The organism is Variovorax sp. Root318D1, assembly GCF_001424835.1.
GTDB lineage: Bacteria > Pseudomonadota > Gammaproteobacteria > Burkholderiales > Burkholderiaceae_C > Variovorax.
Map to the genome: position 1 here is coordinate 57,672 of NZ_LMCQ01000020.1, position 110,073 is coordinate 167,744.

At 65.4% G+C, this 110,073-nt stretch carries 112 protein-coding genes, 1 tRNA gene and 1 pseudogene (1 of these 114 cut by a window edge); 69 read left to right on the forward strand and 45 right to left on the reverse strand.

The features are described from left to right. Positions 1-53: 53 nt before the first annotated feature. From ASC78_RS17070 to hisA, 12 genes are all read left to right on the forward strand, one after another. Entirely contained in the window at positions 54-1,001 is a 948-nt protein-coding gene (locus ASC78_RS17070; protein ID WP_055803610.1) for an ABC transporter ATP-binding protein, read from the forward strand. Then, positions 998-1,762, forward strand: a complete 765-nt coding sequence (locus ASC78_RS17075; protein ID WP_055803613.1) for an ABC transporter permease — start codon at positions 998-1,000, stop codon at positions 1,760-1,762. Before ASC78_RS17070 ends, ASC78_RS17075 begins: the two co-directional genes overlap by 4 nt. 18 nt (positions 1,763-1,780) lie before the next feature. Beyond that, the gene (locus tag ASC78_RS17080) at positions 1,781-2,023 is read left to right on the forward strand and encodes a BolA family protein (protein WP_055803616.1); all 243 of its coding nucleotides are present in this window, start codon (positions 1,781-1,783) and stop codon (positions 2,021-2,023) included. A gap of 43 nt (positions 2,024-2,066) precedes the next feature. After that, positions 2,067-3,356: a UDP-N-acetylglucosamine 1-carboxyvinyltransferase gene (gene murA, locus ASC78_RS17085; RefSeq protein ID WP_055803619.1), complete on the forward strand. Its 1,290-nt coding sequence runs from the start codon at positions 2,067-2,069 to the stop codon at positions 3,354-3,356. Further along, positions 3,353-4,003: an ATP phosphoribosyltransferase gene (hisG, locus tag ASC78_RS17090; protein ID WP_055803621.1), complete on the forward strand. Its 651-nt coding sequence runs from the start codon at positions 3,353-3,355 to the stop codon at positions 4,001-4,003. Before murA ends, hisG begins: the two co-directional genes overlap by 4 nt. Before the next feature lie 18 nt (positions 4,004-4,021). Beyond that, positions 4,022-5,344, forward strand: a complete 1,323-nt coding sequence (gene hisD / locus ASC78_RS17095) for a histidinol dehydrogenase (RefSeq protein ID WP_055803624.1) — start codon at positions 4,022-4,024, stop codon at positions 5,342-5,344. Positions 5,345-5,450: 106 nt separating this feature from the next. Continuing rightward, positions 5,451-6,209, forward strand: coding sequence for a hypothetical protein (locus tag ASC78_RS17100; RefSeq protein ID WP_235505115.1), 759 nt, complete (start codon positions 5,451-5,453; stop codon positions 6,207-6,209). A gap of 4 nt (positions 6,210-6,213) precedes the next feature. Continuing rightward, positions 6,214-6,585: a hypothetical protein gene (locus tag ASC78_RS17105; RefSeq protein ID WP_055803630.1), complete on the forward strand. Its 372-nt coding sequence runs from the start codon at positions 6,214-6,216 to the stop codon at positions 6,583-6,585. Continuing rightward, the gene (gene hisC / locus ASC78_RS17110) at positions 6,582-7,670 is read left to right on the forward strand and encodes a histidinol-phosphate transaminase (protein ID WP_055803633.1); all 1,089 of its coding nucleotides are present in this window, start codon (positions 6,582-6,584) and stop codon (positions 7,668-7,670) included. Before ASC78_RS17105 ends, hisC begins: the two co-directional genes overlap by 4 nt. Beyond that, positions 7,667-8,290, forward strand: coding sequence for an imidazoleglycerol-phosphate dehydratase HisB (gene hisB / locus ASC78_RS17115; RefSeq protein ID WP_055803635.1), 624 nt, complete (start codon positions 7,667-7,669; stop codon positions 8,288-8,290). Before hisC ends, hisB begins: the two co-directional genes overlap by 4 nt. A 19-nt stretch (positions 8,291-8,309) precedes the next feature. Then, positions 8,310-8,966 (forward strand): imidazole glycerol phosphate synthase subunit HisH, encoded by a 657-nt coding sequence (gene hisH, locus ASC78_RS17120; RefSeq protein ID WP_055803638.1) that lies wholly within the window; start codon positions 8,310-8,312, stop codon positions 8,964-8,966. Between the two features lie 63 nt (positions 8,967-9,029). Next, positions 9,030-9,773, forward strand: a complete 744-nt coding sequence (gene hisA / locus ASC78_RS17125; protein ID WP_055803641.1) for a 1-(5-phosphoribosyl)-5-[(5-phosphoribosylamino)methylideneamino]imidazole-4-carboxamide isomerase — start codon at positions 9,030-9,032, stop codon at positions 9,771-9,773. A 19-nt stretch (positions 9,774-9,792) separates the two neighbouring features. On the opposite strand, the gene ASC78_RS17130 is transcribed toward hisA, so the two are convergent. Together ASC78_RS17130 and ASC78_RS17135 are read right to left on the reverse strand one after the other, a co-directional pair. After that, complete coding sequence (locus ASC78_RS17130; protein ID WP_055803645.1) at positions 9,793-10,713, reverse strand: amino acid ABC transporter substrate-binding protein; 921 nt, start codon at positions 10,711-10,713, stop codon at positions 9,793-9,795. Positions 10,714-10,721: 8 nt separating this feature from the next. Further along, positions 10,722-12,029 (reverse strand): dicarboxylate/amino acid:cation symporter, encoded by a 1,308-nt coding sequence (locus ASC78_RS17135; RefSeq protein ID WP_055803647.1) that lies wholly within the window; start codon positions 12,027-12,029, stop codon positions 10,722-10,724. Between the two features lie 188 nt (positions 12,030-12,217). Here ASC78_RS17135 and ASC78_RS17140 point away from each other — a divergent pair, with 188 nt between their 5' ends. The 9 genes from ASC78_RS17140 to tatC all read left to right on the forward strand — a co-directional run bounded on the left by ASC78_RS17140 (position 12,218) and on the right by tatC (position 17,087). Then, the gene (locus ASC78_RS17140; protein ID WP_055803650.1) at positions 12,218-13,054 is read left to right on the forward strand and encodes a D-hexose-6-phosphate mutarotase; all 837 of its coding nucleotides are present in this window, start codon (positions 12,218-12,220) and stop codon (positions 13,052-13,054) included. A gap of 24 nt (positions 13,055-13,078) precedes the next feature. Continuing rightward, positions 13,079-13,864, forward strand: a complete 786-nt coding sequence (hisF, locus tag ASC78_RS17145; protein ID WP_055803652.1) for an imidazole glycerol phosphate synthase subunit HisF — start codon at positions 13,079-13,081, stop codon at positions 13,862-13,864. 31 nt (positions 13,865-13,895) lie between these two features. Beyond that, positions 13,896-14,285, forward strand: a complete 390-nt coding sequence (hisI, locus tag ASC78_RS17150; protein ID WP_055803655.1) for a phosphoribosyl-AMP cyclohydrolase — start codon at positions 13,896-13,898, stop codon at positions 14,283-14,285. Then, positions 14,282-14,662, forward strand: coding sequence for a phosphoribosyl-ATP diphosphatase (locus tag ASC78_RS17155; RefSeq protein WP_055803658.1), 381 nt, complete (start codon positions 14,282-14,284; stop codon positions 14,660-14,662). The genes hisI and ASC78_RS17155 overlap by 4 nt, the downstream gene beginning before the upstream one ends. An 11-nt stretch (positions 14,663-14,673) precedes the next feature. Beyond that, entirely contained in the window at positions 14,674-15,063 is a 390-nt protein-coding gene (locus ASC78_RS17160) for a DUF4870 family protein (protein WP_055803661.1), read from the forward strand. Then, positions 15,053-15,412: a histidine triad nucleotide-binding protein gene (locus tag ASC78_RS17165; protein ID WP_055803663.1), complete on the forward strand. Its 360-nt coding sequence runs from the start codon at positions 15,053-15,055 to the stop codon at positions 15,410-15,412. Before ASC78_RS17160 ends, ASC78_RS17165 begins: the two co-directional genes overlap by 11 nt. 62 nt (positions 15,413-15,474) lie before the next feature. Further along, entirely contained in the window at positions 15,475-15,723 is a 249-nt protein-coding gene (gene tatA, locus ASC78_RS17170; protein WP_055803666.1) for a Sec-independent protein translocase subunit TatA, read from the forward strand. Between the two features lie 13 nt (positions 15,724-15,736). Further along, positions 15,737-16,195 (forward strand): Sec-independent protein translocase protein TatB, encoded by a 459-nt coding sequence (gene tatB, locus ASC78_RS17175; RefSeq protein ID WP_055803669.1) that lies wholly within the window; start codon positions 15,737-15,739, stop codon positions 16,193-16,195. 79 nt (positions 16,196-16,274) lie between these two features. Next, entirely contained in the window at positions 16,275-17,087 is an 813-nt protein-coding gene (gene tatC / locus ASC78_RS17180) for a twin-arginine translocase subunit TatC (RefSeq protein ID WP_055804349.1), read from the forward strand. Between the two features lie 4 nt (positions 17,088-17,091). Here the strand turns inward: tatC and ASC78_RS17185 are convergent, their stop codons facing one another. After that, positions 17,092-18,252, reverse strand: a complete 1,161-nt coding sequence (locus ASC78_RS17185; protein ID WP_055803673.1) for a Do family serine endopeptidase — start codon at positions 18,250-18,252, stop codon at positions 17,092-17,094. 217 nt (positions 18,253-18,469) lie between these two features. Here ASC78_RS17185 and ASC78_RS17190 point away from each other — a divergent pair, with 217 nt between their 5' ends. Next, positions 18,470-19,243, forward strand: coding sequence for a Nif3-like dinuclear metal center hexameric protein (locus ASC78_RS17190; RefSeq protein WP_055803676.1), 774 nt, complete (start codon positions 18,470-18,472; stop codon positions 19,241-19,243). Then, positions 19,240-20,304, forward strand: a complete 1,065-nt coding sequence (gene pdxA / locus ASC78_RS17195; RefSeq protein WP_055803679.1) for a 4-hydroxythreonine-4-phosphate dehydrogenase PdxA — start codon at positions 19,240-19,242, stop codon at positions 20,302-20,304. Before ASC78_RS17190 ends, pdxA begins: the two co-directional genes overlap by 4 nt. A 10-nt stretch (positions 20,305-20,314) precedes the next feature. Here pdxA and mscL read toward each other — a convergent pair whose 3' ends face one another. Further along, positions 20,315-20,746 carry a large conductance mechanosensitive channel protein MscL gene (mscL, locus tag ASC78_RS17200; protein ID WP_055804352.1) on the reverse strand — a complete coding sequence of 144 codons (432 nt, stop codon included), beginning with the start codon at positions 20,744-20,746 and terminating at the stop codon, positions 20,315-20,317. On the opposite strand from mscL, the gene ASC78_RS27505 reads away from it, so the two are divergent. The 10 genes from ASC78_RS27505 (at position 20,745) to ASC78_RS17245 (ending at position 31,666) form a co-directional block, all read left to right on the forward strand. Further along, positions 20,745-20,930, forward strand: a complete 186-nt coding sequence (locus ASC78_RS27505; protein ID WP_157634473.1) for a hypothetical protein — start codon at positions 20,745-20,747, stop codon at positions 20,928-20,930. The two genes, mscL and ASC78_RS27505, sit on opposite strands and share 2 nt — an antisense overlap. Then, on the forward strand, positions 20,931-21,575 hold the full coding sequence (locus ASC78_RS17205) for a phosphatase PAP2 family protein (protein WP_055803682.1): 645 nt from the start codon (positions 20,931-20,933) through the stop codon (positions 21,573-21,575). Between the two features lie 418 nt (positions 21,576-21,993). Continuing rightward, the gene (locus ASC78_RS17210; protein ID WP_055803683.1) at positions 21,994-23,157 is read left to right on the forward strand and encodes a polysaccharide biosynthesis/export family protein; all 1,164 of its coding nucleotides are present in this window, start codon (positions 21,994-21,996) and stop codon (positions 23,155-23,157) included. Continuing rightward, positions 23,154-23,609, forward strand: a complete 456-nt coding sequence (locus ASC78_RS17215; RefSeq protein WP_055803686.1) for a low molecular weight protein-tyrosine-phosphatase — start codon at positions 23,154-23,156, stop codon at positions 23,607-23,609. The genes ASC78_RS17210 and ASC78_RS17215 overlap by 4 nt, the downstream gene beginning before the upstream one ends. Beyond that, on the forward strand, positions 23,606-25,861 hold the full coding sequence (locus tag ASC78_RS17220) for a polysaccharide biosynthesis tyrosine autokinase (RefSeq protein ID WP_055803689.1): 2,256 nt from the start codon (positions 23,606-23,608) through the stop codon (positions 25,859-25,861). Before ASC78_RS17215 ends, ASC78_RS17220 begins: the two co-directional genes overlap by 4 nt. Positions 25,862-26,204: 343 nt before the next feature. After that, complete coding sequence (locus ASC78_RS17225; protein WP_055803692.1) at positions 26,205-26,918, forward strand: sugar transferase; 714 nt, start codon at positions 26,205-26,207, stop codon at positions 26,916-26,918. Between the two features lie 13 nt (positions 26,919-26,931). Then, a complete protein-coding gene (locus ASC78_RS17230; protein WP_157634474.1) occupies positions 26,932-28,080 on the forward strand; it encodes a polysaccharide pyruvyl transferase family protein in 1,149 nt (382 codons plus the stop codon). An 11-nt stretch (positions 28,081-28,091) separates the two neighbouring features. Beyond that, positions 28,092-29,159: a glycosyltransferase gene (locus ASC78_RS17235; protein ID WP_055803697.1), complete on the forward strand. Its 1,068-nt coding sequence runs from the start codon at positions 28,092-28,094 to the stop codon at positions 29,157-29,159. After that, positions 29,159-30,436 (forward strand): hypothetical protein, encoded by a 1,278-nt coding sequence (locus tag ASC78_RS17240; protein ID WP_157634475.1) that lies wholly within the window; start codon positions 29,159-29,161, stop codon positions 30,434-30,436. The genes ASC78_RS17235 and ASC78_RS17240 overlap by 1 nt, the downstream gene beginning before the upstream one ends. A gap of 3 nt (positions 30,437-30,439) precedes the next feature. Beyond that, a complete protein-coding gene (locus ASC78_RS17245) occupies positions 30,440-31,666 on the forward strand; it encodes a lipopolysaccharide biosynthesis protein (RefSeq protein WP_055803702.1) in 1,227 nt (408 codons plus the stop codon). Positions 31,667-31,734: 68 nt separating this feature from the next. Here ASC78_RS17245 and ASC78_RS17250 read toward each other — a convergent pair whose 3' ends face one another. From ASC78_RS17250 to ASC78_RS17260, 3 genes are all read right to left on the reverse strand, one after another. Then, entirely contained in the window at positions 31,735-34,818 is a 3,084-nt protein-coding gene (locus ASC78_RS17250) for a YjbH domain-containing protein (protein WP_055804355.1), read from the reverse strand. Then, positions 34,815-35,435 carry a YjbF family lipoprotein gene (locus tag ASC78_RS17255; RefSeq protein WP_055803705.1) on the reverse strand — a complete coding sequence of 207 codons (621 nt, stop codon included), beginning with the start codon at positions 35,433-35,435 and terminating at the stop codon, positions 34,815-34,817. Before ASC78_RS17255 ends, ASC78_RS17250 begins: the two co-directional genes overlap by 4 nt. Positions 35,436-35,569: 134 nt before the next feature. After that, a complete protein-coding gene (locus tag ASC78_RS17260) occupies positions 35,570-35,872 on the reverse strand; it encodes a hypothetical protein (protein WP_055804358.1) in 303 nt (100 codons plus the stop codon). Positions 35,873-36,155: 283 nt separating this feature from the next. On the opposite strand from ASC78_RS17260, the gene petA reads away from it, so the two are divergent. The 6 genes from petA (at position 36,156) to ASC78_RS17290 (ending at position 40,493) form a co-directional block, all read left to right on the forward strand. After that, positions 36,156-36,770 (forward strand): ubiquinol-cytochrome c reductase iron-sulfur subunit, encoded by a 615-nt coding sequence (petA, locus tag ASC78_RS17265; RefSeq protein WP_055803707.1) that lies wholly within the window; start codon positions 36,156-36,158, stop codon positions 36,768-36,770. A gap of 14 nt (positions 36,771-36,784) precedes the next feature. Beyond that, positions 36,785-38,221 carry a cytochrome b gene (locus ASC78_RS17270; protein ID WP_055803710.1) on the forward strand — a complete coding sequence of 479 codons (1,437 nt, stop codon included), beginning with the start codon at positions 36,785-36,787 and terminating at the stop codon, positions 38,219-38,221. Positions 38,222-38,250: 29 nt separating this feature from the next. Beyond that, entirely contained in the window at positions 38,251-39,024 is a 774-nt protein-coding gene (locus tag ASC78_RS17275) for a cytochrome c1 (RefSeq protein ID WP_055803713.1), read from the forward strand. 95 nt (positions 39,025-39,119) lie between these two features. Continuing rightward, positions 39,120-39,731, forward strand: coding sequence for a glutathione S-transferase N-terminal domain-containing protein (locus tag ASC78_RS17280; RefSeq protein ID WP_028260168.1), 612 nt, complete (start codon positions 39,120-39,122; stop codon positions 39,729-39,731). Between the two features lie 30 nt (positions 39,732-39,761). Then, on the forward strand, positions 39,762-40,346 hold the full coding sequence (locus ASC78_RS17285) for a ClpXP protease specificity-enhancing factor (protein WP_055803717.1): 585 nt from the start codon (positions 39,762-39,764) through the stop codon (positions 40,344-40,346). 71 nt (positions 40,347-40,417) lie between these two features. Beyond that, positions 40,418-40,493: transfer RNA gene (locus ASC78_RS17290), tRNA-Thr, on the forward strand. 15 nt (positions 40,494-40,508) lie between these two features. Here ASC78_RS17290 and ASC78_RS17295 read toward each other — a convergent pair. Beyond that, positions 40,509-40,913, reverse strand: coding sequence for a YXWGXW repeat-containing protein (locus tag ASC78_RS17295; RefSeq protein WP_055803720.1), 405 nt, complete (start codon positions 40,911-40,913; stop codon positions 40,509-40,511). Positions 40,914-41,065: 152 nt separating this feature from the next. Here ASC78_RS17295 and ASC78_RS17300 point away from each other — a divergent pair, with 152 nt between their 5' ends. Further along, a complete protein-coding gene (locus ASC78_RS17300; RefSeq protein ID WP_082517572.1) occupies positions 41,066-41,890 on the forward strand; it encodes a YoaK family protein in 825 nt (274 codons plus the stop codon). 44 nt (positions 41,891-41,934) lie between these two features. Here the strand turns inward: ASC78_RS17300 and ASC78_RS17305 are convergent, their stop codons facing one another. Continuing rightward, positions 41,935-42,951, reverse strand: coding sequence for an SDR family oxidoreductase (locus ASC78_RS17305; protein ID WP_055803723.1), 1,017 nt, complete (start codon positions 42,949-42,951; stop codon positions 41,935-41,937). A gap of 192 nt (positions 42,952-43,143) precedes the next feature. On the opposite strand from ASC78_RS17305, the gene ASC78_RS17310 reads away from it, so the two are divergent. Beyond that, positions 43,144-43,755 carry a DUF1003 domain-containing protein gene (locus tag ASC78_RS17310; RefSeq protein ID WP_055803726.1) on the forward strand — a complete coding sequence of 204 codons (612 nt, stop codon included), beginning with the start codon at positions 43,144-43,146 and terminating at the stop codon, positions 43,753-43,755. 16 nt (positions 43,756-43,771) lie between these two features. Here ASC78_RS17310 and recJ read toward each other — a convergent pair whose 3' ends face one another. Continuing rightward, complete coding sequence (gene recJ / locus ASC78_RS17315; protein WP_055803728.1) at positions 43,772-45,496, reverse strand: single-stranded-DNA-specific exonuclease RecJ; 1,725 nt, start codon at positions 45,494-45,496, stop codon at positions 43,772-43,774. Next, positions 45,493-46,461 carry a hypothetical protein gene (locus ASC78_RS17320; RefSeq protein WP_055803731.1) on the reverse strand — a complete coding sequence of 323 codons (969 nt, stop codon included), beginning with the start codon at positions 46,459-46,461 and terminating at the stop codon, positions 45,493-45,495. Before ASC78_RS17320 ends, recJ begins: the two co-directional genes overlap by 4 nt. A gap of 131 nt (positions 46,462-46,592) precedes the next feature. Here ASC78_RS17320 and ASC78_RS17325 point away from each other — a divergent pair, with 131 nt between their 5' ends. The 3 genes from ASC78_RS17325 to ASC78_RS17335 all read left to right on the forward strand — a co-directional run bounded on the left by ASC78_RS17325 (position 46,593) and on the right by ASC78_RS17335 (position 49,237). Further along, positions 46,593-47,849, forward strand: coding sequence for a lipoprotein-releasing ABC transporter permease subunit (locus ASC78_RS17325; RefSeq protein ID WP_055803734.1), 1,257 nt, complete (start codon positions 46,593-46,595; stop codon positions 47,847-47,849). Further along, positions 47,842-48,549, forward strand: coding sequence for a lipoprotein-releasing ABC transporter ATP-binding protein LolD (gene lolD, locus ASC78_RS17330; RefSeq protein WP_055803737.1), 708 nt, complete (start codon positions 47,842-47,844; stop codon positions 48,547-48,549). Before ASC78_RS17325 ends, lolD begins: the two co-directional genes overlap by 8 nt. Positions 48,550-48,643: 94 nt before the next feature. Continuing rightward, positions 48,644-49,237 (forward strand): ATP-dependent Clp protease proteolytic subunit, encoded by a 594-nt coding sequence (locus ASC78_RS17335; RefSeq protein ID WP_055804361.1) that lies wholly within the window; start codon positions 48,644-48,646, stop codon positions 49,235-49,237. Here the strand turns inward: ASC78_RS17335 and ASC78_RS17340 are convergent, their stop codons facing one another. After that, entirely contained in the window at positions 49,238-49,624 is a 387-nt protein-coding gene (locus ASC78_RS17340; RefSeq protein WP_055803740.1) for a RidA family protein, read from the reverse strand. Positions 49,625-49,798: 174 nt separating this feature from the next. Between ASC78_RS17340 and ASC78_RS17345 the strand changes: the two genes are divergently transcribed. The 9 genes and pseudogenes from ASC78_RS17345 to ASC78_RS28045 all read left to right on the forward strand — a co-directional run. Continuing rightward, a complete protein-coding gene (locus ASC78_RS17345; RefSeq protein WP_235505116.1) occupies positions 49,799-51,388 on the forward strand; it encodes an ABC transporter substrate-binding protein in 1,590 nt (529 codons plus the stop codon). A gap of 43 nt (positions 51,389-51,431) precedes the next feature. Continuing rightward, on the forward strand, positions 51,432-52,373 hold the full coding sequence (locus ASC78_RS17350; RefSeq protein WP_055803743.1) for an ABC transporter permease: 942 nt from the start codon (positions 51,432-51,434) through the stop codon (positions 52,371-52,373). A gap of 10 nt (positions 52,374-52,383) precedes the next feature. Beyond that, positions 52,384-53,223, forward strand: coding sequence for an ABC transporter permease (locus ASC78_RS17355; protein ID WP_055803745.1), 840 nt, complete (start codon positions 52,384-52,386; stop codon positions 53,221-53,223). Then, on the forward strand, positions 53,223-54,257 hold the full coding sequence (locus ASC78_RS17360) for an ABC transporter ATP-binding protein (RefSeq protein WP_055803747.1): 1,035 nt from the start codon (positions 53,223-53,225) through the stop codon (positions 54,255-54,257). The genes ASC78_RS17355 and ASC78_RS17360 overlap by 1 nt, the downstream gene beginning before the upstream one ends. Before the next feature lie 142 nt (positions 54,258-54,399). Then, positions 54,400-55,377, forward strand: coding sequence for an ABC transporter ATP-binding protein (locus tag ASC78_RS17365; RefSeq protein WP_055803750.1), 978 nt, complete (start codon positions 54,400-54,402; stop codon positions 55,375-55,377). Positions 55,378-55,379: 2 nt separating this feature from the next. Then, on the forward strand, positions 55,380-56,699 hold the full coding sequence (locus tag ASC78_RS17370) for an amino acid deaminase (protein ID WP_443082732.1): 1,320 nt from the start codon (positions 55,380-55,382) through the stop codon (positions 56,697-56,699). Between the two features lie 10 nt (positions 56,700-56,709). Beyond that, positions 56,710-57,621 (forward strand): MurR/RpiR family transcriptional regulator, encoded by a 912-nt coding sequence (locus ASC78_RS17375; RefSeq protein WP_055803755.1) that lies wholly within the window; start codon positions 56,710-56,712, stop codon positions 57,619-57,621. Continuing rightward, positions 57,615-59,093, forward strand: coding sequence for an N-acyl-D-amino-acid deacylase family protein (locus ASC78_RS17380; RefSeq protein WP_055803757.1), 1,479 nt, complete (start codon positions 57,615-57,617; stop codon positions 59,091-59,093). The genes ASC78_RS17375 and ASC78_RS17380 overlap by 7 nt, the downstream gene beginning before the upstream one ends. Before the next feature lie 30 nt (positions 59,094-59,123). Further along, positions 59,124-59,378, forward strand: a pseudogene (locus ASC78_RS28045) (flavin reductase); the annotation flags it as partial. A 48-nt stretch (positions 59,379-59,426) separates the two neighbouring features. Here ASC78_RS28045 and ASC78_RS17385 read toward each other — a convergent pair. The 15 genes from ASC78_RS17385 to ASC78_RS17455 all read right to left on the reverse strand — a co-directional run bounded on the left by ASC78_RS17385 (position 59,427) and on the right by ASC78_RS17455 (position 74,796). Continuing rightward, positions 59,427-60,230: a CPBP family intramembrane glutamic endopeptidase gene (locus ASC78_RS17385; protein ID WP_055803760.1), complete on the reverse strand. Its 804-nt coding sequence runs from the start codon at positions 60,228-60,230 to the stop codon at positions 59,427-59,429. A gap of 112 nt (positions 60,231-60,342) precedes the next feature. Beyond that, positions 60,343-60,903: a methyltransferase family protein gene (locus tag ASC78_RS17390; RefSeq protein WP_055803763.1), complete on the reverse strand. Its 561-nt coding sequence runs from the start codon at positions 60,901-60,903 to the stop codon at positions 60,343-60,345. A gap of 80 nt (positions 60,904-60,983) precedes the next feature. Continuing rightward, positions 60,984-63,038, reverse strand: coding sequence for a phenylacetic acid degradation bifunctional protein PaaZ (gene paaZ / locus ASC78_RS17395; protein WP_055803766.1), 2,055 nt, complete (start codon positions 63,036-63,038; stop codon positions 60,984-60,986). Between the two features lie 152 nt (positions 63,039-63,190). Next, positions 63,191-63,922 (reverse strand): ABC transporter ATP-binding protein, encoded by a 732-nt coding sequence (locus ASC78_RS17400; protein ID WP_055804367.1) that lies wholly within the window; start codon positions 63,920-63,922, stop codon positions 63,191-63,193. A gap of 65 nt (positions 63,923-63,987) precedes the next feature. Beyond that, positions 63,988-65,886, reverse strand: coding sequence for a branched-chain amino acid ABC transporter ATP-binding protein/permease (locus tag ASC78_RS17405; RefSeq protein WP_055803769.1), 1,899 nt, complete (start codon positions 65,884-65,886; stop codon positions 63,988-63,990). Beyond that, entirely contained in the window at positions 65,883-66,911 is a 1,029-nt protein-coding gene (locus ASC78_RS17410) for a branched-chain amino acid ABC transporter permease (RefSeq protein ID WP_055803771.1), read from the reverse strand. Before ASC78_RS17410 ends, ASC78_RS17405 begins: the two co-directional genes overlap by 4 nt. A 196-nt stretch (positions 66,912-67,107) precedes the next feature. After that, positions 67,108-68,253, reverse strand: a complete 1,146-nt coding sequence (locus tag ASC78_RS17415) for an ABC transporter substrate-binding protein (protein WP_055803774.1) — start codon at positions 68,251-68,253, stop codon at positions 67,108-67,110. Between the two features lie 34 nt (positions 68,254-68,287). Further along, entirely contained in the window at positions 68,288-69,382 is a 1,095-nt protein-coding gene (gene paaE / locus ASC78_RS17420) for a 1,2-phenylacetyl-CoA epoxidase subunit PaaE (RefSeq protein ID WP_055803777.1), read from the reverse strand. Between the two features lie 3 nt (positions 69,383-69,385). Beyond that, on the reverse strand, positions 69,386-69,919 hold the full coding sequence (paaD, locus tag ASC78_RS17425) for a 1,2-phenylacetyl-CoA epoxidase subunit PaaD (RefSeq protein ID WP_055804369.1): 534 nt from the start codon (positions 69,917-69,919) through the stop codon (positions 69,386-69,388). After that, positions 69,916-70,695, reverse strand: coding sequence for a 1,2-phenylacetyl-CoA epoxidase subunit PaaC (gene paaC, locus ASC78_RS17430; RefSeq protein ID WP_055803780.1), 780 nt, complete (start codon positions 70,693-70,695; stop codon positions 69,916-69,918). The genes paaD and paaC overlap by 4 nt, the downstream gene beginning before the upstream one ends. Positions 70,696-70,866: 171 nt before the next feature. Next, positions 70,867-71,163, reverse strand: coding sequence for a 1,2-phenylacetyl-CoA epoxidase subunit PaaB (gene paaB / locus ASC78_RS17435; RefSeq protein WP_055803782.1), 297 nt, complete (start codon positions 71,161-71,163; stop codon positions 70,867-70,869). Continuing rightward, positions 71,160-72,173 carry a 1,2-phenylacetyl-CoA epoxidase subunit PaaA gene (paaA, locus tag ASC78_RS17440; protein WP_055803784.1) on the reverse strand — a complete coding sequence of 338 codons (1,014 nt, stop codon included), beginning with the start codon at positions 72,171-72,173 and terminating at the stop codon, positions 71,160-71,162. Before paaA ends, paaB begins: the two co-directional genes overlap by 4 nt. Before the next feature lie 42 nt (positions 72,174-72,215). Then, positions 72,216-73,532, reverse strand: a complete 1,317-nt coding sequence (paaK, locus tag ASC78_RS17445) for a phenylacetate--CoA ligase PaaK (RefSeq protein ID WP_055803787.1) — start codon at positions 73,530-73,532, stop codon at positions 72,216-72,218. Positions 73,533-73,545: 13 nt separating this feature from the next. Continuing rightward, positions 73,546-73,989, reverse strand: a complete 444-nt coding sequence (gene paaI / locus ASC78_RS17450; protein ID WP_055803789.1) for a hydroxyphenylacetyl-CoA thioesterase PaaI — start codon at positions 73,987-73,989, stop codon at positions 73,546-73,548. A gap of 3 nt (positions 73,990-73,992) precedes the next feature. Beyond that, positions 73,993-74,796: an enoyl-CoA hydratase-related protein gene (locus ASC78_RS17455; RefSeq protein ID WP_055803792.1), complete on the reverse strand. Its 804-nt coding sequence runs from the start codon at positions 74,794-74,796 to the stop codon at positions 73,993-73,995. Between the two features lie 148 nt (positions 74,797-74,944). On the opposite strand from ASC78_RS17455, the gene ASC78_RS17460 reads away from it, so the two are divergent. Both ASC78_RS17460 and ASC78_RS17465 read left to right on the forward strand, forming a co-directional pair. Next, positions 74,945-75,547 (forward strand): phenylacetic acid degradation protein PaaY, encoded by a 603-nt coding sequence (locus tag ASC78_RS17460; RefSeq protein WP_055803795.1) that lies wholly within the window; start codon positions 74,945-74,947, stop codon positions 75,545-75,547. 65 nt (positions 75,548-75,612) lie between these two features. Next, a complete protein-coding gene (locus tag ASC78_RS17465) occupies positions 75,613-76,272 on the forward strand; it encodes a TetR/AcrR family transcriptional regulator (RefSeq protein WP_055803797.1) in 660 nt (219 codons plus the stop codon). Here the strand turns inward: ASC78_RS17465 and ASC78_RS17470 are convergent. The 4 genes from ASC78_RS17470 to ASC78_RS17485 all read right to left on the reverse strand — a co-directional run bounded on the left by ASC78_RS17470 (position 76,256) and on the right by ASC78_RS17485 (position 80,353). Beyond that, on the reverse strand, positions 76,256-77,293 hold the full coding sequence (locus ASC78_RS17470) for a VWA domain-containing protein (protein WP_055803800.1): 1,038 nt from the start codon (positions 77,291-77,293) through the stop codon (positions 76,256-76,258). The two genes, ASC78_RS17465 and ASC78_RS17470, sit on opposite strands and share 17 nt — an antisense overlap. Beyond that, positions 77,290-78,279 (reverse strand): DUF58 domain-containing protein, encoded by a 990-nt coding sequence (locus tag ASC78_RS17475; RefSeq protein ID WP_055803803.1) that lies wholly within the window; start codon positions 78,277-78,279, stop codon positions 77,290-77,292. Before ASC78_RS17475 ends, ASC78_RS17470 begins: the two co-directional genes overlap by 4 nt. Further along, positions 78,260-79,273, reverse strand: coding sequence for an AAA family ATPase (locus ASC78_RS17480; RefSeq protein WP_055803806.1), 1,014 nt, complete (start codon positions 79,271-79,273; stop codon positions 78,260-78,262). The genes ASC78_RS17475 and ASC78_RS17480 overlap by 20 nt, the downstream gene beginning before the upstream one ends. Before the next feature lie 63 nt (positions 79,274-79,336). Next, positions 79,337-80,353 (reverse strand): S1C family serine protease, encoded by a 1,017-nt coding sequence (locus ASC78_RS17485; protein ID WP_055803810.1) that lies wholly within the window; start codon positions 80,351-80,353, stop codon positions 79,337-79,339. 91 nt (positions 80,354-80,444) lie between these two features. Here ASC78_RS17485 and ASC78_RS17490 point away from each other — a divergent pair, with 91 nt between their 5' ends. From ASC78_RS17490 to ASC78_RS17520, 7 genes are all read left to right on the forward strand, one after another. After that, on the forward strand, positions 80,445-81,305 hold the full coding sequence (locus tag ASC78_RS17490; RefSeq protein ID WP_055803814.1) for a TatD family hydrolase: 861 nt from the start codon (positions 80,445-80,447) through the stop codon (positions 81,303-81,305). Between the two features lie 131 nt (positions 81,306-81,436). Further along, a complete protein-coding gene (locus ASC78_RS17495; protein ID WP_055803816.1) occupies positions 81,437-81,829 on the forward strand; it encodes a hypothetical protein in 393 nt (130 codons plus the stop codon). A gap of 79 nt (positions 81,830-81,908) precedes the next feature. Continuing rightward, positions 81,909-82,436, forward strand: a complete 528-nt coding sequence (locus tag ASC78_RS17500; RefSeq protein WP_055803821.1) for a DNA-deoxyinosine glycosylase — start codon at positions 81,909-81,911, stop codon at positions 82,434-82,436. Beyond that, a complete protein-coding gene (locus ASC78_RS17505; RefSeq protein WP_055803822.1) occupies positions 82,436-83,218 on the forward strand; it encodes a hypothetical protein in 783 nt (260 codons plus the stop codon). The genes ASC78_RS17500 and ASC78_RS17505 overlap by 1 nt, the downstream gene beginning before the upstream one ends. Next, positions 83,215-85,011, forward strand: a complete 1,797-nt coding sequence (locus ASC78_RS17510) for a GspE/PulE family protein (RefSeq protein ID WP_055803825.1) — start codon at positions 83,215-83,217, stop codon at positions 85,009-85,011. Before ASC78_RS17505 ends, ASC78_RS17510 begins: the two co-directional genes overlap by 4 nt. A 118-nt stretch (positions 85,012-85,129) precedes the next feature. Continuing rightward, entirely contained in the window at positions 85,130-85,618 is a 489-nt protein-coding gene (locus tag ASC78_RS17515; protein ID WP_055803828.1) for a tripartite tricarboxylate transporter TctB family protein, read from the forward strand. Between the two features lie 16 nt (positions 85,619-85,634). Beyond that, positions 85,635-87,149 (forward strand): tripartite tricarboxylate transporter permease, encoded by a 1,515-nt coding sequence (locus ASC78_RS17520; protein WP_055803831.1) that lies wholly within the window; start codon positions 85,635-85,637, stop codon positions 87,147-87,149. Between the two features lie 49 nt (positions 87,150-87,198). On the opposite strand, the gene ASC78_RS17525 is transcribed toward ASC78_RS17520, so the two are convergent. Beyond that, positions 87,199-88,125 (reverse strand): LysR family transcriptional regulator, encoded by a 927-nt coding sequence (locus tag ASC78_RS17525; RefSeq protein WP_055803835.1) that lies wholly within the window; start codon positions 88,123-88,125, stop codon positions 87,199-87,201. 97 nt (positions 88,126-88,222) lie between these two features. Here ASC78_RS17525 and ASC78_RS17530 point away from each other — a divergent pair, with 97 nt between their 5' ends. Genes ASC78_RS17530 through ASC78_RS17545 form a run of 4 tightly spaced genes read left to right on the forward strand, consistent with a single transcriptional unit; the run spans position 88,223 to position 92,617 of the window. Beyond that, complete coding sequence (locus ASC78_RS17530; protein WP_055803837.1) at positions 88,223-89,197, forward strand: Bug family tripartite tricarboxylate transporter substrate binding protein; 975 nt, start codon at positions 88,223-88,225, stop codon at positions 89,195-89,197. 12 nt (positions 89,198-89,209) lie between these two features. Next, positions 89,210-90,823: a gamma-glutamyltransferase family protein gene (locus tag ASC78_RS17535; RefSeq protein ID WP_055803840.1), complete on the forward strand. Its 1,614-nt coding sequence runs from the start codon at positions 89,210-89,212 to the stop codon at positions 90,821-90,823. A gap of 21 nt (positions 90,824-90,844) precedes the next feature. Further along, positions 90,845-91,795, forward strand: a complete 951-nt coding sequence (locus tag ASC78_RS17540) for a DMT family transporter (protein WP_055803843.1) — start codon at positions 90,845-90,847, stop codon at positions 91,793-91,795. A 27-nt stretch (positions 91,796-91,822) separates the two neighbouring features. Continuing rightward, positions 91,823-92,617, forward strand: a complete 795-nt coding sequence (locus ASC78_RS17545) for an SDR family oxidoreductase (RefSeq protein ID WP_055803846.1) — start codon at positions 91,823-91,825, stop codon at positions 92,615-92,617. Positions 92,618-92,656: 39 nt separating this feature from the next. Here ASC78_RS17545 and ASC78_RS17550 read toward each other — a convergent pair whose 3' ends face one another. Continuing rightward, positions 92,657-93,568 carry a DMT family transporter gene (locus ASC78_RS17550; RefSeq protein ID WP_055803849.1) on the reverse strand — a complete coding sequence of 304 codons (912 nt, stop codon included), beginning with the start codon at positions 93,566-93,568 and terminating at the stop codon, positions 92,657-92,659. Between the two features lie 101 nt (positions 93,569-93,669). Between ASC78_RS17550 and ASC78_RS17555 the strand changes: the two genes are divergently transcribed. After that, complete coding sequence (locus tag ASC78_RS17555; protein ID WP_055804372.1) at positions 93,670-94,653, forward strand: quinone oxidoreductase family protein; 984 nt, start codon at positions 93,670-93,672, stop codon at positions 94,651-94,653. A 124-nt stretch (positions 94,654-94,777) separates the two neighbouring features. Beyond that, the gene (locus ASC78_RS17560) at positions 94,778-95,185 is read left to right on the forward strand and encodes a response regulator (protein WP_055803852.1); all 408 of its coding nucleotides are present in this window, start codon (positions 94,778-94,780) and stop codon (positions 95,183-95,185) included. Positions 95,186-95,230: 45 nt separating this feature from the next. Here ASC78_RS17560 and ASC78_RS17565 read toward each other — a convergent pair whose 3' ends face one another. From ASC78_RS17565 to ASC78_RS17610, 10 genes are all read right to left on the reverse strand, one after another. Beyond that, positions 95,231-96,892, reverse strand: coding sequence for a Na/Pi cotransporter family protein (locus ASC78_RS17565; protein WP_055803855.1), 1,662 nt, complete (start codon positions 96,890-96,892; stop codon positions 95,231-95,233). Positions 96,893-96,955: 63 nt separating this feature from the next. After that, complete coding sequence (locus ASC78_RS17570; RefSeq protein ID WP_055803858.1) at positions 96,956-97,813, reverse strand: phosphodiesterase; 858 nt, start codon at positions 97,811-97,813, stop codon at positions 96,956-96,958. Further along, the gene (locus ASC78_RS17575; RefSeq protein WP_055803861.1) at positions 97,810-98,871 is read right to left on the reverse strand and encodes an ABC transporter ATP-binding protein; all 1,062 of its coding nucleotides are present in this window, start codon (positions 98,869-98,871) and stop codon (positions 97,810-97,812) included. Before ASC78_RS17575 ends, ASC78_RS17570 begins: the two co-directional genes overlap by 4 nt. Then, positions 98,861-99,661, reverse strand: coding sequence for an ABC transporter permease (locus ASC78_RS17580; RefSeq protein WP_055803864.1), 801 nt, complete (start codon positions 99,659-99,661; stop codon positions 98,861-98,863). The genes ASC78_RS17575 and ASC78_RS17580 overlap by 11 nt, the downstream gene beginning before the upstream one ends. 15 nt (positions 99,662-99,676) lie before the next feature. Beyond that, positions 99,677-100,498: an ABC transporter permease gene (locus tag ASC78_RS17585; protein WP_055803867.1), complete on the reverse strand. Its 822-nt coding sequence runs from the start codon at positions 100,496-100,498 to the stop codon at positions 99,677-99,679. Between the two features lie 308 nt (positions 100,499-100,806). Continuing rightward, positions 100,807-101,820: an ABC transporter substrate-binding protein gene (locus ASC78_RS17590; protein ID WP_055803872.1), complete on the reverse strand. Its 1,014-nt coding sequence runs from the start codon at positions 101,818-101,820 to the stop codon at positions 100,807-100,809. 49 nt (positions 101,821-101,869) lie between these two features. Continuing rightward, positions 101,870-102,880, reverse strand: coding sequence for a LacI family DNA-binding transcriptional regulator (locus tag ASC78_RS17595; protein WP_055803875.1), 1,011 nt, complete (start codon positions 102,878-102,880; stop codon positions 101,870-101,872). 172 nt (positions 102,881-103,052) lie between these two features. Further along, positions 103,053-103,565 (reverse strand): signal peptidase II, encoded by a 513-nt coding sequence (gene lspA, locus ASC78_RS17600; RefSeq protein ID WP_055803878.1) that lies wholly within the window; start codon positions 103,563-103,565, stop codon positions 103,053-103,055. Next, positions 103,565-106,414 (reverse strand): isoleucine--tRNA ligase, encoded by a 2,850-nt coding sequence (ileS, locus tag ASC78_RS17605; RefSeq protein WP_055803881.1) that lies wholly within the window; start codon positions 106,412-106,414, stop codon positions 103,565-103,567. The genes lspA and ileS overlap by 1 nt, the downstream gene beginning before the upstream one ends. A gap of 121 nt (positions 106,415-106,535) precedes the next feature. Next, the gene (locus ASC78_RS17610) at positions 106,536-107,573 is read right to left on the reverse strand and encodes a bifunctional riboflavin kinase/FAD synthetase (RefSeq protein ID WP_055803883.1); all 1,038 of its coding nucleotides are present in this window, start codon (positions 107,571-107,573) and stop codon (positions 106,536-106,538) included. Positions 107,574-107,740: 167 nt separating this feature from the next. Between ASC78_RS17610 and ASC78_RS17615 the strand changes: the two genes are divergently transcribed. Further along, on the forward strand, positions 107,741-108,301 hold the full coding sequence (locus ASC78_RS17615; protein ID WP_055804374.1) for an HNH endonuclease: 561 nt from the start codon (positions 107,741-107,743) through the stop codon (positions 108,299-108,301). 9 nt (positions 108,302-108,310) lie between these two features. Here ASC78_RS17615 and ASC78_RS17620 read toward each other — a convergent pair whose 3' ends face one another. Continuing rightward, positions 108,311-109,099, reverse strand: coding sequence for an enoyl-CoA hydratase (locus tag ASC78_RS17620; RefSeq protein WP_055803886.1), 789 nt, complete (start codon positions 109,097-109,099; stop codon positions 108,311-108,313). Positions 109,100-109,109: 10 nt separating this feature from the next. After that, positions 109,110-110,073, reverse strand: the 3' portion of a protein-coding gene (locus ASC78_RS17625; RefSeq protein ID WP_055803889.1) for an alpha/beta fold hydrolase. 389 nt of this gene lie beyond the right edge of the window; only the last 964 of its 1,353 coding nucleotides appear in the window; the start codon falls outside the window, past its right edge; its stop codon occupies positions 109,110-109,112.

The window sequence follows — 110,073 nt, forward strand, 5'->3', positions numbered from 1 at the left end:
TCCGGGTGCGGTCCAGCGGCTTGTAACGCAGGCCCGTAAAATCGCCGGCTCCCATGCCCGCGATCTCATTCCAATCGGTCTCCAAGACCTACCCTCCCTCCAGACAGCAGCGGGCCCAAGGCAAGCAAGGGCTGCGCGCCGTCGACGAGGTCAGCTTCCAGATCGAGCCGGGCGAGTTCTTCGGCTTGCTGGGCCCCAATGGCGCAGGCAAGACCACGCTCATCAGCATGCTGGCCGGCCTCTCGCGACCCACCGCCGGGGCCATCAGCGTTCATGGCTTCGACGTGCAGCGCGACTATGCCGAGGCCCGGCGCCAGCTCGGCATCGTGCCGCAGGAACTGGTGTTCGACCCCTTCTTCAACGTGCGGGAATCGCTGCGCATCCAGTCGGGCTACTTCGGCATCAAGAACAACGAGCCCTGGATCGACGAGCTGTTGCAAAGCCTTGGCCTGGCCGACAAGGCCACGGCCAACATGCGCCAGCTCTCAGGGGGCATGAAGCGCCGCGTGCTGGTGGCGCAGGCGTTGGTCCACAAGCCACCGGTCATCGTGCTCGACGAGCCCACCGCGGGCGTCGACGTCGAACTCCGCCAGACGCTCTGGCAGTTCGTCGCCAGGCTCAACAAGGAGGGCAGCACGGTGCTTCTGACCACGCACTACCTCGAGGAAGCCGAGGCACTGTGCAGCCGCATCGCGATGCTCAAGCAGGGCCGTGTGATTGCGCTGGACCGCACCAGCGAACTGCTGAAGTCGGCCGCCAGCAACGTGCTGCGCTTCAAGACCGATGCCATGCTGCCCTGGGCCATTGCCCAGCATGCGCGCATCACCGGGCGCATCGTGCAGCTGCCGGCGCAGAACGCCCATGAAGTCGAACAACTGCTGGCCGCGATCCGCGAAGCCGGCGTCGCGGTGGAAGACGTGGAAATGCGCAAGGCCGATCTGGAAGACGTGTTCATCGACCTGATGGCGGGCGAGCAGACGCCGCTGGAGGTTGCAAGATGATGGCTGTCACGGGTTGGCGCGCGCTGCTTTATAAAGAAACGCTGCGCTTCTGGAAGGTCGGCTTCCAGACCGTCGGCGCACCGGTGCTCACCGCGCTGCTCTACCTCATGGTGTTCGGCCACGTCCTTGAAGACCACGTGAAGGTCTACGGCACCGTCGGCTACACCGCCTTCCTTGTGCCCGGCCTAGTGATGATGAGCGTGCTGCAGAACGCTTTTGCCAACAGCTCTTCGTCGATCATCCAGAGCAAGATCATGGGCAACCTGGTGTTCGTGCTGCTCACGCCGCTGTCGCACTGGGGCTGGTTCTTCGCCTACGTGGGCTCGTCGGTCATCCGCGGGCTGGCCGTGGGGCTCGGCGTGTTCGTGGTCACCATGTTCTTTGCGATGCCGGGCTTCGTTGCGCCTCTCTGGATCCTCGTGTTTGCGCTGCTGGGCTCCGCGATGCTGGGCACGCTGGGGCTCATTGCCGGCCTCTGGGCCGAGAAATTCGACCAGATGGCGGTGTTCCAGAACTTCCTGATCATGCCCATGACCTTTCTCTCGGGCGTTTTCTATTCGATCGGCTCGCTGCCTCCGTTCTGGCAGGGCGTGAGCCACCTGAACCCCTTCTTCTACATGATCGACGGGTTCCGCTACGGCTTCTTCGGCGTGAGCGACGCCTCGCCCTGGCTCAGCCTGGGCATCGTCGGCGCGGCGTGGCTGGCAGTGAGCGCCATCGCCGTCCATCTGCTGAAAATCGGCTACAAAATCAGAGGCTGAAAGGCCCTTTCAATTCCCATGACCGCCGAAGAACTCCAGGCCCTGATCCAGTCCCACCTGCCGTGCGAGCACATCTCGCTGGAGGGCGATGGCCGCCACTGGTACGCCACCATCGTCTCGGCAGAATTCGAGGGCAAGCGCGCCATTCAACGCCATCAGCGGGTCTACGCCACCCTGGGTGCGAAAATGCATACCGACGAGGTGCATGCGCTCTCGATGAAAACCTACACGCCGGCCGAATGGGCGGCGATCGACAAGTAAGCAACGGGCGGCCGAGGCGGCCCTCAATTTCGCTGGATTCCTGATGGACAAACTTCTGATTCGCGGCGGGCGCCAGCTTCGCGGCGAGGTACTCATTTCCGGCGCCAAGAACGCCGCGCTGCCCGAATTGTGTGCGGCGCTGCTCACCGACCAGCCCGTGACGCTTCGCAACGTGCCTCGCCTGCAGGACGTGTCGACCATGCTCAAGCTGGTGCGCAACATGGGCGTGACCGCCGAGCGCGACCACAGCGGCACCGTGCGGCTTCACGCCGGCGACCTCACCAACCCCGAAGCGCCCTACGAGCTGGTGAAGACCATGCGCGCCTCCGTGCTCGCCCTCGGCCCACTGCTCGCGCGTTTCGGCCATGCCAAGGTGTCGCTGCCGGGCGGCTGCGCCATCGGCTCGCGGCCGGTCGACCAGCACATCAAGGGCCTGCAGGCCATGGGGGCCGAGATCGTGGTGGAGCACGGCTACATGATCGCCAGCCTGCCGGCCGGCCGCACCCGGCTGAAGGGCGCGCGCATCCTGACCGACATGGTCACCGTCACCGGCACCGAGAACTTCCTCATGGCCGCTGCGCTGGCCGAGGGCGAAACGCTGCTCGAAAACGCCGCGCAAGAGCCCGAGATTGTCGACCTGGCCGAAATGCTGATCCTCATGGGTGCGAAGATCGAAGGCCACGGCACCAGCCACATCCGCATCCAGGGCGTCGAAAAATTGCACGGCTGCGAACACGCCGTGGTGGCCGATCGCATCGAGGCCGGCACCTTCCTGTGCGCCGTGGCGGCCACGGGCGGCGATGTGTTCCTGCGCCACGCGCGCGCCAACCACATGGACGCGGTGATCGACAAGCTGCGCGATGCCGGCTGCACGGTCACGCCGGAAGAGGGGGGCGTGCGCATCGCCTCCAAGGCGCCGGCCTGCGAGCACCTCAAGGCGCAGAGCTTCAGCACCACCGAATACCCCGGCTTTCCGACCGACATGCAGGCGCAGTTCATGGCGCTGAACGTGATCGCGCGCGGCGCCTCCATGGTGACCGAAACCATCTTCGAGAATCGCTTCATGCACGTCAACGAGATGGTGCGCCTGGGCGCGACGATCCATGTCGAAGGCAAGGTGGCGATGGTAGAGGGCGTGCAACAGCTGTCGGGCGCCACCGTGATGGCCACCGACCTGCGCGCCTCGGCCAGCCTGGTCATCGCCGGCCTTGTAGCTGACGGCGAGACGATGGTCGACCGCATTTACCACCTTGACCGCGGCTACGACCGTATGGAGGCCAAGCTGCGCGGCCTGGGCGCGGACATCGAACGCATTTCGGGAGCCGCCGCATGATCACCCTGGCGCTCTCGAAGGGCCGCATCTTCGAAGAAACGATGCCCCTGCTGGCCGCCGCCGGCATCGAGGTCACCGAAGACCCGGAAAAATCGCGCAAGCTGATTCTGGCCACTACCCGCGCCGACGTGCGGGTGGTGCTGGTGCGCGCCTCCGACGTGCCCACCTATGTGCAGTACGGCGGTGCCGATCTCGGCGTGACCGGCTCCGACGTGCTGCTCGAGCACGGCAACCAGGGCCTGTACCAGCCGCTCGACCTGCGCATTGCGGCCTGTCGCCTCAGCGTGGCGGTGCGTGCCGACTACGACTACGCCTCGGCCGTGAAGCAGGGCTCGCGCCTCAGGGTCGCGACCAAGTACGTGGGCCTGGCGCGCGAGTTTTTTGCGAGCAAGGGCGTGCACGTCGACCTGATCAAGCTCTACGGCAGCATGGAGCTCGCACCGCTCACGGGCCTGGCCGACGCCATCGTCGACCTGGTCTCGACCGGCAACACGCTCAGGGCCAATCACCTGGTCGAGGTGGAGCGGATCATGGACATCAGCGCGCGCCTCGTGGTCAACCAGGCCGCGCTCAAGCTCAAGCGCGAGCCGATCCGCCAAATCATCGACGCCTTCGCCTCCGCCATTCCCGCGGCAGCCACGCCCTGAGTTCTTCACCGCAGCGCCATGACACTGAAAGCAGCACCCGTCCGTCTCTCCACCGCTTCAGCCGGCTTCGACGCCGAATTCAAGGCGCGGCTGCATTGGTCCGCCGACGCAGACGCGGCCATCGAGAAGGTGGTGGCCGATATCCTGGCCGATGTGCAGAAGCGGGGCGACGACGCGGTGCTGGAATACACCAACCGCTTCGACAAGCTCGGTGCCAGGACGCTGCCCGAACTGGAGCTGACGCAGGCCGAGCTGAAGGCCGCCTTCGAATCGCTGCCCGCCGCCCAACGCGACGCACTCGAAGCCGCCGCGCGCCGTGTGCGCAGCTACCACGAGGCCCAGAAGAAGGCGAGCGGCGAGAGCTGGAGCTACCGCGATGCCGACGGCACGCTGCTCGGCCAGAAGGTCACGCCGCTCGACCGCGTCGGCATCTACGTGCCCGGCGGCAAGGCGGCCTATCCGTCGAGCGTGCTGATGAACGCGATTCCGGCGCATGTGGCCGGCGTGGCTGAAATCATCATGGTGGTTCCGACGCCGGGCGGCGAGAAGAACCCGCTCGTGCTCGCAGCCGCCTATGTGGCCGGCGTTACCCGCGCCTTCACCATCGGCGGCGCGCAAGCGGTGGCTGCGTTGGCCTACGGCACCGCCACCATTCCCGCGGTCGACAAGATCACGGGCCCGGGCAATGCCTACGTCGCAGCCGCCAAGCGCCGCGTGTTCGGCACCGTGGGCATCGACATGATCGCGGGGCCGAGTGAAATTCTCGTTCTGGCCGACGGCACCACGCCGCCCGACTGGGTGGCCATGGACCTGTTCAGCCAGGCCGAGCACGACGAGCTCGCGCAAAGTATCTTGCTGTGCCCCGACGCAGCGTATATCGACCGTGTGCAGGCCGAAATCGACCGCCTGCTGCCCACCATGCCGCGCGCCGAGATCATCGCGGCTTCGCTCAACGGCCGCGGCGCGTTGATCCACACGAAGAGCATGGAAGAGGCCTGCGAGATCAGCAACCGCATCGCGCCGGAGCACCTCGAAGTGAGCAGCAGCGAGCCGCTGCGCTGGGAGCCCTTGCTGCGCCACGCCGGCGCCATCTTCCTCGGCGCCTTCACCAGCGAAAGCCTGGGCGACTACTGCGCCGGCCCGAATCACGTGCTGCCGACCAGCGGCACGGCGCGCTTCTCGAGCCCGTTGGGCGTCTACGACTTCCAGAAGCGTTCGAGCCTGATCGAAGTTAGCGAAGCCGGCGCGCAGGTGCTGGGCCCCATCGCGGTGACGCTGGCCGAAGGCGAGGGCCTGCAGGCGCACGCCGAAGCGGCGCGAATGCGCCTGCGCAAGATCTGAAGTTCCATAAATAGAAAACCGCTCGGGAGGAGCAAGCCAGATGATTCACCGTCTTCATAGGTCGCGTTTTTTCAGATTCGCCACAGGCCTCGTTGCAGCCGCAGCCTTGCTCGCCGCCTGCAGCCAGATGCCGCAAGCGCCGCGCAACGAGTCGGCCGCCTTGTCGGCAACGCCCAGCGCTGCCGCCGCGCCCGCACCGGCGCAGCTCGGCACCCAGTGGGGCGAGGGCATCGAGTCGAAGACCCGCGCGGTCAACGCCAAACGGCTGTCCGCACAGCCTGACGAAGTGGCCTCGCTGGGCTACAACGAAGCGTCCGCCGTGCGCCGCGACGCGGGCAACAACCCCGAACGCCGCCTCCATCTGCAACTGGTCCAGGGCGACGTCGAATGGTCGGTACTCGACGAGAACGACCGCCCCCTGCCGCTGCAACGCGCACGTCGCAGCAGCGATATGTTCCGCCTCGCCGGCATCGAAGGCGCGCGTTACACGCTGCGCTTTCGTAACTACAGCGACCGCAGCTACGAAGTGATTGCCACAGTCGATGGCCTCGACGTGCTGAACGGCAAGCCCGGCAGCCTGCGCAATGGCGGCTATGTGCTGCGTCCGCTGCAGACCCTCGACATCGAAGGCTTCCGCAAGAGCCAGAGCGAGGTCGCGGCCTTCCGCTTCGCCGCACCGGGTCGCGCCTATGCGGCCAACACCGAAGCCGGCGACGTGCGCAACATCGGCGTGATCGGCGCTGCATTGTTCGAGCTCGAGCAGCCCGAGGGACCGCGCCGCGCGCGCAGCGACGCCACGCCGTCGCAGCCCAATGCCTTCCCGGCCGACGCCTCGTACGCGCCGCCGCCGCGCTATCGCAAGTGACGCCATGAGCCGTACTGCCGTCCTGCTGCTGCTGCGCCTGCCGGTGCTGTTGCTCGCACTGGCGGCCGGTGCCGGTGCGCAGGCGATGAGCATCCGAGAACTGCGCATGCTCGAAACCAACGAGAAGGACGGCAAGGCGTACGCGAGCTACTACCTCGTCGGTGTGCTCGAAGGCTTGCGCGAAGGCGTGGAAGCGGCGCAGCGCAACGGCCAGAAGCCGATCTTCTGCGTCGAAGGCCGCCGCCTTGAGCCGTCGATGGCACGCTCCCTCTATCAAACCGAGCTGACGCGCAACGCCGACAGCTATGAAGCCGACATGCCCGTTCAATTGGTCATGTCCGGCGCCCTTAAAAACAGCTTCCGCTGCACCCGATGACAACATCTTCCACCGCCCGCCCGATCGATCGCATCCGCTCCGACGTGCAGTCCATGCATGCCTATGCGGTGCAGGATGCACGCGGCTTCGTCAAGCTCGACGCCATGGAGAACCCGTTCGGCCTGCCGCCCGCGCTGCAGGCCGAGCTTGGCGCCCGGCTCGGTGCGTTGGCGCTCAACCGCTATCCCGGTGAGCGGGGCAGCGATCTGAAGCGCGCGCTGGCTGCGCATGCGCACATGCCCGAAGGCTTTGCGCTGATGCTGGGCAACGGCTCCGACGAGTTGATCTCGCTCCTGGCCATTGCTTGCGACATGCCCGGTGCCACCGTGCTCGCGCCCGTGCCAGGCTTCGTGATGTACGCCATGAGCGCAAAGCTGCAGGGCCTGCGCTTCGTCGGCGTGCCGCTCACCGCCGACTTTGAGCTCGACGAGGGCGCCATGCTTGCCACCATCGCGCGCGAGAAGCCGGCCATCGTTTACCTGGCCTATCCGAACAACCCCACCGCCAACCTCTGGGACGACGCCGCCATCGAAAAGATCGTGCAGGCCCAGGCCGAGCAGGGCGGCCTGGTGGTGATCGACGAGGCCTACCAGCCATTCGCCGCCAAGAGCTATGTCGACCGCATCGCACGGCACGGTCATGTGCTCCTGATGCGCACGCTCAGCAAGTTCGGCCTGGCCGGCATCCGCCTCGGCTACCTCATGGGGCCGGCGGCGCTGGTCGCCGAAATCGACAAGGTGCGCCCGCCCTACAACATCAGCGTGCTCAACTGCGAATGCGCGCTTTTTGCGCTCGAGCACGCCGAGGTCTTCGAGGCCCAGGCAAGGCAGATCCGCGAGGAGCGCCACCGCATCCTGATGGGCTTAGGCCGCCTGGCGGGCGTGAAGGCTTGGCCGAGCGATGCCAACATGATCCTCGTGCGCGTTCCCGATGCCGCCAAGACCTTTGAGGGCATGAAGAGCCGCGGAATACTGGTGAAGAACGTTTCTAAAATGCATGAACTGCTGGCAAATTGCCTGCGCCTCACCGTTGGAACGACCGACGAGAATGCGCAAATGCTCGCGGCACTCGAAGCCTCACTATGACCACCCCCCAAACCACCGAAACGGGCACCGCCGCGCGCACCGCGTCGGTCACCCGCAACACGGCTGAAACCAAGATCACCGTCAGCGTCAATCTCGACGGCACGGGCCGCGCCAAGCTCTCCACCGGCATTGGGTTTTTCGACCACATGCTCGACCAGATCGCCCGCCATGGCCTGATCGACCTGGAGATTGATTGCCAAGGCGACCTGCACATCGACGGCCACCACACCGTGGAAGACGTAGGCATCACGCTGGGCCAGGCGGTTGCCAAGGCGGTGGGCGACAAGAAGGGCATCCGCCGCTACGGGCATGCGTACGTGCCGCTCGACGAGGCGCTGAGCCGCGTCGTCATCGATTTCTCGGGCCGACCGGGCCTGGAGATGCACGTGCCGTTCACGAGCGGCATGATCGGCACCTTCGACAGCCAGCTCACCTACGAATTTTTCCAGGGCTTTGCCAACCACGCCTTCGTCACGCTGCACATCGACAACCTCAAGGGCGTCAATGCGCATCACCAGTGCGAAACGGTGTTCAAGGCTTTTGCGCGCGCGCTGCGCGGTGCGCTCGAACTCGACCCACGCTCCGTGGGCGTCATTCCATCGACCAAGGGTTCGCTCTGAATTCCTCCAGCGAACAGCTATGAAATCTGTAGCAAATACCGTCGCGGTCGTCGACTACGGCATGGGCAACCTGCATTCGGTGTCGCAGGCGGTGCGGCATGCGGCCGATCAGGTGGGTGTCGAGGTCTTCGTCACCTCCGACCCCGAAGTAGTGCGCAAGGCCACCCGTGTGGTGCTGCCGGGGCAGGGCGCCATGCCCGACTGCATGCGCGAACTGCGCGACTCCGGCCTTCAGGAATCAGTGCTCGAAGCCGCGGCGAACAAGCCGCTCTTCGGCGTGTGCGTCGGCATGCAGATGCTGCTCTCTCGCAGTGACGAAGGACCGACCGACGGCCTGGGCCTCATTCCGGGCGAGGTCGTCAAGTTCGAACTGGCCGGTCGGCTGCAGCCCGATGGCAGCCGCTTCAAGGTGCCTCAGATGGGGTGGAATCAGGTGCGTCAGGCCCGGCCGCATGCCGTGTGGGCGGGTGTGCCGAACATGAGCTATTTTTATTTCGTTCACAGCTTCTATGCGCGGCCGGCGGACGTCCGGCACAGCGTGGGCGAGGCAGATTACGGCGCGAGCTTTACCGCAGCCATTGCACGCGATAACATTTTTGCCACCCAGTTCCACCCGGAGAAGAGTGCGGACCATGGGTTGCAGCTCTATCGAAATTTCCTCCACTGGAATCCTTGACCTTAATTTTCCGCCCGGGCCGAACCTTCCTCAGCCCGGTTCCCGCACACTCGCGTCACTTCCATGCTCCTCATTCCCGCCATTGATCTCAAAGACGGCCACTGCGTTCGCCTCAAACAGGGCGACATGGACCAGTCCACCATCTTCAGCGAAGACCCCGCCGCCATGGCCCGCAAATGGGTCGAGGCCGGCGCAAGGCGGCTGCACCTGGTCGATCTGAATGGCGCGTTTGCCGGCAAGCCGCAGAACCACGCGGCCATCAAGGCAATCCTGCGCGAGGTCGGCGACGACATTCCTGTGCAGCTGGGCGGCGGTATCCGCGACCTCGACACCATCGAGCGCTACATCGACGACGGCTTGCGCTACGTGATCATCGGCACCGCCGCGGTCAAGAACCCCGGCTTCCTGAAAGACGCCTGCGTGGCCTTCGGCGGCCACATCATCGTGGGCCTCGACGCCAAGGACGGCAAGGTCGCCACCGATGGCTGGAGCAAGCTCACGGGCCACGAAGTGGCTGACCTGGGCAAGAAGTTCGAGGACTACGGCGTCGAATCGATCATCTACACCGACATCGGCCGCGACGGCATGCTGTCGGGCATCAACATCGATGCCACCGTCAAGCTCGCACAGGCGCTGACCATTCCGGTCATCGCCTCGGGCGGCCTGTCGAACATGGCCGACATCGTCCAGCTCTGCGCCGTCGAGCCCGAAGGCGTCGAAGGCGTGATTTGCGGCCGCGCCATCTATTCGGGCGACCTCGATTTCGCCGCCGCGCAAGCCCGCGCCGACGAACTCGCCGGCGCCTAAAGCGTTGCCAAGGTGAAGGCTACTCGGCCTTCACCGCCATCGTCTGGATGATCGCTTCCAGCTGCGCGCTCATCGGCAGGTTGATGCTTTCCCCCGTGGGCAGTTTGCGCAGGAACCAGCGCTTGTACTGGCGCTCGATCTCGCCGTCCTCGGCCAGCACCTGGAAGCTGTCGTTGATCACCTTGCGAAGCTGGGCGTCGCCCTTGCGGTACATGATCCCGTAGGGGTCGTAGGAGAGGTAGTCGCCGACCACTTCGTACTCGGCCTTGGCGGTGTCGCGCGCGATGAGGCCGTAAAGCAGCACGTCGTCCGTGGCAAAGGCGTCGGCCTGGCCGCTCTTCACGAGCCCGAACGAATCGGCGTGGTCGCGCGCCACCAGCAGGTTGATGCCGAGCTTGAACTTCTGCGAAAGCTCGCGCAGCGTTTTCTCGTTGGTGGTGCCGGCGGTCACCGCCACCCGTTTGCCGGTCAGGTCGCGGAACGACTTGATGGGCGAACCCTTCTTCACCAGCACCTTGGTACCCGAGACGAAGATCGTGGGCGAGAAGCTCACGCGCTTTTGCCGCTCGAGGTTGTTGGTGGTCGAGCCGCACTCGAGATCGACAGTGCCGCTCTCGACCGCTTCGATGCGCGAATCGGAAGTCACGGGCGCCCACTTGATCGTGAGGCTCTTGTTCACCGCGTCTTCGATCGCCGTGACCAGCGCGCGGCAAAGTTCGATCGAGTAGCCGATGGGTTCCTTGCGCGCGTTGAGAAAGGAAAACGGCACCGACGACTCGCGGTAGCCGATGGTGATGGCGCCGGTCTCGCGCACCTTGGCGAGGGTGCCGGTCAGTGTCTCGGGCGCTTGCGGCTGTGCCAGCGCAGGCGCAGCGAAAACCAGCGCGGTGGCTGCCAGCAGGCCGGCCAGGAAAACCGACAGCGTGGCCTTGGGTTTCACGGTCGGCCTCACGCGTGCGCTGGATGGGCGAGGGTGGCCGCGGCCTCGGCGTCCAGCGTCTTGGCATTGACCGCCGCGTCGCTTTCGGAGAGCAGCTCGCCCTCCCACTTGGCAACCACGGCCGTGGCGATGGAGTTGCCCACCGCATTGGTGGCCGAGCGGCCCATGTCCAGGAAGGTGTCGACGCCCAGGATCAGCAGCAGACCGGCCTCGGGAATGTCGAAGTGGTTGAGCGTGGCGGCAATCACCACCAGCGAGGCGCGCGGCACGCCGGCCATGCCCTTGGAGGTGAGCATCAGGATCAGCAGCATGGTGATCTGCGTGCTGAGCGGCATGTGGATGTTGTAGGCCTGCGCGATGAACAGCACGGCGAAGGTGCAGTACATCATCGAGCCGTCGAGGTTGAACGAATAGCCCATCGGCATCACGAAGCTCGAGATCTTGCGCTTCACGCCAAAACGGTCGAGCGCCTGCAGGATCTTCGGGTACGCCGCTTCGGAGCTGGCGGTGGCGAAAGAAAGCAAAAAGGCTTCTTTGATGAGCACCAGCAGCTTGAACACCCGCGGGCCCAGGAACGAGAAGCCCGCGAAGATCAGCACGCCCCACAGCACGACCAGGCCCAGGTAGAAGTCGCCCATGAACACGGCGAACTTGAGCAGGATGCCGAGGCCGTTCACCGCGACGGTGGCGGCCATGGCGGCCATCACGGCAAGCGGCGCCAGCTTCATCACGTAGCCGGTGATCTTGAGCATGGCGTGCGAGAGCTCGTCGATGGCGGCTACCAGCGTCTTGGCCTTGTCGCCGAGCGAAGCGAGCGCCACGCCGAAGAACATCGAGAACACCACGATCTGCAGGATCTCGTTGTTGGCCATGGCCTCGGCAAAAGACTTCGGCACCAGGTGGCTCACGAAGTCCTTGAGCGTGAACTTCGCGGTGGCGAGGTTGGCCGTAGTGCCGATGTCCGGCAGCGGAAGTCCCAGGTTCTCGCCGGGCTTCAGGACGTTGGCCATCACCAGGCCAATGAGCAGCGAGATGAGCGAAGCGGTGAAGAACCAGCCCAGCGACTTGCCGAACACGCGCCCTACCGACTTGGCGTCGCCCATGTGCGCGATGCCCACCACCAGGGTGGAGAACACCAGCGGGCCTATCAGCATCTTGATGAGACGCAGGAACACGTCTGAAACGATCGATACGTAGCCCGCGATCTGGGCGGCCGCCTTCTTGTCGGGAAAGCTCGTGAAGATCATGTAGCCAACCAGAATGCCAAGCACCATGGCAATCAGGATCCAGGCCGCGGCGGGCAGTTTCTTTCTCATGTTTGTCCCTTTGACGTATGTGTGGTTTTGGGCGCGGGCGCATTGGCCGGCAGCCTCTTCTTGTGCGGCAGGCGAAGGGTATCCAAGAAGGTCCCCTGCATGCAACCGGCATGGAGGCAGCGGCGATGAAGCCTTAAGTGTCCAAATGCCAATTCCGTGCCAGCAGATTCGCTGCCTACAATTCTCCAATGGATATCAGCTCGATCGAGTTTCGCGGACAGCCCGCACTTCGCGCCGCCGGGGCCGACGGCAGTGCTTTCATCGTGTCGCTGCACGGGGCGCAGCTGCTTTCCTGGACCACGGCCGACACGGCGGAACGCCTCTATCTGAGCCCGCGCGCGGTGTTCGACGGGCAGGCTGCGATCCGCGGCGGCGTGCCCATTTGCTGCCCCCAATTCAACCAGCGCGGCATGTTGCCCAAGCATGGATTCATGCGCAATTTGCCTTGGGAAAACCGGGGTGTAGCCGCCACTTCAGGCGAATTGGTCCTGCGACTGCGCGACAACCCGGCCACCCGCAAGCTCTGGCCGCACTCTTTCGAGGCCCGCCTTCAGATCGGCATGGTCCCGCGCCGGCTGCGCACCACGCTGACGCTGCTTAATGTGGACCATGCGCCGTTCAGCTTTGCGGCGGCATTGCACACCTACCTGCGCATCGACGATATTGCCCAAGTGCGGCTGGAAGGCCTCCAGGGTGCCAACCGCTGGGATTCGCTGCGCGACGACCGCCACGTGGAGACGGCGCCGGCGCTGCGCTTCGATGCCGAGTTCGACAGCGTCTACGCCGCTCCCGCCAAGCCCATGCACCTGGTGCAGCCTAGCGGCACGCTCGAGATCACGCAAAGTGCGAGCTTCAGCGAAACGGTGGTGTGGAACCCCGGCGCGGTGCTCGGTGCGAAACTCGCAGACATGCCCGAAGAAGGATATCGGCACATGCTGTGCGTCGAGGCGGCGCGCATCGACGAACAGATGCTGCTCCTGCCCGGGGCGCAATGGCAGGGCTGGCAGCAGCTCATCGTTCTCTGACTGAATTTTTCCTTACGACCGACCATGCTCGCAAAACGCATCATTCCCTGTCTCGACGTCACCGGCGGCCGCGTCGTCAAGGGCGTCAATTTTCTCGAGCTGCGCGATGCCGGCGACCCGGTCGAAATTGCCGCCCGCTACAACGCGCAAGGCGCCGACGAGCTCACCTTCCTCGACATCACGGCTACCAGCGACGGTCGCGACCTGATCCTGCCGATCATCGAGGCGGTGGCCTCGCAGGTGTTCATTCCGTTGACGGTGGGGGGCGGCGTGCGCACCGTGGCCGACGTGCGCCGGCTGCTCAATGCGGGCGCCGACAAGACCAGCTTCAACTCCGCGGCCATCGCCGATCCGCAGGTGATCAACGACGCATCGCAGAAATACGGTTCGCAGTGCATCGTGGTGGCCATCGACGCCAAGCGCCGCAGCCTCGAAGAAGCCGCCACGCGCGGCGCCGGCTGGGACGTGTACAGCCATGGCGGCCGCAAGAACACCGGCCTGGACGCCGTTGAATGGGCGACCGAGATGGTGCGCCGCGGCGCCGGTGAAATCCTGCTCACGAGCATGGACCGCGACGGCACCAAGAGCGGCTTCGACCTGGAACTTACCCGCGCGGTGAGCGATGCCGTCAACGTGCCGGTGATCGCATCCGGCGGTGTCGGCAGCCTGGACGACTTGGCCGACGGCATCCAGACGGGCGGCGCCGACGCGGTGCTGGCTGCCAGCATCTTCCACTACGGCGAACACACGGTCGGCGAGGCGAAAGCCCGCATGGCCGCGCGGGGCATCCCGGTGCGAATCGACTGCTGAGGGGTCTTTGCCTATCCCCGACAATATCGCGATGAATTGGCTCGATGAAGTGAAGTGGGACGCGAACGGCCTGGTGCCCGTGATCGCGCAGGAGCAGGGCAGCAACGACGTCCTGATGTTCGCCTGGATGAACCGTGAGGCGCTCGAAAAGACCGCCGAGCTTGGCCGCGCCGTGTATTTCAGCCGCTCTCGCAGCAAGCTCTGGTTCAAGGGCGAGGAATCGGGCCACGTGCAGACGGTGCACGAGATTCGCATCGACTGCGACAACGACGTCGTGCTGCTCAAAGTCACGCAACTCGGCCACGAGCCCGGCATTGCTTGCCACACCGGCCGCCACAGCTGCTTTTTCAGCAAATACGAGAACGGCCAATGGACCGCGGTCGAGCCGGTCTTGAAAGACCCGGAGTCGATCTACAAATGACAGCCACAGTGAACACCTCGGATGCCCTTGCACGCCTTGCCGCGGTCATCGAAAGCCGCTTGCCGGCGCGCGGTGGCGATGCTGAAACGAGCTACGTGGCGCGCCTGCTGCACAAAGGCCCCGACGCTTTCCTCAAGAAAATCGGCGAGGAGGCCACCGAAGTGGTGATGGCCGCCAAGGACGCCGACCATGGCGGCGACCGCACGAAAATAGTGAACGAAGTGGCCGATCTGTGGTTCCACACCATGGTGGCGCTGGCCCACTACGGCTTTTCGCCCGCAGAAGTGATTGCGGAGCTCGAGCGCCGCGAAGGCACCAGCGGCATCGAGGAAAAGGCCCTTCGCAAGGCGCAGGCCCGCGAGGCATCCAACGATTGAAAGGACGTCCAATGGCCAACGATATCGTGAACGTTGAACCCGACGAGTCCCTCAGGACCTGGGGCTGGGTGAGCTATATCCTTCACCTGATCGTGGCCGTCGGCGCCGTCCTGCCCGGGGCGCAGGCGTCCGTGATCCTTCTGCTGGTCGCGCTGGTGATCGACTTCGTCAAGCGCGACGATGCCGCCGGCACCTGGCAGGCCACGCATTTCAGCTGGCGCATCCGATCGGTGCTGTGGGCCGGGCTGCTGTACCTGGTCACTTCCTGGCTCTGGCTGCTGTTTCTCGTGCCGGGCTGGATTGCCTGGAGCCTGATTTCGCTGTGGTTTCTCTACCGGATCGTGAAGGGCATGATCCGCATGAAAGACAGCCGACCCATGGAACCCCAAGATGTCATCTGATCCGAACTGCGTCTTCTGCAAAATCATCGAAGGCAAGATCCCCTCGCGCAAGGTCTACGAAGACGACGAACTGTTCGGTTTTCACGACATCGCGCCCTGGGCGCCGGTCCATTTCATGCTGGTGCCCAAGCGGCACATCGCCTCCATGGCGCAGCTCACCCCCGAAGACGCCGCGCTGATGGGCAAGATCATGACGCTGGCGCCCAAGCTCGCGCTGGAGCAGGGCTGCAGGCCCTATCCGGACGGCGGCTACCGGGTGGTGGTCAACACCGGCGCCGAGGGCGGACAGGAGGTCCACCATCTCCATGTCCACGTCATGGGCGGTCCCCGGCCCTGGCTTCGTGGCTGAACATTAGGCCAAACTGTCACATTTCGCCCGACTAAAATCGGACACATTCTTAGGAGTCTTCCATGGGTTCATTTTCAATCTGGCACTGGCTGATCGTGCTGCTCGTCGTGGTCATGATCTTCGGCACCAAGAAGCTGCGGAACATGGGTTCGGATCTTGGTGGTGCGGTAAAGGGCTTCAAGGACGGCATGAAGGACGGCGGCACCACCGACGCCAATGCCGCTTCGTCGGCCCCCGCCGCCCAAGTCACCGGCCAGCCGGCCAACAGCGACAAGTCGACAATCGACGTCGAAGCGCGTCAGAAGTCCTGAGCGCGGGTCATAAGTGCTCGACCTTGGCATTGAGAAACTGGCGCTGATCGGCGTCGTGGCGTTGATCGTGATCGGACCGGAAAAGCTGCCGCGCGTGGCGCGCACGGTCGGCACCCTGCTGGGCAAGGCGCAGCGCTACGTGAACGACGTCAAGGCCGAAGTCAATCGCTCGATGGAGTTGGACGAACTGCGCAAGATGAAAAGCACGGTGGAGGATGCGGCGCGCGACGTCGAGAGCAGCATCCAGACCGGCGCAAGCGATCTCGAGAAGCAGTTTTCCGGCTCCGGCGAAACGCTTTCGGCCCTGGCCGAACCCGAGCCCTCGGTGCCGGAGTACCGGCATCCCCGCAAGAACTGGCGCCTGAAGCAGGGCGCCACACCGCAGTGGTACAAGGCGCGCGCCGGCGTGCGCACCAAGGCGCTGTCGGGTGCCGCGCGCGTGGCGCGTTTCCGCCCCCACAAGATCAACTAGCGGCTTTCATTCCCCCGCGTTTTTCGTGCGCCGCATGCCGGCCGAAGCCAACGCTTTCTCCTGCTCTTTTTCCCTCCCCATGGCCGATTCCGACAACAAGAACAAAGACGCAGAAGACGAGTTGGCGGGCACCGAACAACCGTTCGTCCAGCATCTGGTCGAGCTCCGCGACCGACTGCTCTATTGCGTCTACGGCCTGGTGATCGCGGGTGTGCTGCTGGCCATCTGGCCCGGTCCGGGCGGGCTGATCGACCTCATCGCCATGCCGATCCAGGCCCACATGCCGCCGGGCGCCAAACTCATCGCGGTGGGCGTGTTCTCGCCCTTCTTCGTGCCGCTGAAGGTGCTGATGATGACGGCCGTGCTGCTGGCACTGCCTTGGCTCATGTATCAAATCTGGATGTTCGTGGCGCCGGGGCTCTATAGCCATGAAAAGAAATTCGCGCTACCGCTGATCTTGTTCGGCAGCCTGCTGGCCTATGTCGGCATCGCCTTTGTGCAGTTCTTCGTGCTCGACAAGATGTTCGGCTTCATTCAGAAATTCACGCCGCCGAGCGTGAGTGCCACGCCTGACATCTCGTCGTACGTGGAGGCCATCTTGTCGCTCTACATCGCGTTCGGCGTGGCGTTCCAGGTGCCGATCGTCGTGATGCTGCTGGTGAAGTTCGAGATGGTGACCATCGAAAAGCTGCGCTCGTTCCGCGGCTACTTCATCGTGGTGGCCTTCGTCATCGCCGCGGTGCTCACGCCGCCCGACGTGGTGTCGCAGCTCGCGCTGGCGGTGCCGATGTGCCTGCTCTACGAGGTCGGCATCATCGGCGCGCGCTACTTTGCAGGCGGCAAGAAAAACGAAGAGGAAGAAGAAAGCGCCGATTCGTCGGCGTCATCCTGACCGATCACTCAGTCTGGTTGGGGATCTGCCGCACCGGGCTCCTGGGCCGAAGGCCCGGGGTCACGTCCAGTTCCATCTTGTCGGTGCCGCGCTGCAGCGCGAAACGCGCGGTGCTGCCGGGCTTCAGGCCGGCAACAGCGGTCAGCAGGGCCTGCACGCTGTCGGTCTTCTTGTCGCCGACCGAGGTGATCACGTCCCCCGGCCGGATGCCGGCCTTGGCTGCGGGGCCGTTCTGCAGCACGCCTGTGATGATGACGCCGGCGTTCGCCTTCACGCCGAAGGTTTCGGCCAGTTCCGGCGAAAGCTCGTTCGGCTCCACGCCGATCCATCCGCGCCGCACCTGGCCCTCTTTCACGATGCCTTCGAGCACGATCTTGGCCATGGACACCGGAATCGCGAAGCCGATACCCATGCTGCCGCCCGAGCGCGAGTAGATGGCGGTGTTGATGCCCTGCAGGTTGCCGTTGACGTCGATCAGCGCGCCCCCGGAATTGCCGGGGTTGATGGCCGCGTCGGTCTGGATGAAGTTCTCGAAATTGTTGATACCGAGTTGGTTGCGCCCCAGCGCCGAGACGATGCCGCTGGTGACCGTCTGGCCCACGCCGAAGGGGTTGCCGATGGCCAGCACCTGGTCGCCTACCTGGAGTTCGTCGGAGTTGCCCAGCACGATCGCGGGCAGCTTGTCCATTTCGATCTTGAGCACGGCCAAGTCAGTGTCCGGATCGGTGCCGATCACCTTGCCGCGCGTGTGGCGGCCGTCGTTGAGCGTGACTTCGATTTCGTCCGCGCCCTCGACCACGTGGTTGTTGGTCAGCACATAGCCGTCGGTGCTCACGATCACGCCACTGCCCAGGCCGACCTGGGGCTGGTCGCCCTGGTCGCCGAAGAAGAAGCGGAACCACGGATCATTGCTGCGCGGATGGCGCTGCGCGGCCTTGCTGGTGTTGATGCTCACCACGGCCGGCGACGCTTTCTTGGCCGCCGCGCTGAGGCTGCCGGCGACCGGCACCGACGGGGCCCCGGCCGGTGCCTCGACGATCGACACCACGCCGCCCAGCGAGGTGGTCCGCCGATTGACCCACTCGGGCTTGAGCGTCGCGACGACGAAGTAGGCCGCCAGCAGGACGGTCACGGCTTGGGCAAAGAGCAGCCAGGTGCGTTTCATGAAACTTTGATTGAACGAAGAAAAACACGCCGCCCACGCGGCGCCATGGCCCATTGTCCCTCAACCCCTATTTGCCATAAAGCGCGCAACGCGGTCGAGATGGGCGGGGCTGCTGAATAACCCTTGTCATCGCTGGACGAGCCTGCAGGCCCTGGTGGCCCCTCGCGGCGCGCGGCCATGCCATGCGCAACGCAGAGGGGAGCGCGACAATGTCGCGATGAGCACCACCCGCCACGAATTGCTGCACGCGTTCGACCTGCTTCTCGCGCCCTCGCGCTTCAAGGACTACGGACCGAACGGCCTGCAGGTCGAGGGCCGCACCGTGGTGCGGAAGATCGTCTCCGGCGTCACCGCCAGCCGCGCGCTGATCGAGGCTGCCATTCACGCCGAGGCCGACGCCATCTTTGTCCACCATGGCTTGTTCTGGCGCGGCCAGGACGGCTGTGTTACCGGCTGGATGAAGCAGCGCCTGGGTTTGCTGCTGGGCGACGACGTCAACCTGTTCGCGTACCACCTGCCGCTCGATGCACACCCTGAACTCGGCAACAACGCGCAACTCGGGCTGCAGCTCGGATTGCTCGCCCATGCCGGCTCGACCGGGCGCTTCGGCGAACAGGAGCTCGGCTTTCTCGGTGCCCGCGACAACGGAGAAGCCTTTGCCAGTGCCAAGGAGCTCGCCGCGCATGCGGAAAAGATCCTGAAGCGGCCCGTCACCCTCGTGGATACGGCGCACCGCCCCCTCAAGAACATCGCATGGTGCACAGGCGGCGCCCAAGGCTATTTCGAGGCCGCCATTGCCGCCGGTGCCGATGCCTTCATCACCGGGGAGATCTCCGAGCCGCAGGCCCACTACGCCCGAGAGATGGGGGTCGCTTTCCTGGCTTGCGGACACCACGCCACCGAGCGATATGGCGCGCAGGCCGTGGCCGGGCACGTGGCGGCGCAACTCGGGCTGAAGCACGAATTCATCGACATCGACAACCCCGCATGACCGGACAGGCTTCCAGCGCTCTCAACGCCCCCATCGCCATCACGCTCGGCGATCCCGCGGGCATCGGGCCCGAAATCATTGCCAAGGCCTTCCGCGAGCAACCCGACGCCACCCGCGGCGCCTTCGTCGCTGGCGACGTGGCCACGATGCGCCTTGCATCGCAGGCCTTGGCGCAACCCGGTCGACCCGCCTGGCCGGTGGCCGAAATCGGGCAGATCGCCGAAGCGGCCGCCGTGCCGCCGGGCTGCATCCCCGTGCTGCAGGTGGTCGCGCCGACCGACAGCATCGTGCCCGGCCGGATCAGCGCCGAAGCCGGCCGCGTCGCCGGCGAGTGCGTGGTCTGGGCCGCGCGGGCTGCCTTGAAAGGCGATATCGCCGCCATCGTGACCGCCCCGCTTCACAAGGAAGCGTTGGCCGCGGCCGGCTTTCCTTATCCCGGGCATACCGAACTGCTGCAAGCCGAAGCCGCCGCGCATGCGGGCATTGCGCTGGACGGCATGCCGGTGCGCATGATGCTGGCCAACGACGAGTTGCGCACCGTGCTGGTGAGCATCCACATGTCGCTGCGCGACGCCATTGCCGCGGTGAGCTTCGCCGGCGTGCTCGAGACGCTGCGCATCACCCACCGCGCCTTGCACCGCGTGCTCGGGCGGGCGCCGCGCATCGGCGTGGCCGGCCTCAATCCGCATGCGGGCGAGGGCGGATTGTTCGGTTCTGAAGAGCGCGACATCATTGCGCCGGCCATCGAGGCTGCGCGCGCCGAAGGCATCGACGCCGATGGCCCCCACGCGCCAGACACCGTCTTCATGCGCGCGCGGGACAAGGCCGGCGTGCCGGGGAGTGGCGAGTTCGACGTAGTGATCGCGATGTATCACGACCAGGGCCTGATTCCGGTCAAATACCTTGGCGTGGAAAAGGGAGTGAACGTGACGCTGGGCCTGCCGCTGGTGCGCACCAGCCCCGATCACGGCACCGCGTTCGACATTGCAGGCACCGGCCGGGCCGATGCATCGAGCCTCGTCGAAGCCCTGCGCATGGCCAGAAAGCTGTCGGGCCGCTGAGAAGAAGCGTTCAGGGCCGCTTCAGGCTGTCGCGGATCTCGCGCAGCAGGGCGATGTCCTCAGGCGGCGCCACCGGTGCCGCGGGAGCGTCCGCCTGGTGTTTGCGCAGCTTGTTGATCTGCTTGACCATCATGAAGATGATGAAGGCCAGGATGACGAAGTTGACCGCGATGGTGATGAAGTTGCCATAGGCGAGCACGGGCACCCCGGCCTTCTTGAGGTCGGCCAGAGTGCTCGGCACGCCGGCCGGCACGCTGCCCAGCACCAGGTAGAGATTCGAGAAATCGAGCTTGCCGAACACCAGGCCGACGATCGGCATGATGATGTCGGCCACCAGGGAGTCGACGATCTTCCCGAAGGCCGCACCAATGATCACGCCCACGGCGAGATCGATGACGTTGCCCTTGACGGCAAATTCCTTGAACTCGCTGATGATGCTCATGATCAATATGCTCCGGGTGCTGGTGTTGAACAGGCGCCAGTATGCCTGCGGATTCGCTGGTTTGAACCGTGAAAGCCTCGCGGCGCGTAATGCAAAAGATTTCTTTTTTCGATGGTCTGCTTTAATGGGCTTGATCAATCGGCACCGGCGCACCAATAAAGGCGCGCAGTCTCTTTTTAAATAGATGAATAGTTTCTGGTTAATTGCCACCGGATTCGGTGACAGCGGCTTCCTGTTGCCTGCCGCATTCGGGGTTGCAATCTGGCTCGCAATCGATCGGGGCACGCGCCCGGCCGCGGTGCATTGGGTGCTGCTATTTGGCGCGTGCGGCCTTGTCGTGATGCTTTCCAAGCTGGCTTTCATGGGCTGGGGAATTGGCAGCCGCCGCTTTGATTTCACTGGTTTCAGCGGTCATACCGCATTGGCGACCAGCCTCTGGCCGGTCATTTTCTGGCTTGTGGCACTGCGCGGCGCACCATTGGTGCGCATGGCTGCCGCGATATCGGGATGGGGATGGGGCGTCTTCATCGGCCTGTCGAGACTGGCGCTCGAAGTTCACTCCACGGCCGAAGTCGTCGCGGGTGCCGCACTGGGAACCCTGGTGAGCGCCAGTTTTCTGAGACTGCAGTGGCACCGGCAGCTTCGGGTGCGAACAACTCGATGGCTCGCGCTGGGCTTGGTGCTGCCGCTATTGTTTTTGATAGTGGGGCGTCCCGCCCCCACGCAGTATGTGCTCGAGAGACTGGCGGTCTGGATGGCGGGCATCGAGCGTCCATTCACGCGCGCCGACCTGCTGCAGGCCCGCGAGCCGGCCCGTGGACCGGCCTGAGCACACAACTGTTTACAAAAGAGTAAACCTTTCGCAAACCTGCTCGGGCGACGCTTTTGTAGTTTCAGCGCCACAATTCACCGATTTGAGCTGTTAATTAATAGTTCACATCTTCAAATCGCAAGGCATGGCTTCGCCTGCGCATTCAAAGCCTTCGTTCCCAATGGAAAAGGGGGTTCAGCTATTGATCTTTGAGATAACCCTTAAGTCCTCAGGGTTGATCCGCAAATAGACACATTTTTTGCACCTATTGCACGGAAAGTGGGCGCTGCGGCCGCAGCGACAATTCGGCCCAGCCCGTCTGCCGTTCATGCGCAGGCTTGCTTTTGACGAACCGCGGCAAAAAGGTTCGGCCCAAATACCAAGTGGGCTCGGGCCTTGCATATGAAATCGCGGTTGCCGAAAACCAATATGTGCAATGGGGATCAATTTGACACGCTTCGTGTACCCGATGGGGTGGGGTTTTGCCCTAATGGGCGCGCTATTGCTGCAGGGCTGTGCGCCGGGCTTCAGTTCCGTGGGCGCCTATGAGGCAGACCAAAGCCTGCCGCCGGAGTTCCAGTACCTGCCCGCCGACGGGGCACCGGATGGGGTCATCACCTCCATATCGCCCGCGCTCATCCGTGCGATGGCGCAGGCGCAGCCGGCCTCCGTTTCGCCGGAAGTGAAGTCGCTCTTCGGCGAAGCGCCGGTCTACACCATTGGGCCCAGCGACGTGGTGGGCGTGATCGTCTACGACCATCCTGAACTGCTGCCCAATGCGGGCGCGGTGATCACGCAGCAAGCAGATCCGACCGGCATCAGCGTGGCGCCCGGCTTCATCGTCGGTGCGGACGGGCAGATCACCTTTCCCTACATTGGCCGCGTCAAGCTCCAGGGGCTGACCGAGATCGAGGCCTCCGACCTGATCGCGCGCCGCATTGCCGCGTACATCAAGGACCCGCAGGTGACGGTGCGCATCCAGTCCTTCAGAAGTCGGCGCGCGTTCGTCGAGGGCGAGGTGCGCACCCCCGGGCTGCAGATCTTCACCGACGTGCCGATGACGCTGGCAGAGGCCATCAGTCGCGCGGGCGGCATCACCGCCAACGGCGACCGCTCTTTCATCACGCTGACGCGCGGCGACAAGACCACGCTCATCAACCTGCCCAACCTCCAGGAATTGGGGGCCGACGCCAGCCGCATTCCGCTGCGCAATGGCGACATGATCCAGGTGCGGCACCGCGACGAGAGCAAGGTGTTCGTGATGGGCGAAATCGCGCGTCCCTCGGCGCTCGTCATGCACAACGGACGGCTCAGCCTCAACGAGGCGCTGGGCGAGGCGGGCGGCCCTAACCTGAATTCGGCCCACACGGGCCAGATCTACGTCATCCGCAACAACGCAAGAGGTTTGCCGGCCATCTTCCACCTGAACGCCAGGAATCCGGCGGCACTGGGGCTGGCCGAGCGCTTTCCGCTGCAGCCGCGCGACGTGGTCTACATCGACTCCGTGCCGCTCGTCACCTGGAACCGCCTGGCCAGCCTGATCCTGCCGGCCGCCCAGGTCATCAATGCGGGCGACGAAGTCTGGAGCCGACACAGATGAAATCGATCCTGACAGTCTGCATCGGCAACATCTGCCGAAGCCCGATGGCGGAAGGTATCTTGGCCGCGGGCCTGCCGCATCTTCGCGTGGTGTCCGCCGGAACCGGCGCGCTCGTGGGAAAGCCGGCCGATGCCATGGCGCAAAAGCTCATGCAGGCGCGCGGCATCGACATTTCGGGCCACATCGCCCAGCAGGTGAGCCAGTTGCTGTGCCGGCAGGCCGACCTGATCCTGGTCATGGACATGGCGCAGCGCCGCCACCTGGAGTCGACCTACCCCTTCGTGCGCGGCAAGGTCTTTCGCATTGCCGAGGCCGCCAAGCAGGACGTGCCCGATCCCTACCGGCAAGACGAGGCGGCTTTCGCGCATGCGCTGTCGCTCATCGACGTGGGCGCCGGGACATGGATCGACCGCATTCTGAAAATTACGAAACCTGAGCAGCAATCCACATGAACGCATCCCAGCAAGCCGCCCTGCCGATGCCCGCGCTGGAAGACGAAAGCGAAAAAAAATTCAGCCTCGTCGAGTACCTGGACATCCTGATCGACAACCGCTGGCTCATTGCCATCGTGGTTGGCGTGATGCTGTTGCTGGGTGTGACCTATGCCTTCTTCGGCAAGCCCATGTACGAAACCAACGTGGCCGTGCAGGTCGAGGACTCCGGCAATTCGGCCGGCAGCTTCCTGGGCGACGCCGCATCGTCGCTGCTGAGCGTGAAGACGCCGGCCGCGGGTGAAATCGAAATCATCAAGTCGCGCGCCATCCTGGGGCAGGCGGTGGAAAACACCAAGCTGTACATCAGCGCCGTGCCGCGCTACGCGCCCATCGTGGGCAGCTGGTTGGCCCGGCGCGCCACCGATCTGTCGGAACCCGGCTTCATGGGCCTTTCTGGCTACGTCACCGGAACCGAGAAGATCATGGTTCCCCAGTTCGACGTTCCGGCCGACTTCGAGGAAAAGCCATTCACGCTGACCGTCGGGCCCGACAACCGTTACGAGCTGGCCAACCCCGAACTCAAAGCGCCTCTCAAGGGCACGGTGGGAACCCCGCTGCTCGCCAACCTGCCGAGCGGCAATCTCCGGCTTCTGGTGAGCGCCATCAGCGCCAAGCCGGGCGCGCAGTTTCGGCTCGTGCGCTATTCGAAGCAACTGACGCTCCTGACGCTTCAGGACAGCCTCAAGGTCGTCGAAAAAGGCAAGCAGTCCGGCGTGCTCGACGTGGGCTGGAAGAGCCCGAGCCCTGAAAAGCTGACGCAGCTCCTCAACGAGATCGGGCGCCTCTACGTGCGTCAGAACATCGAGCGCAAGGCCGCCGAGGCCGAGAAGACGCTGGGCTTCCTGGACACCGCGCTGCCCCAGTTCAAGAAGCAGCTCGAGCAATCGGAGGACCTGTACAACCGCTACAGAAACGAGAACGGCACGGTCAGCCTGGACGACGAAGCCAAGAACGCCTTGACCCAGACCGTCGACCTGCAGTCCAAGCTGCTCGAGGCGCAGCAGAAGCGGCGCGAACTCTCAGCGCGCTTCACGGACAAGCATCCCGCACTCCTGACGCTGGACACACAGATCTCCGCCTGGAAGGGCGAAATCGCTTCGGTCGATTCGCGCATCCGGAAGATGCCGCTGCTGCAGCAGAACACCGTGCAGATGCAGCGCGACATCAAGGTCAACACCGACCTCTACGTGTCGCTGCTCAACAGCTCGCTGCAGATGCGGCTGGCCAAGGAAGGCAAGGTCGGCAACGTGCGGCTGCTTGACGAAGCCATCGTTCCCGAGGAGCCCGTTTGGCCCAAGAGGCCGCTGATCATCGCCGTGGCGCTGCTCCTGGGTCTCATGGCGGGTGCCGCCGTCGCGATTGCCAAGAACTCGCTCTTCGGCGGCATCCGCAATCCGAGCGAAATCGAAATGCACACGGGGCTCAACGTTTACAGCAGCATCCCCCTGAGCCCAGCGCAGCGGACGATCGACAAGAACATCGAAAACAGGGTACCGGGCGTGCACATCCTCGCGCTGCAGCATTCCGAGGATCCCGCGGTCGAAAGCTTGCGCAGCCTGCGCACGGCCCTGCAATTCGCCATGCTGGAAGCCGCCAACAATCGCCTGCTCATTTCAGGGGCGACACCGGGAGTCGGGAAAACTTTTGTTTCCGTCAATTTCGCGGCAATCACGGCTGCGGCGGGCAAAAAGGTACTTTTGATTGACGCCGATTTGCGCAAAGGGCGGGTTAATCAATTCTTCTCAATGTCGCGTTCATCGGGCCTCTCGGAGTTGATCGCAGGCACGCTGAGCTACGAAAAGGCCGTTCGCCCGTCGGTTTTGCCGAATCTGGACGTCATCACGACCGGAATGCTTCCCCCCAATCCGGCGGAATTGCTACTAAGCGATTCATTTGCCCAGATCCTGGAAAAACTATCGCCGCAATACGACTTGGTGATTGTCGACACTGCCCCCGTGCTGGTGGCTGCGGACACCGCATCGGTAGCGCCGCTGGCGGGCTCCTTGCTTCTTGTCGCGCGCGCAGAAAAGACACAACTCGGCGAATTGAACGAGAGCGTCAGAAGATTGGCTCACGCAGGCTGTACAGCCAATGGCGTAATTTTGAATGCTATGGACTTATCTCGACGCCATGCCGGGAGCAATAGCTATAAATATGGTGGTTACCGTTACACACACTATAAATATAAAAACAACAGGGATACCACCTAGGCTATAGCCGAGTTTCTGAGAAAATTCAGTGAGATTGTGATAATTGTCACGTGACGCACTAATTCGGTGCTCCGATTAAATGCTAATAAAAAAGGGCTACGACACAGTGCGTCATTCTTTTGTATTAGGTATTTCAATCGCTCGGCCGGCGCGCTGATAGTCCGCGCTGCAACCTTCAAGGCTCCATTTGCCAAGCCGTTTTTCAGGCGTGGCATGGGCTGTCACGTGCCACTGGACCCTGAATGGGGCAAGCGCTTGCTTGTAAGACGAAAGGTGCTCCTGCAATGAGAGTTCTCAACCTAGAAATTCGCTTTCGCTACAAATGTGAAGACGGGGTGTGCGTATGACCAATTTCTCTCGCGAGGAGTCCCTGGCTCCAGGAGGCGAAGAGGCTCGAAGCGGAATCGCGGATGAACTGGAATGGATCAGGGTTCGTCATCCGGCCATGCTGCGCGCCGGAAAAAGAGCAGTAGACATCTCCGCGTCGTTGTTCTTTTTCTGCGTGTTCGGCTGGCTCTACGTGGTGATCGCCATCGGCGTTTTCATCAGTTCCGGCGCCCCGGTCTTGTATTCGCAGCCGCGCTTCGGGCGGGGTGGGCGCGTGTTCAAGTTCTACAAGTTCCGCTCGATGCTGCCGAACTCTGCCCAGATCCTCGAGGAGCATCTCAAGAACGACCCGGTGGCGCGCCAGCAGTGGGACGACTATCAAAAGCTCGAGAACGACCCGCGCATCACCCGCTTCGGCAAGTTCATCCGCAAGACCAGCCTGGACGAGCTGCCGCAGTTCTGGAACGTGCTCGTGGGCGACATGAGCCTGGTCGGTCCCCGGCCCTGCATGCTGGACCAGAAGAGCCTGTATGGCGCCGATTGGTCGTTCTATTGCGCCGTGCGGCCCGGGATCACCGGGCTGTGGCAGGTCAGCGGCCGCAATCAGCTCAGCTACAAGAAGCGCGTGGCACTGGATGTCACCTACGTGGAGACGCTGTCCGTGGGCACGGACATTGGCATCTTCATCAGAACCATCTGGGTGGTGGCCGTCGGCCATGGTTCACGGTGAAACCGGGTCAACGATGAAAAAGATTCTGATCTGCGCAGTGCCCTTCAGCGACAACCTCGGCGACGGGGTCATTGCCGCATCCCTGGCCCATATTGCCGGCCTGAAATATCCGCAAGCCAACATCGAATTCCTGGACATTGCCGGCCGCGTCGGCTTCCAGGAAGAAAACTTGCGTGGCGGGGGCGCATTCGAGGTTTTTGCAAAGCTGCCGTCGGTGCTGCGGTCGCTGATCGTCTTTCTGTATTGCCTCAAGGGCTACTTTCTTGCATGGCGAAAAAACTGGAAGGCCGCGGTCAGCGACGCGGATCTGGTTGTCATTGGCGGCGGCCAGCTCTTTTGCGACGTGGCACTCAACTTTCCGGCCAAGCTGTATTTCTTGAGCAGGTTGTTGCGCGGCAAGCGCGTGGTGATTGTTTCGGTCGGGGTCACGGCCAAATGGTCTTTCTGGGGCCGCTTTCTCGTCAAGCGCTTCATCAAGAATGCGAGGCCAGTTTTCTACGCGACCCGAGACAAGGAGTCGGCAAGCAACCTGCACACGCACTTCAGAATTCCGAGAGGCAGCATACGGGTCGTTCCCGATCCCGCCCTTGTTTGCGCGGACGCGTTTTCGGAAGAGCTCTCGCCGGAAAAAAACTGGGACATCGGCATTTGCGTCAGCAGCCTCGATGCCCTTGTCATGAATTCCGAATACGCCAACTCCAATTCGACCCAGTCCGCCCGCTTTTTTTCAACACTGGCCGAAGCCTTGAACGCGCAGGGAAAGCGGGTGCTCTATTTCACCAACGGCGCATCTGAAGACAACAAGGTATTGAGCGAAATTTCTTCCGAAGCCGGTGCCCTGAAATCAGGTTTTCTCGTGCCTCGGCATCCCGATGAACTGGTTTCACTGATCAGCGCCTGTTCCTGCATCGTGGCCCACCGGCTTCACGCAAACATCGTTGCCTACAGCCTGAACATTCCATCGATAGGAATGAACTGGGACAAAAAGGTTGAGTCGTTCTTCGAATTGACCAAGCGAAAGCGCTACCTGTTCGATTTGTCGCCCCGCGTCGAAAAACTCGAAGCGTCGGTACTGGGCGTATTGAGCGAAAAAACTCCGGACCGGCAAACACTCGATCTGCTCAGACGCGAAGTGGTTGCCGGAATTCATGCCTTGATCTGAGGGAGCGGGCCATGAAAATCTTGCACATTGCCGAAACACTCAAGGGCGGGCTGGAAACCTATCTTCGGATGGTCTCCGGTTTCCAGCAGAACTCTCCGGTGATCAGCCAGGCAAAGTTCATTCTTCCCGGGCCAGTGGACTGGCTGAGTTCGCAGGACACCCACGTGGTCCCGACCGCGCGCAGTCCCTTGGCCCTGGCGACCTATGCCGCCGCAGTGCGCAAGATCATCCGCACGGAACGTCCTTCGGTGCTTCATCTGCACAGCTCGATCGCGGGCGGAATCGTTCGCGCCATGGCGCTGCTCGGCCAGGTGCCTCAAGAGACGAAGATCGTCTATTGCTCTCACGGCTGGGCTTTCGACCAGATTGGCCCTTCGTACAAGAAGTCGATCTATCGGTGGGTCGAATGGCTCCTTTCGTACTGGAGCGACGCCATCATCTGCATCAGCGACCATGAGCTGCGCATTGCGGAAAAGTTCGGCATCAAGCGTTGCCGGTGCATTCCGAACGGGATCACCCCGGCGGCGGTTCTATTGGAGCAGGCCGCCGTTCCCAGGCATCCGCCGCACGCCCGGCGAATCCTGTTCGTGGGGCGGCTTGACCGGCAAAAAGGCATCGATGCACTGCTCGAGTCGTATGCGCGGGTTCGGCCCAATTTCAAGCTGATCGTCGTCGGCGGCTCCGTTCGAAACGATCTTTCTCTCGTCCAATCGGAGGACATCGAGTTCAAGGGATGGCTCGAGAAGGACGAACTCGACGCCGCCTACAGGTCTTGCGACGCGACCATCGTTCCCTCCAGATGGGAGGGCTTCGGCTTCGTCGCAGTCGAAGCCATGGCGCGGAGCAAGCCGGTGTTTGCATCGGCCGTAGGCGGCCTCGTGGACATCGTCGAAGACACCCGGAGCGGACGGCTGTTTCCGCTCGCACGTCTCGATGAAATGCTGCGCGAAATCGACCAGATCTCCGATGAGGACATGGTCCGGATGGGGCGGGCCGGGCGCGAGATTTTCGAGAAGAAATACACCGCCGACCGGATGAACTCCGCCATTGTCGATTTGTACAAGGAGTCAGTTCTTTGATGAAGTTTTCATCCCTTGCCCCTGTCTCGAAGCGCCTGTTCGGGGCTTGCAAGTTGCTCTGCGCTGCCTCGGCCCTTGCGGCTCTTTCCTGCGCGGCCCAGGCGCGCGGCATCAGCGAACTGAATACCGACTACCCGACGGCACTGAGCGTGCAGATCGACCCGAGCGACATCTCGGACGAAGACCTGAATGAAATCCGGGCGGCGGGCTTCGAGTTCGTCCGGTTCGGCGTGCGGCCGCCGCTGAAGAGCGTCAACCCCGGGCAGATCGACTACTCCAAGCTGATCCGGCGCGTGCGCAATGCGAGGCTCGACGCCATCGTGACGCTGTTCGGTGGCCGGGAGATCTGGGGCCACGAACCTTCTGACCTCGGCAGCGGCCAACGGGAAAAGCTGTTCGCGAACTTTGCCGCCGAATTCATGAACGCGCACACCGCCGACGTGGCGGTGTGGGAATTGTGGAACGAGCCCGACTACAAAACCTTTCTGAACCCGGCGCTTTTCTCGAACTTCGAAACCGCGACCGCGGAGTTTTGCAGCAGCATCGCGCAATTGAAGAACCCGCCGAAGATCGTCATGGGGTTCGGCTTTGCGAAGCTTCCGTTCAACCAGGGGCAAGTGCCGCCGCAACTCGAGAATGCCTTCGTCTCGGGAGCCAAGGCCAATTGCCTGACGGACATCTCGATCCACCCCTACCGCTCGATCCCGGAAACGGCGATAGCCGACTACGGAAAGCTGCGCGCCAAGCTGGACCAACTGCAGCTCAACAAGGTCGGCATCGTTGCCTCGGAATGGGGTTATGCGTCGTACCTGCCGGTGCGGGACCGCAACACTCAGGCTGCGCTCATCCTGCGTGAGTACCTGACCAACGTGGCCGCGGGCATCAAGCTCTTGAACCTCTACGCCTGGAAGGACCGGGGAACCTCCGTCGTTTCGAGAGAAGACAACTTCGGGCTCAAGTCGAAGGCCGGCGAGAAGAAAGAAGCGTTTTCCAGCCTGACCGAATTTCTCAAGATCGCCCGGACTTCGAAGAAGGTTTCGTACGACAGCAACGGGAACCTGAACAAGCTGGTGCTGAGCCGTGGAACCACCTTGCTGCACGTGGTGTGGACGCAAAGCTCCGAGCAGAACGTGCTGATTCCCGCAGCCAAGGGCAAGAAGTGCACGCGGGTCGACTTCTTTCCGCAGGTGCATCACGGGAGTTGCGGCAATCCGGTGGAAGGGGGCGTTGCTGCCAAGGCGTCTTCTTATCCGGTGCTGTTCTCCGTCGCGGACTAGGGGATGGCGTCCGGCATTCGAAAACGCCTCGGTGGTCCGATCTATGCCGTTGCAGACCAATGCATCTATAGCGCGAGCCAGCTGCTGCTGAGCTTCGCGCTCGCGCGGGCGCTGTCGCCTTCCGATTTTGGGATTGCGTCGGCATTCCTGGCGATCGTCAGTTTCCAATACATCCTGCATACCGCGGTGGTCCACGAGCCACTGCTGATCAAGCGCCACTACGCCGATCGGTCCGCCGCCTGGTGGAGCTGGGTGCTCGTGCTTGCCGTCTCATTGGCGGGCTTTGCGGCGTGGCAGTTCACGAGCTTCCCCGGGCCGCTGCGCTGGGCCGGCGTTGCGCTCATCGTGGGATACGAAATATTCTGGATCTCCCGCAGCGTCTTGCTCGTGGGGCGCCGGTACCTGGTCCTCTGCATCTCCGGCCTCTTGATCAGCATCGGATACGTGGCGGCCCTGATCGGGGCGAAGCCGGCCACGTGGACGCAGGCGCTGTTGTGGATCGCGGTGATCCAGCTGCCTTTTGCAGCGTTGGTTGCAACGACATTGAAAAGCGTGATCGCGCCGCTGCCGCCGCCCGCCGATTCCGCGGCGCTGACCGTGAAGGAAGCCGCCAGCTATGGCTGGAAGGCGAGTCTTTCGCAGCTCATGAGCTGGATCATGACGGGAGGCGCGATCTTGCTGCTGGGGTCCTCGGCAGATTCCGTGCAAGGCGGCTTGCTGAAGATCTACATCACCTTCCTGCTGCCCATGCAATACGTGCTGCTCGCGTTGGGCTATTACATCTTGCCCAAGCTGGCGGCCGGCTGGAACTCCGAGGGCCGGAAGGATGCATTTCGTCTCTTCATCAAGTTCGTGATCTTCGGCTTCGTGGTGGCCGAGATCGGCGGTGTGCTGCTGGGCCTGCTCGGCCCTTACCTGGTGGTCTTGGCGTTCGGCAAGAACTACAGCGGGATGGATTTCTCGCCGTTCTTTTACGCGCCCGCGATCTTTGGTCTCACGATGTGCCTCCGGACGGGGTTCAGGGCGGCCGCGCGGCCTGGAGCGCTTCTGTGGTGCTCGATGTTCGGCGCCCTGGTCTTCGGGGCCTGCATGCTCGTGGCGAAGCCGCCGATCTCCTACATCCAGACCATCAACGCCATGACGCTGGGCTTCGCCTGCATGGCGGCCCTGATGATCGGATGGCTGTTCGTCATCATGCGCGGCGCTGGTGCCGCCGCGCAGGCTCGCTGATCGCACTTCCAAGACTTTCGCTGCGCGGGTGAGCGGGTGCACCGATTCCTCGGCGGCCCGCCCACCGTTCACCGCGGCGGGGCGAAGTTCAGGATGTTGTCCCCCGCCTTCGGGCCGCCACTGGCGGGCGGCTCGAACTTGTAGGCGCTCGGGTCGCGCGCGGAAGTCATTTCGTAGAGCGGATGGATCCGGGCCAGGCGCGCACCGCCGTCGCGCACCAGTGGTGCCCACGCAAAGTTGGCGGTGAACTTGTTCGAGCGCGGCAGCAGCGCGTCGAAGGGCACGGAAAGATAGATGCCCTTGTCGAAGCTGCCTTCGCCGAACTGCCTGGCCGACACGTTGGTCTTGGTCACATAGGCACCGAGCACCACGCCATTGTCGAAGCGGCGGCTGATGTCGATGGTCACCCCGCGATCGCCGGCCAGGTACTGTCCCGCGCTGACCTTGGCCAGCACGCCGTTCCAGCCGGTGTCCCAGTAGAGGGTTGCATGGCCGGTGTTGACCTTGTAGTCGCGCAGGCCGAAGTCCTGCTCGAAGTCGCGCTGCCGCACGTGGTTGAAGTCGACGCCAATGGCCATCCGGCTGCGCCACGGGCGATAGAGCCATTCCGCGCCGACGCCCGCATACATGCTCTCGAGTGCGCCGCCGTACACGCTGTAGTACTGGTTGTCCGTCAACCGGCCGACGTGGGTCAGCTGCAGCACCGGCATGGTCAGCCGCTTCGAGGTGACGTACTCGCGCTGATAGGTTCGCACGCGCGGCAGGTTGCTGGGCGCCGTGTAGGTGAACTTGTCGAAGTTGTCGACCAAGCGCAGGTTCAACGCACCGTTGACCCAGGTGCTTGGCGTGAAGCGGTATTCCGCAACCGCCTGCACGCCAATCTGGTACAGCAGGAAAGAGTTGGGTCCGCCAAGGATCTGGCCAAGGCTCGGAGTGAGGCCAAAGCTGAACTTCTGGACTTGGCGCTCCCATGGCGCCAGGACTTTGTCGACCGGCGCGGCATCCTTGGCAGCTGAAGTGCCGCCGCCGCCTTTCGCAACCTGAAGGACCGGATCGTCGGCGCCGAGCGGCGGGGGCGCGTAATCGCGCTGGCTCGTGGCGCGCGCTTCGCTTGGCGCCTGTGCCTGGTAGTGCGCCGTCACCCATTCGTTCCGGTCGACCACCTGCGCGTGCAGCGCCAGGCCCCGTTCCGAATAGTGAAGAACGAAATTCTTGATCGAAGCCGGCGCATCGCGATGCAGCACGGCAATGATCTGCTCGACGCGCGCCGTCCGGTAGACGGTGGCGCTTTCGGTGATCCACACGTGCAGCATCGGGCCTTGCGGCGCAATGCGCTGGACGGTCCAGTCGGTGCGGCTTTCGATATCGGCGGCCGTTGCCGCCCAGCCCGGCGACGTGACGGGTGGCGTCGGCGAAAAGCGCGGCGCCGGCGCATCCGCCGTCTTGGGCATCTGCATCGTGGCAAGGTTGGTCTGCAGCGTAAGACCGACCATCACCTTGTTTCCGCGCTCGAAGCCGGCCGAGAAGGTCACACCCGGGGCGTAGCGGTACTCCAGGCCGATGTTGAAGGGCGTGCGCTGCGGCTGGCTGTTGTTGAGCGGCTCGTTCTTGTAGTCGTTGCCTTCGTATTCGAGCTTCAGCGTCAGCGGGTCCCAGGGCGTGCGCCATTGCACCCCGCCAAAGAGCGCGGCAGGTCCGCGAAAGAGCCGGCCGAAATTGGCGCCGCCCCATGTGGTCTCGCTGACTCGCGTCTTGAAACGGCTGCTCAGCGCGTTGAAGGGATTGCCGATGTTTCCGCTGCTTCCCATGTAGCCCCAGCCGATGCCGAGGCTGAAGTCCAGGTCGCCGTGGCGCTTGCTTGCCACCAGGTACTCGGATGAAAAGAGGCCGGTGCCGCCGATGTCGCGAAAGCCCAGCGCCACTTCAGGAAGGTACGCCGACTCTTTCCACAGCCGCGCCTTGAGGTCGATGCTCTTGTCCTTGTAGCCTTGGTTGCTGAGGCCGATGCCATAGATCCGGTTGCTGACGGACGTATAGCGGAAACCCGCTTCCAGCCAGTCCAGCGGCTGGAACATCACGTTCAGCCGCGTATAGGGCGAGACGTGCGTGAGTGAGGTGCGCATGTCCCCGGCCTGGCCCATGCGGGCGGTCGGCGTCTGCAGCAAGCCGGTCTCGCCCCAGTCGTTGCCGCTGGACTGCAGCGCGCGGTATTGCGGCGCCGCCTCGGGGCGCACCGAGATGGCGGTTGGCGCGAAGGTATCGGCCGGTGGCGGGGCCGTGGGAGCGGGCGGCATGTCGGTTGAAGGGGCCACTGCGATGGCTGCAGAAGCGGCAATGGGTGTTGCCGCAACAGGCGTTCCCGCGATTGCGGTGCCGCCTTGCGGCGAGGGCCCTTGCGTCGCCAGGAACTTGATCAAGCCCTCGGAAATCGCATTCAGGTCATCCACGCCGCGCGGCGCTGCCCAGACCCATGCGCCGGGGGCCGGCTCATCGGAGGGGTGCGCGTTCCATCCGGCGACGCCGACACGGGCGATGCGGCCGTCGGGCTGAGCGACCCACGCCCAGTCGTGCTTGCCCTCGGGGTTGCAGGCCACGACGTAGTCCCATGCCGTGCGCCCCGGTTCATGGACCACCTGGCACAGCCGGCCGTCGGGCTGCACGACCGAGATCGTCTTCAGCACGGAAGGAGGCGCGACCAGTTGCTGGCCCGCCTTCAACACCGGATCTTCCTCCGGATGTGCCTCGAGCCAGCGCGGGTCGACGATGCCGAGCGCAACCCGGCCGGTCACGGGAAGGCCTTGCAGCCATTTGATCAGCTGCTGGCGCTGGCCCTGTTGTTCCCGGCGCGCGCGCCGGGTGGCCGCGTCGAGCCGCAGCAGCAACTGGTTCTTGAGAAACTGCTGTGCCAGGCGCTCCTGCGGAACGCGCCACGCCAGCCCGGGAGCCGCGGTTTCGGCCGGCTGGCGCAGCAGCCAGGCGCTCAGCCGCTCGCCGGGACGAATGTCGGCGTCGTTGGCCGGGGTCTTGTTGTCGACGGGGCTGCCGCCGAGGGGCTGCGCCCCGGCGGCGCAAGTCGCCGCCAGCGCGCAGGCTACCGCAGCGCGAAGAGGCCAGGGATGTCTGCCAAAGCCACGGGTAAGCAAACTGCTCATGTACCAGCGCTCGCCGCTGCGACGGGTGCTGGGGGGGAAGGCGTCCACTGCTCGAAGCTCATACACAGGTCATTGGAAATACATTGCTCGGAATAAACGACCCGAGGCGTGCCGCCCGCCTGCGAAACGCCAAAGCGCGCGGGAGGCAGCGAGGCGCTCGAAGGGCGCGAAACGCTGCGCTCCTCGTACCAGCGCAAGGACGCGGCAGCCGTGCCGGCCACGGCGGCTTGCTGCGGCACGGCAATGGGCGTCTGGACGATCTCGTCGCGAATGCCGAACCGGTAGCCAGGCATCATGTCGCGCTCGCGCCCGAAGGTCTTCGGCTGCGAGGCGTTCGCGGCCTCGGCCCACGCCGGCAGCCTTGAAAAGCGCACCTCGCGCCAGTCGGTGGTGAGGCCGGTCGTTCCAACGAGGCGCCCGTCGAGCAATCTGACGACTTCGCCGGCGTTGCTGTACCACACCTCGACAGCGCCTTCAGGGCGCTGGTCGATGTAGCCGAGCACCATGTAGACCGTCTGGCCACCGACGACTACACGCAGGTAACGGTAATTCGGATTGAAAGTGGGCGCCGGTGCGGTGGCAGCACCGCTATATATATGGCGCGCAGTGGCCAGCATGGCCGAAGATCCGGAAGAACAACCGCCAACGCCCAAAAGAATTGCCGCCCAAAGACAGCATTCAATAAGTCGCGTGGCGAGACCAACGCGCGGAGCTTTCAGCGAATGCCCTCCGGCCAGGAGGGCCCGCACGATCAATTCGTGCCGGTGGTGCCCGTGCCGCCAGTGCCGCTCGTGCCGCCCGTACCGCTGCCGCCGCCGCTGTTGCCGCCGTTGCCGCTCCCAATGGCAGCTGCCAGCCCGACGCTCGCGGCGATGCCGCCGGCTTGGTTGGCCGTGATGCGGCCGAATGAGGAATTGGCCGCACCGGTGGCGCTGGCCGGCTGCGGGCCCGGCGTTTGAACGGGCGGGGGGTTTTGGGGCGGGTTTTGAGCCAGCGCAGAAGAAATACCCACGGCGGCAATAAACGCTGCTGAAACCAATGGCTTAATTTTCATGGCGGACATCCTCGTATTTAGCAATTGACAATGGATCAAGATTAGCAGCTGGCGAAGTGTGCCGCAACTAATTTAGCCTTTTTTACAACCGGCGCGCGTGCAATTCGTTGTGTCGAAATGTCTTGAAAATCCAGATTAATTAATTGTTCTTAATTGGCCTTTGGAGGGGCGCCGCGGAGCGCATTCGCACGTGCTCCGACCGGAGCCGTTGAATATGCGCGCAACAGCCCGCTACAATCGTCGGTTGACCCAAGCTCCAGCGAAGAAGACTTAGAGGATCCCCATGAGTGACATGACCTCCGGCTCCCCCCGGATCGACACAAGCAAGCGGACGTGGTTGATCGCATCCAGCTGTGCCGGCGTAGCGGGAGGCGTGGCCACCGCGATTCCCTTCGTGAGTACGTTCCAGCCTTCCGAGAAGGCCAAAGCCGCAGGTGCCGCGGTCGAGGTGGACATCGCCGGCCTCAAGGTCGGCGAGAAGATCACCGTCGAATGGCGCGGCAAGCCGGTGTGGATCCTCAAGCGCTCGCCCCAGCAGGTTGCCGAGTTGCCCAAGCTCGACGGCCAGCTGGCCGACCCGCTTTCCAAGCGGCATCCCGACGAATTCACCCCCACATACGCGCAGAACGAACATCGTTCGATCAAGCCGGACGTGCTGGTGGTGGTGGGCATCTGCACCCACCTTGGCTGTTCGCCGGTCGACCGCCTGCAGGCCGGCCCGCAGCCCTCGCTGCCTGCCGACTGGGAAGGCGGCTTCCTGTGCCCTTGCCATGGTTCCACGTTCGACCTGGCCGGCCGTGTCTTCAAGAACAAGCCCGCGCCCGACAATCTGCCTGTGCCCCCGCACATGTACCTGTCGGAAACCAAGCTCCTGATCGGCGAAGACAAGAAGGCCTGAGGCAGAAGAAGAACATGGCTGAATTCCACGAAATTTCCCCCAATGCGCCCGCGGGCGAAAAGCTTCTCAACTGGGTCGACAACCGCTTCCCGCTGACCAAGCTCTGGAACGACCAGTGGGGCAAGTACTACGCGCCGAAGAACTTCAACTTCTGGTACATCTTCGGCTCGCTCGCGATGCTGGTCCTCGTGATCCAGATCGTGACCGGCATCTTCCTCGTGATGCACTACAAGCCCGATGCGAACCAAGCGTTCGCTTCGGTCGAGTACATCATGCGCGACGTGCCCTGGGGCTGGCTCATCCGCTACATCCACTCGACCGGCGCCTCGGCGTTCTTCATCGTGGTGTACCTGCACATGTTCCGCGGCCTCATGTATGGCAGCTACCGCAAGCCTCGCGAGCTGATCTGGGTCTTCGGCTGCGCGATCTTCCTGTGCCTGATGGCCGAGGCCTTCATGGGCTACCTGCTGCCCTGGGGCCAGATGAGCTACTGGGGCGCCCAGGTGATCGTGAACCTGTTTGCCGCCATCCCGTTCATCGGCCCTGACTTGGCCCTGCTCATTCGCGGCGACTACGTGGTGAGCGACGCAACGCTCAACCGCTTCTTCAGCTTCCACGTCATCGCCGTGCCGCTGGTGCTGCTCGGCCTCGTGGTGGCCCACCTGATCGCGCTGCACGAAGTGGGTTCCAACAACCCCGACGGCATCGAAATCAAGGCCAATCGCGGCCCCGACGGCCATCCGCTCGACGGCATTCCGTCGCACCCGTATTACACGGTGCACGACATCTTCGGCGTGGTGGTGTTCCTCACGATCTTCTCGGCCGTGATCTTCTTCGCGCCGGAAGCGGGCGGGTACTTCCTCGAGTACAACAACTTCATTCCGGCTGATTCGCTCAAGACGCCGAACCACATCGCGCCGGTCTGGTACTTCACGCCGTTCTATTCGATGCTGCGTGCAACCACCGACGACATGGTGAACGTGTTCGCTCTGATCATCGCCCTGGCCGCGGTGTTCAATTTCGTCAAGGGCAAGTCGAGCACGGCGCTGAAGATTGCGCTTGTCGTGGTCGCAGCCGTGGCGATCTTCCTGCTCAAGGCCTTCGACGCCAAGTTCTGGGGCGTGCTGGTGATGGGCGGCTCGGTCATCATCCTGTTCTTCCTGCCATGGCTCGACAAGAGCGAAGTCAAGTCGATCCGCTACCGCCCGACCTGGCACAAGTATGTCTACGGCGTCTTCGTGTTCCTCTTCCTGATCCTGGGCTACCTGGGCATCCAGGCGCCCGGCGTCTGGGGCAACCTGGTCATCGGTTCGTTCGTGCTGGACATCGCGCAGACCATTTCGCAGATCGGCACGCTTTTCTACTTCGGTTTCTTCCTGCTCATGCCGTGGTGGAGCAGCAAGGGCGAGTTCAAGACCGTGCCCGACCGCGTGACCTTCGCCGCCCATTGAAAAGCCCAAGAGAGCTTGAGAGAAACACGATGAAGAAAAGCATTTCTGGCTGGCTCGCGGTTGCAAGCCTGGCATTGGGCCTGACCTTTTCCGCAGCAGCATCGGCCGAATCCGGCGGCCTTGCCTGGGACAAGGCGCCCAACAAAACCACCGACGTCGCCTCGCTGCAGAACGGCGCCAAGCTGTTCGTGAACTACTGCCTGAACTGCCATTCGGCGGCCTTCATGCGCTACAACCGCCTGCAGGACATCGGCATCACCGAGCAGCAGATCAAGGACAACCTTCTGTTCGCCACCGACAAGGTTGGCGAGACCATGAAGGCCAACATCGACGCGCGCCAGGCCAAGGACTGGTTCGGCACCACGCCGCCCGACCTGACGCTGGTGGCACGTTCGCGCGCCGGCCACGGTGGCACCGGTGCCGACTACCTGTACACCTACCTGCGCACCTACTACCGCGACGACACCAAGGCCACCGGCTGGAACAACCTGGTATTCCCGGCCGTCGCCATGCCCAACCCGCTGTGGGAGCTGCAAGGCGAACGCCGTCCGGTCTACAGCAAGGTCGTGCAGCATGGCCATGAGACCGAAGTGTTCAAGGGCTGGGAGCAAGTCACCCCCGGCACCATGACGTCGCTGCAGTTCGACAGCGCGGTCGGCGACCTGGTGAGCTACCTGCAATGGATGGCTGAACCGGCGCAGAACACGCGCATCCGCATCGGCGTGTGGGTGCTGCTGTTCTTGCTCATGTCGTTGGTTTTCGTGTGGCGACTGAACGCCTCGTACTGGAAAGACGTCAAGTAGTTCCGTCCACGCCGACCGGACGCTGTGCGCGCCCGGTCCCACAGAGTGGGTTGCCAACGCGACCCACTCTTTTTGATTTTTAGGAGTCTCTCGCCATGATGGTCTTGTATTCAGGAACGACCTGCCCCTTTTCCCACCGCTGCCGCTTCGTGTTGTTCGAGAAGGGCATGGACTTCGAAATCCGCGACGTCGACCTCTACAACAAGCCTGAAGACATCGGCGTGATGAACCCGTATGGACAGGTGCCGATCCTGGTCGAGCGCGACCTGATCCTGTATGAGTCGAACATCATCAACGAGTACATCGACGAGCGCTTTCCGCATCCGCAGCTGATGCCCGGCGACCCGGTCGACCGCGCGCGCGTGCGCCTGTTCCTGCTCAATTTCGAGAAGGAACTGTTCGTGCACGTGGCCACGCTCGAGAACCGCACGGCCAAGGGCAACGAGAAGGCGCTCGAAAAGGCCCGCGCGCACATCCGTGACCGCCTGACGCAGCTTGCCCCGGTGTTCCTCAAGAACAAGTACATGCTGGGTGATAACTTCTCGATGCTCGACGTGGCGATTGCGCCGCTGCTCTGGCGCCTCGACTACTACGGCATCGACCTCAGCAAGAATGCGGCGCCGCTCCTGAAGTACGCAGAGCGCATCTTCTCGCGCCCGGCCTACATCGAAGCGCTCACCCCGTCCGAAAAGGTCATGCGCAAGTAACTCTGCGTCCAACCGTTCTCCGCTGCTTTCATGATCAACGCGCTCGAGTCGTCCTCCACCCGCCCGTACCTCATCCGGGCGCTGTACGAATGGTGCACCGACAACGGGTTCACGCCCTATGTCGCGGTGCAGGTGGACGAGACCGTCCAGGTGCCGCGCGAGTATGTGAAAAACGGCGAGATCGTGCTGAACATCAGTTTCGATGCGACCAGTTCGCTCAAGCTCGGCAATGACTTCATCGAGTTCAAGGCCCGCTTTGCGGGCAGTGCGCGCGAAATCGTCGTGCCCGTGGGCCGGGTGATTGCCATCTACGCCCGCGAGAACGGGCAAGGCATGGCTTTTCCCGCTCCCGTTCCCGCCGGCAGCAATGCCGATGGGAGTGGCGCCGCATCACCGGCTGGCGCTGCGCCGTCGGCCCAGGGGCCAGCCCGCATGCCGCTGCGCGACGCGTCGCGCGGCACCGAGGGCGACGCCGGAAAAATCGTGCACCTCGTGCCGGACGAAGCGGCCGATGGCGGCAATGATCACGTCGGCTTGCCGGTCGATCCAGACGACGAGCCGCCGCGCCCGCCGGCCGGAGGAGGCAGCCGTCCGTCGCTCAAGCGGGTGAAGTAGCAGAAGAACAGCAGGACGGACCTGGGCGGGCGGCTTTCGCCGCACCGCTAAAATCCAAAAAGAAAATTCGTGCCGCTTTAGCTCAGTTGGTAGAGCACCCGCCTTGTAAGCGGAAGGTCGTCAGTTCGATTCCGACAAGCGGCACCATCTCCCCACAGGGGATCAGCAACGGCCTTTCTTGGCCTGTCCGGGCGGGCAGTGGCCTCCACCGCCGCCGCCATGGCCTTCGCGCTCGGCGTGGTGCGGATGTTGTTCCGCGCGCCGCCAGTTGCCTTCCATCCATCGCCAACCACCGTCCGCCTGCACCCAGCGGCCCGGCGCGTAAGCGTAGTCAGGTCGTGCCGCCTGCCAGAAACCCGTACGCCAGACGTAGGCGCGTTCGTTCCATTGCCAACGGCCGGGCACCCACACCTGGCCTGCGCGCGGTCCCGGCATCGGCTCGTAGCGCGGCGCGGGCGGCGCCACCTGGATCAGGCCAGGCAGGTTGATATTGACCGACACCTGTGCCGCGGCGGGCAGGGCAGACGCGGCCAACGCGGCGGCAACCAGGAGAGTGGAGACTTTCATTGAAACCCTTGAAGTTGAGAACACGCATGCACAACGCAGGCCGGCGCAAAGTGTAATCAGAACATTCCTGAGGGCCCGGGCCGCTGAACCGTGGTACGCAAGCGCGCGGCCATTCCTTCAAGTGCTAGAGTCCAAGCGCACGCAGCACGCCGATGCGCAGACTACGCTTCCTCACCCACCGCCACCGCGCCCCCTCCACCAACCGGGTGCTCGGCCTTCTCCTGGCCTTCAATGCCGGTGCGGTGAATGCGGGGGGCTTTCTGGTGCTGCACACGTACACCTCGCACATGACGGGCTTCGCTTCGCAGTTTGCGGACGGCCTGGTGCTCGGCAACACGAAGCTTCTCTTGAATGCGCTGGGCGCCATCCTTGCTTTTGTGTTGGGCGCGGCCGTGTGCGCGATTCTGGTGAACTGGGGCCGCCAGCATCGCCTGCGCAGTGTCTACGCGGTGCCGCTGCTGCTCGAGGCGGCGCTCATGTTCCCGTTCGGCCTGATGGGCGCCATCACGCTGACCTGGTCGACGCCGTTTGCCGTGCCGCTCACCGTGCTGCTGCTCTCGTTCATCATGGGCCTGCAGAACGCCGTCGGCTCCAAGACTTCCGGTGGCAGCGTGCGCACCACCCACATGACGGGCAACATCACCGACGTGGGCATGGAGCTGGGCAAGCTGATCTATTGGAACGGGCATGCCACGCCGGCACATGCCATGGTTCGCCATGATCGCCGCAGGATTCGAATGGCGGGCGGGCTGATCGGCATGTTCGTTCTGGGCGGTATCGTCGGCGCGCTAGGCTTCAGCTATCTGGGCTTCGTCTGCGTGGTGCCGCTCGCAGCCTTGCTGCTGGCCGTCTCGGTGCCACCGCTCACGCGGGACATACCGCGCTCCCGAACGCTGCAGAAGCTTCTTGCTGCCATCGGCGTGAAGTCACCCGGCCGGAGACGGCCCGCAGGTGCCGATACATCGTCCGAACGCTGACCGGCGCCCGCGAGTTGAGCCGCCAGCCGCTGGCGCGCGCGGTTTCAGATTGCGCCGACGCTGCCCGTGATCGGCAGCACGATGCCTGTGATGTAGCTGGCGCAGCTTGGCGCGGCCAGGAACACATAGGCGGGAGACAGCTCCTCGGGTTGTGCCGGCCTCTGCAGGTCGGTCTTCTTGCCGAAGTCCTTCACCTTCTCGGGCGGGCTGTCCGCCGGGTTCAAGGGGGTCCACACCGGCCCCGGCGCGACCGCGTTCACTCGGATGCCCTTGGGCAGCAGGTTGCTGGCCAGTGACTTGGTGAACGCATGAATGGCACCCTTGGTGGTCGAGTAGTCGAGCAGGTGCGCGCTTCCTTCCAGGCCCGTGACCGAGCCGGTGTTGATGATCGACGCGCCCTGGCCCAGGTGCGGCACCGCAGCGCGCGCCATTTGGAAGTAGCCGAAAACATTGGTCTTGAGCGTGAGGTCGAAGCGCTCGTCGGTGATGTCCTCGATCGAGGCCGCGTGCAATTGGAACGCCGCATTGTTCACGAGGATGTCGAGCTTGCCGAAGGCTTGGAGGGTCTTGTCGATGGCGTCGCGGCAGAACGCCGGTTCGCACACGTCGCCCTTGATCAGGATGCAGCGCGCGCCTTCGTTCTCGACGTGGCGCCGTGTTTCCTCTGCGTCCTCGTCTTCTTCCAGGTAGACGATGGCCACGTCGGCGCCTTCACGGGCATAGAGCACCGCCACGGCGCGGCCAATGCCCGAATCCCCGCCGGTCACCAGCGCCGCCATGCCCTCGAGCTTGCCGCTGCCCTTGTAATCCGGCGCCTCGAAGCGGGGGCGCAGCGCCATCTCCGCTTCCAGGCCTGGCTTGCTCAAGTGCTGTGCCGGCATCGGATTGACCGGCTGGGACCGCGGGCCGGCTTGCGCCGGCTGGCCGGATTTCTTGGCCGCCGGCTTTGCGCTGTCTTTCGCGTCCTGCTCGCGTTGGACTGCACGGTGCCTGGAGGCCGTGTGGGCTGTTCCTCCCCGGCTTTTGGCTGACTTTGCGGATGATGCGGTGGTCGATTTCATGGTGCTTGGGCTCCTCATGTGAACGACCACCGTAAAACTCTGGTGCCCCGCCTGCGTAGGAATCCGTCCCGACTGCTCGCCCGTCGTGTCGCGCGATTTCCGCTTCGCTTGCAAGGAGTAACGACGCACGCCTACGCCCCTGCCGCGGGGGCTTGCGCATCGTCAGGGCTTCCCGACTCTGGAGCAGGGGCGATGCAGCCTGAAAAGGAAACGAAGGAAGCCGGCAAACGCAAAGGAAACGGCAACAGAAGCAATGGCAACGGCAACGGCAAGGCAAATCGCCCGCGCCGCAAGCATCCTTCGCTCCAGGCATTGACGCACCGGAACATCGAGTCGATTCTGGAGCTGGAAGAAGAAAGCCGGCGCGCAAAGCCGATGCTTTACAGGCTGGTTTCCCGCATCTCGCGCTTTTGCGGCACGGTGGCGTTCCTGTGGTGGAACCTCGGATTTTTTGCCGCCTGGATCCTGCTCAACCAGTTTGTCTGGCGCATCGATCCGTACCCCTTCACCTTTCTGCTCGTCCTGGTTTCCATCGAGGCCATCGTGCTGGCGATCATGATCCTGATCAGTCAGAACATGTCTGCCGAGGTAAGCGAGCATCGGCACCACCTCGACCTGCAGGTCAATCTGCTGAACGAACGAGAAATGACCGCGTTGCTGCGCCTTGCGACCCGCATGGCGGAAAAACTCGAACTGCCCTTGGAATCCCACGAGGAGGTGAAAGCCCTGACGGAGCGCGTCGATCCCGGCAAGGTGCTGCACCAGATCGTGGAGGCTGAGGCCTCGCACGAGGAGCGCGGCTGACGGGAAGGCGGAGCCGCTAGGGCAGCTCTGCGCCTTCGACCAGAAAGCGCACGCGCCGCACACCCTGCCATTCGTCGGCATCGAGCCGGAAGGCCAGCTTCACGCGCGCGGGCAGCGGATCGGTATGGCCGAACCAGATACCATCGACCGGCTGCCCCTGATGCCGCAGCTTGAGCGCGAGGTGCTTCTCGCCCACCAGGCGCTGCGACACCACCTCCACTTCTTCGCTGAAAGTGGGCGGGGCGAAACCCTGGCCCCACACCTCGCGGTGCAGCGTGTCGACCAGGTCGATGCGCATGTACTCGCGGGCCAGCGGCCCGTCGGTGTCGAGGCGGCGCGTCAGGGTGGCGGCGTCGAGCCACTCGTGCGCCACTTCGGCCAGCGCCTGTTCGAAAACCTCGAACTTCTCGCGCGCGACGGTGCAGCCGGCTGCCATCGCGTGGCCACCGAAGCGCAGCAGCACGCCCGGATGGCGCTTCGCCACCAGGTCGAGCGCATCGCGCAGGTGAAAGCCCGGAATCGAGCGGCCGGAACCCTTGAGCTCGTGTTCCTTGCCCGGCGCGCCGCTTGCGGCAAACACGAAGGTCGGGCGGTGAAAGCGGTCCTTGATGCGCGAGGCCACGATGCCGACCACGCCTTCATGAAAGTCGGCATCGAACACGCTGATGGCGGCCGGCGGTGCTTCGCCGCCATCGGCCGTAGGGCCGAACAGCGATTCGGCCAGCAGCAGCGCCTGGTCGCGCATGCCGCCCTCGATGTCGCGCCGCTCGCGGTTGATGCCGTCGAGCATGCGCGCCAACTCGTCGGCGCGGCCGGCATCGTCGGTCAGTAGGCATTCGATGCCCAGCGTCATGTCGGCCAAGCGGCCGGCGGCGTTGATGCGCGGACCGAGTGCAAAGCCGAAGTCGAATGTGGTGGCCACCGCGGCATTGCGTCCCGCGGCCTTGAACAGCGCCGCAATCCCCGCCGGCAGCGCCCCAGCGCGAATGCGCCGAAGGCCCTGTGCGACGAGCCGGCGGTTGTTGGCGTCGAGCTTCACCACGTCGGCCACGGTGCCGAGTGCCACCAGCGGAAGCAGCACGTCCAGCTTGGGCTGCGTGGCCGCGGTGAAAACGCCGCGTGCGCGCAGTTCGGAGCGCAGCGCCAGCAGCACGTAGAACATCACGCCCACGCCGGCGATGCTCTTGCTTTCGAAACCGCAGCCGACCTGGTTGGGATTCACCAGCACGTCGGCGGCCGGCAGTTCAGGGCCCGGCAGGTGATGGTCGGTCACCAGCACCTGCAGCCCGCGCGCCTTGGCGGCGGCCACGCCCTCGACGCTGGCAATGCCGTTGTCGACGGTGATCAGCATGTCGGCGCCGCTGTCCGCCACCCGCTCGGCGATTGGCGACGTGAGACCGTAGCCGTCGACCACGCGGTCGGGCACCAGGTAGCTCACGTTTTTTGCGCCGAGAAGGCGCAGGCCGCGCACCGCCACGGCGCACGCGGTGGCGCCGTCGCAGTCGTAGTCGGCCACGATGCACAGGCGCTTGTCCTGTGCCATGGCATCGGCCAGCAGCACCGCTGCCTCGCGCGCGCCGTGCAGGGTGTCGGGCGGCAGCAGGCGCGCCAGGCCGTCGTCGAGGTCGTCCTTGGCAAGCACGCCGCGCGCGGCGAAGAGGCGTGCGAGCAGTGGGTGTACGCCGGCCTGCTCGAGCGCCCAGACCGTGCGGGGCGGAATCTCTCTCGCGATGATTTTCATAGCGCCTCGAGCACGCTCGCGGCGCGCGGCCGGTCGAACAGGCTTCGGGCCCAGCCCACCAGTCCGCGCTGCTGCACCGCGTAGCGCTGCGCCGCGCGGTCGCCGCACAGCGTGAGCATGACGTCGGCGCCGGCGGTGTACTCGGCCAGCAGGCTTGCGAGGGTGCTTGCGTCGAGCGCCTGCCAGGCTTCGGCCCAGCCCGGTCCGTCGTCGCGCAGCGCGGCCACGCGCAGCGCGTCGCTCACGGTCGGTGGCTCGGTGTCGGCCGGGGGAATGCCCGTGGGCAGCGCGCCAGTGCCGCTGAGCCAGAAAGAGTTGATCGGCGGCACGCCGCGCGCGGCGCGATCGTCGTTGACGCGCTGGGTATAGAGCAGCATCTGCATTTCGTTCTGAAGCCGACGCAGCGGCCGTGCGGCTTCGGCCAGGGGCGACCATTGCGAAATGCGATGGCCCACCGCGCGGTCGATGGACGCCGTGGCCAGTCCGTCGAAGATGTGCGCGCGCGCCAGCCAGCGGCCGGGGATGGCGGACGGGTGCAGGGCAATGCCGTCTTCGTCGAAGAAAGGATGCGCGGCGGCCAGCAGCGTGGCCGATTCGGCGGCGTCGATCTCGATGGCGGCCGGGTCGCCCAGCACAACGTCGTCGATGCCCACTTGCCAGTTGCACAGCGAGACCAGGCCCCAGCCTTCGTGGTCGCCCGGTTCGGCGATGCCGGCCTGCCTGGCTTCCAGCGCGGCCCATGGAATGCAGCCATCGGCCGCCGGGATGCCCAGCGCCTTGGCGAGCGCCCGTTCATGGGGCGGTGAGCGCGTGCTTTCGTCCTGCGTGTCGGTCTCCGCCAGCGAAAGGCGGGAGAGCAGGGCCTCGAGGTTGGGCAGCCGGAGAGAGGGCCATGCCGCGCGGCATGCCGGGGAACCGCGGCCGGCAAAGGGAATCAACAGATGACGGGGGAGAGGTTCGGCCATTTCCCTATTGTCCGGGATGCTAGGATGAAAAGCCCCCCGCAGCGCCATTGGCGCATCCCGATTGGGGGGCGCACCTGTCAGCCCGGCAAAGCCGTATCCGCGGTGCTCCTGGCTGAGCTCAAACTGAAAATATGCGACTTCCTTACGAACTGCAGCTCGGCTGGCGCTATACCCGCGCAGGCCGCGCGACGCGGCGCAACGGCTTCATCTCCTTCATCTCCGGCGTGTCGATGCTCGGCATTGCATTGGGGGTGGCGGCGCTGATCATTGTGCTCAGTGTGATGAACGGCTTCCAGAAGGAGGTGCGCGATCGCATGCTCGGCGTGGTGTCGCACATCGAGATTCTTTCCCGCGACGGCCAGGCGCTGCCCGACATCGACGCCATCACGGCGGCGGCGCGCAAGAACCCCGAGGTGATCGGCGCCGCGCCCTTCATTGCCACGCAGGCACTCATTGCGCGCGGCGAAGACATGAAGGGCACGCTGGTGCGCGGCATCGTGCCCAAGCTCGAACCCGAGGTCACCGACATTGCCACCACCGCGCAAAAGGGCACGCTCGACAAGCTGGTGCCGGGCCAGTTCGGCATTGTGCTCGGCGGCGAGTTGGCGCGCTCGCTGTTCGTGCAGCCGGGCGACCAGGTCACGCTGGTGGCGCCAGGCGGGCAGGTCACGCCCGCGGGCGTGGTGCCGCGGCTCAAGCAGTTCACCGTGGTGGGCACCTTCGATTCGGGCCACTACGAATACGACTCGGCGCTGGCCATGATTCATGCGGAAGACGCCCAGCGCGTGTTCCGGCTCGACGGGCCGACCGGCATCCGCATCAAGCTCAAGGACCTGAACGAGGCGCGTGACGTGGCCGACCAGATGGCCGTCACGCTGCCTGGCCAGTTCCTCATTCGCGACTGGACGCGCCAGAACAAGACCTGGTTTGCGGCCGTGCAGGTCGAGAAACGCATGATGTTCATCATCCTCACGCTCATCGTGGCGGTGGCGGCCTTCAACCTGGTGTCCACGCTAGTGATGACCGTGACCGACAAGCGCGCCGACATCGCCATCCTGCGCACGCTGGGCAGTTCGCCGCGCAGCATCATGGGCATCTTCGTGGTGCAGGGGGCAATGGTCGGCGTGATCGGCACCGTGGCCGGGCTGTTGCTGGGGCTGGGCATCGCCTACAACATCGACGTGATCGTGCCGGCGCTCGAGCGGCTCTTCCATGCCAGCTTTTTGCCGAAGGACATCTACCTGATCAGCAAGATGCCGAGCGATCCGCAGCGAAGCGACATCATGCCGATCGCGATCATTTCCCTGGTCCTGGCTTTCCTGGCCACGCTGTATCCGAGCTGGCGCGCCAGCCGCGTCAATCCCGCCGAGGCCCTGCGCTATGAGTGAACAACAAAATGCCGCCACGCCGGGCAATGGCGTGGTGCTGAAGGCGCGCGGCCTGACCAAGCGCTTCCATGAAGGGCGCATCGACCTCACCGTGCTGCACGGTGTCGACCTCGACGTGCGCGCCGGAGAAACGCTGGCGATCGTTGGCGCTTCGGGTTCCGGCAAGAGCACGCTGCTGCACCTGATGGGCGGACTCGACGGGCCTACGGCCGGCAGGGTCGAACTGCTCGGCAAGGACATCGCGCATGCCGACGCGGCCCAGCAGGGGCGGCTGCGCAACGAGCACCTCGGCTTCGTCTACCAGTTTCACCACCTGCTGCCCGAGTTCAGCGCGCTCGACAACGTGGCGATGCCCCTCAAGATCCGGCGGATGGCGCCCGCGCAGGCGGCGGCCGCTGCCACCAAGATTCTCGAAAGCGTGGGCCTGGGCGAGCGCTTGCACCATCGGCCGGCCGAGCTCTCCGGCGGCGAGCGCCAGCGCGTGGCCATTGCACGTGCGCTGGTCACGCAGCCGGCTTGCGTGCTGGCCGACGAGCCCACGGGCAACCTCGACCGCAACACGGCCGACACCGTGTTCGAGCTGATGATCGAGCTGGCGCACAAGCACCGCACCGCCTTCGTGATGGTCACGCACGACCAGGAGCTTGCCAAGCGCTGCGATCGCGTGCTGCAACTGGTGGCAGGGCGGCTGGCCGGCTGAGTTGCAGCTGCCGCTTGCCACGGTGCCTGCAATGTCGCGAAACTGTGTGCCTGGCCGGCAAGATGCCGTTCAATCACAGGAGCGCTTCTTCATCATGCAAACCGACGACGACACCCCACCCGCGGCCACGGCCGAGCCGCGCAATTCCTACCTGGAAGAAAAAGCCTTCAAGTCGCGCACGCTGCTGATTTTTGGCAGCATCACCGACGCCGTGGCCGCCGACGTGACGCGCCGGCTCATCGCGCTCGATGCCGACAGTCCTGAAAAACCCATCGACATTCTCGTGAGCTCGCCCGGCGGCCACCTGGAGTCGGGCGATGCCATCCACGACATCGTGCGTTTCATCAGCGCACCGGTGAACATGATCGGCACCGGCTGGGTGGGCAGCGCCGCCACGCACCTTTACTTGTCGGTCCCCCGCGAGCGGCGTGTGTGCCTGCCCAACACGCGCTTTTTGATTCACCAGCCCAGCGGCGGCGCAGGCGGGCAGGCGACCGACATCGCGATCCAGGCGCAGGAAATCATCAAGGCGCGGCATCGCATCGCGCACGAGATTGCGCGCGAGACCGGCAAGCCGATCGACGTGGTGTTGGCCGACATCGAGCGCGACCGCTGGCTGTCGGCCGCGGAGGCGGTCGAGTACGGGCTGGTCTCGCGCATCATCCAGCGCAAGACCGAGCTGCTGTAGTTATTTGGGCTTGTAGGCCACCACGTCGATCTCGACCTTGGCGTCGACCATCAGCCGTGCCTCGGTGGTCGAGCGTGCCGGCTTGTTTTCACCGAAGTAGCTCATGTAGATGCGGTTGAAGGCACCAAAGTCGCGCGCGTCCTGCAGCCAGACCGTGCTCTTGCAGACGTCGTCGAGCGTGGCGCCGGCCAGCGCCAGCACTTTTTTCAGGTTTTCCATCACTTGGCGCGTCTGCGCCTCGATACCGCCCACCACGATCTCGCCTTCGGCATTGGCAGGCACCTGGCCCGACACGTAGATGAAATCGCCGGCGCGCACGGCCGGGGAGAAAGGACGTGCCTGGCGGTCAGAGGCGACGGGCGGGGCGCCGAGGTATTCGAGCGGCATGGGAGAACTCCTGAAGTGAAGACGAGGAAGAAAAGAGGGATCCCAAGTATCCGCCCAATCTGAAAATCCCTTTCAGAATAACCCTAAAACGAGGGTTAACACGGATGATTTGGCATGGATAGTGCTTCAAAGTGCGGGCCGAAGAGAAAATTTCTTTCACAAACAGCCTGCCCCATGAAGGAGTTCCCCATGTTCCACGCCGGTCTTGTCCAGCGCCTGCCGAAGCTGTCGAAGCGCAGCCTGCTGGGCGCTTCCCTGCTCGCGATGCTGTGTGCCGCGCTGCCTCACCAGCAAGCGCATGCCCAGGGGCCGCGCACCTTCGCCACGCTGGCCATGGTGGCCGAACCGCAGACGCTCGACCCGATGGCCTCGACGGCCGACCTGGTCGGAACCATCATGCAGCACGTGTACGAGACGCTCTACACCTTCGACGCCAAGTGGAACGTGGTGCCGATGCTGGCCGAGACCATGCCCAAGATCTCCGCCGACGGCAAGACCTACGCCATTACCCTGCGCAAGGGCGTGATGCTGCACAACGGCCGCGAACTCAACGCCGACGACGTGGTAGCCAGCCTGCAGCGCTGGATGGACCAGTCGCCGCGCGGCAAGGCCGTGGGCAAGGAAATCGAGAGCCTCAAGGCCAAGGGCCCGCTGGGCGTGGAGATCGTGCTGAAGGCGCCGTATGCGCCGCTGCTCTCGCAGCTCGCATTGCCCAGCGGCATGGCGGCCATCATGGCCAAGGATTCCATCGCTTCGCCGCTGAAGGATTTCGTCGGCACCGGTCCCTACAAGTTCAAGGAGCGCCGCCCCGACCAGTTCGTGCTGCTCACGCGCTTCGACAAGTACACGGCGCGCAAGGAGCCGGCAAGCGGCTATGGCGGCAAGCGCGAAGCCGCCATCGAAGAACTGCGCTTCGTGCCTGTGCCCAACGCCAGCACGCGCGTCGAAGGTGCGCTGGCCGGCCAGTACGACTTTGCCGACCTGCTGCCGGTCGAGGCCCTGCCGCGCCTTGAAAAGTCCGGCGGCAAGACCGTGCCGATCATGACGCCGTCGTTCGGTTTCCCGTATCTCGTGCTCAACACCAAGGAAGGCGTGGCCGCCAACCAGGCCCTGCGCCAGGCGATCCAGTCGGCGCTCGGCGAAGGCGAGATGCTCGCGGCCGGCTTCGGCGACACGCGCTTCTTCGTGGCCGAAGGCAACCACTTCCCCAAGGGCTCGCCGTTCTATTCGACCGCCGGCACCACGCTCTACAACGAGCGCAACGCTGCCAAGGCCAAGGAGGCCGCGGCCAAGGCGGGCTACAAGGGCGAGCCGATCCGCGTGCTCACCAGCCGCCAGTACGACTTTCACTACAACATGTCGCTGCTGATGGCCGAGCAGCTCAAGCGCGCCGGGTTCAAGGTCGACCTGAGCGTGGTCGACTGGGCCACGCTGGTGCAGCGCCGCAACGATGCGAAGTTGTGGGACATCTACGTGACGCACTCGGGCCAATTCCCCGAGCCGATGCTTTCGCCGCCGCAGCTTGGCGACGGCGCGCCCGGCTGGTGGGACACGCCCGCCAAGAAGTCCGCCCTGCAGGCCTTCAATGTCGAAAGCGATCCAGCCAAGCGCGGCGCGCTGTGGGGCAAGGTGCAGCAGGTGGTCTACGAAGAAGTGCCGTACATCAATGTCGGCAAGTTCAACGGGCTGTCGGCCAAGAGCCCGGCGCTGGACAACTACCAGCCCGCGACCTGGCCGTTCTTCTGGAACGCCCGGATCAAGTAATGGGACTGGCCGCTCGCGCATTGCCTCGACAAGACTGCATCCCATGATCCGTTACATCGCCTCCCGTGCCGCCGGCATGCTCGTCGTGCTCGCCATCGTGGCGGTGCTCGTCTTCGTGCTCACGCGCGCGGCCTCGGGCGATCCGGTTTCGGTGTTGCTCGGCGACCAAGCCACCGCGGTGGACATTGCCCGCGTGCAGAAGGAGTACGGGCTCGACAAGCCGCTGCCCGTGCAGTTTGGCTACTGGCTGCGCGAAGTGCTGCAGGGCAACCTCGGCACCTCCATCTTCCTGCAGCGGCCGGTGACGCAGGCGCTCTGGGAGCGTGCCGAGCCCACCACGCTGCTCGCGCTGATGGCCGTCGCCATTGCCGCGCTCATCGGCGTGCCGTGCGGCATCGTCTCGGCGGTGTTCCGCGGGCGCGTGGTCGACCAGCTCTTCACCGGCATTGCGATGCTCGGCGCGAGCATTCCGAGCTTCTGGCTCGGCATCGTGCTGATCCAGATATTCGCGGTGTCGTTTGGCTGGTTTCCGGTGTCGGGGTACGGCGCGCCCGACGCGCCTTTCGCGGAGCGGCTGCATGCGCTGGTGCTGCCGGCCACGGTGCTGGGTTTGCTGAACTCGGCGCTCATCATCCGCTTCACGCGGGCCTCGATGCTCGACGTGCTGGGCGAGGACTATGTGCGCACCGCGCGCTCCAAGGGCCTGAGCGAAAGCACGGTGGTGCTCAAGCATGCGCTGCGCAACGCGCTGGTGCCGATCGTCACGGTGATCGGCCTCACGGTCGCGCTGATGATCGGCGGCGCCGTCATTACCGAGACCGTGTTCGGCCTGCCGGGCGTCGGCAACCTGGTCGTGAGCGCGGTGCTGCGGCGCGACTATCCGGTGATCCAGGGCGCGCTGCTCGTGATTGCGGCGATCTACGTGCTGATCAATTTTTCGATCGACCTGCTGTACGCCGTCGTCGATCCGCGTGTGAAGGTTTGAGAGCAACACCATGCAAATGCCCCGAATGCTCCGCCAGCTGATGCATCGCCGCATCGTGATGATCTCCGCGCTGGTGCTGCTGGTGATTGCGGTGCTCGCCATCGGCGCGCCGCTGTTCGCCTCCATCGACCCCAACGACACGGCGGTGCTGCAGCGCCTGAAAGGTCCGAGCGCCGAGCACCTGCTGGGCACCGACGAGCTCGGCCGCGACATGTACTCGCGCATCGTGCACGGTGCGCGCTACTCGCTTGCCATCGCGGCGCTCACTGCGCTGGGTTCGGTCATCGCCGGCACCGTGCTGGGCCTGATGGCCGGCTTCTTCCGCCGGCTCGACACGCCGCTGATGCGTGTGGTCGACGCGATGATGTCGTTCCCCGACATCCTGCTTGCCATTGCGCTCGTGGCCATCCTCGGGCCTTCGCTCATCAACACGGTGCTGGCGCTGGTGCTGGTCTACACGCCGCGCGTGGCGCGGGTGGTGCGGGCCTCGACGCTGGTGGTGCGGGAGCTGCTGTTCGTCGAAGCCGTGCGCGCGCTGGGCGTGCGCACCTCGCGCATCCTGTGGCGGCACATCTTGCCGAACCTGATGTCGCCCATCCTCGTGCAGGTGTCGTTCATCTTCGCCTACGCCATCCTGGCCGAGGCGGGGCTCTCGTTCCTCGGCGTCGGCGTGCCGCCGGAGATCCCGACCTGGGGCACCATGGTCGCGGGCAGCCAGCAGTACGCGCACCAGGCCTTCTGGGTGGTGCTCTTCCCGGGACTCGCGATCATCTTCACGGCACTTTCGCTGCAACTGCTGGGCGACGGCGTGCGGGACCTGCTCGACCCCAAACTGAAGAAGACCCTGTGATGACGACCACGAAAACACCGCGTCTTCAGGTCAGCAACCTGAGCACCAGCTTTCCCACCGAGGACGGCCTGATCCGTTCGGTGGCCGACGTGAGCTTTTCGATCCAGCCCGGCAAGACCACGGCGCTGGTCGGCGAATCGGGCTCGGGCAAGTCGGTCACCAGCCTCACGCTGATGCGCCTCCTGCCCAAGACCGCGAATGCGCAGGTCAGCGGCCGGGCCGCTTTCGTGACCCGCGAAGGCAAGACGCTCGACCTGCTGCAGATCGGCGAACGCGAGATGCGCAGCCTGCGCGGCAACCAGCTGTCGATGATCTTCCAGGAGCCGATGACCAGCCTGAACCCGGTCTTCACCATCGGCGAGCAGATTGCCGAGAGCGTGCGGCTGCACAAGGGGCTGGACCGCAAGGCGGCCATGGCCCACGCGCTGCGCATGCTGGAGCTGGTCGAGATTCCGGCTGCGGCGCAGCGCATCCACGAGTATCCGCACCAGCTTTCGGGCGGCATGCGCCAGCGCGTGATGATTGCGCTGGCCATGGCCTGCGACCCGACGCTGCTGATTGCCGACGAGCCCACCACCGCGCTCGACGTGACCATCCAGGCGCAGATCCTCGAGCTCATGCGCCGGCTGCAGGCCGAGACCGGCATGAGCATCCTCTTCATCACCCACAACCTGGGCGTGGTCGCGCACCATGCGGACGACGTAGTGGTGCTCTATGCGGGCCGCGTGGTCGAGAGCGCGCCCGTGCGGCCGCTGTTCGCGCAGCCCGAGCATCCGTATACGCAGGGCCTGTTGGCGTGCCTCCCGGGCAAGGCGCGGTTGCCGGGGCAGCCCAAGCCGAAGCGGCTGTTCGCGATTCGTGGGCAGGTGTCGAGCCCGCTTGCGCCGCCGCCGGGGTGTGCTTTCGAGCCGCGTTGCGACCATGCGCTGCCGGGTTGCAAGGAGGCGATTCCGCCGCTCATCGACATCCGTCAGGACCGCCAGGCGCGATGCATCCGCGTGCAGCCGGACGCAACCCTCGCGAGAGCTGCATGACGAGCGCGCTGTCCCCGTCTTGCCCCCTCTCCCGCGTGCGGGAGAGGGCTGGGGTGAGGGTGACCCCTGTGGCCTTCGCATGCACCCTCATCCCCCGCCTTCTCCCGCAAGCGGGAGAAGGGGCCAATACAACATTCCCACGATGACCACCGCCGCTCCCCTCATCGAAGTCCGCGGACTCAAAAAATACTTCGGCAGCAGCGACCGTCCGGTGCGCGCGGTCGACGACGTGTCGTTCGCCATCCAACCCGGCGAAACCCTGGGCCTCGTCGGCGAATCCGGTTCCGGCAAAAGCACCATCGGCCGCACCGTGCTGCGCCTTGTCGAGCGCACCGCGGGCCAGGTGCTCTACCGCGGCGACGACATCGGCGTGCTGTCGGGCGAACGCATGCGCAAGCTGCGCAGCAAGCTGCAGATCATTTTCCAGGACCCGTATGCGAGCCTGAACCCGAAGATGCGCATCAGCGCCATCCTCGGCGAGGCGCTGTCCACGCACGGCCTGCACAAGGGCGCCACGGCGCGCGACAAGCGCATTGCCGAGCTGCTCGAAACCGTGGGCCTGCGCGCCGAGCATGCGAGCCGCTTTCCGCACGAGTTCTCGGGCGGCCAGCGCCAGCGCATCGGCGTGGCGCGCGCGCTCGCGGTCGAGCCCGAGTTCATCGTGGCCGATGAGCCGCTGTCGGCGCTCGACGTGTCGATCCAGTCGCAGGTCATCAACCTCTTGGCCGACCTGCGCGAGCGGCTCGGCCTCACCATGCTCTTCATCTCGCACGACCTCGACGTGGTCGAGTACCTGTGCGATCGCGTGGTGGTGCTGTACCTCGGCAAGGTGATGGAAGTGGCCACCACCGATGAGCTGTTCGCGCGGCCCTCGCACCCCTACACGCAAGCGCTTTTGGCCGCGAGCCCGAAGCCCGACCCCACACTCGCAACGGAGCGCATCGCGCTCAAGGGCGACATTCCCAGCCCGATTTCGCCGCCATCGGGTTGCGTGTTCCGCACCCGCTGCCCGCACGCTATTGACGCTTGCGCACGGACGGTGCCGCCGCTCGACGAGATTTCTCCCGGACACTACAGCGCCTGCATCCGCAAGGAACTGCTCTCCCAAATTGCCGCATGACCATGACCGACACCATTGCCACCGCCGCTACAGCCGACAAGGATTTCAACGACCCGGTGCTGGGCAGCAACTTCAAAGGCTACCCGCGCACCCAGCCGCCGCGCCGCCGCAGCGAGGTGGGCGCCGCGGGCTGGAACGTGCTGGCCGGTGACCTGCCGCTGCCGCTGGCCGTGCTCAAGCGCGAGGCGCTGGAGCACAACCTGGCGTGGATGCAATCGCGCGTGCGCGAGTGGGGCATCGACCTTGCGCCGCACGGCAAGACCACCATGTCGCCGCAGCTCTTTCAGCGCCAGCTCGATGCCGGCGCCTGGGGCCTCACCTTCGCCACGGTGACGCAGCTGGCGGTGGGCGTCGCGGCCGGTGCGCGCCGCACGCTCATCGCCAACCAGGTGGTCAGCGATGAAGACCTGGCCGGAATCCAGTTGCTGTTGCAGGCGCACGCGGACCTGCGCGTGGTGTTTCTGGTCGATTCGCTCGCGCAGCTCACGCTGATCGAAGACTGGTCGAAGCGCCATCCCGAGAGCGTGCCCTTCGAGGTGATGCTCGAAATCGGCGTCGAGGGCGCGCGCACCGGCTGCCGAACGCATGAAGAGGCGGTGGCGCTCGCCACGCGCCTGCGCGCCAGCGACGCGGTCAAGCTCGTTGGCATCGAGACGTATGAAGGGCAGGGCGCTACCGGTTCCAGCGAACCCGACACGGCCTACGCCAACGCGCTGATGGACCGCGTGGAAGCCATCGCGCGCCACTGCGACGCGCAGCAGCTGTTCGAGACCGATGAGGTGCTGGTCTCGGCCGGCGGTTCGGCCATCTTCGACTTGGTGGCGGGCCGCCTGAAGCCCGCGCTCAATTCGCCGGTGCGCGGCCTGCTGCGCTCGGGCTGCTATGTCACGCACGACCATGGCTTCTACAAGCGCATGGTGAGCGCGGTCGATGAGCGCCTGGGCTGCGATTGCGGCGAGAGCCTGCGCCCCGCGATGGAAGTTTGGGCCACGGTGCAGTCGCGGCCCGAGGCCGGCCTCGCCATCCTGGCCGTCGGCAAGCGCGACATCTCCTTCGATCTCTCGATGCCCGTGCCGATCGCGCGCGCCGCACGCGGCATGCTCGAAGCGGAGGACGTGCCCGCCGGCTGGAAGATCACCGCGCTCAACGACCAGCACGCCTACCTCCGCTGGGATGCGTCCGAAGAAGCACAGGCCCCGGTGGTCGGCGACCGCGTCGGCCTCGGCATTTCGCACCCTTGCACCACCTTCGACAAATGGCGCTGGATGCCGGTGGTCGAAGAGAACTACCGCGTGAGCGACGCCGTCGCCATGCATTTTTGAACGCGTGCCGATGACTCCCTCATTGCTTCAGAAGATCGCCGAGCTCCGCAGCAGCGCGCCCGCCACGCGGCGCGCGATTCTCGACCTCATTCTCGAAGACCCCGACCGCGCGCTGGAAGAAAGCTTCGAGCAGCTGGCCGAGCGCTCGCGCAGCTCGGTGCCCACCATCATGCGAACCTGCCGCGACCTGGGCTTTGCGGGGCTGCGCGAATTCAAGCTTGCTCTGGCACAAGAGCTCGCGCTCGGTGGATCGCCCCTGCACCGGCGTGTGAATATCGAGGATGCGGCCGATGAAGTGGTCGGCAAGATCGCGCGTAGCGCCGCGGCCTCGGTGTCGGGCGTGCGCGGGCAGCTCGACATGCAGGTGCTCGAAGGAGCGGTCGCCGCCATCGCCGCCGCGCCGCACGTGGACCTGTACGGCGCCGGAGCCACCTCGTGGTTCATGGCCAACGACCTGCAGGCGCGACTCTTCAGGCTGGGCCTCTCGGCCAACGCCTGGACCGACTATCACCTGCAGCAGGTGGCGGGTGCGGCGCAGCGTCCGGGCGGGGTGGTCATTGCCATCTCGCACGTGGGCGGTATGCCCTCGCTGCTTGATGCCGTGGACATTGCGCGCGGACAGGGCGCCAAGGTGGTCGCGCTCACGCGGCCCGGCACTGCGCTGGCAGCCAAGGCCGACTTCCTGCTGGGTCTCTCGGTGCCCGACGACGCCGTAATGCACGTGGGCATCGACGCCTACCTGACGCATCTCACCGCCATCGAAATTCTCACGGTGCTGGTGGCCCAGCGCCGCGGCGAGCCCGCCGTGCAGCGCCTGCAGCGCGCACGCGAAGCCTTCCAGCGCCATGGCATCGACGCCTCCACGCATCCGCTTCAAAGCTGGGACGGCGGCGGCATCAACAGCAAAGGCCGCGCATGGTGAGCAGCGCCAAAGCCATCCTGCTCGAAGCCGGCCTGGTGGTCGATGGTTCGGGCGGACCTTCGTGGCTGGGCGACGTGCTGTTGCAAGGCGACCGCATCGTCGCGCTCGGCGAAGGGCTGCGCGAGCGCTTGCCCGAAGGACTGACGCTGGCGAACATCGATGTCGTCGACTGCCGCACGAAGGTGATTGCACCCGGCTTCATCGACGCGCATACGCATGACGACGCCATCGTGCTGCGCGACCCGCTGTGCCTGCCCAAGGTGTCGCAAGGCATCACCACGGTGGTGACGGGCAACTGCGGCATCTCGCTCGCGCCTTACCGCACGCCGCAGTCCAAGCCACCGCTCACGCTGCTGGGCGCGGAATCGTTCAAGCACGCCACCATGGCCGACTACCGCACGGCCGTCGATGCGGCGCAGCCCGCGCTCAACGTGGCGGCGCTGGTGGGCCACACCACTTTGCGCTTCGCGGCCATGGAAGCGCTCGACCGGCCCGCGAGTGGCGACGAGCTCGCGCGCATGTCGGCGCTCCTCGACAGCTGCATGGCCGACGGCGCGCATGGCCTGTCGTCTGGCCTTTTCTACGAAGAAGCGTTTGCCGCCCCGGCCGAAGAAGTGACCGCGCTCGCGCGCATTGTGGCAAGGCACGGCGGCATCTACGCCACGCACCTGCGCAGCGAGATGCAGCAGATCATCGAGGCGCTGCACGAAGCGGGCGACACGGCCTTCAGCGCCGGCGTGCCGCTGGTCATCTCGCACCACAAGTGCGCCGGCCCCGCCAACTGGGGCCGCACGAAGGAAACGCTGCCGCTGATCGAGGCGCTCGCCGAGCGGCAGAAGATCTCGATGGACGTGTACCCCTACGTGGCCGGGTCCACGGTGCTGCGCGAAGACCTGGTCGACGGCGTCATCGACGTGCTGCTGACCTGGTCCGACCCGCACCCGGAAATGACAGGACGCCTGATCTCCGACATTGCCCGCGAATGGGACACTACCGAGCAGGAGGCCTGCCTGCGCCTGAAGCCCGGCGGCGCCTGCTATTTCCAGATGCAGGAAGAAGACGTGGAGCGCGTCATCGCGCATCCGCTCACCATGATCGGCAGCGACGGCCTGCCGCACGACCGCCATCCGCATCCACGCCTGTGGGGGGCCTTTCCACGCGTGTTCGCGCGCTACTGGCGCCAGCGCCGCCTGTTCACGCTCGAGCAGGCGGTGCACAAGATGACCGGCATGACCGCGCGCAACCTGCGCATTGCCGACCGCGGCCTGCTGCGCGCCGGCGCCATGGCAGACGTGGTGGTGTTCGACCCCGAGACCATCGCCGACACCGCCACCTACGACAAGCCGCATGGCGTGAGTCTGGGCGTGGAGCGGGTGTTAGTGAACGGCGTGCTGGCGTATCGCGGCGGGCAAGGCGAGGGAGCCAGCGTGCTCGCGCGAGCCGGCCGCATGCTGACACGCGCCGGCGCGTAGCAGAGGCAGCGGCAACGCGCGCCGGTACCCTTCGCGGGCGTGGCGACCGATGCGCCGCTGCTGGAAGACTGCGCGGCCTGGCTCGAGTGCCGGCTCTTGCCCGAGCCGCCTATCCAGCAGCGCTACGACCTGTTCCTTGGCGAGGTGATCGCGGCGCAGGCCGATTCGCGGGTGTTCTCCGAGGGCCGCTGGCACTTCGAGGGTCACGACGATCTGCGCACGCTGCACCATGTGGCGGGCGGGCATTTCATCGTCGATGGCGAGGCCGTCGATGCGCGGCCGCTGCCGTCCGTGCGGACCTGGTTTTTTCTCTGGCGGCCGGCCCCGGGTCAGTCAGGGCACAGGCGTACGTATCACCGGCACTACGAGCATGCGGCGCAATGCCAGCACGCCGCACGCGCCGGCCAGAAAGACCAGCAGCAAGGCCCACGCCGCGTCCGCCGTCGAGGCGGATTCAGGCCAGTCGCCGATGAAGATCGTGCCGCTGTTGTAGGCTGCATGCAGCGCGATGCACGGAATGAGCGAACGGGTTCGCTCATAGAGCCAGCCGAGCACCGTGCCCATGACCAGGCCCACGACGAACTGGTAAATGTTCAAGTGCGCGGCGCCGAAGAGCAGCGCCGAGCCCACGATGGCCTGCCACCGCGAGTAGCGCAGCAGAAAGCCGCGCAGCACGATGCCGCGGAACAGCATTTCTTCCAGCAGCGGTGCCATGAGGCACACCGCCAGCGTGGCCGCGACGCTGCCATCGGCCATGCGGCTGAACATCGACTCCTCCCAGGCCGAGAGCGGTGCGATGAACACCAGCAGGTTGAGCACGGCCGTCATCACCACCATCAGCCCCGGCACGAGCAGCAGCACCGGCGGCACCACCAGCATCAGCGTGGCCCTTGCGGAGGCGGGCGACTGGTGGAAGAGCTCGCGGTAGGTGAGCTTCTGGTGGTGCATGACCACGGCGAACACGCAGCCGTTGCCCAGCACCGCGGACAGCACGCCGAGCTGCATGGCGTTGAGCCCGAGCCAGCGGTTGGCGTCGCGCAGCGCAACGCCAATGACGAATTCGCACAGGAACACCGCCAGAAACAGCAGCGCGGCCTGCGTGGCAGAGGGAAAAGCCGTGCTTTTCGGGGAGGACATGGGGTCTTCGGGCGCCGAGGGTAGAGGCGCATATTACCGTTGAGCGCCCCCGGACGGCTCGCGGCGGCCATCCGCCGCCGCAGGATCGCCCGCTAAAGCCCGCCGGAACCCGCTACAGCACGAACGGAATGAAGCGCCGGGTGCGGCGCATGTACTCACGGTAGGCGTCGCCAAAATGCGCGATGCATTCGTGCTCGTCGCGCAGCGCCGTGAGGAACAGCAGCACCGTGGCGGCCAGCACCAGCGCCAGCGTGAGCCAGGTGAACTGCTTCAGGAAGGCGCCCCACGCGAGCAGCATCAGTGCCGTGTACATGGGATGGCGGATGTAGTGGAATGCGCCCGTGCTGACGATCGACGAGGTTTTTTCGAAACCGTAGAGGGCTGGGTCGTCGTTGCGCGCCTCGGTCGGCTTGCCCTGGGCCTTGAGCAGCTTGACCGCGTGGATCGGCAGCCAGATCGACAACGCGAGGAACACGCAGGAGAGCAGTTGCGTGAGCGACAGCGGATCGACATGCCACACCGGCAGGTTCACGATGATCAGCACCAGCATGCATTCCCAGGCGAAGAAGCGGTAGAAGCCGTGCGAGCCGGGCTGGCTCAATGGCCCACGCGAGACGTACAGCAGAGCGGCCGAGCCGGCGACGAAAAGGAAGATCTGGAACCAGAGAAGCATGGCGGCCGAATTTACACGGGCCGCCCGGATTCAGCCAGAGAAAGAAAACCCACCGTCCACCGGAATCGCGGTGCCGGTCATCAGATGGCGTGAGGTTTCTTGGAGACGAGGGTCAGGATGTCGTAGCTCGCGACCAGCTCGCCGTCCTGGTTGGTCACCTCTACGTCCCATGCCACCACGCCCTGGCCGTGGCCGCTCGCGTCTTTCTTGTTGCGGTCGGTCTTGCGCTTGCACGTCAGGCGCGCCCGGATGGTGTCGCCAATGCCCACGGGCTTGACGAAGCGCAGCGTATCGAGGCCGTAGTTGGCCAGCACCGGGCCCGGGGCGGGAGAGACGAACAGGCCGGCCGCGGCCGACAGCACGAAGTAGCCGTGCGCGATGCGCTTGCCAAAGGGCGACTCCTTCGCCGCCACCTCGTCGAAGTGCATATAGAAGTAATCGCCCGAGATGCCGCCGAAGGCCACGATGTCGGCCTCGCCGACGGTGCGGCGGTGGGTGAGCAGGGAATCGCCGATCCGCAGGTCTTCGAAGTAGCGGCGGAACGGATGCACCTCGCTCTCTCGCACGGCCGCGCCACGCACGTGCTCGCCGGTGATCGCGGCCAGCATGGTGGGCGAGCCTTGCACCGCGGCGCGCTGCAGGTAGTGCTTCACGGCGCGCAGACCGCCCAGCTCTTCGCCGCCGCCCGCGCGGCCCGGCCCGCCGTGCTTGAGCTGCGGCAGCGGCGAACCGTGGCCGGTCGATTCGGCCGCGGCTTCGCGGTCGAGCACCAGCAGGCGGCCGTGCCACGCGGCGGCCACTGGAATGGCCTTTGCTGCAATCGCCGGATCGCGCGTGACCAGCGTGCCGACGAGGCTGCCGCGGCCGCGTGCCGCGAGCGCCAGGGCTTCGTCGATGCCGTCATAGGGCATCAGCGTGCTGACGGGGCCGAAGGCCTCGACGTCGTGCGCGGCATCGTGTTCGAGCGGCTTGCGGCTCAACAGCAGCGTGGGCGCGAAGAAGGCGCCTTCGGCCACGCCGTCGCCCACCGGCGAGAAGCCGTCGCGCTCGCCATACACCAGCTCCGCCCCTTGCAGCAGCGTGGCCACGCGCTCGGCCACGTCGGCCTGCTGCGCATGCGAGGCGAGGGCGCCCATGCGCACCTCTTCGCGCGACGGATCGCCAATGACGGTCTTGGCGAGCCGCGCCCGCAGGCGCTCCGCCACCGCATCGAGGTGCTGGCGCGGCACGATGGCGCGGCGGATGGCGGTGCACTTCTGGCCGGCCTTGATGGTCATCTCGCGCGCCACCTCCTTCACGAAAAGATCGAACTCCTCGTCGTCGGGCGTCACATCGGGCGCCAGGATCGCGCAGTTCAGCGAATCGGCCTCGGCATTGAAGGGGATCGACTGGCGCACGAGGTTCGGATGCACGCGCAGCCTGGCCGCGGTGTCCGCCGAGCCGGTGAAGGTGACCACGTCGGCGCCCTCGAGCCGGTCGAGAAGATCGCCCGTGCCGCCGATCACCAGCTGCAGACTGCCCTCGGGCAGGATGCCCGACTGCACGATGAGCCGCACCAGCGCTTCGGTGAGGTAGCTGGTGGCCGTGGCCGGTTTGCCGATGCAGGGCATGCCCGCGAGAAAGCTGGGCGCGAACTTTTCGAGCAGGCCCCACACCGGAAAGTTGAATGCGTTGATGTGCACCGCCACGCCCCCGCGCGGCACCAGGATGTGCGTGCCCGCGAAGCCGCCCTTCTTGCCGAGCGGAAAGGCCGGACCTTCGTGCACCAGGTTGCCCGAGGGCAGCTCGTTGGTGCCGATGCCGGCATAGGCGCTGAGCGTGCCGGCACCGCCTTCGATGTCGATCCAGCTGTCGGCGCGGGTCGCGCCCGTGTGGGCCGAGATGGCGTAGAGCGTTTCCTTGTTCGCTGCGAGAAACTTGGCGAGAGCCTTCAGGCGCTCCGAGCGTTGCTGGAAGTCGAGCGACATCAGTGCGGGCAGGCCGACGCGGCGCGCGTGGTTCAGTGCTTCGGCGAAGTCGATGGCTTCGGCGTGCGTGCTGGCCACGCCTTGTCCGTTGATGGCGCTGCGCAATTGCTGCGCGCGCTCGTCGCCGATCCAACGGCCGGCGATGTAGCTTTGAAGGGTGGTGGTCATGCGGTGTCCTTTCGTTGTCTAGGTATTGCTCCCTCCCCTCCCGGGGGAAGGCTGGGATGGGGGCAGACAGCGTTCATTCGGCGCAGTGCTCTATCGAACGCCGCTTGCCCCCACCCCGACGCTCCCCCGAAAGGGGAGGGAGAAAATCCGGGTCATTCCTTCTTTCCGATGCCCAGGTAGGTATCGATGATTCGCTGGTCGTGCATCAATTCGCGCGCATTGCCCTGGAGCGCCACGGCACCCATCTCGAGCACGTAAGCGCGGTCTGCCACCTGCAACGCGGCGCGCGCGTTCTGCTCCACAAGCAGCACCGAGACGCCGTGGCTGCGCAACTGCGAAACCACGCGCAGCACTTCGCGCACCACCAGCGGCGCGAGGCCGAGCGAGGGCTCGTCGAGCATCAGGAGCCGCGGACGCGCCATCAGCGCGCGGCCGATGGCGAGCATCTGGCGCTCGCCGCCCGAGAGCGTCGACGCCAATTGCGGGCGCCGCTCGCGCAGGCGCGGAAAGATCTCGAACACCTCGTCCATGCGCGCGCGCTGGTCGCGTGTGCCCTTGCGCCACTGGTAGAAGCCGCCGAGCAGCAGGTTGTCTTCAACCGACATGTCTCCGAACAGCTCGCGCCTTTCGGGCACCAGCGCCACGCCGCGCGCCACCATGGTCTCGACACCGGGGCGTGCGATGCGTTCGCCATGCAGCGCAAGGCTGCCGGTGGAGGGCAGCAGGCCCATTGCCGCGCACAGCAACGTGGTCTTGCCGGCGCCATTGGGGCCGATGACGGTGACGATCTCGCCTTCGTTCACATGCAGCTGCACGCTGTGCACCGCCTCGACGGTGCGGTAGGCAACACTGAAGCCGTCGAGCTGGAGAACGGGAACGGACATTGGATAACCTTCGCCTTCGCCTTCGGCTGCGGTTCGAGCTTGCTTGGGGCGGCCCGGCGCGGCGCTCATCTCGCGTCCTCCAGCAGTTCGTCGTCCGCGCCGCCCAGATAGGCCTCGAGCACGCGCGGGTTGGCCTGCACTTCGGCCGGCGTGCCGGTGGCAATGACGGTGCCGAATTCGAGCACCGTGATCCGGTCGGCGAGGTTCATCACAAATTCCATGTCGTGTTCCACCACGAGAATGCCGAGGCCTTCCGCGCGCAACTGGCCCAGCAGCACGGAGAGAGCGCGCTTCTCCAAGTGCCGCAGGCCCGCGGCGGGCTCGTCGAGCAGCAGCACCGAGGGCTGGCCGGCCAGAGCGCGCGCGATCTCGACCACGCGCTGCTGGCCCAGAGAGAGCGATGCGGCCGGCGTGTCGGCATGGGCACCGAGGCCGCAGCGTTCGATCTGCCGGCGAGCTTCAGCCATCAGTGCCGCTTCTTCGGCACGGTCCAGCCTGAGCATGGCGGCAAGCCAGCCACGTTTCGCGCGCAGATGGGCGCCGAGCGCCACGTTCTCGACCACGCTGCGCTGGCCGAGCAGGCGCACGTGCTGGAAGGTGCGGCCCAATCCCAGCGCGGCGAACACGCGCGACGGCTTTGCAGTCATCGTCTGGCCCGCAAGCCGTACTTCGCCGGCGCTCGGGTCGTCCACCCCTGAGATCATGTTGAAGAAGGTGCTCTTGCCCGCGCCGTTCGGCCCGATGAGTGCGTGGATCTCGCCGGCCTTCAGCGTCATCGAGATGTCGTTGTTGGCTACCAGCCCGCCGAAGCGCTTGCTGACGCTGGTGGCCTGCAGCAGCACCTCGCCCTTGGCGGGCAGGTTGCGCTGCGCAAGTTGCACGGTCGGGACGGCGGGCCGCGCGGCGCCGGTGGTGGCATGCGGGCGCACCCAGCGGCCCGCGATGCGCGCCAACGTGGGCCACAGACCTTCCGCAAAACGCTGCAACACGAACAGCATGAGGAGGCCGAACACGATTACTTCGAAGTTTCCGCTGCTGCCCAGCAGCGAAGGCAGCACGTCCTGCAGCTTCTCCTTGAGCAGCGTGATGAGCGCGGCGCCCAGCACTGCGCCCCAGAGGTGGCCCGCACCGCCGACCACCGCCATGAACAGCAGCTCGATGCCGATGTTCAGGTTGAAGGGCGTGGGGTTCACGAAGCGCTGGAGGTGCGCATAGAGCCAGCCCGACACGGCCGCCAGCAGGGCCGCGAGCACGAAGAGCTTCACGCGGTGGCGCGCCGTGTTCACGCCCATCGACTCGGCCATGAGCCGGCCGCCCTTGAGCGCGCGAATGGCGCGGCCTTCGCGCGAATCGAGCAGGTTGTGCAGGGCCCAGAGCGCGAGTAGTAGCACGGCCCAGATCACGACGCCGAGTGCGCGCGGCGTGGCCAGCGAGAAGCCCGCGATGACCAGCGGCGGGACGCCGGTGATGCCCGTCTGCCCGCCGAGGAAGTCCATGTTGCCGAACAGGTAGTACAGGCTCAGGCCCCACGCGATCGTGCACAGCGGCAGATAGTGGCCCTGCAGCTTGAGCGTGACCGCGCCCAGCGCCCATGCGAGCGCGAAGGTCAGCACCAGGCCGAGCAACAGCCCTGCCCATGGCAGCAACGCGGGCGCCACGAAGCCACCCAGCCACGCCGCGGCAGCGGGCGAAGTGCAAATCCATGCGGTGGCATAGGAACCCACGCCGACGAATGCGGCTTGGCCGAAAGAGGTCATGCCGCCCACGCCGGTCAGCATGACCAGCCCGGCCGCAACCAGCGCATAAAGGCCGATGTTGCTGAGCACGGACACCGTGAACTCGGGCAGGAAGCCCCAGGCCAGCGCCAGCAGGACGACGAGCGCCAACGTGAGCTGGCGCGAGGTGACCAGCGGCTTGCCCGTGGGCGGCAGGTGGGCGGTGATGGGATTGGACGGTGCGCTCATTCCTCGTCCTCCACATGTCGGCTGTGCAGCGATCGCCACCACAGCACCGGGATGATCAGCGTGAAGACCAGCACCTCCTTGAACGGACTGGCCCAGAACGAGGCAAAGGCCTCGAGCTGCCCGACCAGCAGCGCGCCCGCCAGCGCCAGCGGATAGCTGGCGAGCCCACCCACGATGGCGGCGACGAAGCCCTTGAGGCCGATCAGGAATCCGGTGTCGTAATACACCGTGGTGAGCGGCGCGATCAAGAGCCCCGAGACCGCGCCGATGAGCGCCGCGAGCGCGAAGCTCAGATCGCCCGACAGTTCCGTTGGAATGCCCGACAGCCGCGCGCCCACGCGGTTGATGGCGGTGGCGCGCAGCGCCTTGCCGACCATCGAGCGGCCGAAGAAAAAGAACATCGCAATCACCAACAGCAGCGTGATGCCGACGACCACCAGCGACTGTCCGCTGACCGGAATGCCGCCGATGTCGAAGCGCTCTTCGGAGAACGCCGTGGTGCGGTAGCCCTCGGCGCCGAAGAAGAGCAGGCCCAGCCCCACCAGCACGCCATGCAGCGCGACCGAGACGATCAGCAGCATCAGCACGCTGGCATCGGCCAGCGGGCGGTAGGCGAGGCGATAGAGCAACGGGCCGAGCGGCGCGATCAGCACCAGCGTGGTGATCGACTGCGCCGCCATCGAGGTCGGCTTGAGTCCGAGCACGAGCGCGCAGGCCAGCCCCGGCAGCGCCACGCACCAGGTGAGCGCCGAGCCCCAGTCCACCACCGAGCCGCGCTTCCAGCGCCAGGCTTCAACCACGAGCACCATGGCGGCGAGCGCGACCAGCAGCCACAGCGTGGCCGGCACGCGGCCGGTCTGCAGCATGGCCATCGACAGTGCGCCGAAGGCGACGAACTCGCCCTGCGGAATGAAGATGACGCGCGTGACGGAGAACACCAGCACCAAGGCGAGTGCCATCAGTCCATAGACGGCACCGTTCACGATGCCGTCCTGCCCCAGCAAAAGGGCGATCTGCAGATCCATAAAAAACCTTCGGGCTCGGCCCTTGTATCGAATCAGTGACTGCCGCAAACATCTACAGCCACGCTGCATTGCTCCTTCCCCCTTTGGGGGAAGGTTGGGATGGGGGCAGACCCAGCGCTCAAGGCTGCGCGAACTTCTATGCCGTCGAGCCCCCACCCCAGCCCTCCCCCAGAGGGGGAGGGAGTGGGACCGGCGTTCAGGGCTGGTATTTCCAGGCGCCGTTTTCAATCTTCACCATGACCCGCGCGCGCTGGTCCAGGCCCAGATGGTCGTTGGCCGTCATGTTGAACACGCCGTGGGCGCCGGACACATCCTTGACTTGCTCGAGCGCGTCGCGCAGCGCGGCGCGGAATTCGGGCGTGCCGGGTTGCGCCTTCTTGAGCGCGACTGGCACGGCCGAGGTCATCAGGAGACCCGCGTCCCATGCATGTGCGCCGAAGGTCGACACAGTGTTCTTGCCGTTCGCGCCCTCATATGCGGTGACGTAGGCCATGGCGGACTTTTTCACCGGATGGCTTGCGGGCAGCTGCTCGGCCACGAGTACGGGACCGGCCGGCAGGAAGGTGCCTTCCACGTCCTTGCCGCCAACGCGAAGGAAGTCGGCATTGGCCACGCCATGGGTCTGGTACATCTTGCCGGTGTAGCCGCGCTCCTTCAGCGTCTTCTGCGGCAGCGCGGCCGGCGTGCCGGAGCCCGCGACCAGCACCGCATCGGCCTTGGCCGCCATGATCTTCAAGGTCTGGCCGGTCACCGAAGTGTCGGTGCGCGCATAGCGCTCGTTGGCCACGATCTTGAGCTTCTTGAGCTCCGCCGCCTTGGCGAACTCCTGCGACCAGCCTTCGCCATACGCATCGGAGAAGCCGATGAAGGCCACTGTCTTCACGCCGTTGGCGGCCATGTGCTCGGCAATGGCGAGAGACATCATGATGTCGTTCTGCGGCGTCTTGAAGACCCACTGCTTCTTGGCGTCCATCGGCTCCACGATGCGGGCTGAGGCAGCGATGGAAATCATCGGCGTCTTGGCTTCGCTCGCCACGTCGATCATCGCGAGCGAATTGGGCGTGGTGGTCGAGCCCAGCACGATGTCGACCTTGTTCTCGGCGATGAGCTTGCGCGTGTTGGCCACGGCCGCCGTGGTGTCGGATGCATCGTCGAGCACGATGTAGTTGATCTTCTGGCCGGCGATGGTCTTGGGCATCAGTGCGATGGTGTTCTTCTCGGGAATGCCGAGCGAGGCGGCCGGACCGGTGGCCGAGAGCGTCACGCCGACGTTGATGTCGGCCCATGCGGCCACGGCGGTGGCGCACAGCGCTGCAATCAGCAGGGGCTTGAAGAATTTCATTTGGTTTGTCTCCGGTTGAAAAATTGTTATGGGGTCAGCGCTCGTCGAAGGACAGGATCACGCGTTCGGTGAGAGGGTGCGACTGGCAGGTCAGCACGAAGCCCGCGGCCACTTCATTCTTGTCGAGTGCAAAGTTTCTTTCCATGCGGACTTCCCCCTCCACGAGCTTGGCGCGGCAGGTGCCGCACACGCCGGAGGTGCAAGAGAACGGCACCTCGAGCCCGGCCGCGGAAGCCGCATCGAGGATGCTCGGCTGCCCTTCGGTGAATGTGATCTCGCGCTGCAGGCCGTCGCGCACGATGGTGATGCGCGCCTGCTTGGCGTCGCCCGGAAGGGCCTGGTGCACCACCGCGCCAACCTCGCCGGCCGTGGCGCCTGAAGGCAGCGCAACGCCGAAGCGCTCGATGTGGATGCGCTCTTCGGGCACGCCCGCCGCGAGCAAGGCGGCCTCGGCCTCGTCGTTCATCTGGAACGGGCCGCAGATGTATGCATGGTCGATGCTCGCCGCCGGCACCAGCGTGCCCAGGAACTCGCCGATCTTCTCGCGGTTCATCACGCCGAAGCCCAGCGGCGAATCGGTGTGCTCGTCGGAGAACACATGCAACAGCACGAGTCGCGTCATGTAGCGGTTCTTCAGGTCCTCGATCTCTTCCTTGAACATCGTGGACTGCAGCTGGCGGTTGCCGTAGATCAGCGTGAAGCGGCTCCGGGGTTCGCGCGCCAGAACGGTCTTCATGATCGACAAAATCGGCGTAATGCCGCTGCCGCCGGCAATGCCAACGTGGTGGCGCGCGGAAGCCGGCTCGATCGGCACGAAGAAGCGGCCCTGCGGCGCCATGACCTGCACTATGTCGCCGGGCTGCAGATGCGCGTTGATCCAGTTGGAAAACACGCCGCCCTGCACCTTGCGCACGCCCACGCGCAGCTCGCCGTCATCGAGGCCGGCGCAGATCGAGTAAGACCGGCGCAGGTCCTGCCCGTCGATGTCTCCGCGCAAGGTGAGGTACTGGCCTTGCGTGAAGCCGAAGACCTCGCGCAACTCGGGCGGCACTTCGAACGAGACGATGACGGCCTCCGAGGTGTCGGGCTCGACGACCTTCACGCGCAGCGGGTGGAAGAGGGTGCTCATCGTCTAGATCGGCTTGAAATGTTCGAAGGGCTCGCGGCAGGCCATGCAGCGGTAGAGCGCCTTGCAGGCGGTGGAGCCGAAAGCGGAAAGGCGCTCGGTGCGCTCGCTCGCGCAGCGCGGGCAGGCGATGCTTTCTTTCACGCCGGCAATGCGGCCGAAGAGGCGGATGGGCATCGCGGTGCCGGCGGCTGCTTCGGGCGTGAGGTGGGCCGGCGGCGCGATGCCGTAGGCCTTGAGCTTGGCGCGGCCTTCCTCGCTGATCCAGTCGCTGCTCCAGGCCGGCGCGCGGCGCAAGGTGGCGCGTGCGCGGCCGAGGCCGGCTTGTTCGATGGCGGCCAGCACGTCGTGCTCGATGGCTTCGGTCGCAGGGCAACCCGAGTAGGTCGGCGTGAGAACGATCTCCAGCCCGTCGTCATGTTCGACCACGTCGCGCACGATGCCCAGGTCGCAGACCGACACGGCCGGCACTTCAGGATCGAGCACGGTGTGCAGCACGGCCCAGGCCGCGTCGACGCGCGATGCGACGGCGTTGTTCACCACACGCCTCCGGGGTAAGAGCGCTGCAGGTGCTGCATTTCGGCCAGGATGTAGCCCATGTACTCGGTGTGGATGCCCTGCTTTCCGGTGCTGCGGAAGGCGGCCTCCTTCGGCATCTCGAGGCCAGCGGCGTCGAGCACCTGCTGCATCTCGGCGAACCACGGTTCGCGCAGATCGCTCCACGCGGGGCCGAGGCCCGTTGCGCTGGCCTCCGCGTCGACCGCATCGATCTCGAAGAGCTCCGGGACATAGAGCCAGAGCTGCTTCAACGCACGTTCGGTGCGGCGGCGCGATTCCTCGGTGCCGTCGCCAAGCCGCACCACCCAGTCGCCCGAGTGCTGCTGGTGGTAGCGCGCTTCCTTCACGGCCTTGCCGGCAATGGCGGCTACCTCGGCATCGTTCGACGCCGCGAGGCGTTGCCACAGCAGCTTGAGCAGCGTGGCGACCATGGTGTTGCGCACCACGGCAAAGGCGAAGTCGCCGCGCGGCAGTTCGACGAGCGTGAGGTTGAAGTAGTCGCGCTCGTCGCGAAGATAGGCGAGCTGGTCTTCGTCATGTTCGCGGCCGCTGCCTTCGAGCTTGCCGGCATGCGTGAGCAGCGCGCGCGCCTGTCCGACGAGGTCGAGCGCGATGTTGGCCATTGCGATGTCTTCTTCCAGCACAGGCGCATGGCCGCACCATTCGCCCAGGCGCTGCGCGAGCACCAGGCAGGTATCGCCGATGCGCAGAAGGTATTGCACTGCGGGGGTGCGGTTCAGTTCGATCGATGCTTGCATTCAGTGGCTCCAACTCTGTCTTGCTCCCTCTCCCCTTGGGGAGAGGGTGGGGTGAGGGCGTGGGCTGTGGAAGAGACCTGTCGGTGGCGAAGGCCGGCGGCCCTCACCCTAGCCCTCTCCCAGAGGGAGAGGGGACAACTCGAAGTCCATTCGCGGGCGCTCATCAAGGTCTCACATGTGGTCGACTGACTTGGGCAGCGAATAGAACGTCGGATGGCGATACACCTTGTCTTCCGCCGGATCGAAGTACATGTCCTTGTCACCCGGATCGCTGGCCACGATCTGGTCGGAGCGCACCACCCAGATGCTGCTGCCTTCCTGTCGGCGCGTGTACACGTCGCGCGCCATCTGGATTGCCATCTTCGGATCGGCCGCATGCAGGCTGCCGCAATGCTTGTGGTCGAGCCCGGCCTTGCTGCGCACGAACACCTCCCACAGGGGCCACTCTTGTTGAATGTCGGCGCTCATGCGGCCTCCTTCATTGGTTGTTTGTTGGCGTGGGCCATCGCGGCTTCGCGCACCCACGCGCCTTCTTCCCATGCATCGACACGGGCTTGCAGGCGCTCGCGATTGCAGGGGCCGTCGCCGCCGATCACGCGCCAGAACTCGCTCCAGTCGATGGTGCCGAAGTCGTGCGCCTGGCGCTCTTCGTTCCACTTCAGGTCGGGGTCGGGCAGCGTCACGCCGAGGATGCGCGCTTGCTCGACGGCGGCGTCGATGAACTTCTGGCGCAATTCGTCGTTGCTGAAGCGCTTGATGCCCCAGCGCATCGACTGCGCGCTGTTGGGCGACTGGTCGTCCGGCGGGCCGAACATCATGATCGAGGGCCACCACCAGCGGTTGACCGCGTCCTGCACCATCGCCTTCTGCGCCTGGGTGCCGCGGGTCATCATGGTCAGCAGGGCTTCGTAGCCCTGGCGCTGGTGAAAACTTTCCTCGCGGCAGATGCGGATCATGGCGCGCGCATACGGCGCATACGAGCAGCGGCAGATCGGCACTTGGTTCATGATGGCCGCGCCGTCCACCAGCCAGCCGATGGTGCCCATGTCGGCCCAGGTCAGCGTGGGGTAATTGAAGATCGAGCTGTACTTGGCCTTGCCGGTGTGCAGCGCCTCGAACATCTGGTCGCGCGAAGTGCCCAGCGTTTCGGCAGCGGCATAAAGGTAGAGCCCGTGGCCGCCTTCGTCCTGCACCTTGGCCAGCAGGATGGCCTTGCGCTTGAGCGTGGGCGCGCGGCCGATCCAGTTTCCCTCGGGCAGCATGCCGACGATCTCCGAATGCGCGTGCTGGCTGATCTGCCGCACCAGCGTCTTGCGGTAGTGCTCGGGCATCCAGTCTTTCGCCTCGATGAAATCGCCGGCGTCGATGTGCGTGTCGAACCGCTCCTCGAGCCGCATTTCTTCGGCCGAGCGCACGGCTTTCTTCCTGCCGTCGTCGCCGGCGTCCTTGCCCGCGGTGTCCATTGCTTGGGTGTACATGTTCGTGTCCTTTGCAAAAGGGTTGATGAACGGCGCGCGCGCTCAGCGCGGGCGCGTGTCGATCACGCGGCGGGCCTTGCCGGTCTGCGTGCGTTCGATGGAATCGGGGTCGAACACGCGCACCGCCGTCGAGATGCCGACCAGCGTCTTCACGCGTTCCTGCACCCAGGCGGCGATGGCCTTGCGCTCGGCTTCGTCGATGGCCGCCTTGCGGTGGTCGAGTTCGCAGTGCACCTCGACCTCGTCGAGCAGGCCGTCGCGGCGCACATGCACCTGGTAGATGCCCGATAGGCGCTCGTGCGCGAGCACGATTTCTTCCACTTGCGTGGGAAAGACGTTGACGCCGCGAATGATCATCATGTCGTCGCTGCGCCCGACGATCTTGCCCATGCGGCGGAAGGCGCGCGAGGTCGGCGGCAACAGGCGCGTGAGGTCGCGCGTGCGGTAGCGCACGATCGGCATGGCCTCCTTGCTGAGCGAGGTGAAGACCAGTTCGCCTTCCTCGCCGTCGGCCTTCAGCTCGCCGGTGTCGGGGTCGATGATCTCGGGGTAGAAGTGGTCTTCCCAGATCACCGGGCCGTCCTTGCTCTCGACGCATTCGCTGGCCACGCCCGGACCCATCACTTCGGAGAGGCCGTAAATGTCGACCGCATCGATGCCGGCCTTGCCCTCGATGTCGCGGCGCATGGCTTCGGTCCACGGCTCGGCGCCGAAGATGCCGATCTTCAGCGAGCTGTCTTTCGCATCGAGGCCCTGGCGCTCGAACTGCTCGATGATCACCTGCATGTAGCTGGGCGTGACCATGATGATGTCGGGCTTGAAGTCCTGGATCAGCTGCACCTGCTTCTCGGTCTGGCCGCCCGACATCGGAATGACTGTGCAGCCCGCGCGCTCGGCGCCGTAGTGGGCACCAAGGCCGCCTGTGAAAAGTCCGTAGCCATAGGCCACGTGGATCATGTCGCCGGCGCGGCCGCCCGCGGCGCGGATGGAGCGCGCAACGAGGTCGGCCCAGGTGTCGATGTCCTTCAGCGTGTAGCCCACCACGGTCGGCTTGCCGGTGGTGCCCGACGACGCATGGATGCGCGCAACCTGCGTGCGCGGCACGGCGAACATGCCGAAGGGATAGTTGTCGCGCAGGTCGCTCTTCACCGTGAACGGAAACTTCGACAGGTCCGCGAGCGTCTTCAGGTCGTTCGGGTGCACGCCCTTGCCATCGAAGGCCTTGCGGTAGTGCGGCACGTTGTCGTACGCACGCTGCAGCGTGGCGCGCAGGCGCCGAATCTGCAGCGCGATGATTTCATCGCGGCTCGCAGTTTCGATGGGCTCGAGCTCGCCGGGTGCGGGGTGTCTGGCTGTCATGGGGCGTGTCTCCTCAGGCGGCAACGGCGGGGCGGCCCTTGGCGGTGTAGGAGCGGCCGCGAAAGATTGCGATGCGCTCGCCGCGCTGGTTGGTGATTTCGGCGTCGTACACGCCGGTGCGGCCGGCCTTAGAGACCTCGAAGCAGCGCGCGGTGAGCACGTCGCCTTCGCGCGCCGGTGCGATGAAGTCGATCGAGAAGCCAGAGGCCACCGTCAGCTCGTTGTACGAGTTGCAGGCGAAGGCAAAGGTGGAGTCGGCCAGCGTGGCCATGAAGCCCCCGTGGCAGATGGCGTGGCCGTTGAGCATGTCGGTGCGCACGCGCATCTCGAGCGTGGCCTCGCCCGGGGCGATCTCGACGATGCGCATGCCGAGGCCCTTGCTCGCGTTGTCGTTCGCGAACATGCCGTCGCGGACGTACTCGGCGGTTTGCTGCGGGGTGCGGGTGGTGTCGATCATGGCTCAGCGGTCCTTGAACGCCGGCGCGCGCTTGGCGCGGAAGGCCTCGACGCCTTCGCGGTAGTCGTTGGCGTTGCCCAGGTCGCGTTGGATGCGGGCTTCTTCGCCAAGTGCGGCGTCGAGGTTCATGTCCTGCGCCGCGGCCATCGCTTGGCGCGTGGCAACGAGGGCGCGCGTCGGCATGCCAGCCAGCTTCAGCGCCAGTGCGGCGGCCGTTTCAGCCAGTGCCGCGTCGTCCACGCACTGCCAGATCAGGCCTATGCGCGCGGCTTCTTCGGCCGGCAGCTTGTCGCCCAGCATCGCAATGCCCAACGCGCGCGCCGATCCCACGAGCCGGGGCAGCAGCCACGTGCCGCCGGTGTCGGGCACGAGGCCGATCTTGGTGAACGCCTGAATGAAGCTGGCTGAACGCGCGGCGACCACCAGGTCGCAACACAGCGCGATGTTGGCGCCCGCTCCGGCGGCTACGCCGTTCACCGCTGCGATCACGGGCACCGGCATCGAGCGCAGGCGCGCCACCAGCGGGGCGTAGTAAGTGGAGATGACATGGCCCAGGTCCTTGGGCGCGGCACCGGGCGCGGGATCAGGCGCGACGGAGGGGTCGGCCAAGTCCTGCCCGGCGCAGAAGCCGCGGCCGGCACCTGTGAGCACGACGCAGCGCACGCTCTCGTCACGCGCCGCAAGGTCGAGCGCGGCCATCAACTCGGCATGCAATTCCGTCGTGAAGCTGTTGAGCGCCGCGGGGCGGTTAAGGCTCAGCGTGCGCACTGCGTCGGCATTGCTGGTGAGAACTAAAGGTTCGGGCATGGGCTTGGCTCTCATCCTTGAAGAGGGGGAATCGGCCTGCAAACACTATTGACCGACCGTCCGGTAGATTTTAAGATCGTCTCCCATGACGACACAAGCGGGTTGAGTCGGGGCAAACCCTGAGCCCGCATACAAGGAGACCGACCGAATGCCCAGCTACTCCATCGACGGCGTGATTCCCGTCGTCGACCAGACGGCCTACGTACATCCCAGCGCGGTCTTGATTGGTGACGTGATCGTCGGCCCCGGCTGCTACGTAGGCCCTTGCGCGAGCCTGCGCGGCGACTTCGGCCGCATCGTGCTGGAGGAAGGCTCCAACGTGCAGGACCACTGCTGCATCCACGGCTTTCCCGACCAGGACACGGTGGTCGAGGTCAACGGCCACATCGGCCACGGCGCGATCCTGCACAGCTGCATCGTGCGGCGCGACGCGCTGGTGGGTATGAATGCGGTGGTGATGGACGAGGCCGAGATTGGCGAACAGGCCATCGTCGCTGCCTGCGCCTTCGTCCCGGCCGGCATGAAGGTGCCGCCGCGCTCGCTGGTGGCCGGCATCCCGGCCAAGCTGAAGAAGATGCTCAGCGACGAGGAAATTGCCTGGAAACTCGAAGGTACCCGGACCTACCAGGCGCTGACCGAGCGCAGCCTCGCGAGCCTGCACGAGGTAACGCCGTTGGAGCAGATGGAACCGGGGCGTCCTCGCCTGCCCGCGACCGACGTGCGCTCGCTGATTGCGACGCGGCGCGGTTAGCCGGCGCGCTTCATGCAAGATCGAGGGTTGCCCGCAACTGCCTGTCAAGGAAGAAAGAAGACCCGATGCCGCGTGGAAGATCCGCCACCTACGACGACCAGCGTGAACTGATCCTCGCGCAGGCCGCCCAACTGTTTGCGCGCCGCGGCTATCCGGCCACCTCGATGAACCAGGTGGCCGAGGCCTGCAATCTATCGAAGGCCACGCTCTACCACTACTACCGGGACAAGAGCAGCCTCCTCATCAGCATCGCCGAAACCCATGTCTCTCGGCTGGCCGCGCTGGTCGCCGAGGAAGAGGCCTCGACCCACACCGACGAGGAGCGGCTGCGCCGCTTCATCTACCGCATCGTCGAGGAATATGCGGGCGCGCAGGACGCGCATCGCGTGCTGACCGACGACGTGCGCTTTCTGGAAGAAGCCGACCGCGAACGCGTGCTCGACCAGGAGCGCCAGGTGGTCGCGGGCTTTGCGCGCGCCGTGTCGGCCCTGCGTCCCGGCGCGCCGAGCGACGACCTTGCCAAGCCGCTGACCATGCTGCTGTTCGGCATGATCAATTGGATGTTCACGTGGATGAAGCCCGGAGGCCCGCTCGACCACAAGTCGATTGCGCCGATCGTGGCCGACCTGTTCCTGGGCGGGATCGGCGCGGTGAAGGCGCCTGCGCCGCGCGCCGATGCGGCGCCGCCGGCAGACCGGCCGGATGCGGTCAAAGAATCCGGTTGAACCAGAGCAGCGAAAGCCCCGCCGACAGCAGCGTGAGAATGGCCGCGCCGAGCGCGAAGAGGGCGGAGATCTCGGTTTCCTTCTTCTCGACCGTGAGTCGAGAACTCAGCGTCTCGTACACCTTCTTCAGATCGGCGGCCGTGCCCGCATAGAAGTATTCGGCCTGGGTCTTGTTGGCGATGGCCTTGAGCGTTTCTTCGTCCAGCCGCACGCGCATCGACCAGCCTTCGAAGCCGATGGTCTCACCGTCGACCGTGCCCACGCCCACCGTGTAGATGCGCACGCCGCGGTCGGCCGCGGCCTTGGCGGCATCGAGCGGATCGACGCCGGTGGTGCGCTGGCCGTCGGTCAGCATGATGATGGCGGCCGAGGTGTAGGAGCCCGGCGCCACCGGCGTGAATTCCTTGGCCTGTTTCTCCGTCTGGTCGATGGGCGTCCCGCGCTGGCGGCTCGGCGCGCTGAACTGCGAGACGTCGATGCCCGCGTCCGGGAACAGGGTCGCGAGCGACACCACGATGGCATTGCCCGTGGCCGTGGCGCGCTGCAGCTGGAAGCTGTCGATCGCCGTCACCAGGTCGTCGTGGTTGGTGGTGGGAAGCTGCGCCACCTGCGCACTGCCCGCGAAAGCCACGATGCCCACCTTCACGTGGCGCGGCAGGTCCTTGATGAAGGTCTTGGCCGCCTCCTGGGCTGCGACCAGCCGGTTGGGCAGCACGTCGGCCGCGCGCATGCTTCCGGAAACGTCCATCGCGAGGATGATGGTCTGCTGGTTTGAAGGCAGCATCACCACGGCCATGGGCCGCGCCGCTGCCACCAGCATGGCGGCCATGGCCAGGAGGAACAGGAAGGGCGGGATGTGTCGCCGGATGCTCTGACCGGCGCCCATGGCTTCTCGCACGATCGAGAGGCTGGCATAGCGCACTGCCAGCTTCTTTTTGCGGCGGATCAGCCAGATGTAGAGCAACACCAGCAGCGGCAGGGCCGCCAGCAGCCAAAGGAATTGAGGCCAGAGAAAAGTCATGCTGCCACCGCCTTCACTCCGCTGGTGCCGATGCGCGTGCGGCGCTTGCGCATGTCGGCAAAACGAACGATGGCTTCCACCAGGTCGTCGCTGGTCGAAAGCTCGAGCGCGTCGACGCCTGCCCTTGCGAGCGAAGCGCGCAGCGTTGCTTCACGCTCGGCCGCCAGGCGCGCAAAGCGTTTGCGAAAACCCGCATCGTGGGTGTCGACCCAGAGCTGCTCGCCGGTTTCGGCGTCGCGCAGGGGCACCAGGCCAAGGTCGGGCAGCTCGAGTTCGAGCGGGTCGAACAGGCGCACGGCAATGACCTCGTGCCGCTGTACCAGTTGGCCGAGCGGGCGCTCCCAGCCTGGCTCGCTCAGGAAGTCGGACACCACGAACACGGTCGAGCGGCGCGGCATGAGCGTGGCGGCGGACTTCAGCAGGTCGGCCAGCCGTGTCATGCCTTTTTGTGTGGGCGCGGCCTCGATCTTGTCGGCGCGGCGCTCCATGGCGTGCAGCAGGTGCAGCACGTGGCGGCGGCCGCTGCGCGGTGGAATCACCGCTTCAAGGTCGGTGCCGTAGACCAGCGCGCCGACCCGGTTGCCGTGGCGCGTGAGCAGGCGCGCGAGCACGCCGACGAAGCCGGCCGAGATCTCGCGCTTGGCCTTCTTGCCGGAACCGAAATCGACCGAGCGGCTGAGGTCGAGCACAAACCACGCGGACATCTCGCGGTCTTCGGTGAAAACGCGCACGTGCGGCGTCTGCAGCCGCGCGGTGACGTTCCAATCGATGTGGCGCACGTCGTCATGGTGCTGGTATTCGCGCAGGTCGGCCAGATCGAGCCCAGTGCCGCGCATCAGCGTGCGGTAGTCGCCTTGCAGCAGGCCGTCGAGGCGGCGGATCACCGTCCATTCGAGCCGGCGCAGCGCGCGTTCCGCCCCGCCGGCTTCAGCAATGAGCCGTTCGTCGTTAGCGGCCGCGGGGGCCTTACGCCACCAGCTTTTCATGTTCCAAAGGTTTGGGTGGAGCGGGAACGGCCTTCATGATCTTCTCGATCAGGCTGTCTGGGGTGAGCCCCTCGGACAAACCTTCGTAGGAAAGCGTCACGCGATGGCGCAGCACGTCGGGCACCAGCGCAGTCATGTCCTCGGGCAGCGCATAGCTGCGGCCGCGCAGCAGCGCGAGTGCGCGTGCGCCTTCGGTGAGGCTGATGCTCGCGCGCGGGCTGGCTCCGAAGGTGATGAAGCGGTGCATGTCCTTCAGGCCGTGCTTGTCGGGCGTGCGCGTGGCGGAGACCAGCTTCACGGCGTACTGGATGAGCGAAGGATCGACGTACACGCGCCGTGCCTCGGCCTGCAGCGCGGCGAGTTGTTCGGTGGTGGCGACCGGGCTGGCCATGACCTGCGGTCCGATCACGCGCTGGACAATGACGAACTCTTCCTCGTCGCTGGGGTAGTCGACCAGCACCTTCATCATGAAGCGGTCGACCTGCGCCTCGGGCAGGGGATAGGTACCCTCGGTCTCGATGGGGTTCTGCGTGGCCATCACCAGGAAAGGCCGCGGTACCTTGTGCGTTTCGCCGGCGATGGTGACCTGGCGCTCCTGCATCACCTCGAGCAGCGCGCTCTGCACCTTGGCGGGCGCGCGGTTGATTTCGTCGGCCAGGAGCAGGTTGGCGAACACCGGCCCGAGCGATGTGCTGAACTCGCCGGTCTTCTGGTTGTAGATGCGCGTACCAACCAGGTCCGCTGGCACCAGGTCGGGCGTGAACTGGATGCGCTTGAACTGGCCGCGAACGGTGTCGGCCAGCGTCTTGACGGTGAGCGTTTTCGCGAGGCCCGGCACGCCTTCGACCAACAGGTGGCCGCCCGCGAGCATGGCGACCATCACGCGCTCCAGGAAGCGGTCCTGGCCCACCACCACCCGCTTGACCTCGTAGAGGATCTGCTCCATCAGCTCGGCCGTGGCGGAAGACGTGGAAAAGGGGGTCTCGGTGCTCATGCGATGGTCTCTCTGGATGAATGAACGATCGAAAGCTGGGGCGATGTGCGGGTTCCTGTGGACCTAGAAGGGCGGCGAACCAGCGGCAGAGGCCGCGTTTTCAATTGGCACAGCAAATCCGATGCCAATGAAGGTGCGCTGCTGAGTCGGATTGAGGATGGCGGTGACGATGCCGAGCACCTCGCCGTCCATGTTGATGAGCGGACCGCCCGAATTGCCGGGATTGGCCGCTGCGTCGAACTGAATCAGGTTGCCCAACTCCTGCTTGCCCTCGGGCGAGCGGAACGAGCGCTTCAGGCCCGACACCACGCCGGCCGACACCGAAGGGCCGATGCCGAATGGAAAGCCGACCGCGGCCACCTGGTCGCCCGATTGCAAGTCGCCGGTCGAGCGCATCACCGCGGGAATGAGGTCGTCGGGAATCTTCTGGGCCTGCAGCACCGCGAGGTCGTTCTCGGGCTGCACGCCGGTGATGGTGGCCACCGCCTCGAGGCCGTCGGAGAACGTCACCTTGATGGTCTCGGCGCCGGCCACCACGTGCAGGTTGGTCAGGATCACGCCTTTGTCGACGATGACCACCCCGGTGCCCACGCCGCGCTCGACTTCGCCCGGCGGCGCATCGGCTTCGGGCGGCTTGCCATTGGCCAGATTGCGGCCGCGCTTCTGGATCTTGGCCTCGGGCGTGGCTTTCTCGGGGCCGTAGCCGACCACACGTACGATGGAGGGCCGCACGATTTCGGCCGCCTTCGCGGCCGGGGAGGGCAGCGTCTGGGTCTGCAGCGTGCGCAGCACCGCCGCATCGATGTCCTTTTGCGTCAGCGCCTTGGCGCTGTGCCGGGGCCACCAGGTGGCGCCGCCGGCAGCGAGCGCGGCGCTCAGCACCACCATGAAGGCAAAACTGCGCCGGCCCGGCTGCCAGCCGGCCTTGGCGGGTTTTGCGAAAACAGGGGAGCCTGGAGCACCGGCCGGCGCGCCGTTGCCTTCGCCCTCGGGCGATGGGACGACAGCCTGGTCGGCCGTGGAGTCGGCCGCTTGCGGCTGCGTGCCGGGCGAACGGCTGTACAAAGCGGGCCTGCGCATCGGGACACCTCCGGCAAGGGATGACGGGTGATCAGGGAGTCACAGTAGCACGCTTTCTTCTGCCTTGCATCCCTTCGGGCATCATCTCGCCATGGCTGTATTTGTCGATACCCACTGCCACCTCGATGCGCCTGAATTCGGTGCAGAGATGCCGGTCATCCGTGCGCGGGCGGCCGAGCGGGGCGTGGCACTGTGTGTCATTCCTGCCGTGGCTGCGTTCAACTTTGCCACGGTGCGCGAACTCGCGCGGGTGCAGGGCGATGCGTATGCGCTCGGCATCCACCCGCTGTGCACCGGCAATGCGCAAGAGGCCGATCTGGAGACGCTGGACGCCGAACTCTCCGCGCGCCACGGCGATGCACGGCTGGTCGCGGTCGGCGAGATCGGGCTCGACTACTTCGTCACCGGGCTGGACAGCGCCAAGCAAGAGCACTTTTTTCACACTCAGTTGCAACTCGCGCGCAAATACGATTTGCCCGTGCTCATCCACGTGCGCCGCTCGGTCGACAAGGTGCTCAAGCATCTGCGGCAGACCGCGTCCGGCCGGCCATGGCAGGGCATTGCCCATGCCTTCAACGGCAGCGAGCAGCAAGCCCATGCCTGCATCGACATCGGCCTGAAGCTGGGTTTTGGCGGCGCCGTGACCTTCGACCGCGCGCTGCAGCTGCGGCGTCTGGCCGCCACACTGCCGCTCGCATCGATAGTGATGGAAACCGATGCGCCGGACATCCAGCCGCACTGGATCTACCGCACGCAGGCAGAGCGCGCGGCCGGTGAACCGCAGGGCCGCAACGAGCCCGGCGAACTGCCGCGCATCGCCGAAGTGGTGGCGCAACTGCGCGGGATCGGCGTCGACGAGTTGGCCGAGACGACGACTCGAAATGCGCTTGAAGCCCTCCCCCGGCTCGAAAGTCTTCTCTCAACGTCAGAGGGGCGGCCGCACCACGCGTAGGCCGAGGTCCCGTCTTGCGGTTGCGCAGGCAGGACCCTCCTTTTTGCTGTCATCCTTGGTTTTCGATGTGCCGTTGCTTGTTCAGTGGCAAGGACGCCACTCCGACATTTCATCCAAAAAGGAGTTTTCAGATGAACAGATCTTTCGTTCGCACCCTGCCTGCCGTGCTTGCTCTTGCACTCGCCTCCATCGGAATGTCCGCCGTGGCGCAGACCGCCGCTCCGGTCACTGCCGAACCCACCACCACCGAAAAGGTGAAGGAAGCCGGCAAGGACGCGGTCGATACGACCAAGACCACGACCAAGAAGGCCGTGGCCGCCACCGAGCGCGGTACCAAGAAGGCCTGGGACGCGACCAAGCGCACCACCAAGAAGGCCACCCACGCCACCAAGAACGTGGCAGTCAAGACCGGCGACGCCGTTGAAACCGCCGGCCACAAGACCGCTGACGGCATGCGCAGCACCGGCAAGGCCATCGGCGAAAAGGTGCCCGGCACCGCCGAAAACGAAGCCGCCAAGAAATAATCGGCTTTCGCCTTCAGCACAAACCCGCTTCGGCGGGTTTTTTCATGGGCGATCGACAGTGCCAAGATAGGGCGTATTCATGAAACCACCAGCCGCATCCGATGCTGCGAGCGCAGTGCTGACGGGACTTGCGCCTGTCGTCTCGCCCGCGACCGTCGTATTGATCCTCGGCAGCTTCCCGGGCGTCCGCTCGCTCGAACTGCAGCAGTACTATGCGCATCCGCAAAATCAGTTCTGGAAAATCTTGCAAGCCATCTGGCCCCAACACCCGCTCCCGATAGGCGCGGACAGCTACCCCGAAAAGAAAAAGTGGCTGCTCGACCGGGGCCTGGGCGTGTGGGACGTGTACGCTGCCTGCGAGCGTGAAGGCAGTCTTGATTCCGCCATTCGCGCACCCGTGGCCAACGACATTGCGGGGTTGCACCTGCCGCGGCTGGCCGCCATTGCGCACAACGGCGGCGAAAGCTTCAAGCATGCGCGCCACACGCGCACCCTGGGCGTGCCGGTCTACCAGCTGCCTTCCACCAGCCCCGCCAACGCGTCGTGGAGCTTCGAGCGCAAGCTCGCAGCCTGGCGCGAGGTCTTTGTCGCCCACCACCTTCTTTGATGGCCACGAGCAAAACTCCCGTTCTCCCCGAAGTCAATTTTTCCGACTGGGGCGACATCCGCTACCTGCACCTGGGCACCGAATGGGTCCAGGGCTCCATGAAGCTCGATGCACCTTTCGAAATCGAACTCGAGTACGTGCAGCGCATGATGGCCTGGCTGCTGTTCGTCGACCCCAAAAGCGTGGCAAACCGCCATGCGATGCAACTCGGCCTCGGCGCGGCCACGCTCACCAAGTTCTGCCGCAAGACCCTGCGCATGCGCACCACCGCGGTGGAATTGAACCCGCAGGTGGTGTCGGCCTGCCGCGGCTGGTTCAAGCTGCCGGCCGACGACCCGAAACTGCGCGTGGTCATTGCCGATGCGGCGCTCGAGATACGCAAGCCCGAATGGCACGGCACGGTCGATGCCCTGCAGGTGGACCTCTACGACCACGAAGCCGCCGCGCCGGTGCTCGACAGCGAAGGTTTCTACGCCGATTGCCGCGCGTTACTGACCGAAGACGGCTGCATGACGGTCAACCTCTTCGGCCGCTCGTCGAGCTATGAGCGCAGCCTGGAGAAAATCGCCGGCGCATTCGGGATTGATGCGGTCTGGGCCTTCAAGCCGACGCGCGAAGGCAACACGGTGGTGCTGGCACAGCGCACGCCGAGCCGGCCGAAGCGCGAAGCCCTTGCCGAGCGCGGCCAAACGATCCAGACTCGATGGGCCCTGCCCGCGCCGAAATGGCTGCGTGTCTTCAAACCACTGAATCCCACTCTCACCCGACCTTCCGGCCCATGAGCGCTGTCCCCGCCGTTTCCGCCCCTGCACCGCTGGCCACGCGCCACGAAGGCCCGCTCGACCTGCGCCGCCTGATCGAATGGCTCGCCACCGATGGCGTGATCTCTCCGGTGGAAGCCAAGCGCACCATCGCGCGCTGCGCCCAGGCCGAGAGCCGGCAGGCGCCGCTGGTGCGGCTGGCCAACGTGGCCATGACGCGCGAAAGCGACGGCAAGCCGCTCGATCTCGAAATGCTCACGCAGTGGCTTGCCGGCCGCGCGGGGCTGGCGTACCTGCGCATCGATCCGCTCAAGGTCGATGTGGGCAAGGTCGCCGACACCATGAGCGCTGCTTATGCCGAGCGCCACAAGGTGCTGCCGGTGCAGGTGCTGCCTACCGAGGTAGTGGTGGCCACGGCCGAGCCATTCCTCACCGACTGGATCGCCGAAGTGGAGCGCCAGTCGCGCCGCACGGTGCGCCGCGTGGTGGCCAACCCGGCCGATATCCAGCGCTATACGGCCGAGTTCTTTGCGCTTGCCAAGTCGGTGCGCGCCGCGCAGAAGGCTGGCGGCAACACCGGGGGCGCGAGCTTCGAGCAGCTGGTTGAACTGGGCAAGAGCACCAAGCAGCTCGACGCCAACGACCAGAGCGTGGTGCAGGTGGTCGACTGGCTCTGGCAATACGCCTTCGACCAGCGCGCGAGCGACATTCACCTGGAGCCGCGCCGCGAGCAGGGCGTGATCCGCTTCCGCATCGACGGCATCCTGCATCCGGCCTACCAGATGCCCATGGGAGTGATGAACGCGATGGTGTCGCGCATCAAGCTCCTGGGCCGCATGGACGTGGTCGAGAAGCGCCGCCCGCTCGACGGCCGCATCAAGACCCGCAACATGCGCGGCGACGAAGTCGAGATGCGCCTGTCCACCTTGCCAACCGCTTTCGGCGAGAAGATGGTGATGCGGATCTTCGACCCCGACACCGCGGTGAAGGACCTTGACGCGCTGGGCTTTTCGCAGCACGACGCGCACCGCTGGGAGCAACTCGTCACGCGGCCCAACGGCATCATCCTGGTGACGGGCCCCACGGGTTCGGGCAAGACCACCACGCTGTATTCCACGCTCAAGCGCGTGGCGACCGAAGAAGTCAACGTGAGCACGGTCGAAGACCCGATCGAAATGATCGAGCCTTCGTTCAATCAGACGCAGGTGCAGCCGCAGCTCGACTTCGGGTTTACCGAAGGCCTGCGCGCGCTGATGCGGCAGGACCCGGACATCATCATGGTCGGCGAGATCCGCGACCTTGCCACGGCCGAAATGGCGGTGCAGGCCGCGCTCACCGGCCACCTGGTGTTCAGCACCCTGCACACCAACGACGCGCCGAGCGCCATCACGCGGCTGATGGAGTTGGGGGTGCCTTCGTACCTCATCAACGCCGTGATGCTCGGCGTGCTCGCGCAGCGGCTGGTGCGTACGCTGTGCCCCAACTGCAAGCAGCCCGACGACACGGTCACGCGCGAGAAGCTCGAGACCATCGTCAAGCCATGGCAGATCACCGGTTCGGTGCGCGCCTACAAGCCGGTGGGCTGTGTCGATTGCCGCATGACCGGCTACATGGGCCGCATGGGCCTGTACGAGCTGCTCAGCATCACTGAGGAATTCAAGACCCACGTCACCAAGGAGCCCAACCTTGCAGGGCTGCGCCGGCAGGCCGTGATCGACGGCATGCGGCCCCTGCGCCTGGCGGGCGCGCTTCGCGTGGCCGAAGGCGTCACCACCATCGAAGAAGTGCTGAGCGCGACCCCCCCGCTCGAGTGAGGGCGCATGGCGCGAGGCTGGGGGTTATCCCTAGCCTTTCGGTTAGTGGAATCCACATCGGGCTGACCACTGGCTGACTCGACAATCTCGCATCGAAATTTTTTCGAGGAGACTGTTCGTGAAAATCAAGAGTCAGAAAGACTTTTTTTCGGGCCTTATGTTTACGGTTGTGGGCGCGGCGTTCGCATGGGGCGCCACCACCTACAGCGTAGGCAGCGGCGCCCGCATGGGACCGGGTTACTTCCCGCTGATGCTGGGCATCCTGATGGCCGTCATCGGCCTGGGGATCATGTTCAGCGGCTTGACCGTTGAAACCGCAGACGGTGAAAAGATTGGCAAGTGGGCCTGGAAACAGGTGGTGTTCATCCTGGGCGCCAACCTCGCATTCGGCATCTTGCTCGGCGGCCTGCCAAGCCTCGGCGTGCCGGCCATGGGAATGATCATCGCGATCTACGCGCTCGTGATCATCGCGAGCCTCGCGGGCCACGAGTTCAAGCTGCCTACCGTGCTGATCCTGGCCACCGTGCTGGCCGTTGGCAGCTATGTTGCATTCATCTGGGCCCTCAAGCTGCAGATTCAGGTCTGGCCGACCTTCATCACCGGTTGAGAAGAAAGCTGCTCACATGGAACTGATTAACCACCTCTCGATGGGTTTTGGCGTTGCCTTTACCTTCACCAACCTGCTGTACTGCCTCGGCGGCTGTATTCTGGGCACGCTGATCGGCGTGCTGCCGGGCATCGGCCCGGTTGCGACCATCGCGATGCTGCTGCCCGCCACTTATGCACTGCCGCCCGTTTCGGCACTGATCATGCTGGCCGGCATCTACTACGGCGCGCAGTACGGCGGCTCGACCACCGCAATTCTGGTGAACCTGCCGGGCGAATCTTCGTCGGTGGTGACCGTGATCGACGGCTACCAGATGGCGCGCAAGGGCCGTGCGGGTCCGGCGCTCGCCGCAGCGGGGCTGGGTTCGTTCTTTGCCGGTTGCGTCGGCACGCTGATCCTGGCCGCCTTCGCGCCGCCGCTGACCGAACTGGCTTTCAAGTTCGGCCCGGCCGAGTACTTCTCGTTGATGATCCTGGGCCTGATCGGCGCCGTGGTGCTGGCTTCGGGCTCGCTGCTCAAGGCCATCGGAATGATCGTGCTGGGCCTGCTGCTGGGCCTGGTGGGTACCGACGTTAATTCGGGTGTGGCGCGCTACAGCTTCGACGTTCCCGAACTGACCGACGGCATCGGCTTCGTTGCCATCGCCATGGGCGTGTTCGGCTACGGCGAAATCATTGCCAACCTTTCGCGCCCCGACGACGAGCGCGAAGTGTTCACCGCCAAGGTCTCGGGCCTGTTCCCCACCAAGGAAGACTTCAAGCGCATGATCCCTGCCGTGCTGCGCGGCACGGCACTGGGCTCGTCGCTCGGCATCCTGCCCGGCGGCGGTGCGTTGCTGTCGGCCTTTGCGGCCTACACCATCGAGAAGAAGACCAAGCTGCATCCGGGCGAAGTGCCCTTCGGCAAGGGCAACATCCGTGGCGTGGCAGCTCCCGAGGCGGCCAACAATGCCGGCGCGCAGACCTCCTTCATTCCGCTGCTCACGCTGGGTATTCCGCCCAACGCGGTGATGGCGCTGATGGTGGGCGCAATGACCATCCACAACATCCAGCCGGGTCCGCAGGTGATGACCAGCAACCCCGAGCTGTTCTGGGGCCTGATCGCCTCGATGTGGCTTGGCAATGCGATGCTCGTGGTCCTGAACCTGCCGCTGATCGGCATGTGGATCAAGCTCTTGACGGTGCCCTACAAGTTCCTGTTCCCGGCCATCGTGCTGTTCTGCGCCATCGGCGTGTACTCCACGAACAACAACACCTGGGACATCTGGATGGTGGGCATCTTCGGCTTCGTGGGCTACACCTTCTTCAAGCTGGGTTGCGAGCCTGCGCCGTTGCTGCTGGGCTTCATCCTCGGGCCAATGATGGAAGAAAACCTGCGCCGTTCACTGCTGCTCTCGCGCGGCGACTGGAGCGTGTTCGTCACGCGCCCGATCTCGCTCGGGCTGCTGCTCGCCGCTGCGCTGCTGCTGGTGATCGTGCTGCTGCCGGCCGTCAAGGCGAAACGCGAAGAAGCCTTCGTCGAAGTCGACTGAGCCTCGCGAACCCAGCGAACCAACGGCGCCTTCGGGCGCCGTTTCTTTTTCAGGGCTTGGCGGCTCTCGGCGGGCTCATGTGCTGCCTTGCCATGGCGAGGAAAGCCATCGCTGCCGGGCTGAGGGGATGCTTGGCCAGCCGGATGGCGACGACCGGGTACTCGAGGACCGGGCGTGTCACGCCCACGGCGCGCAGGTTGGTCGGCATCAGCACCTCCACGTAGCGCGGCAGGAGCGCCACGCCCGCGCCCGCCTGGACCAGCCCGAATGCCGTCGACAGCATCGACACGTGGTGCACCACGCGCGGATAGACGTTGGCCACGCTCGAGAGCTGGCGGCTGACGGCGCGCCACACGTTGGCGTCCGGATTGACATGGATGAAGGGCAGCGATTCCAGATGCCTGGCATCGACAACCACGCGCTGTGCAAGCGGATGGTCGTCGCGCACGAACAAGGCCATGCGTTCTGAAAAAAGAGGCTCTGTGGCCAATTCGGAGTGCTTCTGCCCGATGTCGGAGCCAAAGCCCAGGTCGGCCTCCTGCGAGAGGATGCGAGAGATCATCTGCTCCGCCGTGCTGTCGAGCAGCGTGGTGGCAAGGGTGGGATGCTTGCGCGAAAAGCGGGCGAGCATCGGCGGCAGCAGTGCACCCGCCGTGAGATGGCCCACCGCGAGCACCACGCGTCCTTCGCGCAATTGCGACTGCGAGCGGCAGGCGTCGACGGATTCATCGATGAGCCGCAACGCGCGCACGGCCGTCTCGACCATCACCTGGCCCGCGCTCGTCAGGCGGATGCGGCGGCCCCGCACGACGAGCGGCTGGCCGAGCTCTTCCTCCATGCGCTTGATCAAGTGGCTGATGGCGGGCTGGGTGAGCTGCAGGGTTTCGGCCGCGAGCGTGAAGCTGCCGGATTCGGCAACGGCGGCCAGCGCCCGCAGCTGTTGCAGCGAGATCTCTTCCGTTGCGATTCTTGCCATAAACAGCGCTCATAGTTGAATAAGCTGAATTATCTGGCTTGATGTCGGGCGGGTGCATAGCATGCAAGGTTTTTCCCGGGCCAGAATCCAAAGCACCATGAAACGAATCCAGTTCCTTCAAGGGGTCGCCGCTGCGCTTTGCTGGGCTGCCTCGACGGCTGCCCTGGCCCAGGGGTATCCGAACAAGCCGGTGCGGCTCATCGTGCCGTTCCCGGCGGCTGGCGCCACGGATCTTTTTGCGCGCACCCTCGGGCAGAAGATGAGCGAGAAGCTCGGCACCACGCTGGTCATCGACAACAAGCCGGGCGCAGGCGGTGCCATCGGGTCCGACATGGCGGCCAAGGCACCGCCCGACGGCTACACGCTGCTGCTGGCCACCACCAGCACGCACTCCATCGGGCCTTCCATTACCAGCAAGCTGCCCTATGACACGGTGCGCGATTTTTCGCCCATCGCCCACGTGGGCGATGCGCCGAGCATCATGCTGGTGCCGGTCGACTCGCCCGCCAAGACGGTGCGCGAATGGATCGCCTATGCGCAGAAGAACCCCGGCAAGCTCAACTATGCGTCCAGCGGCAACGGCACCATCGTGCAGCTCACCGCGGAACTCTTCAAGGCGCAGGCCGGCGTGTTCGTGACACACATTCCCTACAAGGGCACGGCGCTGGCCATTCCCGACCTGATCAGCGGCAAGGTCGACGTGCTGTTCGACTCGCTGCCCACGGGCATGCCGCACGTGCGCGACGGCCGGCTGCGCGCGCTCGGCGTCACCACGCTGAAGCGCAGCCCGCTCGCACCCGAACTGCCTCCGATCGCCGACACGCTGCCCGGTTTCGAGTCGAACACCTGGTTTGGTTTCTATGGCCCGAAGGGTTTGCCGGCCGACATCGTGGCGCGCGTCAACAAGGCCGCCAACGAAGCGCTGGCCGATCCCGAAGTGAAAGAAAAGCTCTCGCGCCTGGGCATCGAACCTGCCGCTCCCGGCACCCCCGAGCAGTTTGCGAAGATGGTGGCTGCCGACGCGGCCAAGTGGAAAAAAATCATCGTCGAACGCAAGATCAGCAACGAATAAAGAGACGTCCCCATGAACTTCGATTTCAGCAACCCCTACCTCTCCACCCGCATTCCGATCTTTGCGCGCAACGTGGTGTCGACCTCGCACCCGCTCGCCTCGCAGGCCGGCTTGCGCATGCTTCAGCAGGGCGGCAACGCCGTCGATGCAGCCATTGCCACCGCCGCCGTCATGACGCTGGTCGAGCCCGTGAGCAACGGCCTCGGCAGCGACGCCTTCTGCATCTTGTGGGATGGCAAGGAACTGCACGGCCTCAACGCCTCGGGTCCTGCGCCCAAGGCGTGGACGCCCGAATACTTCAAGGCCAAGTACGGCGCCGATGGCACCACGCCGCCGATGCGCGGCATCGACTCGGTGACCGTGCCGGGTGCGGTGCGCGGCTGGGTGGCGTTGAGCGATCGCTTCGGCAAGCTGCCTTTCGCCGACCTGCTGGCGCCTGCCATCGACATCGCCGAGCGTGGCTACCTGGTGCCGCCGGTGGTGCAGCAGAAATGGGCGGCGGCCACGCCGGTGCTCGAATCCGTGGCGGGCTTCGCGCAGACGTTCATGCCCTGGGGCCGCGCGCCCGAGGTGGGCGAATTGTTCCGCTTCACGGCCGCGGCGCGTGCGCTCAAGGCGATTGCGCGCACCAAGGGCGAGGCTTATTACAACGGCGAGATCGCCGAAGCGCTCGCCAGGTTCTCGACAGAGCAGGGCGGCGCGCTCACGGTGGCCGACCTCGCTGCCTATCAGCCCGAATGGGTCAAGCCGATCTCGCGCGACTACCGCGGCCACACGCTGCACGAGATTCCGCCCAACGGGCAGGGCATTGCGGCGCTGATCGCACTCGGCATTCTCGAGAAGTTCGACATCGCGTCGCTGCCGGTCGACTCGGTCGCTTCGCAGCACCTGCAGATCGAGGCGATGAAGCTCGCCTTTGCCGACGTGTACCGCTACGTCTCGGAGCCATCGTCGATGACGGTGACCCCGGCGCAAATGCTCGATGACTCCTATCTCGCATCGCGTGCGAGACTCATCGACGTGAAAAAGGCTCAGGACTTCAAGGCCGGCAACCCCGTGAAGGGCGGCACCATCTACCTCACGGCCGCCGACGAGAGCGGCATGATGGTGAGCTTCATCCAGAGCAACTACATGGGTTTCGGCTCGGGCTGCGTGGAGCCCGAATTCGGCATCAGCCTGCAGAACCGCGGCCACGGCTTCAGCCTCAAGGCCGAGAGCCCGAACGTGGTGGCACCGGGCAAGCGTCCGTTCCACACCATCATTCCGGCGTTCCTCACCAAGGATGGACAGCCGGTGATGAGCTTTGGCGTGATGGGCGGCAACATGCAGCCGCAAGGCCACATGCAGACGCTGGTGCGCATGCTCGACTACAAGCAGAACCCGCAGGCCGCCTGCGATGCACCGCGCTGGCGCTTCAACGCGGGGCTCGAGATCAACGTCGAAGCAGCAATGAATCCGGCCACAGTACAAGGCCTGCGCGAGCTCGGCCATCACCTGGACGTGATCGACGATTCTTACCAGGACTTCGGCGCCGGCCAGTTCATCTGGCGCGCGGGCGATCCGTCGGTGGAGGGCTACGTCGCCGCCAGCGATCCGCGCCGCGATGGCGTGGCCGCGGGCTTCTGACGGCCGAGCGATGATCGAGGGATGACCAAGTCCGCCGTACAGACCGGCTTTCCCTCTTCAGCAAGCGGCGCAAAAAAGAGCGTTGGGGCCGGCCTCGTCCTCGCCTCGCTGGGTGCGATCGCGTTCAGCGGCAAGGCGATCATCGTCAAGCTGGCCTATCGCTATGGCGTGGACGCCATCACGCTGATCATGCTGCGCATGCTGTTCGCGCTGCCGCTGTTCGCGCTCATGGCGTGGTGGGCCGGACGCGGCAAACCCGCGCTCACCTTCCGCGACTGGCTCGGCGTGATCGGGCTCGGCTTCTCGGGCTACTACCTTGCAAGCTTTCTCGACTTTGCGGGGCTCGCCTACATCTCGGCCAGCTTCGAGCGGCTGATCCTCTACCTCAATCCCACGCTCGTGCTGCTTTTCGGTTGGCTGCTGTACCGGCGGCGCGCCACGCGACCGCAGGTGCTGGGCATGATCGTGAGCTATGCCGGCGTGCTGCTGGTGTTCGGGCACGAGCTCTGGCTCGGCAGCGGCGGCAAGGGCGGCGGGGCGGCGGCCTGGGGTGCGTTTCTGGTGTTCCTGAGCGCCGTGAGCTATGCGGGCTACCTCGTCTACAGCGGCGAGTTCGTCAAGCGCCTGGGGTCGCTGCGGCTCGTGGGGCTGGCCACTACCGTGGCGTGCGTGCTGTGCATCCTGCAGTTCGTGCTGATGCGGCCGATGAGCGCTGCCATGCAGGTGGCGCCCGAGGTCATCTGGCTGTCGGTGCTCAACGCCACGCTGTGCACGGCGGTGCCTGTCCTGATGGTCATGATGGCCATCGAGCGCATCGGTCCCGCCATGGCCGCGCAAACCGGCATGATCGGGCCGCTGTCGACCATTCTCATGGGCGTCGTCATACTCGGCGAGCCGTTTACCGCGTGGATCGCGGCCGGCACGGTGCTCGTGATTGCGGGCATCTTCGTTTTCACACGCACGGGGCGCTAGCGTCCCTGCAGATCAGGAGCAAAAAAAATGGATCTGGGCATTGCAGGCAAGACCGCGCTGGTGTGCGGCGCGAGCAAGGGACTGGGCTACGGCTGCGCCGAAGCGCTGGTGCGCGAAGGAGTCAACGTGGTGATCGTGGCGCGCGGCGCCGAGGCGCTGGAAGCGGCGGCGAAGAAGCTGGCCGTCGCGGCCGCCGGTTCGCCAACGCCTTTCGTCAAGCACGTGGCCGCGGACATCACCACCGAGGCCGGCCGCGCCGCAGTGTTCGCGCTGGGCCATGACTTCGACATCGTCGTCACCAACGCCGGTGGTCCGCCACCCGGTGATTTTCGCAATTGGGATCGCGAGGCCTGGATCAAGGCGGTCGATGCCAACATGCTCACGCCCATCGAGCTCATCAAGGCCACGGTGGACGGCATGGCCAAGCGCGGCTTCGGGCGCATCGTCAACATTACCTCGAGCTCGGTGAAATCGCCGATCGACATTCTGGGCCTCTCCAACGGCGCGCGCAGCGGCCTGACCGGCTTCGTGGCCGGCGTGGCGCGCACGCCCATCGCGGCGCAGGGCGTGACCATCAACAACCTGCTGCCCGGCTCCTTCGACACCGACCGCCTCAAGGGCACGATGGCCGGCGCCGCCCAAAAGACCGGCCAGGATTTCGACACCGTGTGGGAAGCCCGCAAGAAGAACATTCCTGCCAGGCGCTTCGGCACGCCGGCCGAGTTCGGCGCCATCTGCGCGTTTCTCTGCAGCATGCAAGCCGGCTACATGACGGGGCAGAACATACTGGCCGACGGCGGCGCCTACCCGGGTACGTACTGAGCTCGCCCCTAGTCTTCGCTTGAAACGGGCGTTGTTGAATCAGCGCCGTGAAGAGACCACGATCCCGCCGACGATGAGCGCGAATGCCGCGCCGTGGTACCAGTGCGGCGGCTCGCCCAGAAAGGCCGCGGACAGCAGCGCGGCGAACAGTGGCGTGAGGTTCATGAAGAAGCTCGCCGCCTGCGGCCCGGCATGCTGCACGCCGCTGCCCCAGCAGCGGTAGGCCAGGACCGCGGGGCCGATGCCGATGAAGGCCAGCGCCGCGAACAGCGGCCAGCCGGGCACGATACGGGCGTCGGTCAGCGTCCATTCCCCGGCCGCGAACACGCCCGACCACGCGAGGCCGAACACCAGCTGCGCCATCAGGAACGCGGCCCAGTCTTGTCGCACGCCTTGTGGCTCGCGCGTGCGCGCCAGCATCCAGCTGTAGAAGGCCCAGGCGATGGTGCCCAGGATCATGTAAAGGTCGCCCGGCACCAGCCGCAGCGCGAGCAGCTGCCCCCAATCGCCGCGGCCCAGCACCAGCAGCACGCCGAGCATCGAGAGCAGGGAGCCCCAGATCTCGCGCACGCTGACGCGGGCACCGAAGAAGATGGCGCCTGTTGCGAGCATCCACAGCGGCACGCTGGAGCCCACCAGCGTGACGTTGATCGGCGTGGAGGTCTGCAGCGCCAGGTATTGAAACGCGTTGTAGCAGCCGATGCCGAGCAGCCCGAGAACGGCGTAGCGCTTCCAGTGCGCCCACAAGGGGCTGGTTGGCCGCAGCACCGCCCATGCGAGCGGCAGCAGCAGCACGAAGGCAATCACCCAGCGCACGAAGTTCAGCGTGAGCGGAGACACCAGGTCGCGCACCAGCCGGCCGACCACGGCATTGCCGGCCCAAAGCAGCGGCGGCACGGTGAGCAGAAAGACGGTGGATGGCGTGAGGCGCTGCTGCTGCTGAGTCTGCATGGGCGCCGACTCTACCGGGCATTGCCCTCTGGCGCCGCGGCAAGGCCAAACGTGGCAGGATGCGCTTCTTCTTTTTCCGCGTGCCTGGAGACTGCAAAATGATGAGCAAAGCCGTCCGTATCGACCGCCATGGCGGTCCCGAAGAACTGAAGATCGTCGACGTGGAAGTCGGCGAGCCCGGCCCGGGCGAAATCCGCATCCGCCACAAGGCCGTGGGCCTGAATTTCATCGACACCTACCAGCGCAGCGGGCTCTATCCGTTCCAGATGCCGCTGCAGCTGGGCATGGAAGCCTCCGGCGTGGTCGAGGCCGTGGGCGAGGGCGTGGCGCACCTCAAGGCCGGCGACCGCGCAGCCTATGCGAGCCAGCCGCCCGGCGCCTATAGCGAGTTGCGAGTGATGCCGGCCAAGACCGTGTGCAAGCTGCCCGACGCCATCTCGTTCGAGACCGGCGCGGCCATGATGCTCAAGGGCCTGACCACGCAATATCTGCTGAAGAAGACGCTGCCGGTGGAAGGCCTGCAGCCCGGCGACTTCATCCTCTTTCATGCCGCGGCCGGTGGCGTCGGCCTTATCGCCTGCCAGTGGGCCAAGGCACTGGGCCTGCAGTTGATCGGCACCGCGGGCAGCGACGCCAAGTGCAAGCTTGCGCTCGACTACGGCGCGGCGCATGCCATCAACTACAGCACCGAAAACTTCGCGGCCCGCGTGAAGGAGATCACCGGCGGCAAGGGCGTCAAGGTGGCCTACGACTCGGTGGGCAAGGACACCTGGGAAGGCTCCATCGAGTGTCTGCGTCCGTTCGGCCTGCTGGCGGTGTTCGGCAACGGCTCGGGTCCCGTGCCGCCGATCAGCCTGGGCACGCTGGCCTCCAAGGGCTCCCTCTACGTGACGCGGCCCACGCTGTTCACGCACATCGCAACGCGCGAAAGCACCCAGGCCATGGCAGATGACCTGTTTGCGGTGGTGCAGAGCGGTGCGGTGAAGATACCGATCGACCAGCGCTATGCATTGGCCGACGTGCAACAGGCGCACCGCGACCTGGAAGCGCGCAAGACCACCGGCTGCACCATCCTCACGCTCTGAGGCCTTGCACGGCTGGCAGCCCTGCGGCGGGCCAGCCTTGTCCTACCCTCGCTGGCGTGTCATGCCTTCGTCTTGCAGAAAGCGCACTTTGTAGCCTTCAACAAAGTTCGGGAAGGCGAGCGCCATGGATACCGTCAGAACCTTCATCGTCGAGGACAACCCCGCCATTCGCGAAGCCCTGGCCGACACGTTGCGCGAAGTGGCCCGGGTCGACCCCGTGGGCCAGGCCGAGACGGAACTCGAAGGCATACGCTGGCTCACCAGCAACCTGTCCCAGTGGGATCTGGCCGTCGTCGACCTGTTCCTGAAGGACGGCACGGGCTTCAGCGTGCTCGAGGCTTGCCGCAACCGCGAGCCCACGCAGAAGATGGTGGTGCTCAGCAACCACCTGACGCCCGAGACGCGCCGCAAATGCACCCAGCTGGGCGCCGATGCGGTGTTCGACAAGGCCACCGAGATCGACGATCTGGTCGACTTCTGCCTGCGCTGCCGGCAGGAGCAGTTCGTGGCCTCGTCGCCTTCGCCGCTCTGAGGGCAGAGCGCGGCGCGGGCCCCTCGCCCGCCGCCATTGGAAGGATCAGCCTTCGATTTTCCCGAGCCGCGATTCGCGCAGCCGGCTCGGCGCCAGCGCGCCCGCCGACTCCAGGATGGGGTAGGCAATGGAGCAGATGTGCGAGTTGATCCGCTTCAAGTCGCTGATCAGGTCGATGTGCAGCGAGCTGGTTTCGATGCTCAGCGTGGTGCGATCGGAGAGCCGGTCGAGGTGGGTGGTGGCATAGGCCCGCTCGAGGTCGCGGAAGCGGGCTTTTTCTTGCAGCAGCTTCTGCGCATCGCGCACATTGCCGTTGAGGAAGACGCTCATGCTCAGCCGCAGGTTGGCTACCAGCCGCCCATGCAGCTCGACGATTTCCGCCATGCCCGCTTCTGAGAAGTTGCGCTGCGGCTTGATCTTCTTGTCCTCAATGTCGATGATCACGCGCTCGATGATGTCGCCGATCTGCTCCATGTTGATGGTGAAGCTGATGATGTCGGTCCAGCGCCGGCTTTCTTCCTCACCCAGCGCCTCGCGCGAGATGCGCGTCATGTAGTACTTGATGGCCGAGTAGAGCTCGTCGACCGTGTCGTCGAGCTGCCGCAGCTCCTGCGAAAGGCGCAGGTCGTTGTGGCGGATCACGTCGAGCGTGCCGATGAGCATGGTCTCCACCACGTCGGCCTGGTGCAGCGCCTCGCGCGCGGCGTTCGAAATGGCGAGCGACGGGGTCGAGAGCGCCGACGGATCGAGGTGGTGCGGCCGCGTGGACGTGGCCGGCTGCTGCGGCACCGGCAGCATCCTGGTGACCAGCTTGGCCACCCATTGCGTGAGGCCGATGAAGCCCACGCTGATGACCACGTTGAACGCCAGGTGGAACAGCACCACGCCGTGGGTTGCATTCGGCACGTGTGGCTGAACATAGCGCAGCCAGAGCCCCACGAATGGCGTCACGATGGCCACCCCCAATGCCTTGAAAAGCAGGTTGCCTACCGTGACCTGCCGCACCGACACGGCTGACTTGGCCGTGGTCAGCACCGCCAGCAGGCCGCTCCCGAGGTTGGCGCCGAGCACCAGGCCGAGCGCGACGTCCAGCGGCACGACGTTGGAGCTGGCCATGGCCGCCACCAGCAGCACCACGGCCAGGCTCGAGTACGCCGCGATCGCGAGCGCGGCGCCAATGGTGATTTCGAGCAGCACGTCGCTGGTGAGCGAGGCCAGCAAGGTACGCATGGCCGGCGCAGAGAACAGGGGTTCGGTGGCCTCCACCACCAGTTGCAGGGCCAGCAGCATCAGCCCCAGGCCGATGAGCACCCGGCCCACCCGCCCCGCCACGCTGGCCGAGCGCGAAATGAACAGCACCACACCCACGAAGATGAACATCGGCGAAAGCCAGGACAGGTCGGCCGAGAACAGCACCGCAATGAGGGCGGTGCCCACATCGGCCCCCCGCATCACCGCCAACGCCGCGGGCAGCGTGACCAGCCCCTGCCCCACGAAGGAGGATGTCATCAGCGAGGTGGCGGTGCTCGATTGCACCAGGGCCGTGACGCCGATGCCCGAAAGCGCGGCCGTGAACCGGTTTCGCATGCTCTGCACCAGGATCTTGCGCAGGTTGGCGCCGAACACGCGCAGCACGCCCGTGCGCACGAGGTGCGTGCCCCACACCAACAATGCAACGGCGGCCAGCAGGTTCAGGAGATGCTTCATGGGGGGCGGTTTCTATCCTTTTCGTTTCGCTTCGTTTTCGACCCCATTTTCCACATCTTGGGCTCAGTCGATCAGTGCGCCGTTGTCATGGAAGGGAAAAGGGCCTTCGAATGTGCCGGAAGCCGCTAAATGGGTCACAAGTCTTCGGTTGTGCGCGGACCAGGCGTGGACCCTGAAGCCAGGCGGCTCCAGCGTCCAGGCCGAGGGTGCGTCGGGCGACAGGTCCAGGCAGACCTGGTGCGCAGGCGCGGGCGAGGTCGATGCGATGGTGCCGCCAAAGCGCACGTCGATGGCACGATGCAGGTGGCCGCAGATCACGCGCTCGACGTTTCCATGCCGCGCGACCAGAGCTTCCAGTGCCTCGGCGCCCTGCAGCAGGCCGATCTCGTCCATGTGGCCGATCAGCGTCTGGAAAGGCGGGTGGTGCATGGCGATGACGACGGGCTCGCCGCGGCTGGCGTCGAGCTGTTGTTCGAGCCAGCCCAGGCGCTCTTCGCACAGGGTGCCGTGGCTCTCACCCGGCACGCAGGTGTCCAGCGTGAGCAGGCGCAGCGCGCCCACGCGAACTGAATACTGGACGAAGCCGGCCGTGCCCACGCCCGGCGCCAGGTAGGCGTGGCCCGGAAAGCTGCGGCGCAGCTGGTCGCGATCGTCGTGGTTGCCGGGCATCAGATAGATGGGCATCGGCAGCGGCGCCAAGAGGCGCGCCAGGTGCTCGTATTCGGCGGCACGGCCGAAGTCGCTCAGGTCGCCGGTGATCACGACGGCGTCGGGTCGCTGCGGCAGCCGCAGCACCGACTGCACCGCGCGCTCCAGGTAGGGCGCGGTGTCGATGCGGCCGTAGGCAAGGCGTCCTGGCTCGCGGATGTGCAGGTCGGTGAGCTGGACCAGAAAAGTGCTGTCTTCGGTCGTTGTCGTCATACGCTGGTTTCCTGCGACGTCATCAGTCGGTCGGGCTGGATGCGAAGTCCCACCGGATCGCCCGGCCCGAAGGGCGTGTCGCGTCCCACATCGGCCATCAGCAAGGGTTGGTCTCGCAGGCGCAGCTGCAGCTGCACGCGGTCGCCGAGGAAGGTGCGGCGTTCAACCGTGGCCGCACCCCAGTCGGGCCGCGGCGCGCTCACTTCGACGTCTTCAGGTCGGACCAGAAGCATCGCATGGCTCTGCCAGGCGGGTGGGCAAGGCAGGGTGCTTCCGCCGAGTCGGACAATGCCTTGCGCGATGGCGTCAGCCTCGCGTTCCAGCCGGTTGACCCGGCCCAGGAACTCCGCTACGAAGGGATGCGCAGGCGCGCGGTACAGCTCCTCGCCGCGGCCAATCTGCACGATGCGCCCGGCACTCATCACCGCCAGCCGGTCGGCAATGGCCAGTGCCTCCTGCTGGTCGTGCGTGACGTGGATGGCCGTGATGTGCAACCGGCGCAGCAACTCGGCGAGTTCGTCGCGCAGCGACTCCTTGAGCTTGGCGTCGAGCGCAGCCAACGGCTCGTCGAGCAGCAGCACGCGCGGACGCACCGCTACGGCGCGTGCCAGCGCCACGCGCTGCCGCTGGCCGCCCGAAAGCTCGGCGGGGCGCTTGTTCTCCAGGCCGCCGAGCCGCGTCAGGTCGACCAGTTCGCCGACCGCGCGCTTTTCTTCGTCCGGCGCCACGCCGCGGATGCGCAGGCCATAGCCGATGTTGGCCGCCACCGTCATCTGCGGAAAAAGCGCGTAGCTCTGGAACACCATGCCCACGCCGCGGTGCTCCACCGGCCGGTCGGTCACGTCCTGGCCGCCGAACACGATGCGGCTGCCGGCGTCGGGTGCTTCGAGCCCCGCGATCAGCCGCAGCAGCGTGGTCTTGCCACAGCCCGAGGGGCCGAGAAGTGCGAGCACCTCGCCGGCCTCCACGTGCAGGTCGGTCGGCAGCAGGCCGCGCGTGCCGTCCGCATAGGTCTTGGCGCAGCGCGAGATGTCGATGGGAATGCGTTCAAGTTCCATGGCGTTTTTGCATCAGGTTGGCAAGGTACTGCAGGCCCCACAGCACCGGAAGAATGACCGCGAAAAAGACCAGCGTGTAGGCCGAGCCGATCTCGATCCGCATCGAGGCATAGCTGTCGGCCAGGCCCACGGGCAAGGTGCGCGTGAGCGGCGTGTGCAGCATCCAGGTGAGGTTGAATTCGCCCACTGACAGCGTGAACACCATCAGGCTGCCGGCCACGATGGCGGGGAACACGGCGGGCACCAAGATGCCCAAGAAGCGCTGGCGAAAGTTCGCGCCCAGCGAGCGGGCTGCTTCCTCGAGCGCGAGCAGGTCGTCGCGCTGGAAAGCCGAACTCACCGTTCGCACCATGAACGGCAGCGTGAACACCAGGTGCCCCACGAGAATGAAGGCGAAGCTCTGGCGGAAGGCGGTGAGTTGGCCGTAGGCGAGGATGAGTGCCAGCGCGGTCGCGAGGCCCGGCACCGCGACGGGCAGTGTCAGCAGCTCTTCGAAGATGTGCGCGGCTCGCGAGCGGCTGCGCGCCAGCGCATAGGCGCAGGGCACGCCCAGCAGCACGGTGCCGACCACGCAGGCCAGCGCGAGCGCAAGCGACCAGCCGACGGTGCCGCCGTAGTTCTCCCACACCTCGCCGAGCCAGCGCAGCGTGAGCCCGCTCTTCAGGCCCGCGCTGTAGTTGTTGACGAGGCCCGCCATCACCGACAGCAGCATCGGCGCGATCATGAAGAGGCTCACCAGCACGGTCACGGCCAGGAGGAAGGGGGCCTTGGGTTGCGTGTTCTTTCGCATGACGCGTTTCCTCCTTCAGCGCGCGACTGGATTGGCGCCGAAGCGCCGCGCCGCGAACAGCACCAGCCAGGTCACGAGGCCGAGCGCAATCGACAGCGACGCAGCGAGCGCGAAGTTGGCGTAGTTGGTGAACTCGTTGTAGATGGTGATCGGAATCACCTCGAACTTGCTGGCGAGCGTGAAGGCAGTGCCGAAGGCGCCCATCGAGGTGGCGAACAGGATCGCGCCGCAGGCGAGCGTGGTGGGCGCGAGCTCCGGCATCCAAACGTCGCGCGCCACCCGCAGGCGCGAGGCGCCGAGCGAGCGCGCGGCTTCTTCGAGCTGCACGTTCATGGCCTCTGCCGCTGCGGCGTAGGTGGCGATGGCGCGCGGCAGCGAGAAGTACAAATAGGCCAGGAACAGTCCGAGCAGGCCATAGGCAAAGGTGATGCGCTCGCCGAACAGGTTGTCGCCGATGTCGGCCACCAGCCCTTGCCTGCCGCCGAGCAGGATTACGAAGAAGCCGATGATCACGCCAGGAAAGGACAGAGGCAGCGTGAGGAGCGACAGCAGCATGCGCTTGCCGGTGAAGGCATGGCGCGCGAGATAGATACCAACGGCCGCGCCGAGCACCAACGTTGCGAGCGTCACGGCCACTGAAAGCGCCACGGTATTGGCCATGCTCTGCAGATAGCGCGAGTCGGTGAGCACTGCGAAGTAAGTAGCCCATCCCTTGGTCGCAGGCAACGTGAGGAGGCGCACCACTGGCAGCAGCCAGAAGGCCGCGAAGAACACGGCTGCGGGCGCTGCGCAAGCGAGCAGGCGCCAGCGTGGGTTCCAGGCGTTGGCGGGTTTCATTTCAGCTGCTTGTGTTTGAGGCGCTGTTGTTCAGGGCGCCGTTGTTCAGGGCGGGTGCAAAGGCCACCGGGTACTCCCCTCCGCGAATGTCCCCCGCCTTCGGCTCCTCCTTTATTTCGCTGCGGGGAGCACCCGATGCCCTGTGCACTGGGGCACGCTGCTGGTGTTCCGCTGATCAACGACCGCTCTTTGCAACGCACCCGTCGATGGGGTGCCTTGCGCAGCGAAATAAAGGAGGAGGCCGCAGGCCGGGGGACATTCGCGGAGAAAGGTACCCCGTCGGCGGGTGCGCGCCCTGAACAAAGCACTTAGCGCACTTCCTTCAGATACCGATCAGAGAACGCCCGTTGCGCCTCGGCCATGCGCGCGTAGTCGACGCTCTTGGCACGCGCGTATTCGCTGGCCGGCAGGAACTGCGCCTCGATATCCTTCGGCATCGCACCGGCACGCACCGGTCGCAGGTAAGCCTTGGCCCAGATCGCCTGGCCTTCGTCGGACAGCACGAAGTCGAGCACCTTCTTGCCTTCGGCCGCATGCGGCGCCTTGGCGACGAGGCTCATCACGTAGGGCACGGCCAGCGTGCCTTCGCTCGGAATAACGAAGGCGACATTGGCCTTGTCCTTGTATTTGGCGCGGTAGGCGTTGAAGTCGTAGTCGAGCAGGATCGCGATTTCGCCCGACAGCACGCGCGCGTAGGAGGTCTGCTTGGGCACGATCGGCTCGTTCTTCTGCAGCGCCTTGAAGTAGTCGATGGCCGGGCCGAAGTTGTCGAGCGTGCCGCCGCGCGCTTCGTTCACCGCCACCGCACCCACGTAGCCGACAAAGGCCGAGGCTGGATCGAGATAGCCGATGAGGCCCTTGTACTCGGGCTTGAGGAGGTCGGCCCACGACTTCGGGACCGGCTTGCCCTTGAGCGCATCGACGTTGACCATGAAGCCGAGCGTGCCGGAGTGGATGGTGAACCAGTTGCCGGCCGGGTCCTTCAGGCCGTCGGGAATGTCTTTCCACGCGGCCGGCTTGTAGGGCTCGACCACGCCTTCTTTCTGCGCCTGCACCGCGAAGGTCACGCCCAGGTAAGTAACGTCCGCCACGGGACTGCCTTTTTCGGCCACGAGCTGCGCGAGCGACTGGCCCGAGTTCTTGTTGTCGGCCGGCACGGTGACGCCTGTCTTGGCCTTGATGGCCTTGAGCTGCGTGCCCCAGTCGGCCCATTCGGTCGGGCAGTTGTAGCAAATGGCGGTCTGTGCCATGGCACTGCCGGCGGCGACGAGCGCGGCGGTGAGCAAGCCCAGTCGGGCCATGCGGGAGATGCGGAGAGACATGAAAGAACTCCTTGAGGGGTGTGAGGGTTGAGGCGGGTGAGAGGGGTGGTCAGTCGTCGGCGATATCGCATGCGGACGCGCACGATTCGCCGTCGCGAAAGAAGCAAGGCAGCAGCAGGGTCGCGTCGGCTTGCAGCGTGGCGTCGCCAGCCATGGCCTGGATCAGCAATTCGACGCTGCGGCGGCCGATGTCACTGTTGGGCTGCGCGATGGTGCTGAGCGCCGGCGTGAGGTCTTCGCCGAGCGCAATGCCGTCGAAGCCGACCACGCTGAGGTCGTCCGGCACGGAGAGGCCGCTCAGGTGCGCGGCGCGGATGCTGCGGATGGCGAGCAGGTCGTTCGAGCAGACCAGCGCAGTTGGCCGGGCCTTGGCTCGTAGCAGCTGCGCGAGCAAATCGACTGCACTCTCGACAAACGGCACTTCGATGAGCGGAGGGGCGTCGAGCCCTGCATCGGCCATGCCTTTTTGATAGCCGCGATAGCGTTGCTGCGCGCGATCGGACGCGGCCAGCGTGCCGCTGACCATAGCTATGCGGCGGTGTCCAAGAAGCACCAGGCGCGCCACGGCATCGGCCACGGCCGCTTCGCCATCCACGGTCACGCAAGGATGATCGCGGTGCCGGTTGTAGGCCAGCACATATGGGGTGCCGGTGCTGCGCAGTCGGTCGAGCGCGGCCGAAGTGGATGGGTTGGACACCACGAGGATCAGCCCGTCGACGTTGCCGGCCAGCAGCAGCTGGACCGCGCGCTCTTCTTCGTCGAGTTGGTAGCCTGTGGTGATGGGAATGATCGCGTAGCCGCCGGCAATGGCCGCGCCTGCGATGCCCTGAAGGCACTCGGCAAAGGTCGGATTCAGCAAGGTCGGCAGCACCACGCCCAATGCGCGGCTGCGCTGGGTGCGCAAGGTGCGCGCGCTGGCGTTGGGCACGTAGTGGAGCTCGCGCGCCACGCGTTCCACCAACTCACGTGTGGCTGGCGTGACTTTGTCGGGGAAGTTGAACGCCCGCGACACGGTGGCCACGGAAACCCCGGCCTTGGCTGCGACGGATTGAATGCTCATCGTGCGGTGCTATGTAAACGATTACATTGCACCGCGGCAGTATGACCCCGCTATGACAGGCCATGAAAGCCGGGAAAAACCCGCGCGTTTGTCTTGCTCCCTCTGCCTCTGGAGAGGGCGGGGGTGAGGGCCTACGGCCTTAACGCGCCTCAACCAGCCCGCACCGGGCGCGTTACTTCCCCCGGCGAACCCGCCGGATCTCGTCCAGGATCAGGCAGATTGCGCCCAGCGTGATCGCACTGTCCGCCGCATTGAACGCCGGGAAATACCAGTTGCCAGCGTGGAAGCTCAGGAAGTCCACCACATAGCCGTGCATCATCCGGTCGATCACGTTGCCGATGGCACCGCCCAGAATGCAGGCCATCGCGAACGAAAAGAGCTTCTGCCCTGCGTGCGACTTCAGCATCCAGACGATGAACACCGCGGCTGCCACGCCAATGGCCGTGAAGAACCAGCGCTGCCATCCCGAATGGTCGGCCAGGAAAGAGAACGCGGCGCCCGTGTTGTGCGCGCGAACCACGTTGAAGAAGCTCGTCACGTAAGTCGCATCACCGAGCTTGTAGTAGCCCAGGATCAGCGTCTTGGTGAACTGATCGATGATCAGGATGATCGCCGCCAACCCGAGCCATGGCCAGATGCTGCCGCTGCGGGAACGCGATGCCGACATGGTGCGTGCGGCCGCCATCAGGCAAAGCTCCGCGATTCGCCGGCGCCGAACAGGTTGCTCGTGCAACGGCCGCAGATCGTCGGGTGCGCCGGGTCGTGGCCCACGTCGTCGCGGTAGTGCCAGCAGCGATCGCACTTCTGCGCGCTGCTCGGCGTTACCGTGGTCGAGAGCGTTTCGCCCGCGGCGATTGCGATGGCCGAGGTGATGAAGACGAACTTCAGGTCATCGCCCAGCGATCCCAGCAGCGCGAAATCGTCTGCCGGCGCACTGAGTTGCAGGTTCGCCTGCAGCGACGAGCCGACCTTGCCCTCGGCGCGCACCGCTTCGATGTCCTTGTTGACCACGTCGCGAATTTCGCGGATGCGACCCCACTTGGCGAGCAGCGCATCGTCGGGTGCGGCGAATTTGCTGAATGTCTGCGCAAAGATCGATTCGCCCGGCTTGCCCGTGCTCACGAACTTCCACGCCTCTTCGGCCGTGAAGCTGAGGAACGGTGCCATCCAGCGCAGCATGGCTTGCGAGATGTGCCAGAGCGCTGTCTGCGCACTGCGGCGCGCTAGCGAGCCCGGCGCCGTCGTGTAGAGCCGGTCTTTCAGGATGTCGAGGTAGAACCCGCCCAGGTCTTCCGAGCAGTAGATCTGCAGCTTGGCCACCACCGGGTGGAACTCGTAGACCTTGTAGTGCGCAAGGATCTCGGCCTGGAACTGCGAAGCGCGCGCAAGCGCATAGCGGTCGATTTCGAACAGCTGGTCGAGCGGCACCGCGTCCTTGGCGATGTCGAAGTCGCTGGTGTTCGCCATCAGGAAACGCAGCGTGTTGCGGATGCGGCGGTACGAGTCGACCACGCGCGCGAGGATCTTGTCGTCGCCCGCGATGTCGCCCGAATAGTCGCTGGCAGCCACCCAGAGGCGGATGATTTCCGCGCCCAGCTTGCTGCTGATTTCCTGCGGGTCGATACCGTTCTTGAGCGACTTGCTCATCTTGATGCCCTTGGCGTCTACCGTGAAGCCGTGCGTGAGCAGGCCTCGGTACGGCGCTCGGTCTTCCAGCGCACAGGCGATCAAAAGCGACGAGTGGAACCAGCCACGATGCTGGTCGTGGCCTTCGAGGTACAGGTCGGCTTCAGGCCCGGTCTCGTGGTGCACGTTGGGGTGCGTGCCGCGCAGCACGTGCTGGAACGTCGAGCCCGAATCGAACCACACCTCGAGGATGTCGGTGCTCTTGGTGTAGTGCGGCGCGTCTTCGGCGCCCAGAATTTCTTCGGCCGTGACGCGGCTCCAGGCCTCGATGCCGCCCTTCTCGACGATGTCGGCGGCCTGGTCGAGGATTTCCATCGTGCGCGGATGGAGCTCGCCCGAGTCCTTGTGCAAGAAGAAGGGGATCGGCACGCCCCAGCTGCGCTGGCGGCTGATGCACCAGTCGGGCCGGTTGGCAATCATGTCGTGCAGCCGCGCCTTGCCGTTCTCCGGATAAAAGCTCGTTTGCTCGATCGCTTCGAGCGCGGTCTGGCGCAGCGACTTGGGCGCCTTGTCCTTGGTGAACACGCCTTCGCCTTCGTCCATGCGGACGAACCACTGCGCCGCGGCGCGGTAGATCACCGGCGTCTTGTGGCGCCAGCAGTGCGGGTAGCTGTGCGTGATGGTCTCGGTGGTGAGCAGGCGGTTGGCGTCGCGCAGGGCCGAGATGATGACCGGCACGGCCTTCCAGATGTTCTGGCCGCCGAAGAGCGGGAAGTCGGGCGCGTAGCTGCCGTTGCCCTGCACCGGGTTCAGGATGTCGTCGTACGCCACACCATGGGCGATGCAGGAGTTGAAGTCATCCACGCCGTAGGCGGGCGAGGAGTGGACGAGGCCGGTGCCGTCGGTGGCGGTGGCGTAGTCGGCAAGGTACACCGGCGACAGGCGCTTGTAACCCGCATCGACGTCGTACAGCGGATGCTCGAACTCCAGCCCGCCGAGCTTCTCGCCCTTGACCGTGGCCAGCACCTTGCCGTCGAGCGCATAGCGCGTCATGCACATCTCGACCAGCGAGTTGGCGAGGATCAAGAGGCCGCGCTCGGTGTCGACCAGCGAGTACTCGATTTCCGGGTTCAGGTTGATTGCCTGGTTGGCCGGGATGGTCCACGCGGTGGTGGTCCAGATCACGGCAAAGATGTCGCCGAGGATCGTATGGTCGGTCTCGAAGGCCTTGAGCACCTTCTCGCGCTCGTGCGCCTTGAAGGCCACGTCGAGGGTCTGGCTCTTCTTGTCGGCGTATTCGATCTCGAACTCGGCCAACGATGAGCCGCAGTCGAAGCACCAGTACACCGGCTTCAGGCCGCGGTACACAAAGCCGCGCTCGATCACGCGCTTGAAGGCCCGCAGCTCGCCGGCTTCATTCGCGAAATCCATCGTCTTGTACGGATGGTCCCATTCGCCCAGCACGCCCAGGCGCTGGAAGTCGAGCATCTGCTGCGCGATCTGTTCCGTGGCGTAGGCGCGGCTCTTGGCCTGCATCTCGTCGCGGCTCAGGTTGCGGCCGTATTGCTTTTCGATGGCGTTCTCGATCGGCAGGCCGTGGCAGTCCCAGCCGGGCACGTAGAGCGCGTCGTAGCCTTCGAGCTGGCGCGCCTTGGTGATCATGTCCTTCAGGATCTTGTTCACCGCGTGGCCCATGTGGATCTGGCCGTTGGCGTACGGCGGGCCGTCGTGCAAGATGAACTTGGGCGCGCCGTGGCGGGCGTCGCGCAGACGGTGATAGCGGCCTTCGTCGTTCCATTCCTTCACCCAGCCCGGTTCGCGCTTGGGCAGGTCGCCGCGCATGGGGAAGGGGGTGTCGGGCAGGTTCAGCGTGGAACGGTAGTCGGTGGGGGAAGCGGCGTCAGACATGTTGGGGTGCGAAACAGAGGGGCTTCGACAGGCTCAGCCCGAACTGCATTGAGCGGTCGGTGCGGAAGAAAAGCCGTTCGCCCTGAGCTTGTCGAAGGGCGGCAGCACGGTGCGTGCAGGGCTAAATTCGATCCCGCGTCGTCTGGCGATGGGTTTCGGCGTGGGTCGATGCAAAGAACGCGCGCGCGTCGCGCCCATCCTTCGAGATGCCCGCTGTGAGGGCCTCGAGGCTGGTGTAGCGCAATTCGTCGTGCAGTTTGTGCAGGAGTTCCACGCGGACGATTTTACCGTAGGCCCCTTCGGCTCCCAGATGCGAGGGCCACTCCAGGCAATGCGTCTCCAGCAACACCCGGCCCGCGTTGACGTCGTTGGCGTCCAGCGAGGGGCGCACGCCGAGGTTGGCCACGCCGGGCAGCGGCTGGTCGGCCAGGCCGTGCACCAGCACCGCGAAGATGCCGCTGGCGGCCGGCTTCCAGTGCTTGAAGCGCATGTTGAGGGTGCGAAACCCGTCGTCCTTGCCGGGGGCCGAGGCGCCCAGTGCGCGGCCGAGCTTGCGGCCATGGACCACGTGGCCCGAGATCGTGTACGGCCGGCCGAGCAGATGCTGGGCGTCGGCCATGCGGCCCTCGGCCAGCGCATCGCGCACGGCCGAGCTGGAAACGCGCAAGCCATGCACCTCGTAGCTGTTCATGCGCGCCACGTCGAAGCCGTGCGCATCGCCGGCTGCGTCGAGCATGGCGTAGTCGCCGGCCCGCTTGGCGCCGAAGCGGAAGTCGTCTCCCACCAGCACGTAGCGCGCGCCCAGGCCCTCGATCAGCACGTTCTGGATGAATTGTTCGGGCGACTGGGACGCCAGCCGGCCGTCGAAGGGCAGCACGATGGTCTGCGCCACGCCGCACGCCGCGAGTTCGGTCAGCTTGTCGCGAAGCGTGCCGATGCGGGCCGGCGCCAGGTCGGGTTTCTTGGTGACGGCGGCGAAATAATCGCGCGGGTGCGGCTCGAAGGTGAGCACGCAACTGGGCAGCCCGCGGTGGCGCGCTTCGGTCTGCAGCAGCGCCAGCATGGCTTGGTGGCCACGGTGAACGCCGTCGAAATTGCCAATGGTGAGGGCGCAGGCGGGAGCCACGCCCGGGTGCCGGAAGCCGCGGAAAACCTGCATGAGTGGGTATCTTTTTGATAGCGCCTCGCGCCCGTCAATTGGGGCGAATCAGGCCGTTTTGTCACAAAGCCGGTATATTGTGACTCAGTGCGTTGCTTGAAGTGATCTCCGACGCGCTCCGTGTCCCTGGTCTTTCCGTGATTCTTCCCTTTTTGAGGAGGCGTGTGGTGAAGGTCTTGAAGCTGTCGGCCCAAGGGCTGCCCCAGTCATGGATATCGCTCGAACAGGCGGTCATCCACTATGCAGCGGACGAGGTCCGCTGGGAGGTGGGCGCGCAGGTGGCTGTGTTCCGTGGCGGCCACAACGCCATCACGGGCGAGCAATCGCAGATTGCGATCAACAGCATCATCGGCACCAAGGGCGTGCCGCGCATCAATCCTTTCACGCAACGCCCGGGGCTTACCAACAGCAAGCTCTTTGCGCGCGACCGCAATGTGTGCGCCTACTGCGGCGGGCATTTCCACGAGGACGAGCTCACGCGCGAGCACATCATTCCGTTCGCGCAAAAGGGCATCGACACCTGGATGAATGTGGTCACGGCGTGCAAGCCGTGCAACCACCGCAAGAGCAGCCGCACGCCCGAGCAGGCGAACATGCCGCTCCTGTATGCGCCCTATGTGCCCAGCCTCTGGGAAGATTTCATTTTGCGAAACCGCCGCATCCTGGCGGACCAGATGGAATTCTTGATGGCGCACCTGCCGCAGAGCTCGCGGCTGCACGACAGCTAGCGAGCTCGCTCAGCGCTTCCAGTCCGGCGAGCGCTTCTCGATGAAGGCCTGGATGCCTTCCAGCGCGCTCTCGTCCATCATGTTGCAGGCCATGGTCTGGCTCGCGTCGGCCAGCGCGGCTTCAATGCCGGTTTCGAGCTGGCGATAGAAGAGGGCCTTGCCGAGCGCGAGCGCCTGGCGCGGCTTGGCCACGATGCTGGCGACCAGCGCCTCGACGGCCGCGTCGAGTTCGCCGGCCGGGGCCACCCGGTTGATCAAACCCTTGTCGCGCGCCTCCTCTGCACTGATGAACTCACCCGTCACGAGCATTTCGAAAGCCTGCTTGCGCCCGAGGTTGCGCGACAGCGTGACGCTCGGCGTGGCGCAGAACAACCCGACGTTCACGCCGCTGACCGCGAAGCGCGCCTCGCTCGAGGCTACCGCGAGGTCGCATACCGCAACCAGCTGGCAGCCCGCGGCCGTCGCGATGCCGTGCACGCGCGCAATCACGGGCACGGCAAGGCGCTGGATCGACAGCATCATCGCGCCGCAGCGTTCGAAGAGCCGCTGGTAGTAGCCGAGCGAGGGCTCCGCGCGCATTTCCTTCAGATCGTGGCCCGCGCAGAAAGCCTTGCCCGCTGCCGCGATGACGACCGCGCGCACGCTCTCGTCCGCCGCGACGTCTCCGATGGCTTGCTCGAGCGCGTCGAGCATGCCCTCCGAGAGCGCGTTGAAAGAGGCTGGGCGGTTCAGCGTGAGCGTGACCACGCCGCGCGCATCGCATGCCTTCAGCACAAAGGGGGAGGCCGCATCGTTCATGTCGTTGCCCTCAGTAAGTCAGCTCCAGAACCGTCACGTGCTGCTGCGCGGCGGGCCAGGTCAGGCCGGTGATGCGCTCGCCGTTGAATTCGCCGGTCACCGCGCGCTGTGGCTCCGCCGCGGCAACGCGCAGCCTGGAACTCGACACGCCAGAACCCTTGGGCGGCACGCCGGCCGGGAGACTCTGTCCGTCGAAGCGCATGCTGTCGCGCTGCGCATCGAAATATCCGCGAGGCCGCGTGAAGACGACGACCGCCTGGGCATTCGCATCGGCGGGCGTGAGACGCTCGGGGCGCAGATTCACCACACTGCTGCTGCGCGGAAACGGGCTGCGATAGATGTGCGTGGTCCCATAGCTTGGCGCACTCAAGACGAATTCGTAGGCCGTGTCCCCGCGCGCGCTGAAAGGGCCCCATCGGCCATCCGTGCCGATGTTCTTGCTGTGCATGGCGTTGCCGCGCCGCCCGCCCGTGGCCGGGTCGATCGCATAGACGGTGACCTGGCCGCCATTCAGCGACAGGTTTTCCGCACCGATCGCGCGGCCGTCGAGCACGACGTTCGCGTCGGCCGCAATCGCCGTGCTGCGCGGCGGTTCGCCCGTCAGGAATTGCCATGTCGCCGCGAAGGCGGCAGGAGAGAACGAAGTCTCGCGGTGATCGACGCGCGGCAGCACAACGTTGGTCGCCCCCTTGAGCGCTGGCCCGTCGAAGCCGATGTTCGTCGGCTGGCCCGGCACGCCGATCCACAGTCCGTCGGGCTGCGCGTACTTGTCGTTGTTGTCGGAGCGCAGCGTGAGCCACTTGACGCCCGGCGTGACCTCCTCGCCGTTCGGCCCCTTCGGCGTATTGAGCTGCTGCATGAAACCCGAAAGCCCCGAGAACTCGTTGTTCTCGCGAAAGCCCTTCACCACCCAGATGCCGTGCGCCGGATTGCCGCCCAGCACCACGTGGCTCACTACGTCCGCGCCGCCGCCG

What these genes read in the sequence shown, in the direction of transcription:
- ASC78_RS17070 (WP_055803610.1), top strand. Translation starts at nt 54, where the DNA reads ATGCCCGCGATCTCATTCCAATCGGTCTCCAAGACCTACCCTCCCTCC.
- ASC78_RS17075 (WP_055803613.1), top strand. Translation starts at nt 998, where the DNA reads ATGATGGCTGTCACGGGTTGGCGCGCGCTGCTTTATAAAGAAACGCTG.
- ASC78_RS17080 (WP_055803616.1), top strand. Translation starts at nt 1,781, where the DNA reads ATGACCGCCGAAGAACTCCAGGCCCTGATCCAGTCCCACCTGCCGTGC.
- murA (WP_055803619.1), top strand. Translation starts at nt 2,067, where the DNA reads ATGGACAAACTTCTGATTCGCGGCGGGCGCCAGCTTCGCGGCGAGGTA.
- hisG (WP_055803621.1), top strand. Translation starts at nt 3,353, where the DNA reads ATGATCACCCTGGCGCTCTCGAAGGGCCGCATCTTCGAAGAAACGATG.
- hisD (WP_055803624.1), top strand. Translation starts at nt 4,022, where the DNA reads ATGACACTGAAAGCAGCACCCGTCCGTCTCTCCACCGCTTCAGCCGGC.
- ASC78_RS17105 (WP_055803630.1), top strand. Translation starts at nt 6,214, where the DNA reads ATGAGCCGTACTGCCGTCCTGCTGCTGCTGCGCCTGCCGGTGCTGTTG.
- hisC (WP_055803633.1), top strand. Translation starts at nt 6,582, where the DNA reads ATGACAACATCTTCCACCGCCCGCCCGATCGATCGCATCCGCTCCGAC.
- hisB (WP_055803635.1), top strand. Translation starts at nt 7,667, where the DNA reads ATGACCACCCCCCAAACCACCGAAACGGGCACCGCCGCGCGCACCGCG.
- hisH (WP_055803638.1), top strand. Translation starts at nt 8,310, where the DNA reads ATGAAATCTGTAGCAAATACCGTCGCGGTCGTCGACTACGGCATGGGC.
- hisA (WP_055803641.1), top strand. Translation starts at nt 9,030, where the DNA reads ATGCTCCTCATTCCCGCCATTGATCTCAAAGACGGCCACTGCGTTCGC.
- ASC78_RS17135 (WP_055803647.1), bottom strand. Translation starts at nt 12,029, where the DNA reads ATGAGAAAGAAACTGCCCGCCGCGGCCTGGATCCTGATTGCCATGGTG.
- ASC78_RS17140 (WP_055803650.1), top strand. Translation starts at nt 12,218, where the DNA reads ATGGATATCAGCTCGATCGAGTTTCGCGGACAGCCCGCACTTCGCGCC.
- hisF (WP_055803652.1), top strand. Translation starts at nt 13,079, where the DNA reads ATGCTCGCAAAACGCATCATTCCCTGTCTCGACGTCACCGGCGGCCGC.
- hisI (WP_055803655.1), top strand. Translation starts at nt 13,896, where the DNA reads ATGAATTGGCTCGATGAAGTGAAGTGGGACGCGAACGGCCTGGTGCCC.
- ASC78_RS17155 (WP_055803658.1), top strand. Translation starts at nt 14,282, where the DNA reads ATGACAGCCACAGTGAACACCTCGGATGCCCTTGCACGCCTTGCCGCG.
- ASC78_RS17160 (WP_055803661.1), top strand. Translation starts at nt 14,674, where the DNA reads ATGGCCAACGATATCGTGAACGTTGAACCCGACGAGTCCCTCAGGACC.
- ASC78_RS17165 (WP_055803663.1), top strand. Translation starts at nt 15,053, where the DNA reads ATGTCATCTGATCCGAACTGCGTCTTCTGCAAAATCATCGAAGGCAAG.
- tatA (WP_055803666.1), top strand. Translation starts at nt 15,475, where the DNA reads ATGGGTTCATTTTCAATCTGGCACTGGCTGATCGTGCTGCTCGTCGTG.
- tatC (WP_055804349.1), top strand. Translation starts at nt 16,275, where the DNA reads ATGGCCGATTCCGACAACAAGAACAAAGACGCAGAAGACGAGTTGGCG.
- ASC78_RS17185 (WP_055803673.1), bottom strand. Translation starts at nt 18,252, where the DNA reads ATGAAACGCACCTGGCTGCTCTTTGCCCAAGCCGTGACCGTCCTGCTG.
- ASC78_RS17190 (WP_055803676.1), top strand. Translation starts at nt 18,470, where the DNA reads ATGAGCACCACCCGCCACGAATTGCTGCACGCGTTCGACCTGCTTCTC.
- pdxA (WP_055803679.1), top strand. Translation starts at nt 19,240, where the DNA reads ATGACCGGACAGGCTTCCAGCGCTCTCAACGCCCCCATCGCCATCACG.
- ASC78_RS27505 (WP_157634473.1), top strand. Translation starts at nt 20,745, where the DNA reads ATGATCAATATGCTCCGGGTGCTGGTGTTGAACAGGCGCCAGTATGCC.
- mscL (WP_055804352.1), bottom strand. Translation starts at nt 20,746, where the DNA reads ATGAGCATCATCAGCGAGTTCAAGGAATTTGCCGTCAAGGGCAACGTC.
- ASC78_RS17205 (WP_055803682.1), top strand. Translation starts at nt 20,931, where the DNA reads ATGAATAGTTTCTGGTTAATTGCCACCGGATTCGGTGACAGCGGCTTC.
- ASC78_RS17210 (WP_055803683.1), top strand. Translation starts at nt 21,994, where the DNA reads ATGGGGATCAATTTGACACGCTTCGTGTACCCGATGGGGTGGGGTTTT.
- ASC78_RS17215 (WP_055803686.1), top strand. Translation starts at nt 23,154, where the DNA reads ATGAAATCGATCCTGACAGTCTGCATCGGCAACATCTGCCGAAGCCCG.
- ASC78_RS17220 (WP_055803689.1), top strand. Translation starts at nt 23,606, where the DNA reads ATGAACGCATCCCAGCAAGCCGCCCTGCCGATGCCCGCGCTGGAAGAC.
- ASC78_RS17225 (WP_055803692.1), top strand. Translation starts at nt 26,205, where the DNA reads ATGACCAATTTCTCTCGCGAGGAGTCCCTGGCTCCAGGAGGCGAAGAG.
- ASC78_RS17230 (WP_157634474.1), top strand. Translation starts at nt 26,932, where the DNA reads ATGAAAAAGATTCTGATCTGCGCAGTGCCCTTCAGCGACAACCTCGGC.
- ASC78_RS17235 (WP_055803697.1), top strand. Translation starts at nt 28,092, where the DNA reads ATGAAAATCTTGCACATTGCCGAAACACTCAAGGGCGGGCTGGAAACC.
- ASC78_RS17240 (WP_157634475.1), top strand. Translation starts at nt 29,159, where the DNA reads ATGAAGTTTTCATCCCTTGCCCCTGTCTCGAAGCGCCTGTTCGGGGCT.
- ASC78_RS17245 (WP_055803702.1), top strand. Translation starts at nt 30,440, where the DNA reads ATGGCGTCCGGCATTCGAAAACGCCTCGGTGGTCCGATCTATGCCGTT.
- ASC78_RS17250 (WP_055804355.1), bottom strand. Translation starts at nt 34,818, where the DNA reads ATGAGCAGTTTGCTTACCCGTGGCTTTGGCAGACATCCCTGGCCTCTT.
- ASC78_RS17255 (WP_055803705.1), bottom strand. Translation starts at nt 35,435, where the DNA reads ATGCTGGCCACTGCGCGCCATATATATAGCGGTGCTGCCACCGCACCG.
- ASC78_RS17260 (WP_055804358.1), bottom strand. Translation starts at nt 35,872, where the DNA reads ATGAAAATTAAGCCATTGGTTTCAGCAGCGTTTATTGCCGCCGTGGGT.
- petA (WP_055803707.1), top strand. Translation starts at nt 36,156, where the DNA reads ATGAGTGACATGACCTCCGGCTCCCCCCGGATCGACACAAGCAAGCGG.
- ASC78_RS17270 (WP_055803710.1), top strand. Translation starts at nt 36,785, where the DNA reads ATGGCTGAATTCCACGAAATTTCCCCCAATGCGCCCGCGGGCGAAAAG.
- ASC78_RS17275 (WP_055803713.1), top strand. Translation starts at nt 38,251, where the DNA reads ATGAAGAAAAGCATTTCTGGCTGGCTCGCGGTTGCAAGCCTGGCATTG.
- ASC78_RS17280 (WP_028260168.1), top strand. Translation starts at nt 39,120, where the DNA reads ATGATGGTCTTGTATTCAGGAACGACCTGCCCCTTTTCCCACCGCTGC.
- ASC78_RS17285 (WP_055803717.1), top strand. Translation starts at nt 39,762, where the DNA reads ATGATCAACGCGCTCGAGTCGTCCTCCACCCGCCCGTACCTCATCCGG.
- ASC78_RS17295 (WP_055803720.1), bottom strand. Translation starts at nt 40,913, where the DNA reads ATGAAAGTCTCCACTCTCCTGGTTGCCGCCGCGTTGGCCGCGTCTGCC.
- ASC78_RS17300 (WP_082517572.1), top strand. Translation starts at nt 41,066, where the DNA reads ATGCGCAGACTACGCTTCCTCACCCACCGCCACCGCGCCCCCTCCACC.
- ASC78_RS17305 (WP_055803723.1), bottom strand. Translation starts at nt 42,951, where the DNA reads ATGAAATCGACCACCGCATCATCCGCAAAGTCAGCCAAAAGCCGGGGA.
- ASC78_RS17310 (WP_055803726.1), top strand. Translation starts at nt 43,144, where the DNA reads ATGCAGCCTGAAAAGGAAACGAAGGAAGCCGGCAAACGCAAAGGAAAC.
- recJ (WP_055803728.1), bottom strand. Translation starts at nt 45,496, where the DNA reads ATGAAAATCATCGCGAGAGAGATTCCGCCCCGCACGGTCTGGGCGCTC.
- ASC78_RS17320 (WP_055803731.1), bottom strand. Translation starts at nt 46,461, where the DNA reads ATGGCCGAACCTCTCCCCCGTCATCTGTTGATTCCCTTTGCCGGCCGC.
- ASC78_RS17325 (WP_055803734.1), top strand. Translation starts at nt 46,593, where the DNA reads ATGCGACTTCCTTACGAACTGCAGCTCGGCTGGCGCTATACCCGCGCA.
- lolD (WP_055803737.1), top strand. Translation starts at nt 47,842, where the DNA reads ATGAGTGAACAACAAAATGCCGCCACGCCGGGCAATGGCGTGGTGCTG.
- ASC78_RS17335 (WP_055804361.1), top strand. Translation starts at nt 48,644, where the DNA reads ATGCAAACCGACGACGACACCCCACCCGCGGCCACGGCCGAGCCGCGC.
- ASC78_RS17340 (WP_055803740.1), bottom strand. Translation starts at nt 49,624, where the DNA reads ATGCCGCTCGAATACCTCGGCGCCCCGCCCGTCGCCTCTGACCGCCAG.
- ASC78_RS17345 (WP_235505116.1), top strand. Translation starts at nt 49,799, where the DNA reads ATGAAGGAGTTCCCCATGTTCCACGCCGGTCTTGTCCAGCGCCTGCCG.
- ASC78_RS17350 (WP_055803743.1), top strand. Translation starts at nt 51,432, where the DNA reads ATGATCCGTTACATCGCCTCCCGTGCCGCCGGCATGCTCGTCGTGCTC.
- ASC78_RS17355 (WP_055803745.1), top strand. Translation starts at nt 52,384, where the DNA reads ATGCAAATGCCCCGAATGCTCCGCCAGCTGATGCATCGCCGCATCGTG.
- ASC78_RS17360 (WP_055803747.1), top strand. Translation starts at nt 53,223, where the DNA reads ATGACGACCACGAAAACACCGCGTCTTCAGGTCAGCAACCTGAGCACC.
- ASC78_RS17365 (WP_055803750.1), top strand. Translation starts at nt 54,400, where the DNA reads ATGACCACCGCCGCTCCCCTCATCGAAGTCCGCGGACTCAAAAAATAC.
- ASC78_RS17370 (WP_443082732.1), top strand. Translation starts at nt 55,380, where the DNA reads ATGACCGACACCATTGCCACCGCCGCTACAGCCGACAAGGATTTCAAC.
- ASC78_RS17375 (WP_055803755.1), top strand. Translation starts at nt 56,710, where the DNA reads ATGACTCCCTCATTGCTTCAGAAGATCGCCGAGCTCCGCAGCAGCGCG.
- ASC78_RS17380 (WP_055803757.1), top strand. Translation starts at nt 57,615, where the DNA reads ATGGTGAGCAGCGCCAAAGCCATCCTGCTCGAAGCCGGCCTGGTGGTC.
- ASC78_RS17385 (WP_055803760.1), bottom strand. Translation starts at nt 60,230, where the DNA reads ATGTCCTCCCCGAAAAGCACGGCTTTTCCCTCTGCCACGCAGGCCGCG.
- ASC78_RS17390 (WP_055803763.1), bottom strand. Translation starts at nt 60,903, where the DNA reads ATGCTTCTCTGGTTCCAGATCTTCCTTTTCGTCGCCGGCTCGGCCGCT.
- paaZ (WP_055803766.1), bottom strand. Translation starts at nt 63,038, where the DNA reads ATGACCACCACCCTTCAAAGCTACATCGCCGGCCGTTGGATCGGCGAC.
- ASC78_RS17400 (WP_055804367.1), bottom strand. Translation starts at nt 63,922, where the DNA reads ATGTCCGTTCCCGTTCTCCAGCTCGACGGCTTCAGTGTTGCCTACCGC.
- ASC78_RS17405 (WP_055803769.1), bottom strand. Translation starts at nt 65,886, where the DNA reads ATGAGCGCACCGTCCAATCCCATCACCGCCCACCTGCCGCCCACGGGC.
- ASC78_RS17410 (WP_055803771.1), bottom strand. Translation starts at nt 66,911, where the DNA reads ATGGATCTGCAGATCGCCCTTTTGCTGGGGCAGGACGGCATCGTGAAC.
- ASC78_RS17415 (WP_055803774.1), bottom strand. Translation starts at nt 68,253, where the DNA reads ATGAAATTCTTCAAGCCCCTGCTGATTGCAGCGCTGTGCGCCACCGCC.
- paaE (WP_055803777.1), bottom strand. Translation starts at nt 69,382, where the DNA reads ATGAGCACCCTCTTCCACCCGCTGCGCGTGAAGGTCGTCGAGCCCGAC.
- paaC (WP_055803780.1), bottom strand. Translation starts at nt 70,695, where the DNA reads ATGCAAGCATCGATCGAACTGAACCGCACCCCCGCAGTGCAATACCTT.
- paaB (WP_055803782.1), bottom strand. Translation starts at nt 71,163, where the DNA reads ATGAGCGCCGACATTCAACAAGAGTGGCCCCTGTGGGAGGTGTTCGTG.
- paaA (WP_055803784.1), bottom strand. Translation starts at nt 72,173, where the DNA reads ATGTACACCCAAGCAATGGACACCGCGGGCAAGGACGCCGGCGACGAC.
- paaK (WP_055803787.1), bottom strand. Translation starts at nt 73,532, where the DNA reads ATGACAGCCAGACACCCCGCACCCGGCGAGCTCGAGCCCATCGAAACT.
- paaI (WP_055803789.1), bottom strand. Translation starts at nt 73,989, where the DNA reads ATGATCGACACCACCCGCACCCCGCAGCAAACCGCCGAGTACGTCCGC.
- ASC78_RS17455 (WP_055803792.1), bottom strand. Translation starts at nt 74,796, where the DNA reads ATGCCCGAACCTTTAGTTCTCACCAGCAATGCCGACGCAGTGCGCACG.
- ASC78_RS17460 (WP_055803795.1), top strand. Translation starts at nt 74,945, where the DNA reads ATGCCCAGCTACTCCATCGACGGCGTGATTCCCGTCGTCGACCAGACG.
- ASC78_RS17465 (WP_055803797.1), top strand. Translation starts at nt 75,613, where the DNA reads ATGCCGCGTGGAAGATCCGCCACCTACGACGACCAGCGTGAACTGATC.
- ASC78_RS17470 (WP_055803800.1), bottom strand. Translation starts at nt 77,293, where the DNA reads ATGACTTTTCTCTGGCCTCAATTCCTTTGGCTGCTGGCGGCCCTGCCG.
- ASC78_RS17475 (WP_055803803.1), bottom strand. Translation starts at nt 78,279, where the DNA reads ATGAAAAGCTGGTGGCGTAAGGCCCCCGCGGCCGCTAACGACGAACGG.
- ASC78_RS17480 (WP_055803806.1), bottom strand. Translation starts at nt 79,273, where the DNA reads ATGAGCACCGAGACCCCCTTTTCCACGTCTTCCGCCACGGCCGAGCTG.
- ASC78_RS17485 (WP_055803810.1), bottom strand. Translation starts at nt 80,353, where the DNA reads ATGCGCAGGCCCGCTTTGTACAGCCGTTCGCCCGGCACGCAGCCGCAA.
- ASC78_RS17490 (WP_055803814.1), top strand. Translation starts at nt 80,445, where the DNA reads ATGGCTGTATTTGTCGATACCCACTGCCACCTCGATGCGCCTGAATTC.
- ASC78_RS17495 (WP_055803816.1), top strand. Translation starts at nt 81,437, where the DNA reads ATGAACAGATCTTTCGTTCGCACCCTGCCTGCCGTGCTTGCTCTTGCA.
- ASC78_RS17500 (WP_055803821.1), top strand. Translation starts at nt 81,909, where the DNA reads ATGAAACCACCAGCCGCATCCGATGCTGCGAGCGCAGTGCTGACGGGA.
- ASC78_RS17505 (WP_055803822.1), top strand. Translation starts at nt 82,436, where the DNA reads ATGGCCACGAGCAAAACTCCCGTTCTCCCCGAAGTCAATTTTTCCGAC.
- ASC78_RS17510 (WP_055803825.1), top strand. Translation starts at nt 83,215, where the DNA reads ATGAGCGCTGTCCCCGCCGTTTCCGCCCCTGCACCGCTGGCCACGCGC.
- ASC78_RS17520 (WP_055803831.1), top strand. Translation starts at nt 85,635, where the DNA reads ATGGAACTGATTAACCACCTCTCGATGGGTTTTGGCGTTGCCTTTACC.
- ASC78_RS17525 (WP_055803835.1), bottom strand. Translation starts at nt 88,125, where the DNA reads ATGGCAAGAATCGCAACGGAAGAGATCTCGCTGCAACAGCTGCGGGCG.
- ASC78_RS17530 (WP_055803837.1), top strand. Translation starts at nt 88,223, where the DNA reads ATGAAACGAATCCAGTTCCTTCAAGGGGTCGCCGCTGCGCTTTGCTGG.
- ASC78_RS17535 (WP_055803840.1), top strand. Translation starts at nt 89,210, where the DNA reads ATGAACTTCGATTTCAGCAACCCCTACCTCTCCACCCGCATTCCGATC.
- ASC78_RS17540 (WP_055803843.1), top strand. Translation starts at nt 90,845, where the DNA reads ATGACCAAGTCCGCCGTACAGACCGGCTTTCCCTCTTCAGCAAGCGGC.
- ASC78_RS17545 (WP_055803846.1), top strand. Translation starts at nt 91,823, where the DNA reads ATGGATCTGGGCATTGCAGGCAAGACCGCGCTGGTGTGCGGCGCGAGC.
- ASC78_RS17550 (WP_055803849.1), bottom strand. Translation starts at nt 93,568, where the DNA reads ATGCAGACTCAGCAGCAGCAGCGCCTCACGCCATCCACCGTCTTTCTG.
- ASC78_RS17555 (WP_055804372.1), top strand. Translation starts at nt 93,670, where the DNA reads ATGAGCAAAGCCGTCCGTATCGACCGCCATGGCGGTCCCGAAGAACTG.
- ASC78_RS17560 (WP_055803852.1), top strand. Translation starts at nt 94,778, where the DNA reads ATGGATACCGTCAGAACCTTCATCGTCGAGGACAACCCCGCCATTCGC.
- ASC78_RS17565 (WP_055803855.1), bottom strand. Translation starts at nt 96,892, where the DNA reads ATGAAGCATCTCCTGAACCTGCTGGCCGCCGTTGCATTGTTGGTGTGG.
- ASC78_RS17570 (WP_055803858.1), bottom strand. Translation starts at nt 97,813, where the DNA reads ATGACGACAACGACCGAAGACAGCACTTTTCTGGTCCAGCTCACCGAC.
- ASC78_RS17575 (WP_055803861.1), bottom strand. Translation starts at nt 98,871, where the DNA reads ATGGAACTTGAACGCATTCCCATCGACATCTCGCGCTGCGCCAAGACC.
- ASC78_RS17580 (WP_055803864.1), bottom strand. Translation starts at nt 99,661, where the DNA reads ATGCGAAAGAACACGCAACCCAAGGCCCCCTTCCTCCTGGCCGTGACC.
- ASC78_RS17585 (WP_055803867.1), bottom strand. Translation starts at nt 100,498, where the DNA reads ATGAAACCCGCCAACGCCTGGAACCCACGCTGGCGCCTGCTCGCTTGC.
- ASC78_RS17590 (WP_055803872.1), bottom strand. Translation starts at nt 101,820, where the DNA reads ATGTCTCTCCGCATCTCCCGCATGGCCCGACTGGGCTTGCTCACCGCC.
- ASC78_RS17595 (WP_055803875.1), bottom strand. Translation starts at nt 102,880, where the DNA reads ATGAGCATTCAATCCGTCGCAGCCAAGGCCGGGGTTTCCGTGGCCACC.
- lspA (WP_055803878.1), bottom strand. Translation starts at nt 103,565, where the DNA reads ATGGCGGCCGCACGCACCATGTCGGCATCGCGTTCCCGCAGCGGCAGC.
- ileS (WP_055803881.1), bottom strand. Translation starts at nt 106,414, where the DNA reads ATGTCTGACGCCGCTTCCCCCACCGACTACCGTTCCACGCTGAACCTG.
- ASC78_RS17610 (WP_055803883.1), bottom strand. Translation starts at nt 107,573, where the DNA reads ATGCAGGTTTTCCGCGGCTTCCGGCACCCGGGCGTGGCTCCCGCCTGC.
- ASC78_RS17620 (WP_055803886.1), bottom strand. Translation starts at nt 109,099, where the DNA reads ATGAACGATGCGGCCTCCCCCTTTGTGCTGAAGGCATGCGATGCGCGC.